This is a genomic window from Myroides gitamensis, assembly GCF_029894455.1.
Taxonomy (GTDB): Bacteria; Bacteroidota; Bacteroidia; order Flavobacteriales; family Flavobacteriaceae; genus Flavobacterium; species Flavobacterium odoratum.
In genome coordinates, this window is record NZ_JARYHN010000001.1 from 115,344 (window position 1) to 230,686 (window position 115,343).

At 35.3% G+C, this 115,343-nt stretch carries 105 protein-coding genes, 7 tRNA genes and 5 pseudogenes (2 of these 117 cut by a window edge); 78 read left to right on the plus strand and 39 right to left on the minus strand.

Annotated features, from left to right (window positions below; translation table 11 throughout):
- Both M2306_RS00530 and purB read left to right on the plus strand, forming a co-directional pair.
- Positions 1 to 379 carry the 3' end of a DUF2911 domain-containing protein gene (locus tag M2306_RS00530; protein WP_002987151.1) on the plus strand. It extends 476 nt beyond the left edge of the window, so 379 of the gene's 855 nt are visible here — the last part of the coding sequence; the start codon falls outside the window, past its left edge; its stop codon occupies positions 377 to 379.
- A gap of 193 nt (positions 380 to 572) precedes the next feature.
- Complete coding sequence (gene purB / locus M2306_RS00535) at positions 573 to 1,916, plus strand: adenylosuccinate lyase (protein WP_181816730.1); 1,344 nt, start codon at positions 573 to 575, stop codon at positions 1,914 to 1,916.
- A 101-nt stretch (positions 1,917 to 2,017) separates the two neighbouring features.
- Here purB and M2306_RS00540 read toward each other — a convergent pair whose 3' ends face one another.
- From M2306_RS00540 to M2306_RS00565, 6 genes are all read right to left on the minus strand, one after another.
- The gene (locus M2306_RS00540; protein WP_259189664.1) at positions 2,018 to 4,237 is read right to left on the minus strand and encodes an NADP-dependent isocitrate dehydrogenase; all 2,220 of its coding nucleotides are present in this window, start codon (positions 4,235 to 4,237) and stop codon (positions 2,018 to 2,020) included.
- Positions 4,238 to 4,483: 246 nt separating this feature from the next.
- Positions 4,484 to 6,907: a GumC family protein gene (locus M2306_RS00545; protein WP_259189654.1), complete on the minus strand. Its 2,424-nt coding sequence runs from the start codon at positions 6,905 to 6,907 to the stop codon at positions 4,484 to 4,486.
- Between the two features lie 5 nt (positions 6,908 to 6,912).
- Entirely contained in the window at positions 6,913 to 7,695 is a 783-nt protein-coding gene (locus M2306_RS00550; RefSeq protein ID WP_115091418.1) for a polysaccharide biosynthesis/export family protein, read from the minus strand.
- A 112-nt stretch (positions 7,696 to 7,807) separates the two neighbouring features.
- Entirely contained in the window at positions 7,808 to 8,551 is a 744-nt protein-coding gene (gene lptB / locus M2306_RS00555) for an LPS export ABC transporter ATP-binding protein (protein WP_060875189.1), read from the minus strand.
- 2 nt (positions 8,552 to 8,553) lie between these two features.
- On the minus strand, positions 8,554 to 9,393 hold the full coding sequence (gene tatC, locus M2306_RS00560) for a twin-arginine translocase subunit TatC (protein WP_115091417.1): 840 nt from the start codon (positions 9,391 to 9,393) through the stop codon (positions 8,554 to 8,556).
- Between the two features lie 4 nt (positions 9,394 to 9,397).
- On the minus strand, positions 9,398 to 10,363 hold the full coding sequence (locus tag M2306_RS00565) for a KpsF/GutQ family sugar-phosphate isomerase (protein ID WP_259189645.1): 966 nt from the start codon (positions 10,361 to 10,363) through the stop codon (positions 9,398 to 9,400).
- A 91-nt stretch (positions 10,364 to 10,454) separates the two neighbouring features.
- Between M2306_RS00565 and M2306_RS00570 the strand changes: the two genes are divergently transcribed.
- On the plus strand, positions 10,455 to 12,650 hold the full coding sequence (locus M2306_RS00570; RefSeq protein WP_259189644.1) for an ATP-dependent DNA helicase RecQ: 2,196 nt from the start codon (positions 10,455 to 10,457) through the stop codon (positions 12,648 to 12,650).
- Between the two features lie 161 nt (positions 12,651 to 12,811).
- Here the strand turns inward: M2306_RS00570 and M2306_RS00575 are convergent, their stop codons facing one another.
- Positions 12,812 to 13,051 carry a hypothetical protein gene (locus M2306_RS00575; protein ID WP_115091414.1) on the minus strand — a complete coding sequence of 80 codons (240 nt, stop codon included), beginning with the start codon at positions 13,049 to 13,051 and terminating at the stop codon, positions 12,812 to 12,814.
- A gap of 166 nt (positions 13,052 to 13,217) precedes the next feature.
- Here M2306_RS00575 and idi point away from each other — a divergent pair, with 166 nt between their 5' ends.
- The 13 genes from idi to cls all read left to right on the plus strand — a co-directional run bounded on the left by idi (position 13,218) and on the right by cls (position 21,694).
- Positions 13,218 to 13,745 (plus strand): isopentenyl-diphosphate Delta-isomerase, encoded by a 528-nt coding sequence (gene idi, locus M2306_RS00580; RefSeq protein ID WP_259189643.1) that lies wholly within the window; start codon positions 13,218 to 13,220, stop codon positions 13,743 to 13,745.
- 6 nt (positions 13,746 to 13,751) lie between these two features.
- Positions 13,752 to 14,168, plus strand: coding sequence for a 6-pyruvoyl trahydropterin synthase family protein (locus M2306_RS00585; RefSeq protein ID WP_115091413.1), 417 nt, complete (start codon positions 13,752 to 13,754; stop codon positions 14,166 to 14,168).
- A gap of 95 nt (positions 14,169 to 14,263) precedes the next feature.
- Complete coding sequence (locus M2306_RS00590) at positions 14,264 to 15,232, plus strand: type I phosphomannose isomerase catalytic subunit (RefSeq protein ID WP_259189640.1); 969 nt, start codon at positions 14,264 to 14,266, stop codon at positions 15,230 to 15,232.
- 56 nt (positions 15,233 to 15,288) lie between these two features.
- A complete protein-coding gene (locus M2306_RS00595; RefSeq protein WP_259189639.1) occupies positions 15,289 to 15,552 on the plus strand; it encodes a hypothetical protein in 264 nt (87 codons plus the stop codon).
- Between the two features lie 81 nt (positions 15,553 to 15,633).
- Positions 15,634 to 15,707, plus strand: a tRNA-Thr gene (locus M2306_RS00600).
- Positions 15,708 to 15,747: 40 nt separating this feature from the next.
- A tRNA-Thr gene (locus M2306_RS00605) sits at positions 15,748 to 15,821 on the plus strand.
- Between the two features lie 40 nt (positions 15,822 to 15,861).
- Positions 15,862 to 15,935, plus strand: a tRNA-Thr gene (locus M2306_RS00610).
- Positions 15,936 to 15,974: 39 nt separating this feature from the next.
- A tRNA-Thr gene (locus M2306_RS00615) sits at positions 15,975 to 16,048 on the plus strand.
- Positions 16,049 to 16,085: 37 nt separating this feature from the next.
- A tRNA-Thr gene (locus M2306_RS00620) sits at positions 16,086 to 16,159 on the plus strand.
- A 481-nt stretch (positions 16,160 to 16,640) separates the two neighbouring features.
- The gene (locus M2306_RS00625; protein WP_259190813.1) at positions 16,641 to 17,765 is read left to right on the plus strand and encodes a sialate O-acetylesterase; all 1,125 of its coding nucleotides are present in this window, start codon (positions 16,641 to 16,643) and stop codon (positions 17,763 to 17,765) included.
- Between the two features lie 5 nt (positions 17,766 to 17,770).
- The gene (locus M2306_RS00630; protein ID WP_259190812.1) at positions 17,771 to 18,865 is read left to right on the plus strand and encodes a sialate O-acetylesterase; all 1,095 of its coding nucleotides are present in this window, start codon (positions 17,771 to 17,773) and stop codon (positions 18,863 to 18,865) included.
- Positions 18,866 to 19,046: 181 nt separating this feature from the next.
- Positions 19,047 to 19,907, plus strand: a complete 861-nt coding sequence (locus M2306_RS00635) for a hypothetical protein (RefSeq protein WP_259190810.1) — start codon at positions 19,047 to 19,049, stop codon at positions 19,905 to 19,907.
- A gap of 305 nt (positions 19,908 to 20,212) precedes the next feature.
- Entirely contained in the window at positions 20,213 to 21,694 is a 1,482-nt protein-coding gene (cls, locus tag M2306_RS00640) for a cardiolipin synthase (RefSeq protein ID WP_374759775.1), read from the plus strand.
- Between the two features lie 217 nt (positions 21,695 to 21,911).
- On the opposite strand, the gene M2306_RS00645 is transcribed toward cls, so the two are convergent.
- Positions 21,912 to 24,305, minus strand: coding sequence for a TonB-dependent receptor (locus M2306_RS00645; protein ID WP_259190809.1), 2,394 nt, complete (start codon positions 24,303 to 24,305; stop codon positions 21,912 to 21,914).
- A gap of 157 nt (positions 24,306 to 24,462) precedes the next feature.
- On the opposite strand from M2306_RS00645, the gene M2306_RS00650 reads away from it, so the two are divergent.
- The 4 genes from M2306_RS00650 (at position 24,463) to M2306_RS00665 (ending at position 27,044) form a co-directional block, all read left to right on the plus strand.
- Positions 24,463 to 25,044 carry an LOG family protein gene (locus M2306_RS00650; RefSeq protein WP_259190808.1) on the plus strand — a complete coding sequence of 194 codons (582 nt, stop codon included), beginning with the start codon at positions 24,463 to 24,465 and terminating at the stop codon, positions 25,042 to 25,044.
- Positions 25,045 to 25,125: 81 nt separating this feature from the next.
- Complete coding sequence (locus M2306_RS00655; protein WP_115091405.1) at positions 25,126 to 25,878, plus strand: NYN domain-containing protein; 753 nt, start codon at positions 25,126 to 25,128, stop codon at positions 25,876 to 25,878.
- A gap of 186 nt (positions 25,879 to 26,064) precedes the next feature.
- The gene (locus M2306_RS00660) at positions 26,065 to 26,313 is read left to right on the plus strand and encodes a hypothetical protein (RefSeq protein WP_115091404.1); all 249 of its coding nucleotides are present in this window, start codon (positions 26,065 to 26,067) and stop codon (positions 26,311 to 26,313) included.
- A 2-nt stretch (positions 26,314 to 26,315) separates the two neighbouring features.
- Positions 26,316 to 27,044 carry a DUF3667 domain-containing protein gene (locus M2306_RS00665; RefSeq protein WP_115091403.1) on the plus strand — a complete coding sequence of 243 codons (729 nt, stop codon included), beginning with the start codon at positions 26,316 to 26,318 and terminating at the stop codon, positions 27,042 to 27,044.
- Positions 27,045 to 27,077: 33 nt separating this feature from the next.
- Here the strand turns inward: M2306_RS00665 and M2306_RS00670 are convergent, their stop codons facing one another.
- Complete coding sequence (locus M2306_RS00670) at positions 27,078 to 27,818, minus strand: CDP-alcohol phosphatidyltransferase family protein (protein ID WP_259190807.1); 741 nt, start codon at positions 27,816 to 27,818, stop codon at positions 27,078 to 27,080.
- Between the two features lie 149 nt (positions 27,819 to 27,967).
- On the opposite strand from M2306_RS00670, the gene M2306_RS00675 reads away from it, so the two are divergent.
- The 4 genes from M2306_RS00675 to M2306_RS00690 all read left to right on the plus strand — a co-directional run bounded on the left by M2306_RS00675 (position 27,968) and on the right by M2306_RS00690 (position 31,667).
- Positions 27,968 to 29,044, plus strand: a complete 1,077-nt coding sequence (locus tag M2306_RS00675) for a putative type IX sorting system protein PorV2 (RefSeq protein WP_002987093.1) — start codon at positions 27,968 to 27,970, stop codon at positions 29,042 to 29,044.
- Between the two features lie 3 nt (positions 29,045 to 29,047).
- Positions 29,048 to 30,163, plus strand: a complete 1,116-nt coding sequence (locus tag M2306_RS00680; RefSeq protein ID WP_259190806.1) for a lipoprotein N-acyltransferase Lnb domain-containing protein — start codon at positions 29,048 to 29,050, stop codon at positions 30,161 to 30,163.
- 17 nt (positions 30,164 to 30,180) lie between these two features.
- Positions 30,181 to 30,918, plus strand: a complete 738-nt coding sequence (locus tag M2306_RS00685) for a tyrosine-protein phosphatase (RefSeq protein ID WP_259190805.1) — start codon at positions 30,181 to 30,183, stop codon at positions 30,916 to 30,918.
- Between the two features lie 128 nt (positions 30,919 to 31,046).
- Positions 31,047 to 31,667, plus strand: a complete 621-nt coding sequence (locus M2306_RS00690; protein WP_259190804.1) for a hypothetical protein — start codon at positions 31,047 to 31,049, stop codon at positions 31,665 to 31,667.
- Positions 31,668 to 31,725: 58 nt separating this feature from the next.
- Here M2306_RS00690 and M2306_RS00695 read toward each other — a convergent pair whose 3' ends face one another.
- On the minus strand, positions 31,726 to 32,115 hold the full coding sequence (locus tag M2306_RS00695) for a DUF1573 domain-containing protein (RefSeq protein WP_002987085.1): 390 nt from the start codon (positions 32,113 to 32,115) through the stop codon (positions 31,726 to 31,728).
- Between the two features lie 221 nt (positions 32,116 to 32,336).
- Between M2306_RS00695 and M2306_RS00700 the strand changes: the two are divergent.
- From M2306_RS00700 to M2306_RS00710, 3 genes and pseudogenes are all read left to right on the plus strand, one after another.
- Positions 32,337 to 34,971: pseudogene (locus M2306_RS00700) on the plus strand (valine--tRNA ligase).
- Between the two features lie 74 nt (positions 34,972 to 35,045).
- Positions 35,046 to 35,687, plus strand: a complete 642-nt coding sequence (locus M2306_RS00705; RefSeq protein ID WP_259190802.1) for a TatD family hydrolase — start codon at positions 35,046 to 35,048, stop codon at positions 35,685 to 35,687.
- 35 nt (positions 35,688 to 35,722) lie between these two features.
- Positions 35,723 to 36,439: a tRNA threonylcarbamoyladenosine dehydratase gene (locus M2306_RS00710; RefSeq protein ID WP_002987078.1), complete on the plus strand. Its 717-nt coding sequence runs from the start codon at positions 35,723 to 35,725 to the stop codon at positions 36,437 to 36,439.
- Positions 36,440 to 36,500: 61 nt separating this feature from the next.
- On the opposite strand, the gene M2306_RS00715 is transcribed toward M2306_RS00710, so the two are convergent.
- Entirely contained in the window at positions 36,501 to 37,697 is a 1,197-nt protein-coding gene (locus M2306_RS00715) for an aromatic amino acid transport family protein (protein WP_002987076.1), read from the minus strand.
- 419 nt (positions 37,698 to 38,116) lie between these two features.
- Here M2306_RS00715 and M2306_RS00720 point away from each other — a divergent pair, with 419 nt between their 5' ends.
- Positions 38,117 to 38,527 (plus strand): Fur family transcriptional regulator, encoded by a 411-nt coding sequence (locus tag M2306_RS00720; RefSeq protein ID WP_259190801.1) that lies wholly within the window; start codon positions 38,117 to 38,119, stop codon positions 38,525 to 38,527.
- A gap of 5 nt (positions 38,528 to 38,532) precedes the next feature.
- Here the strand turns inward: M2306_RS00720 and M2306_RS00725 are convergent, their stop codons facing one another.
- From M2306_RS00725 to M2306_RS00735, 3 genes are all read right to left on the minus strand, one after another.
- Positions 38,533 to 39,501 (minus strand): YpdA family putative bacillithiol disulfide reductase, encoded by a 969-nt coding sequence (locus M2306_RS00725; RefSeq protein WP_181816707.1) that lies wholly within the window; start codon positions 39,499 to 39,501, stop codon positions 38,533 to 38,535.
- A 238-nt stretch (positions 39,502 to 39,739) separates the two neighbouring features.
- Positions 39,740 to 40,438: a YceI family protein gene (locus M2306_RS00730; RefSeq protein ID WP_115091395.1), complete on the minus strand. Its 699-nt coding sequence runs from the start codon at positions 40,436 to 40,438 to the stop codon at positions 39,740 to 39,742.
- Between the two features lie 318 nt (positions 40,439 to 40,756).
- Complete coding sequence (locus tag M2306_RS00735; protein ID WP_115091394.1) at positions 40,757 to 41,254, minus strand: hypothetical protein; 498 nt, start codon at positions 41,252 to 41,254, stop codon at positions 40,757 to 40,759.
- Between the two features lie 189 nt (positions 41,255 to 41,443).
- Between M2306_RS00735 and M2306_RS00740 the strand changes: the two genes are divergently transcribed.
- The 8 genes from M2306_RS00740 (at position 41,444) to priA (ending at position 48,201) form a co-directional block, all read left to right on the plus strand.
- The gene (locus M2306_RS00740; protein ID WP_259190800.1) at positions 41,444 to 42,019 is read left to right on the plus strand and encodes a DJ-1/PfpI family protein; all 576 of its coding nucleotides are present in this window, start codon (positions 41,444 to 41,446) and stop codon (positions 42,017 to 42,019) included.
- A gap of 88 nt (positions 42,020 to 42,107) precedes the next feature.
- Entirely contained in the window at positions 42,108 to 42,968 is an 861-nt protein-coding gene (gene nadC / locus M2306_RS00745; RefSeq protein ID WP_115091392.1) for a carboxylating nicotinate-nucleotide diphosphorylase, read from the plus strand.
- Positions 42,969 to 42,984: 16 nt separating this feature from the next.
- Complete coding sequence (locus tag M2306_RS00750; RefSeq protein ID WP_115091391.1) at positions 42,985 to 43,884, plus strand: YihY/virulence factor BrkB family protein; 900 nt, start codon at positions 42,985 to 42,987, stop codon at positions 43,882 to 43,884.
- Positions 43,885 to 43,926: 42 nt separating this feature from the next.
- On the plus strand, positions 43,927 to 44,352 hold the full coding sequence (locus M2306_RS00755; protein WP_259190799.1) for a DUF2147 domain-containing protein: 426 nt from the start codon (positions 43,927 to 43,929) through the stop codon (positions 44,350 to 44,352).
- A 147-nt stretch (positions 44,353 to 44,499) separates the two neighbouring features.
- On the plus strand, positions 44,500 to 44,673 hold the full coding sequence (locus M2306_RS00760; protein WP_498882723.1) for a DUF2147 domain-containing protein: 174 nt from the start codon (positions 44,500 to 44,502) through the stop codon (positions 44,671 to 44,673).
- 1 nt (position 44,674) lies between these two features.
- Positions 44,675 to 44,938, plus strand: coding sequence for a DUF2147 domain-containing protein (locus tag M2306_RS00765; RefSeq protein WP_498882910.1), 264 nt, complete (start codon positions 44,675 to 44,677; stop codon positions 44,936 to 44,938).
- 399 nt (positions 44,939 to 45,337) lie between these two features.
- Positions 45,338 to 45,691, plus strand: a complete 354-nt coding sequence (locus M2306_RS00770; RefSeq protein WP_259190798.1) for a WG repeat-containing protein — start codon at positions 45,338 to 45,340, stop codon at positions 45,689 to 45,691.
- Positions 45,692 to 45,750: 59 nt separating this feature from the next.
- Positions 45,751 to 48,201: a replication restart helicase PriA gene (priA, locus tag M2306_RS00775; protein ID WP_115091387.1), complete on the plus strand. Its 2,451-nt coding sequence runs from the start codon at positions 45,751 to 45,753 to the stop codon at positions 48,199 to 48,201.
- Here the strand turns inward: priA and M2306_RS00780 are convergent.
- Entirely contained in the window at positions 48,195 to 50,687 is a 2,493-nt protein-coding gene (locus M2306_RS00780; protein ID WP_259190797.1) for a BspA family leucine-rich repeat surface protein, read from the minus strand. The two genes, priA and M2306_RS00780, sit on opposite strands and share 7 nt — an antisense overlap.
- A gap of 149 nt (positions 50,688 to 50,836) precedes the next feature.
- Between M2306_RS00780 and M2306_RS00785 the strand changes: the two genes are divergently transcribed.
- The 6 genes and pseudogenes from M2306_RS00785 (at position 50,837) to M2306_RS00810 (ending at position 54,658) form a co-directional block, all read left to right on the plus strand.
- Positions 50,837 to 51,400 (plus strand): DMP19 family protein, encoded by a 564-nt coding sequence (locus M2306_RS00785; protein WP_115091385.1) that lies wholly within the window; start codon positions 50,837 to 50,839, stop codon positions 51,398 to 51,400.
- Positions 51,401 to 51,563: 163 nt separating this feature from the next.
- The gene (locus M2306_RS00790; protein WP_115091384.1) at positions 51,564 to 52,100 is read left to right on the plus strand and encodes a helix-turn-helix domain-containing protein; all 537 of its coding nucleotides are present in this window, start codon (positions 51,564 to 51,566) and stop codon (positions 52,098 to 52,100) included.
- A 148-nt stretch (positions 52,101 to 52,248) separates the two neighbouring features.
- Positions 52,249 to 52,590, plus strand: a complete 342-nt coding sequence (rpsF, locus tag M2306_RS00795; RefSeq protein WP_002987044.1) for a 30S ribosomal protein S6 — start codon at positions 52,249 to 52,251, stop codon at positions 52,588 to 52,590.
- A 5-nt stretch (positions 52,591 to 52,595) separates the two neighbouring features.
- Positions 52,596 to 52,893: pseudogene (gene rpsR / locus M2306_RS00800) on the plus strand (30S ribosomal protein S18).
- Between the two features lie 66 nt (positions 52,894 to 52,959).
- Complete coding sequence (gene rplI / locus M2306_RS00805) at positions 52,960 to 53,403, plus strand: 50S ribosomal protein L9 (RefSeq protein WP_115091383.1); 444 nt, start codon at positions 52,960 to 52,962, stop codon at positions 53,401 to 53,403.
- 298 nt (positions 53,404 to 53,701) lie between these two features.
- Positions 53,702 to 54,658 (plus strand): helix-turn-helix transcriptional regulator, encoded by a 957-nt coding sequence (locus tag M2306_RS00810; RefSeq protein ID WP_259190764.1) that lies wholly within the window; start codon positions 53,702 to 53,704, stop codon positions 54,656 to 54,658.
- Between the two features lie 33 nt (positions 54,659 to 54,691).
- On the opposite strand, the gene M2306_RS00815 is transcribed toward M2306_RS00810, so the two are convergent.
- Positions 54,692 to 55,162, minus strand: coding sequence for a DinB family protein (locus M2306_RS00815; protein WP_115091381.1), 471 nt, complete (start codon positions 55,160 to 55,162; stop codon positions 54,692 to 54,694).
- A gap of 158 nt (positions 55,163 to 55,320) precedes the next feature.
- Between M2306_RS00815 and M2306_RS00820 the strand changes: the two genes are divergently transcribed.
- The 12 genes and pseudogenes from M2306_RS00820 to recN all read left to right on the plus strand — a co-directional run bounded on the left by M2306_RS00820 (position 55,321) and on the right by recN (position 65,421).
- Positions 55,321 to 55,794 carry a DUF6495 family protein gene (locus M2306_RS00820; protein ID WP_259190762.1) on the plus strand — a complete coding sequence of 158 codons (474 nt, stop codon included), beginning with the start codon at positions 55,321 to 55,323 and terminating at the stop codon, positions 55,792 to 55,794.
- A gap of 10 nt (positions 55,795 to 55,804) precedes the next feature.
- Positions 55,805 to 57,808 (plus strand): NAD-dependent DNA ligase LigA, encoded by a 2,004-nt coding sequence (ligA, locus tag M2306_RS00825; RefSeq protein ID WP_259190761.1) that lies wholly within the window; start codon positions 55,805 to 55,807, stop codon positions 57,806 to 57,808.
- Positions 57,809 to 57,872: 64 nt separating this feature from the next.
- A complete protein-coding gene (locus M2306_RS00830; RefSeq protein ID WP_259190760.1) occupies positions 57,873 to 58,385 on the plus strand; it encodes a DUF6913 domain-containing protein in 513 nt (170 codons plus the stop codon).
- Between the two features lie 6 nt (positions 58,386 to 58,391).
- Positions 58,392 to 59,276 (plus strand): 4-hydroxy-tetrahydrodipicolinate synthase, encoded by an 885-nt coding sequence (dapA, locus tag M2306_RS00835; protein ID WP_259190759.1) that lies wholly within the window; start codon positions 58,392 to 58,394, stop codon positions 59,274 to 59,276.
- A gap of 5 nt (positions 59,277 to 59,281) precedes the next feature.
- Positions 59,282 to 59,800: a ferritin gene (locus M2306_RS00840; protein WP_115091376.1), complete on the plus strand. Its 519-nt coding sequence runs from the start codon at positions 59,282 to 59,284 to the stop codon at positions 59,798 to 59,800.
- Positions 59,801 to 59,887: 87 nt separating this feature from the next.
- Positions 59,888 to 60,340, plus strand: a complete 453-nt coding sequence (locus M2306_RS00845; RefSeq protein ID WP_259190758.1) for a hypothetical protein — start codon at positions 59,888 to 59,890, stop codon at positions 60,338 to 60,340.
- Positions 60,341 to 60,488: 148 nt separating this feature from the next.
- Positions 60,489 to 61,295: an outer membrane protein assembly factor BamD gene (locus M2306_RS00850; protein ID WP_002987016.1), complete on the plus strand. Its 807-nt coding sequence runs from the start codon at positions 60,489 to 60,491 to the stop codon at positions 61,293 to 61,295.
- A 12-nt stretch (positions 61,296 to 61,307) separates the two neighbouring features.
- Complete coding sequence (locus M2306_RS00855) at positions 61,308 to 61,625, plus strand: DNA-directed RNA polymerase subunit omega (RefSeq protein ID WP_002987014.1); 318 nt, start codon at positions 61,308 to 61,310, stop codon at positions 61,623 to 61,625.
- Between the two features lie 13 nt (positions 61,626 to 61,638).
- On the plus strand, positions 61,639 to 62,844 hold the full coding sequence (gene coaBC, locus M2306_RS00860; RefSeq protein ID WP_259190757.1) for a bifunctional phosphopantothenoylcysteine decarboxylase/phosphopantothenate--cysteine ligase CoaBC: 1,206 nt from the start codon (positions 61,639 to 61,641) through the stop codon (positions 62,842 to 62,844).
- Entirely contained in the window at positions 62,837 to 63,163 is a 327-nt protein-coding gene (locus tag M2306_RS00865; protein ID WP_498882724.1) for a type IX secretion component PorD family protein, read from the plus strand. The genes coaBC and M2306_RS00865 overlap by 8 nt, the downstream gene beginning before the upstream one ends.
- Entirely contained in the window at positions 63,117 to 63,728 is a 612-nt protein-coding gene (porD, locus tag M2306_RS00870; protein ID WP_498882725.1) for a type IX secretion system protein PorD, read from the plus strand. The genes M2306_RS00865 and porD overlap by 47 nt, the downstream gene beginning before the upstream one ends.
- Positions 63,729 to 63,764: 36 nt before the next feature.
- Positions 63,765 to 65,421 (plus strand): annotated as a pseudogene (gene recN / locus M2306_RS00875) (DNA repair protein RecN).
- Between the two features lie 68 nt (positions 65,422 to 65,489).
- On the opposite strand, the gene M2306_RS00880 reads toward recN, so the two are convergent.
- Together M2306_RS00880 and M2306_RS00885 are read right to left on the minus strand one after the other, a co-directional pair.
- The gene (locus M2306_RS00880; protein ID WP_259190755.1) at positions 65,490 to 66,332 is read right to left on the minus strand and encodes a DUF4249 domain-containing protein; all 843 of its coding nucleotides are present in this window, start codon (positions 66,330 to 66,332) and stop codon (positions 65,490 to 65,492) included.
- A 5-nt stretch (positions 66,333 to 66,337) separates the two neighbouring features.
- The gene (locus M2306_RS00885) at positions 66,338 to 68,719 is read right to left on the minus strand and encodes a TonB-dependent receptor (RefSeq protein ID WP_259190814.1); all 2,382 of its coding nucleotides are present in this window, start codon (positions 68,717 to 68,719) and stop codon (positions 66,338 to 66,340) included.
- A gap of 97 nt (positions 68,720 to 68,816) precedes the next feature.
- Between M2306_RS00885 and M2306_RS00890 the strand changes: the two genes are divergently transcribed.
- Both M2306_RS00890 and M2306_RS00895 read left to right on the plus strand, forming a co-directional pair.
- Positions 68,817 to 69,872, plus strand: a complete 1,056-nt coding sequence (locus M2306_RS00890; RefSeq protein WP_115091371.1) for a sensor histidine kinase — start codon at positions 68,817 to 68,819, stop codon at positions 69,870 to 69,872.
- Positions 69,848 to 70,540: a LytR/AlgR family response regulator transcription factor gene (locus M2306_RS00895; protein ID WP_259190753.1), complete on the plus strand. Its 693-nt coding sequence runs from the start codon at positions 69,848 to 69,850 to the stop codon at positions 70,538 to 70,540. The genes M2306_RS00890 and M2306_RS00895 overlap by 25 nt, the downstream gene beginning before the upstream one ends.
- Before the next feature lie 537 nt (positions 70,541 to 71,077).
- Here the strand turns inward: M2306_RS00895 and lpdA are convergent.
- Both lpdA and M2306_RS00905 read right to left on the minus strand, forming a co-directional pair.
- Positions 71,078 to 72,469: a dihydrolipoyl dehydrogenase gene (lpdA, locus tag M2306_RS00900; protein WP_002986996.1), complete on the minus strand. Its 1,392-nt coding sequence runs from the start codon at positions 72,467 to 72,469 to the stop codon at positions 71,078 to 71,080.
- Positions 72,470 to 72,739: 270 nt separating this feature from the next.
- Complete coding sequence (locus M2306_RS00905) at positions 72,740 to 74,215, minus strand: DASS family sodium-coupled anion symporter (RefSeq protein WP_259190752.1); 1,476 nt, start codon at positions 74,213 to 74,215, stop codon at positions 72,740 to 72,742.
- 572 nt (positions 74,216 to 74,787) lie between these two features.
- On the opposite strand from M2306_RS00905, the gene M2306_RS00910 reads away from it, so the two are divergent.
- Together M2306_RS00910 and M2306_RS00915 are read left to right on the plus strand one after the other, a co-directional pair.
- Positions 74,788 to 75,669 (plus strand): hypothetical protein, encoded by an 882-nt coding sequence (locus M2306_RS00910; RefSeq protein ID WP_498882726.1) that lies wholly within the window; start codon positions 74,788 to 74,790, stop codon positions 75,667 to 75,669.
- The gene (locus M2306_RS00915) at positions 75,638 to 79,753 is read left to right on the plus strand and encodes an RHS repeat domain-containing protein (RefSeq protein WP_498882727.1); all 4,116 of its coding nucleotides are present in this window, start codon (positions 75,638 to 75,640) and stop codon (positions 79,751 to 79,753) included. Before M2306_RS00910 ends, M2306_RS00915 begins: the two co-directional genes overlap by 32 nt.
- 146 nt (positions 79,754 to 79,899) lie before the next feature.
- Here the strand turns inward: M2306_RS00915 and M2306_RS00920 are convergent, their stop codons facing one another.
- The 3 genes from M2306_RS00920 to M2306_RS00930 all read right to left on the minus strand — a co-directional run bounded on the left by M2306_RS00920 (position 79,900) and on the right by M2306_RS00930 (position 83,314).
- Complete coding sequence (locus M2306_RS00920) at positions 79,900 to 81,654, minus strand: ABC transporter ATP-binding protein (RefSeq protein ID WP_259189159.1); 1,755 nt, start codon at positions 81,652 to 81,654, stop codon at positions 79,900 to 79,902.
- Positions 81,651 to 82,388 (minus strand): tRNA pseudouridine(38-40) synthase TruA, encoded by a 738-nt coding sequence (gene truA / locus M2306_RS00925; protein ID WP_115091366.1) that lies wholly within the window; start codon positions 82,386 to 82,388, stop codon positions 81,651 to 81,653. Before truA ends, M2306_RS00920 begins: the two co-directional genes overlap by 4 nt.
- Before the next feature lie 95 nt (positions 82,389 to 82,483).
- Positions 82,484 to 83,314, minus strand: coding sequence for a hypothetical protein (locus tag M2306_RS00930; RefSeq protein WP_115091365.1), 831 nt, complete (start codon positions 83,312 to 83,314; stop codon positions 82,484 to 82,486).
- 203 nt (positions 83,315 to 83,517) lie between these two features.
- Here M2306_RS00930 and M2306_RS00935 point away from each other — a divergent pair, with 203 nt between their 5' ends.
- Positions 83,518 to 84,798 (plus strand): M64 family metallopeptidase, encoded by a 1,281-nt coding sequence (locus tag M2306_RS00935; protein ID WP_259189154.1) that lies wholly within the window; start codon positions 83,518 to 83,520, stop codon positions 84,796 to 84,798.
- A gap of 30 nt (positions 84,799 to 84,828) precedes the next feature.
- Positions 84,829 to 85,341 (plus strand): metallophosphoesterase family protein, encoded by a 513-nt coding sequence (locus tag M2306_RS00940; protein WP_115091363.1) that lies wholly within the window; start codon positions 84,829 to 84,831, stop codon positions 85,339 to 85,341.
- 45 nt (positions 85,342 to 85,386) lie between these two features.
- Here the strand turns inward: M2306_RS00940 and M2306_RS00945 are convergent, their stop codons facing one another.
- A complete protein-coding gene (locus M2306_RS00945) occupies positions 85,387 to 85,803 on the minus strand; it encodes a DUF4293 domain-containing protein (protein WP_036462561.1) in 417 nt (138 codons plus the stop codon).
- Positions 85,804 to 85,996: 193 nt separating this feature from the next.
- Here M2306_RS00945 and rho point away from each other — a divergent pair, with 193 nt between their 5' ends.
- The gene (gene rho / locus M2306_RS00950) at positions 85,997 to 87,805 is read left to right on the plus strand and encodes a transcription termination factor Rho (RefSeq protein ID WP_259189153.1); all 1,809 of its coding nucleotides are present in this window, start codon (positions 85,997 to 85,999) and stop codon (positions 87,803 to 87,805) included.
- 129 nt (positions 87,806 to 87,934) lie between these two features.
- Positions 87,935 to 88,303, plus strand: a complete 369-nt coding sequence (locus tag M2306_RS00955; protein ID WP_259189151.1) for a hypothetical protein — start codon at positions 87,935 to 87,937, stop codon at positions 88,301 to 88,303.
- A 438-nt stretch (positions 88,304 to 88,741) separates the two neighbouring features.
- On the opposite strand, the gene M2306_RS00960 is transcribed toward M2306_RS00955, so the two are convergent.
- Positions 88,742 to 89,263, minus strand: coding sequence for a hypothetical protein (locus M2306_RS00960; protein WP_259189150.1), 522 nt, complete (start codon positions 89,261 to 89,263; stop codon positions 88,742 to 88,744).
- A 3-nt stretch (positions 89,264 to 89,266) separates the two neighbouring features.
- The gene (locus M2306_RS00965) at positions 89,267 to 89,650 is read right to left on the minus strand and encodes a hypothetical protein (protein WP_259189149.1); all 384 of its coding nucleotides are present in this window, start codon (positions 89,648 to 89,650) and stop codon (positions 89,267 to 89,269) included.
- A gap of 289 nt (positions 89,651 to 89,939) precedes the next feature.
- Between M2306_RS00965 and M2306_RS00970 the strand changes: the two genes are divergently transcribed.
- The 3 genes from M2306_RS00970 (at position 89,940) to M2306_RS00980 (ending at position 91,174) form a co-directional block, all read left to right on the plus strand.
- Complete coding sequence (locus M2306_RS00970; protein WP_259189148.1) at positions 89,940 to 90,350, plus strand: hypothetical protein; 411 nt, start codon at positions 89,940 to 89,942, stop codon at positions 90,348 to 90,350.
- Positions 90,351 to 90,655: 305 nt separating this feature from the next.
- On the plus strand, positions 90,656 to 90,826 hold the full coding sequence (locus M2306_RS00975; RefSeq protein WP_498882728.1) for a hypothetical protein: 171 nt from the start codon (positions 90,656 to 90,658) through the stop codon (positions 90,824 to 90,826).
- A 274-nt stretch (positions 90,827 to 91,100) separates the two neighbouring features.
- Positions 91,101 to 91,174 (plus strand) — tRNA-Arg (locus M2306_RS00980).
- 204 nt (positions 91,175 to 91,378) lie between these two features.
- On the opposite strand, the gene M2306_RS00985 is transcribed toward M2306_RS00980, so the two are convergent.
- Positions 91,379 to 92,398 (minus strand): hypothetical protein, encoded by a 1,020-nt coding sequence (locus M2306_RS00985; RefSeq protein WP_259189143.1) that lies wholly within the window; start codon positions 92,396 to 92,398, stop codon positions 91,379 to 91,381.
- 714 nt (positions 92,399 to 93,112) lie between these two features.
- Between M2306_RS00985 and M2306_RS00990 the strand changes: the two genes are divergently transcribed.
- Both M2306_RS00990 and M2306_RS00995 read left to right on the plus strand, forming a co-directional pair.
- Positions 93,113 to 93,186, plus strand: a tRNA-Arg gene (locus M2306_RS00990).
- A gap of 608 nt (positions 93,187 to 93,794) precedes the next feature.
- Positions 93,795 to 94,115, plus strand: a complete 321-nt coding sequence (locus tag M2306_RS00995) for a hypothetical protein (RefSeq protein WP_259189142.1) — start codon at positions 93,795 to 93,797, stop codon at positions 94,113 to 94,115.
- A gap of 45 nt (positions 94,116 to 94,160) precedes the next feature.
- Here the strand turns inward: M2306_RS00995 and M2306_RS01000 are convergent, their stop codons facing one another.
- A complete protein-coding gene (locus M2306_RS01000; RefSeq protein ID WP_259189141.1) occupies positions 94,161 to 94,562 on the minus strand; it encodes a hypothetical protein in 402 nt (133 codons plus the stop codon).
- 434 nt (positions 94,563 to 94,996) lie between these two features.
- Positions 94,997 to 95,482: an AbiH family protein gene (locus tag M2306_RS01005; protein ID WP_498882911.1), complete on the minus strand. Its 486-nt coding sequence runs from the start codon at positions 95,480 to 95,482 to the stop codon at positions 94,997 to 94,999.
- A gap of 103 nt (positions 95,483 to 95,585) precedes the next feature.
- Between M2306_RS01005 and M2306_RS01010 the strand changes: the two genes are divergently transcribed.
- Both M2306_RS01010 and M2306_RS01015 read left to right on the plus strand, forming a co-directional pair.
- Positions 95,586 to 95,930 carry a hypothetical protein gene (locus M2306_RS01010; RefSeq protein WP_259189140.1) on the plus strand — a complete coding sequence of 115 codons (345 nt, stop codon included), beginning with the start codon at positions 95,586 to 95,588 and terminating at the stop codon, positions 95,928 to 95,930.
- A 5-nt stretch (positions 95,931 to 95,935) separates the two neighbouring features.
- Positions 95,936 to 96,595 (plus strand): hypothetical protein, encoded by a 660-nt coding sequence (locus tag M2306_RS01015; RefSeq protein WP_115091279.1) that lies wholly within the window; start codon positions 95,936 to 95,938, stop codon positions 96,593 to 96,595.
- A gap of 36 nt (positions 96,596 to 96,631) precedes the next feature.
- Here M2306_RS01015 and M2306_RS01020 read toward each other — a convergent pair whose 3' ends face one another.
- Positions 96,632 to 97,033 (minus strand): hypothetical protein, encoded by a 402-nt coding sequence (locus tag M2306_RS01020; protein WP_259189138.1) that lies wholly within the window; start codon positions 97,031 to 97,033, stop codon positions 96,632 to 96,634.
- A gap of 467 nt (positions 97,034 to 97,500) precedes the next feature.
- On the minus strand, positions 97,501 to 97,581 hold the full coding sequence (locus tag M2306_RS01025) for a hypothetical protein (protein WP_498882912.1): 81 nt from the start codon (positions 97,579 to 97,581) through the stop codon (positions 97,501 to 97,503).
- Between the two features lie 113 nt (positions 97,582 to 97,694).
- Here M2306_RS01025 and M2306_RS01030 point away from each other — a divergent pair, with 113 nt between their 5' ends.
- From M2306_RS01030 to M2306_RS01055, 6 genes and pseudogenes are all read left to right on the plus strand, one after another.
- Positions 97,695 to 98,234 carry a hypothetical protein gene (locus M2306_RS01030; protein ID WP_115091275.1) on the plus strand — a complete coding sequence of 180 codons (540 nt, stop codon included), beginning with the start codon at positions 97,695 to 97,697 and terminating at the stop codon, positions 98,232 to 98,234.
- Positions 98,235 to 98,279: 45 nt separating this feature from the next.
- Positions 98,280 to 98,972 carry an ABC transporter ATP-binding protein gene (locus tag M2306_RS01035; RefSeq protein ID WP_002986945.1) on the plus strand — a complete coding sequence of 231 codons (693 nt, stop codon included), beginning with the start codon at positions 98,280 to 98,282 and terminating at the stop codon, positions 98,970 to 98,972.
- A 73-nt stretch (positions 98,973 to 99,045) separates the two neighbouring features.
- Positions 99,046 to 99,621 carry a cob(I)yrinic acid a,c-diamide adenosyltransferase gene (locus tag M2306_RS01040; protein WP_259189137.1) on the plus strand — a complete coding sequence of 192 codons (576 nt, stop codon included), beginning with the start codon at positions 99,046 to 99,048 and terminating at the stop codon, positions 99,619 to 99,621.
- 132 nt (positions 99,622 to 99,753) lie between these two features.
- Positions 99,754 to 99,975, plus strand: a complete 222-nt coding sequence (locus tag M2306_RS01045; protein ID WP_002986941.1) for a DUF2795 domain-containing protein — start codon at positions 99,754 to 99,756, stop codon at positions 99,973 to 99,975.
- Positions 99,976 to 100,050: 75 nt separating this feature from the next.
- A pseudogene (secA, locus tag M2306_RS01050) lies at positions 100,051 to 103,119 on the plus strand (preprotein translocase subunit SecA); the annotation flags it as partial.
- A 165-nt stretch (positions 103,120 to 103,284) separates the two neighbouring features.
- Positions 103,285 to 105,315, plus strand: coding sequence for a M3 family metallopeptidase (locus M2306_RS01055; protein ID WP_259189131.1), 2,031 nt, complete (start codon positions 103,285 to 103,287; stop codon positions 105,313 to 105,315).
- A 305-nt stretch (positions 105,316 to 105,620) separates the two neighbouring features.
- On the opposite strand, the gene M2306_RS01060 is transcribed toward M2306_RS01055, so the two are convergent.
- From M2306_RS01060 to M2306_RS01080, 5 genes and pseudogenes are all read right to left on the minus strand, one after another.
- Entirely contained in the window at positions 105,621 to 106,217 is a 597-nt protein-coding gene (locus M2306_RS01060) for a hypothetical protein (protein ID WP_259189130.1), read from the minus strand.
- A gap of 91 nt (positions 106,218 to 106,308) precedes the next feature.
- Positions 106,309 to 107,181, minus strand: a complete 873-nt coding sequence (locus tag M2306_RS01065) for a pirin family protein (RefSeq protein ID WP_115091259.1) — start codon at positions 107,179 to 107,181, stop codon at positions 106,309 to 106,311.
- A 260-nt stretch (positions 107,182 to 107,441) separates the two neighbouring features.
- Positions 107,442 to 108,215 (minus strand): ABC transporter ATP-binding protein, encoded by a 774-nt coding sequence (locus M2306_RS01070; RefSeq protein WP_115091257.1) that lies wholly within the window; start codon positions 108,213 to 108,215, stop codon positions 107,442 to 107,444.
- A 4-nt stretch (positions 108,216 to 108,219) separates the two neighbouring features.
- Positions 108,220 to 108,967: pseudogene (locus M2306_RS01075) on the minus strand (MlaE family ABC transporter permease).
- Between the two features lie 67 nt (positions 108,968 to 109,034).
- Entirely contained in the window at positions 109,035 to 109,889 is an 855-nt protein-coding gene (locus tag M2306_RS01080) for a glycosyltransferase family 2 protein (protein WP_259189129.1), read from the minus strand.
- 136 nt (positions 109,890 to 110,025) lie between these two features.
- Between M2306_RS01080 and M2306_RS01085 the strand changes: the two genes are divergently transcribed.
- Together M2306_RS01085 and M2306_RS01090 are read left to right on the plus strand one after the other, a co-directional pair.
- Entirely contained in the window at positions 110,026 to 111,222 is a 1,197-nt protein-coding gene (locus tag M2306_RS01085) for a lipopolysaccharide biosynthesis protein (RefSeq protein ID WP_498882729.1), read from the plus strand.
- A gap of 46 nt (positions 111,223 to 111,268) precedes the next feature.
- Positions 111,269 to 111,496, plus strand: a complete 228-nt coding sequence (locus M2306_RS01090; RefSeq protein ID WP_498882730.1) for a hypothetical protein — start codon at positions 111,269 to 111,271, stop codon at positions 111,494 to 111,496.
- Here the strand turns inward: M2306_RS01090 and M2306_RS01095 are convergent.
- The 3 genes from M2306_RS01095 to M2306_RS01105 all read right to left on the minus strand — a co-directional run bounded on the left by M2306_RS01095 (position 111,493) and on the right by M2306_RS01105 (position 114,729).
- Positions 111,493 to 112,449: a DMT family transporter gene (locus tag M2306_RS01095; protein ID WP_498882731.1), complete on the minus strand. Its 957-nt coding sequence runs from the start codon at positions 112,447 to 112,449 to the stop codon at positions 111,493 to 111,495. The genes M2306_RS01090 and M2306_RS01095 overlap by 4 nt on opposite strands.
- 64 nt (positions 112,450 to 112,513) lie before the next feature.
- Complete coding sequence (locus M2306_RS01100) at positions 112,514 to 113,710, minus strand: MFS transporter (protein WP_115091250.1); 1,197 nt, start codon at positions 113,708 to 113,710, stop codon at positions 112,514 to 112,516.
- Between the two features lie 95 nt (positions 113,711 to 113,805).
- A complete protein-coding gene (locus M2306_RS01105; RefSeq protein WP_259189128.1) occupies positions 113,806 to 114,729 on the minus strand; it encodes a helix-turn-helix domain-containing protein in 924 nt (307 codons plus the stop codon).
- Positions 114,730 to 115,203: 474 nt separating this feature from the next.
- Here M2306_RS01105 and M2306_RS01110 point away from each other — a divergent pair, with 474 nt between their 5' ends.
- Positions 115,204 to 115,343: the 5' portion of a hypothetical protein gene (locus M2306_RS01110; RefSeq protein ID WP_181816702.1), read on the plus strand. The gene runs 34 nt beyond the window's last position; the window shows 140 of its 174 coding nt (coding positions 1-140); it begins with the start codon at positions 115,204 to 115,206; its stop codon lies off the right edge, out of view.

The window sequence follows — 115,343 nt, forward strand, 5'->3', positions numbered from 1 at the left end:
TTTGGAAATCATGTGGGAGCGCAGTTTAGTTCCAGTGCGTTTCAAAGTGCCAACCGATAACTTAGCCATGGAAAGCATTACTGAAACTTTTGAAGGTCCTAAAATCGTAGATTACTATGCCGCAGCTGAGTATTTTTATTTGACAGGAAAGGATCTATCTAAAGCTTTGTCGTGGATTAATAATGCGATTGATAAATCAGGAGAGAAAGTACCATACTATTTTGTTCGATTGAAATCTCAAATTCAAGCAAAAGCAGGGGATAAAATCGGAGCCGTAGCGACAGCAAAAGTGGCACTAGATTTAGCTGAAAAAGCAAATAATCTAGATTACGTAAAAATGAATAAAGACGCAATTAAAGAGTGGTCTAAAGCAATTTAATGCTGATGTAATGGCGTTGAGTCCTATGTAGGGGTGGATGAAAATTCGCCCATTATAGGTTGATTCATACATAGAAACATGTAATAGTGTATCTATTGAAATAATAGGCAGAAACCCATTAAAATCACAAAAAACAAAAAAGCAAACCGCGTAAAAAATATTATCTTTGTCTCTTAACAACACAATCTAAATGATGCTGACAGAACTGAATGCTATATCGCCTATTGATGGACGTTATAGAAGTAAAACCCAATCCTTAGCACAATACTTCTCAGAAGAAGCTCTAATCAAATATAGAGTTTTAGTTGAGGTAGAATATTTTATTGCGCTATGTGAATATAATCTTCCGCAATTAAGTGGGATTTCCCCTAATCTATTTCCAGAGTTACGAAAATTATACAAAGATTTTACAGCAGAAAATGCCCTTTGGATTAAGGAAAAAGAAAAAATAACAAACCACGATGTAAAAGCCGTTGAGTATTTTATCAAAGATGCTTTTGATCGTTTAGGATTAGAGTCATACAAAGAATTTATCCATTTTGGATTAACTTCTCAAGACATCAATAATACCTCTATTCCGTTATTAACAAAAGAAGCTTTTCATGAAGTGTATATGCCTTTATTCCTTTCAGTAGTTAATAAACTGAAAGAATTAAGCCAAGAGTGGAGTGATGTTCCTATGTTGGCAAGAACACATGGACAACCAGCTTCTCCGACGCGTTTAGGAAAGGAAATTCAAGTATTTGTACAACGTTTGGAAGAGCAATTGCGCTTGTTGAATAACGTGCCGTTTGCTGCGAAATTTGGTGGAGCAACAGGAAACTTCAATGCACACCATGTAGCTTATCCGAAAAATGATTGGAAGCAATTTGGAGAGGATTTCGTTGAATTGAGTTTAGGATTGAAATATTCATTCCCTACAACACAAATTGAACATTACGATCACTTTGCTGCTTTCTTCGATGCACTGAAACGCATCAATACGATTTTGATTGATTTAGATCGCGATATCTGGACGTATGTTTCCATGGATTATTTCAAACAAAAAATTAAAGCGGGTGAGATTGGCTCTTCTGCCATGCCTCATAAAGTAAATCCGATTGATTTTGAAAATTCAGAAGGAAATTTAGGAATTGCGAATGCTATCTTTGAACATTTAGCAGCAAAACTTCCCTTATCGAGATTGCAACGTGATTTAACGGACAGTACAGTCTTGAGAAATATTGGAGTGCCAATGGGACATACAATCATCGCTTTTGAATCTACGTTGAAGGGATTGAATAAACTCTTGCTAAATGCAGATAAATTTGCTGAAGATTTAGATCGAAATTGGGCTGTAGTAGCAGAAGCAATTCAAACTATTTTACGACGAGAAGGATATCCAAATCCATACGAAGCTTTAAAAGATTTGACACGCACTAATACAGTAATCAACAAAGAATCAATTCACAATTTTATTGAAACACTTGCAGTAAGTGATGCAATAAAAACAGAATTAAAACAAATTACTCCGAGTAATTATTTAGGAGTTAAATAATAAAAATAAAAAGGACTGTTGTAAAAACAGTCCTTTTTTTTATAGTGATAAAAAAAGGCTGTCTTGGAGTAAGACAGCCTTTTTATATATAAGATTATTGACTAGATAGTATCAATAATTGAATTTAATGTAGCACTTGGACGCATTGCTTTTGCAGTTGCTTCTGGGTTTGATTGATAGTACCCACCAATTTCTTGCGCTTTACCTTGAGCTCCGATTAACTCTTCGTTAATTTTCGCTTCGTTTTCATTCATTGCTTTAGCGATAGGTGCAAATTTAGCTTTTAATTCTACATCTTTCGATTGAGTAGCTAATGCTTCAGCCCAATACATAGCTAAATAGAAATGAGACCCACGGTTGTCGATAGATCCAACTCTACGAGCAGGTGACTTATCGTTATCTAAGAACTTAGCAGTAGCTTCATCTAATGTTTCAGCTAATACTAATGCTTTTGCATTATTTTGAGTTTGGCTTAAGTGTTCAAAAGAAGCACCCAAAGCTAAGAACTCTCCTAATGAATCCCAACGTAAATAACCTTCTTCGATGAATTGTTCGATGTGTTTTGGAGCAGATCCACCAGCACCTGTTTCGAATAATCCTCCACCGTTCATTAAAGGAACGATTGAAAGCATTTTTGCAGAAGTACCAACTTCTAAGATTGGGAATAAATCAGTTAAGTAATCACGCAATACGTTTCCTGTTACAGAAATAGTATCTAATCCTTGACGGATGCGCTCAACAGAAACTTTAGTAGCTTCAATTGGGCTTAAGATACGGATGTCTAAACCTGTTGTATCGTATTGTTTTAAGTATTCGTTTACTTTTTTGATTAATTCTCTATCGTGAGCTCTGTTTTCATCTAACCAGAAGATTGCTGGTGTTTCAGATAAGCGAGCACGGTTCACAGCTAATTTAACCCAGTCTTGGATTGGAGCATCTTTCGTTTGACACATTCTGAAGATATCTCCAGCTTCAACAGCTTGTTCAAAGAACACGTTGTTGTTTTCATCAGAAACGCGGATTGATCCTACTGCATCAGCTTGGAACGTTTTATCATGAGATCCGTATTCTTCTGCTTTTTGAGCCATTAAACCAACGTTTGGCACTGATCCCATAGTTGTAGGGTCGTAAGCACCATTTGCTTTACAATCTTCGATTACAGTTTCATATACTCCCGCATAACAACGGTCTGGAATAATTGCTAATGTATCTTGTTGTTTTCCTTCTTTATTCCACATTTGACCTGAAGTACGGATCATTGCAGGCATAGAAGCATCTACAATTACGTCAGAAGGAACGTGTAAGTTTGTAATTCCTTTATCTGAATTTACCATTGCAATAGCTGGTCCTTGTGCAATAGCTGTATCGATAGCAGCTTTAATTTCGTTTTCTAAAGCGTGTCCTGCAATCTTAGCATATAAATCACCTAAACCATTGTTTGGACTAATACCTAATTCAGCAAATACAGCTGCGTATTTTGCATAAACATCGGCGAAGTATCCTTCTACTACAGCTCCAAAAATGATAGGGTCTGAAACCTTCATCATGGTTGCTTTTAAGTGTGTAGAGAATAAAATATTTTTCGCTTTTGCTTCTTCTTTACATTCAGAAACAAACGCTTTTAATTTATTTAAGTTTAAAACTGTTGAGTCAATTACTTCTCCTTGTAAAAGAGGAGCATAATCTTTCAATAATTTGGTAGAACCATCTGCACCAACAAATTCAATTTTGAATTTAGCATTTTGTGCAACAGTTACTGATTTTTCAGTACCATAAAAATCACCATCTGCCATAGATGCCACTCTCGTTTGTGAGTTTGTAGCCCAAGCTCCCATTGAATGTGGATGTTTTTTTGCGTAATTCTTTACTGCTTTTGGTGCTCTACGGTCAGAGTTACCTTCACGCAATACAGGGTTTACAGCAGATCCTAAAATTTTAGCATATTTAGCTTTGATTTCTTTCTCTTCGTCATTTTTAGGCTCCGCAGGATAATTAGGAACAGCAAATCCATGCGCTTGAAGTTCTTTAATCGCAGCGTTTAATTGGGGAATAGAAGCAGAAATATTTGGTAATTTGATAATGTTTGCTTCTGGGCTTTTTGCTAACTCTCCTAATTCAGCTAAAGCATCGCCAATTCTTTGTTCCTCTTTTAAAAACTCAGGGAAATTTGCTAAAATACGTCCAGCTAAAGAAATATCTCTTGTTTCTACATCAATACCTGCAGTCTGAGCAAAAGCCTGAACAATCGGTAAGAAAGAATACGTAGCTAACATTGGAGCTTCGTCTGTAAACGTGTAAAGGATTTTAGAATTTTGTGTCATTTTTGTTCAATTTAAATGATAACAATATAATTGTTGTATATGTTGAGTCTAAATAGTAAAATTATAAAGCAAATATAAGCATAAGCATTGAAAAAAACGTGGTAATTCAGTGATATAACAGTAGAATTGTTAAGTTTATAATATGCCTGAGTAAAATTGCTTTATTGTTATTTTTGAAGGTTTTAAAAAGTGATATTGCTAAAAAGGCTAGCATATTTCTATGCCAGCCTTCTGTGTTTTATTTCATTATTTTAAATTCAAAAGCTTTTTCCACCATGGACGTTTATCTTCTAAGACATCGTGTCCATAACCGTAGCCATAGCCGTATCCATATCCATAACCACCATATCCTTTCATGGTTGTTGTGTCATTTAAGATAATAGACATGTTTTTCAACTTGCCTTCGCGGTGTAAATCTGTCGGAAGTTTTAACATGCGTTTGTCTAGGTAGTTAGCGCGTGTTACGTAGATAAAGGTATCGGCAAATTTACTTACCAATAACGTATCCGTTACTAAACTAACAGGTGCTGTATCCACAACGATATAGTCATATTCTGCTTTTAGTTTGGTAAACATCGCCTGAATTGGATTACCCATCAATAACTCGGCTGGGTTTGGAGGAATGGTTCCTGCTGGTAAAGTAAAGAAATTCTCGTATCCTTCCACTTTTACGATGAATTGATCAATATCAATATTCTTTCTTAAAAGATAATCTGATACTCCTTTTGATGGTAGATTCAAGTAATCATCTAATCGAGGATTACGCAAGTCCATCCCAATTAAAAGCGTACGTTTACCAGAAAGTGCAATTGTCGCAGCTAAGTTTACAGAGGTAAAGGTTTTTCCCTCTTTTGGAAACGTTGAGGTAAGGAAAATGGTTTTAGCCATTCCTTCTTTCACATTCCCTAACATAAACTCTAAGTTCGTACGTATAATACGCAAGGCTTCAGCTGAACTTGATCGACTAGATAAATCAATGATATTTTCGTGATCATCCGAATGCGGAATATCTCCCAAAAACGGTACATCTGTATTATTCTCAATATCCAAGCGATTTTTTACTTTCGTATCCAATAGTAAACGCAAGTAAATCACTGCAAAAGGAATTAAACCTCCTAAGATTAAGGCCGCTAATAAAATAATTGCCTTTTTAGGTGAAACAGGTTTATCTGAACTCTTTGCCGTATCAATCACTTTTGCATTAAGATCAGTAGCTGCTAGAGTAATAGCTGTTTCTTCTCTTTTTTGGAAAAGGTACAAGTAAATAGCTTCTTTTACCTTTTGTTGTCTATCGATAATTCTAAATTCTCTTTCTTGTCTCGGTACTTGAGAAAGTTTTGAACGTAATTCAAACTCTTTGCTTTCTAATTCCTTCTTCGTGATTTTTAAAGAACTTTCTAAGCGATTTAAACTCGCTAATACCGAAGCTTTCATTGCGGAAATTTGATCGTCTAATCGAATGACAGCAGGGTTTAAATCCGTAGAACTAGATGAAATCTTATTGCGTTCTAAGACTAAGGTATTATATTGATTAATTAACGAGTTAGAGCTCGGATCCGAAGAAACGATATTACCCGGTAATAACTCATTTTGTTTGCTACTTCTCAAGAAATCAATCAAAGAAGAAACTACTTTTAATTCTGTTTCATTCTCAATGATTTGCTTGTCATAAACATTGGCATTTTGCAAGTATAATCCTAATTCAGTAGGAATATCGGTAATGCTATTTTTTGATTTATAGCCTTCTACTGTTTTTTCAACATCACTTAATTCATCTGTGATGAGTTTTAAACGACTATCAATAAATTCAGAAGTCTTTTCCGAAATATAACGCTTATCTGCAATAGCAGCATCGTTGTATAAGGTGATTAAGTTATCTAAATAGTCCACTGCCTTTGCAGGAGTTGGACTTAATAACGATAGGTCAAGGATACTAGAAAACTTATCTGTAGGAGCGATTTGAACACTTTTAACAAAGTAATCAGTTACTTTTTCAATAGGTTTAATTTCAACAGTAATATTGCTGACATCTTCCATTTCTTCGCTTTCTTCAGTTTCTCCTTCAGTTCCTTTTTTGAGGGTAGAAATTGGTTTAGGTTGGTTTCTTGTTACAATTAACTTTCCTAAAATAGTTTCAATAGGAGTATTGTACTCAAAAGTACCTAACTTAACTTTTTGTTTGTCTAAAAGTGTAAATGAAGTATCGGAGATATCTTTTACAAAGAATGTATAGCTCAATTGATCGAAATCAAATACACGTTCGATGAAATTGAAATCAATAGGACTATTATTGTAAAGTTCACTATTAACAACGCGACCTTCATTGATATAAGAAATATTCAATTGTAAACGACGCACTGTTCGCTCTGCTAAAGTACGAGAAGATAAAATCTGAGTCTCATTTTCAAGGTTACTCTTGCCTCCTGATAGCATTCCTAAATCTGCGAATGCAGAAAGCTCAGTAGAAATACCGCCTCCTCTTTTTTCGTCTTTAACTATAATAGTTGTATTAACTTTATAGGTCTTTTCTGTATAACGAAGGTAGATAAAAGCCAGAACCAATGTAATAAAAACACTAACTACAAACCATCTCCAGTGTACAATATATTTCTCTAATTCTTCTCGAATATTAATGTTTACATTTTCACTATTGTCGAATTTTCCTTCCATTTCTTTTATTTAGTTGACAGCGCAATTATAGTTACTAATAAAGATAGTGCCGAAATACCTAAAGTAAGGTTAGGACCTACAACAGAAGAGTTTACTCTTGTTTTATTAGGCTCGACATATACAATATCGTTTTGGTTTAAGTAATAGTAAGGGGAGGTAATAAAATCAGCTTTAGTCATATCTACACGGTAAGGAATGCGTTTTCCTTCCACTTCGCGAATCACAAGAACATTGTCTCTTTTTCCATAAACAGTCATGTCTCCTGAAAGTGCAATCGCATCAGAAAGCGTCAAACGCTCGCTAACAACAGTGTGGATTCCAGGTCTGTTTACTTCGCCTTGTACCGTAACTTTGTAGTTCATGATTCTCATGTTAACAATAGGGCGAATGATATATTTACTGATTTCAGTCGTTAAATAATCAATGGCTTCTTTTTTTGTTAACCCACTTATTTTAAGCGTTCCAAGGACCGGGAATTCAATGTTTCCTTTGTTATCTACGAGATATAATTGTTGTTGCATTTGACCTGTACCCGCAGCGTTATTGGGGTTGGTCGTCATTGTATTTAACAAGTTGAAGGGAGCAGCTGCTTCTCGATCTTGAGCTGATACAATAATCATTAGTAAATCATCTGGTTGCAGATGTGTTTCAAAATTGGTAACTGTATTATTGTTCGTTAACACATCTTCTACGTTTTGGTAGTAAACTACTGACTTTCTGGACGCACAAGACGTCAGAAATACAGCTGTTAAGAGGAGTAATACAGCAAATGAGCTTCTTAATTTCATTGTTAATTTTTTTGCAAAAGTAGAACTTTGTTAAGTTGAATAAAAGTAAAAGTAGCAATATTTTACTAATTACAGTAAAAGAGCACTAAAATTCATTCAGGTACTAGTAGACCTAGTCGAAGTCTAATTTCTTTTTACGCAATTCAAAGTTTTGACCTAAATATACTTTTCTAACCATTTCATCCTCTGCTAGTTCTTCTGGAATTCCAGCTTTAAGAATACCTCCTTCAAACATTAAATAAGTCTTATCTGTAATCGCTAACGTTTCTTGTACGTTGTGATCGGTGATTAAGATTCCGATGTTTTTGTTCTTTAATTTAGCAACAATACGTTGAATATCCTCTACTGCAACAGGGTCAACCCCTGCAAAAGGCTCATCGAGTAAGATGAACTTTGGATCGGTAGCCAAAGCACGAGCAATTTCTGTTCTTCTGCGTTCTCCTCCAGATAACAAATCCCCACGGTTTGTGCGAATGTGTTCTAAGTTAAATTCAGCAATTAAAGACTCCATTTTAGCCACTTGCTCTTGTTTAGAAAGCTTGGTCAATTGAAGTACACTTAAAATATTATCCTCGATACTTAATTTTCGAAACACCGATGGTTCTTGGGCTAAATAACCAATACCATGTTGCCCCCTTTTGTACATCGGGAAACTGGTAATGTCCATATTGTCCAAATAGATGTGACCGAAATTAGGCTTTACCAATCCGACAATCATATAAAACGAAGTCGTTTTCCCAGCTCCATTAGGGCCTAATAACCCTACAATCTCTCCTTGATTTACTTCAACAGAAACGCCTTTTACAACCTTTCTCTTTTTGTACATCTTGACAATATTATCTGCTCTTAATTTCATACTTAGTCATTATTGTTTGGTGCCAAAACTTCCGTTTTAGGTTTCTTTTGAACAAATTTAGAGATATAAATACTAATTTCATATAGAATCAACAAAGGGATAGAAACTATAATTTGGCTAATCACATCCGGAGGAGTGATGATTGCTGCTAAAATTAGAATTAATACAATGGCATATTTTCTGTATTCTCTTAAAAATTGTGGGGTAACTAAACCAAGAACCGATAAGAAATACATGATAATAGGTAATTCAAAAATAAGTCCACAAGCGATAGAGGTGGTTTTTACTAACCCAATATAAGAGTTGATGTCAATATCATTTTTTACCACATCACTTACTTGAAGGTTTACTAAGAAGTTGATTGATAAAGGCGTAATTACATAGTAACCAAATAAAACACCTAAAAAGAATAAGAATGAAGAAATAACAATAAAGAATTTAGCGTATTTCTTTTCTTTAGAGTATAAAGCTGGACTAATAAATTTCCATATTTCCCATAAGATAAAAGGTACTGAAATAATGAAACCTGCTGTAATACACGTCCACATCATGACAGAAAATTGCCCATCCATGGTTCTATTTTGGATTTCAAAAGGAAGTTCTTGTTGACAAAAACTATCATCAAAATTAAAGTACTGTGCAATTTTACAGAAGAATTGATAGGTAACGAAGTCGCTGTTCTTTGGTCCGAAAATGATTTTATTGAATATAAAATCCCTGAAAAAGAAAGCGATGATTCCCCCTCCTAAAATAAAAACGGAAGCGCGGATTAATAGCCATCTTAATTCTTCTAAATGGTCTAAAAAGGACATTGCCTTTTCTGAGTTTTTTTGTTTTGCCATTTTGTTATACTATTCCTTCTTTTAAAATGTCGTGTAAATGGATAATACCTTGATATTCTCCAGCTTGAGTTACAATTAATTGCGTAATTGAATTGTCCTCTAATATCGATAAGGCTTGAGAAACCAATTGATCTGATTCAATGGTTTTCGGATTCGCACTCATGATATCTTTCGCTTGGATGGTTTCAAAACTAGTATTATTTTGTAACATTCTGCGTAAATCACCATCTGTAATAATGCCAATTAACGTATTATTATCAATTACAGCCGTTACACCCAATCGTTTTTGCGAGATTTCTACGATTACATCTTTAATCGAAGAGGTTGGTGAAACCATCGGTTTGTTTTGATTGTTTAAGATATCTTTGACCAATAAAAGTAGTTTTTTTCCTAAGGCACCACCTGGGTGATAAAGGGCAAAATCATTGGTTGTGAAGTTTCTACATTCAATTAAACAAGCCGCCAATGCATCGCCTAATGCTAATTGAGCTGTTGTGCTATCCATCGGAGCTAAGTTGTTTGGATCCGCTTCTCTGTCTACTTTTGATAGTAAAACATAATCTGCTTTTTTCCCTAAAAATGAAGTTTCATTTGCGGTGATGGCGATAAGGGTATTGCCAAAGCGCTTAAGTAAGGGAGTTAATACTTTTATTTCAGGACTATTTCCGCTATTGGAAATGCAAATCACACAATCATTGGGTTGAAGTAATCCCAAATCTCCGTGAACAGCTTCTGCTGCATGCATGAAGAGAGATGGAGTCCCCGTAGAGTTGAATGTTGCGACAATTTTACTTCCAATTAACGCACTTTTTCCAATCCCCGTTACAACTACACGTCCCTTGCAGTTTAAAATGGCTTGTACAGCATCTGAAAAGTCTTCCGTTAGGTAGTCGATGAGCTTTTTAATGCTTTCACTTTCAGATAGTAAAGTTTTTTTTGCTCGCTCTAATATGGTGGTATGTGTATTCAAAATGACTAGAATGTTAAATATTAGGATTGCACCAAAGAAAATTAGTATCTTTAGGTACTGCAAATTTATGTAAAATACCATACAAAATTAAATGAAATCAATTGAAATTGACTTGCACAAAGAGTTAAAGAGATTTTTTGGCTTTTCCCAGTTTAAGGGTCTTCAAGAAGACGTGGTGAAAAGTATTATCTCCGGGCACAATACATTTGTGATTATGCCTACAGGTGGTGGTAAATCACTTTGCTATCAATTACCTGCATTGGTTTTAGACGGAACAGCTATCGTTGTTTCTCCGTTGATCGCTCTGATGAAAAATCAAGTTGACGCTATTCGCAGCTTGTCTACAGAGCATGGAATTGCCCATGTTTTAAACTCTTCTTTGACCAAAACGGAAGTAAACCAGGTAAAAGAAGATATTAAGCAAGGAATAACAAAATTGTTATATGTAGCCCCAGAATCACTAACCAAAGAAGAGTATGTCAACTTCTTACAAGAGGTAAAGCTGTCTTTCGTCGCTATTGATGAAGCACACTGTATCTCAGAATGGGGGCATGACTTTAGGCCAGAATATAGAAACCTAAGGAATATTATCCGACAATTAGGCGATATTCCCATTATTGGTCTAACAGCTACTGCTACGCCCAAAGTACAAGAGGATATTCTGAAAAACCTCGAAATTCCCAACGCTAATGTTTTTAAAGCCTCATTTAATAGACCCAATCTATACTATGAGATTAAACCCAAAACGAAAAACATTGAGAGTGATATTATTCGCTTTATTAAGCAGCGAAAAGGAAAATCAGGTGTGATTTATTGCTTAAGTAGAAAAAAAGTAGAAGAAATTGCCAATGTATTGCAAGTAAATGGAATTAGTGCTGTTCCCTATCATGCGGGATTAGATGCTAAAACCAGAGCCAAACACCAAGATATGTTCCTGATGGAAGATGTCGATGTGGTTGTGGCGACGATTGCTTTCGGTATGGGAATTGATAAACCCGATGTACGTTATGTTATTCATCACGATATTCCAAAGTCGCTGGAAAGCTATTACCAAGAAACAGGTAGAGCTGGACGAGATGGAGGAGAAGGATGGTGCTTGGCGTATTACTCGTATAAAGATATTGAGAAATTAGAAAAGTTCATGGCTGGGAAGCCAATTGCGGAACAAGAAATTGGAATCGCCTTGCTGCAAGAAGTAGTCGCTTATGCTGAAACATCCATGTCAAGACGCAAATTTTTACTGCATTATTTTGGAGAGGAATTTGACGAAGTACATGGAGATGGTGCGGATATGGATGATAATGTTCGCAATCCGAAAAAGAAAAGTGAAGCGAAAGATGAACTTCAAAATGTGTTGAAGATCATTAGTGAAACAAAACAGGTATACAAAACCAAAGAAATTGTATTTGTACTTTTAGGAAAGTTAAATGCTTTGTTGAAAGTGAATAAAACAGATACACAAGCATTCTTTGGTTCTGGAAAAAATCAAGACGAACGTTTTTGGTTGGCTTTAATTAGACAAGCAAACGTAGCGGGTTATCTCAAAAAAGATATTGAATCTTACGGCGTTTTGAAATTGACAGAATTAGGGGAACGTTTTATCTCAACTCCTGTTTCTTTCTTGATGACAGAAGATCACGAATATGCTGATGGAGATAGTGCAGTTGAAAATGATGCGCCAAGAGCGGAACTTGTTATTGACCAAGTGTTGATTAATCTCTTAAAAGATTTACGTAAAAAAGTAGCCAAAAAAGCTGGTGTTCCTCCTTTTGTTGTTTTTCAAGACCCTTCTTTAGAAGAGATGTGCTTGAAATATCCAATTACTTTAGAGGAAATGGCAAACATCATTGGAGTGAGTGATGGAAAGGCGAAAAAGTTTGGGAAAGATTTTGTTGATGCAATTAAAAATTACGTAGAAGAAAACGATATTATCCGACCAGATGATTTAGTCGTAAAATCTACAGGAGCTAATTCTGCTTTGAAACTTTATATTATTCAAAGTGTCGATCGTAAATTGTCTTTGGACGATATTGCGAAAGCAAAAGGATTGGATATGGATGCCTTATTGAAAGAAATGGAGCAAATCGTATATTCCGGAACTAAATTGAATATCGACTATTGGTTGGATGAAGTATTAGATGAAGATCAACAAGAAGAAATCTACGATTACTTCATGGATTCTGAATCCGATAATATTAAAACCGCAATGGCCGAATTTGATGGTGAATATGATACGGAAGAATTGCGATTAATGCGCATTCAGTTTATTACAAAAGAAGCAAATTAAGAATAAAAATCCCTTGTGAGTATATATAAAACGCAAGGAAAGAAATAAAAAAATCCAGTGTAAGTTCTACACTGGATTTTTTATGTTATAAATTAATGTATCGTTTTTTAAACGATAAAGAAACGTTGATTGTAAATATAACTTTTTTTAAAATGGAGTATTTATTGCTCGTATAATTCTCCTCGATGTGGTTTTAATACATCTCTCAAGGTGCGCATTTGTTCATCATTAACAACGAGATAAGCAATGCTGTGTACATCACTTAGTACTTGCTTGTCTATAAGGGTTAATGGTAGTTTTTCCATAGCGACAAATTCGCGTAAATGAATCACATGATGATCCGCTATTTTTTCAGCATCAGGACCGCGAAAATCCCAAATGAGTTTGATTAATCTTTCCATAGGTCTCACAAAAGAAACAAAGGTAAATAAAATGTAGGGAAGTTCGGAATTTCAGTAATCTTTAGAAAGTATCAAAGCGAAAATGCAATTTTTAAACTCTTTGAGAGCATTGGTTTCCTATTTTGTTTTTTGTACTTTTGGAAGTGAAATAAATTTGAAACTAGGTATGATTGAAGAGCAAGTGATTTTAGTTAATGAGCAAGATGAACAAATAGGTACCATGGGCAAACAAGAGGCTCATGAAAAAGCTTTGTTGCATAGAGCGTTTTCTGTATTCATTTTTAATGATAAAAATGAAATCATGTTACAGCAACGTGCAGCGGAGAAGTACCACTCACCTTTATTATGGGCAAACACTTGTTGTAGTCATCAAAGAGTTGGGGAGACCAATATCGAAGCTGGGACACGTCGATTGAGAGAAGAGATGGGATTTGAAGTAGAGTTAAAAGATGTTTTTCATTTCATTTATAAAGCACCTTTTGACAATGGGCTAACGGAACATGAATTTGATCATGTGATGGTAGGGTATTATAATGGAGAACCTACAATTAACCCTGAAGAAGTAGAAGCGTGGAAATGGATGGGAATTGAAGAGGTGAAAAATGACATGGAAGCGAATCCTCAATTGTATACTGCTTGGTTTAAGATTATTTTTGCTAAGTTTTACCCGCATATCGAAGCACATAAAATCTAAGACATCATGAGATTAACAGTTAGCCGTAAAGCACATTTTAATGCAGCCCATCGCTTACATCGTCCAGATTGGTCAGATGAGCAAAATCAGACTGTATTTGGCAAGTGTAATAATCCTAATTTTCACGGACACAATTACGAATTAATCGTTCATGTGACGGGAGAAGTTGATCCTGAAACAGGGTTTGTGATGGATTTGAAAATCTTGTCTGATTTGATAAAATCGGAGATTGAAGAGGCTTTTGACCATAAAAACCTAAACTTGGATGTTATAGAATTCAAAAATCTAATTCCGACTGCAGAGTATATTGCAGTAGTGATTTGGCAAAAATTAAGACCTTTTATTGAAAAAGATAAAGATTTAGAGGTGGTTTTATATGAAACTTCTAGAAACTTTGTAACTTTTAAAGGGGAGGGGATTTAACATACTTAGTATTCATTAAAAGTTGTACATTTGCGTCTTGTTTTATGCAGTGTTCCTTCTGTGGACTACTGCAAAATGAGGAAGAAGTTAAGCCTATGAGTTTTATACAATATCCAATGATGTTTGAACCCATCCTAAAAGATAGAATTTGGGGAGGGGAGAAATTACATACTGTTTTAGGTAAACAGCAGATTTCTGATTCAATTGGAGAAAGCTGGGAAATTTCGAATGTTCCAGAAAATGTCAGCCTTGTTTCCAATGGCGGTTATAAAGGACAAAGCTTAGAAGAACTGATTAAAACCTATCCAGAAGATATCTTAGGTTCGTATATTGTATCGACTTTTGGATATCAATTCCCTTTGTTGTTTAAGTTTTTAGATGCAAAGGAGGATTTATCGATTCAGTTGCATCCCAATGATAAATTAGCGCGAGAACGACATAACTCTTTGGGGAAAACCGAAATGTGGTATGTCATGCAAGCCGATCCTGGTGCTAGAGTGGTAGTAGATTTTAAGGAAGGGGTGACCCAAGAAGATTATTTACAACATTTACACATCAAGACATTACCTGCTATTTTAAATGAGATTCCCGTAAAAAAAGGTGATGCTTTTTTTATCCAAACGGGAACTGTTCATGCCATAGGAGGCGGAGTTTTGTTAGCTGAAATCCAACAAACATCTGATATTACCTATCGCGTGTACGATTGGGATAGGGTCGATAGTGAAGGACAAACCCGAGAATTACACGTAGATTTAGCGTTAGAGGCGATTAATTACGAGAAAAAACAGGTTGTACTTTCTTATACGAAAGACATTAATCAAGCAAACCCTGTGGTATCGTGCCCGTTTTTTACGGTTAATTTAATCCCTTTAGAAGAACGATATGAAATAGAGAAGCCACTAGATCGCTTTTACCTTTATGTTTGTACAGAAGGGGCGTGTGAGCTTCAGATTAATACTTTGACGTGTGGAATTAAGAAAGGTCAGACGGTATTGATTCCTGCATCAGTGAAAAATTTAGTTGCAACTGGTCATGCAACGTTGTTAGAAATTTATATCGATTAGACCACCGATATCGAAAAGATAATATGTACTTTTGTTTAAAATTTAAATAAATTATTATGGCAAGTGTAAGAGGACTTAAGAAAGATGTTCACCAAGTATTGGGAGATATCATTGAAGCAATTTATATCCACGAATTGACAACAGATGGTGCTACAGAGCAAACATCTGCATTGATTGAAGAAGCATTGACAAGTTTCGACGAATTGATCGTTGACATCAATGCAAAAGGAGTAGAAAACAAAAAAGCACATTTTAAAGGTGTTTTTGTAAAGTTGGAAAATATTGCAGGTCAATTAGTTGAAAAAATAAACAACTTGTAATTAAAATAAAGCGAAAAAAAACACGCGGAATCAGTTGGAAGATTGAAAAAGCGTGTTATATTTGCACTCGAAAAATGAGTCGCCGGTGTAGCTCAGCTGGCTAGAGCAGCTGATTTGTAATCAGCAGGTCGTGGGTTCGAGTCCCTCCATCGGCTCAAAATTTTCGAGATTAAATATTGCAATACAATTTGAGTCGCCGGTGTAGCTCAGCTGGCTAGAGCAGCTGATTTGTAATCAGCAGGTCGTGGGTTCGAGTCCCTCCATCGGCTCAAATTTTTGAAGATTAAGTATTGCAAGGCAATTTGAGTCGCCGGTGTAGCTCAGCTGGCTAGAGCAGCTGATTTGTAATCAGCAGGTCGTGGGTTCGAGTCCCTCCATCGGCTCAAATTTTGAAGATTAAATATTACAAGGCAATTTGAGTCGCCGGTGTAGCTCAGCTGGCTAGAGCAGCTGATTTGTAATCAGCAGGTCGTGGGTTCGAGTCCCTCCATCGGCTCAAATTTTGAAAATTAAGTATTGCAAGGCAATAAGTTGCCGGTGTAGCTCAGCTGGCTAGAGCAGCTGATTTGTAATCAGCAGGTCGTGGGTTCGAGTCCCTCTATCGGCTCAAAAGCCTCCTAATTTTTTAGGAGGCTTTTTTGTTTTTATCCCTTTCCTCCTTTTAAAGTAGTATACGAAGTAACGAATCAAGTACAAAACTTGGGGGACAGTATCAAAAAGAGTGTTTTTTTAAGTAGACTTTTCCGATTCGTATGTCACCCTGAAAAATTAAAAAATCTCTTCCAGTTTTGTCATCCTGACGAAGGAAGGAGAAGGGTCGTATCCAATACATCCTATTCCGAAATACTAAAACTAATCCTACCTGAGTTTTTTAGACTTACCATAATCTATAAAGAGTGCACCTAATACTTATGAATCATTTCTTGATTTTGAAACAAAACAAATTTTGCCATTTTTCTCGCTTATATAATCTCTATTAGAGAATGTTTTTATAATTTAAAATAAAATGGATTTATATTATTTTAAAAATTGTTAAAACTTAAAAATATATTATACTTTTGTAGTTAAAATAATTAAAATATAAAATAATGAGAAGAAAACTAACGTTTCTATGTGCCTTTCTACTCTTGTTAGGAAGTAATGCACTCCAAGCTCAAGACACAACCTGTGCGCTTGATGCTAATGAACTATCGTATGATGTCATTCTAGTTGCTGGTCAATCTAATACACATTATGGATATCCACTTAATGCACAATTGGATACGGTAAATTCTCGTGTATATGAACTAAAACGACACGACAGTAAGAATTTTAGAATCAATCCAGCAGGACCAGTTCTTGATTTCTGGACACGACAAACGAATCGAAATAGCTTTGCTACTACCTTTTCAAATCTGTATATCAATACTTACCTGAAAGATAATAATCGAAAAGTACTTATTATTCCATGTGGGTATGCTGGAAGTAGTATTACGGATTGGACCCAAGGTAAGCGATTTTACAATGATGCAATGGAACGTGTAAATTATGTGTTGGATAATGTTCCAGGAAGCAAACTAGTGGCCATATTATGGCATCAAGGAGAAGCGAATGTTGGATGGAATCCCTATCAAACAACGCTTGATGGTATGATTACTGATATGAGAAACGATGTTCATCAAGTAGGGGGACAAGACATTCCTTTTATTGTAGGTGGAATGGTGCCATATTGGGTAAGTCGAAATGCGAGTAGAGGTGTACAACAAGCAATTATTAAAGATACACCTAATCGAGTTAGCAAAACCAGTTATGCCGATCCAGAATTTCCAACGGTAATTGATAAACCAAATAATGGTTTTGATGACATCCATTTCGATTCAGATGGACAAAGAGAAATGGGATTCCGTTATTTTAATGCGTATCGTACTTTAACAGATACAAATAGACAACCTCAAGCTATTCAAACTTTAGCTGTACCAGAACAGCCTATCGATATTGAATCTAATGCAACTAGATTGTTTCCTAATCCTGCTACAGATGTTGTAAATCTTGTATCTATTCAAAAGATTAAACAGGTGGAAATTTATAACCACAGTCAATCTCTTGTGTTTAATCATTCGTACAATCAAACGGAAATAACTATCGCAACAGCTAATCTGCCAGTTGGTTTGTATGTAGCACGTGTTACATTGGAAGATTATACGATAGAACATATTAAAATAATTAAAAAATAATTGAGATGAGATATTTATACCTTTTTATAACGTTATTTTTTGTCAACATTTCAGTTGCACAACAAAATGTAGATCCTTGTTTAGATGCAAGTGAAGGATATGACGTAATTTTAGTAGCAGGGCAATCCAATACTCATTATGGATACCCTTTAGATGTACAGTTGGATACAGTGCATGCTAAAGTATATGCAATACACAGACAAAGTGGGATGGATTACCGCATTGATAAAGCAAAACCAGCACTAGATTTCTGGACTAAAAGTACGGATAGAAATAGTTTTTCAGTTACGTTTTCTAATTTATATGCAACACAAATTTTGAAAAATTCTAACCGAAAAGTACTTATTATTCCTGCTGGATATTCAGGTAGTAGTATTGCAAATTGGAAAAAAGGAGGAAATCTTTATACAGATGCGATAGAACGCGTAAATTATGTATTGGATAATATCCATGGAAGTAGAGTCGTTGCCATCTTATGGCATCATGGAGAGGCAAACGTTGGATGGGCTCCCTATCAAGAAACATTGGATACAATGATTACTGACATGAGAAGTGATATTCATCAACAAAATATACAGGAGGTTCCGTTTATTTTAGGAGGAATGGTTCCTTACTGGGTAAGTAGAAATGCCAGTAGAGAGGTACAGCAAGCAATTATTAAAGACACACCTAATCGAGTGAATAATACTCGTTATGCGGATCCAGCATTTCCTACAGTAATTGATAAACCAAACAATGCTTTTGATGAGATTCATTTTGATGCAGCTGGGCAAAGAGAGATGGGAAAAAGATACTATAATGCATTTGTTGAATTCAAAGAGGTGAAATTTAAAGTATCGATTACAAGGTATCATGAATTTGAATACAAACAGGATGATTCAAAAGATATACCCGTAGATAAAATTGAGGTTACTGCAAATAAAAATATACAATCGGCTGTTGTTTATAACGCAAATAATACCTCGGTATTAACAGTAGATACTATTACGAACAATAGTTTTTCAGTAGAGGTTGAGGCTTTACCTTTGAGTGATCAAGCCTATCAGCTAAAAATAACAGATACTGATAATTTTACCCATATTTATCGTTTTTATCGCTAAAAATGAGAAAAAAGAAAAGAGTAGTTCGTTGATAACTACTCTTTTTTTTGTTTAATACCATCTAGGTATAGCTGTTTTACCATTTGTAAAAAGATACAATTAAAATTGTTTTTCCTTTTTGATACTTTGGAGTAACCTTTTTTCATTTTGTCAATTTATTTGCGCTTTAAATGAAAGACACATGAAAAAAAAAGTATTAATTATTTTTATGAATGCTTGTAGTTTAGGTTATGCACAATTGGGTGTAAATACGACTGAAATTACCAGTACATTAACTGTACAAGGATCTATTGCGGCTAACTATCGCGAAATAACAAATGCAACTTATGCGATTCAAAAGGATGATTATAATATTAGTTATCGAGGAAACAGTGGGGAGGGAGTATTTTATCTACCTTCAATTGAAGGTTCTGGAGATTCTTTTGGAAGGATGTACAACATCAAAAATTTATCAACTAAACAAAATTTAGTTGTAAGAACGCTAGGAACCCAATTTTTACAATTTGGAGGAGAAAACCCAGATAGAGTAACTGAATTTACTATTTATCCAGGACAACATCTGTATGTTGTTGCTAATAAGGATAACAATTGGATAGTATATGATGTTAATGATTCTTCTGTAGTAAAGACAGTGTATATAAGTAATGCTATTACAGAAAATTCGGTTATTCGTCTTGGAAATTATAGTTTTCGAATTTTAAAGACTGATCAACCGAGGGCTGGAGATATGTATTTACAAATCAGGTCACATAAAAATCAAGCGGATACTATGATTACTACTACAGCATATAATGATATATTTAGAGAGCGTAAATCATTTCGTACTAGTATCGATTATCTGTATCTAGATAACGAGAATTGGGGTAATGTAAATAAACAAGGCGGCTTTACTCTGTCTTCAGGCTATGTTATATCTCATGATACTCTTATTACTATTAAAAGTACAGGTGAATTATTTCGAGTTATCTGTACTGTATTTGGTGAAATTAGTAATAGTTCTGAAATCAAAAGACTTGTTATGAGAGTTGAGCGATTGCGTTAAAATGAGCTTGATAAAGAGGTATTTAATCTTGTTCTAGTTCCGATGAAATAATATGATGTATAGGTTGATTTGGACAGTATCAATTATAGCCTGGAAAAAGTTTTTTTAGTTGTGAAAAGCTAATTCAAAACAACGTAGTCTTTCATTAGACCTAGAATAAGTAAATATAATAGATAAAAGAATTGTAGTAAAGCGAATCAAAGTGTTTTTAGAGGTAAACATAGATAAGTTTAGAAAAAGAATGCTTAAATTTAGGTTTGCTTTTTAAGGCAAATACATTTACTTTATCGTAAAGAATTCAAACTATGATGTCATTATTTTTCGAATCAGAGTGGATCATTTATTGGGAAGTCGCGTACTTTATCATTGCAATTCTCGTGTCTATTCGAATTATTTATGACACGGATTCGATTTCCAAAACATTAGCTTATTTACTCCTAGTATTCTTTGTTCCTATTTTTGGAATTATTTTCTATTTTTCTTTTGGTATCAATTACCGACGACGAAAAATGTATTCTAAAAAATTAATCGCCAATGACAATTATGCTGAGCGATTCAATAAGCGTATTAGCGAAATACACCTTGATTTAACGCAACAAGGACATCCTATTGTTGATCAACATCGCTCGTTTGTCCAATTGCTCTCTAATGCAATTGTAGGCGAAGGTCCACTTTTGGTTGATAATGATGTAGAGCTCTTACAAAATGGAGAAGCTTTTTTTCCGCGCTTACTGCAAGATATTAAAGAAGCGAAACACCATATTCATATTGAGTATTATATCTATGAGAATAATGAAATAGGAAAAGAAATTGCCGATTTACTAAAAATAAAAGCACAAGAAGGAGTAGAAGTGCGTTTTATTTATGACGATTTTGGTAGTCGAAGTATACGCAAGAATATTGTGAAAGAACTTCGTGCAAATGGTGTACAGGCTTTTGCCTTTAATAAAATTATTCTATTGGCTTTAGCCAATCGTCTAAACTATCGCAATCACCGTAAAATCGTGGTGATAGATGGCCAAATTGCCTATACAGGAGGGATTAATATATCAGATCGCTATGACAATAGCAGAAAAGGGGAAAACGATTTCTTTTGGCGTGATACCCATATTCGAATTGAAGGAAGTGGTGCCTATGGTTTACAGCATGTTTTCTTGACAGATTGGAACTTTTGTAGCAAAGAAAATATTAATTTCTCTGCTGATTATTTCCCTAAAATTCACATGGGAAAACAAAAAATATTGCCTTTACAGGTTATTGCTTCTGGACCAGATTCGGATGTTCCTTCTATTTTATTTAGTGTATTACAGGCGATTCAGGCTGCCAAGAATGAAATTTGCATTACAACCCCTTACTATATCCCCGATGAATCACTTCAACTAGCGATTAAAATGGCGGTGCTTAGTGGAAAAAGAGTAAAGCTTTTACTACCTGGAATCACAGATTCACTAACGGTTAAATTAGCTTCTGAATCCTATTTCCAAGAGTTATTGGAATCAGGGGTTGAAATTTACTTGTATAAAAAAGGGTTTATCCACGCTAAAACATGGGTAACCGATTCAGGGATTAGCTCTGTAGGTACTTGTAATTTAGATCACCGTAGTTTTGATTTGAACTTTGAAGTAAATGTGGTACTTTATGATATGGATTTCGCCAACCAAATGCGTGCCATGTTTGAAGAGGACTGTAAAAATTCAATTCAATTGAAACTGAATCGCTGGAACAAACGCTCCAAATGGCACCGATTGAAAAACAGCTTTTTGCGTTTGCTATCTCCTTTGCTTTGATAGTGGTAATGAGAGAAGGTTATGGGGTAAGGTTGAGACGGTGAGAGGTCAGGCGATGAGAGGTCAGGCGATGAGACAATGAGATTTGACATAATAACTCTTCACTCTGAACTCACTCTTAACCCTTAACTCTTCACCATAAACTGTTAACCAAAAAAAAGGATCCCTTTTTCAAGGAACCCTCTTTCGCGTAATAATTGAAGTTTCTTATAGAAATCTAGAACAGTCCTCCTGATCCACCACTTTGTTTCGTGTTACTATCTCTATATTTTCGTTGTAATGAACGGCCTTTTCCACCTCCAAATGTATAGTTTACACCGATATATACCGATTGACTTTCCCAAGTGAATTCACCTGTTGAAGGGTAAGGATATTTTGTTTTGTATTTGTAAGACATGGTATTGAAAATATCATTGAATCTCACGCTGATACCTAATTTGTTATCGAGTAAAGCATAACGTGCTCCAGCATCGATTTTGTACATTTCTTGTGCATCAGATGTAATTCCATCAACAGCACCTCTATAGAATCCAAATAAGTTAAAACGCAAGTTCTTAGTTGCTTTGAAGTTACTGTTTAAACGCGCGTTGAAAGCATTCGCTGTAATATCGCGCAATACCGTTTGCATCGTTCCTGTTGCATCTAATTGAGAAACAAATCCCGTTTGTTTGATACTTGAGAAATCAATGGCAGGTTGCATGTCCCACCAAGGCGTAACAATAATATTAGCTGAAACCTCAAATCCATAAGCATCATTTGATTTGTAGTTGTCAAAAGTCATCAATAACGCATTTGGATTGTCATTTTCCGGATCATCGTAAATCACGTGATTGATTTCATGGTTAATGCGTCTGTAGTAAACTCCAGCTGTAATGCTACTTCTTTTCGCAAATAATCGAGTATAGTTTAATTCGACAGAGTTTGTGAACTGTGGTTTTAATTCTGGGTTACCAACCATAGTCATCAACGGAGTCGAGAACTGACGAACAGGGTTTGTTTGTCTTACTCCTGGACGATCTACACGACGGCTATAACTTACGTTAAACATATCGCTTTCTGTTAAGTTATATCCAACATAAACTGAAGGGTAAAGCGTCACATAATCGTCTTTAAAAGTAGAGGTACCATCTAATTTAGAATCTACTTTGTAGCTCTCTACTCTCGTTCCTACTTGGTAGTTGAACTTTCCTAAAGTCTGACCAAATGTAGCATAAGCAGAAAAGATATCTTGATCATACTTATTAGCAATAGCAGCTTGATTCGAAGGAATTAAAGGATTATTAGAACTGAAATTATTATCCGCTCTTGAAATTCTACCTTCCGCCCCTAATTCTAATTTTGTATGATCGTTTAATGGATTAACGTAATCGATATTTATTGTTGATAATGTGTTTTTATCGTTGTTTCCATCTTGATACAACAAATCACTATCAATTCCCAATTTTGTTCTATAGTCCCCATCCATATCCGCTTTGTTGATGTTGTGGTTTACCTCAATATCTAACGTATGTCCTTTCTTCTCAAACAAATGTTTGTAAGCTAGGTTATAGGTACTAAATGTATTCTTGTTGTCGTATTTTGTTTTTTGAAAAATATCTTCAAACGAGTGATCTGGATAAAGCGTTGTCGTTTTTAAATCCAAATTACTTTTGTTTGTACTTTGATTCGTATAGAAAGACAAGGTATTATTGTCATTGATATAGTAATCAACCCCTACTTTATACAAGATGTTTTTGTTGTGGCTCAACATGTCAATCGTCGTAGGCGATAAGATATCTTCACGAAACATAGTTCCATCATTCTTTGACTTACCATCCGAATAACTTGCATTTCCAAAGAAGTTTAATTTTCCTTGTCTGTAGTTTAGATTTAATGAAGTTGTTGATTGAATGTTTTTAGCAATGGTAACTCCACTATCTACCGAACCATTGAATCCATCTGCTGTGTTTTTGTGTAACACGATGTTGATGATTCCCGACATTCCTTCTGGATTGTATTTTGCACTTGGATTGGTAATCAATTCAATGCTTTTAATTGAAGTCGATGGAATTTGTTTCAACAATTGTTCAGCAGACATATTTGTTGGTCTTCCATCCAATAAGATTCGAACATTTTCATTTCCTCTTAAAGAGATTTTACCATCTTTGTCTACGTTAACAGATGGAATATTATTCATAATATCCGATGCAGTTGCTCCTACTGTTGTTAAGTCTTTTCCAACTGTAATCACTTTTCTGTCGATTTTTTGTTCAATCGTAGAGCGTTCAGCAACAATGTTTACATCCGCTAAAGTAGTTGATTCAGCTTCAAGATAGATTGTACCTAAATCAGTTGCGTTTTTCAACGCAATTTCTTTGTGATAAGGCGTATAACCAATAAATTGAATATCTAAGTTATACGTATCTGCTGCTGCAGTAATGGAGAAGGTACCATTATCAGCGGTCATTCCACCTGTGATAACTGCATCTCCTTTTTTCAAAGTAATCGTTGCATAGGGAATCGCTTCATTGAGTTTTTTATCAAGTACACGCCCTGTTATTTTTACTGAACCTTGGGCATATATACCACAAACGGAAAGTAGAAAAAACAATAAAGATAGTTTTGAATTCATTGGATTAGTTGAATTAAGTTTTTGTCTACTCTAATAGACTGAGAAACGTTACTTTTGTTACATGATAAAAAGTAGAAAAAATTAAATAATCAAATGTTTTTATTTTAACTATCTGATTTTTAGTTGTTTTATGGTTATTTAGATAAATTATAAATTTATGAGGTACACAGTATTTTGCGGTTCAAGCGCAGGAAATAAAGAAATATACGTTCAACAAGCAACTGCTTTGGGAACTGCATTAGCGCAACATCAAATTGGTGTTGTTTACGGAGGTGCAAAGGTTGGTTTAATGGGAGCAATTGCGGATGGGGCATTAGCTCATGGTGGAGAGGTAATAGGAGTTCTTCCCCATTTTTTAGCCGATGTAGAATTAGGTCACACTCGTTTAAGTGAACTTCTTTTTGTGGAAACGATGCATGAACGCAAAGCAAAAATGGATGAATTATCAGATGGAATCATTGCTTTACCTGGTGGATATGGCACACTAGAAGAATTTTTTGAAGTATTAACTTGGGGACAATTGGGATTGCATAAAAAGCCAATTGCATTATTTAATGTGGATGGATTTTATAATCCTTTATTAGAAATGATCGCCACCATGGTAAAACAAGGCTTCTTAAAAGAGGAAAACCAAAACATGATTATTGTATCAGATGATATTGAAGATTTATTGCACCAAATGAAAGTGTACGAAGCACCGAAAGTGGGGAAATGGGTCGTTCAGAAAGAAAATAGCTAACATGCTAAAAAAAGATTAAAATTGAAGTTTATCCCCTGTTTTTTTCGTATTTTACCTACTTGAGTTTGAATACGATAAAAAATGGAAAAAAACAATAATAATATAGCGATACTCGTCGATGGAGATAACGCACAAGCCAAATTATTACAAAATATATTAAATGAGGTGTCTAAATATGGTAAGGTTACTATTCGCCGTATTTACGGAGATTGGACTACCCCTCAGATGAATAGTTGGAAGGATTTACTCAATGACTTATCCTTTTCACCGATTCAAAAGTTTAATTATACTTCAGGAAAGAATTCGACAGATAGTTCCTTGATTATTGATGCCATGGATATTTTACATGCAAAAATGGTAGATGGATTCTGTATTGTTTCGAGTGATAGTGATTATACAGGACTAGCGAAGCGAATTCGTGAGGAAGGAATCTTTGTGATGGGAATTGGAGAAAAGAAAACTCCCAATGCCTTTGTTCAGTCTTGTGAAATTTTTACCTATTGTGAAACGTTGATGCCCAAGGCGGCTAAAGCAGAAAAAAATACCAACCAAGAGAAAAAACAAGTGGTTGGTGAGGAAGAAGATAACGATACACTTACCATCACTAAAAAAGAAATGCGCCTAATTGATAAAGCGTTTGATATGTCAGTCGATGAGGAAGTAGAAGCGTATATTTCTACCGTTGGAAATAACCTGCGTAAATTAGATCCTAGTTTTGACTCGCGTGATTATGGGTTTAGAAACTTAACCGAAATGTTTAAGCACCTAAAAACATATGAAGTCATCAATAATAATGTAAAAGGATTAAATCATCCTTTAGTCAAAAAAAAGTAACCGAAAGGTTACTTTTTTTGTTTGAGCCAACTTTTTTCAATGGGGTTGATGGAATGACTTTATTTTGTATTGCGGTTTTTTATACATTTGGATGAAACAAAACGGTTTTTATTGCTATTTGTCTTGGATTGTTAATCCATGGCAGCAGTTCATAGAACTAGATCCTACTAAACCAAACCTATACTGATGAAAGAACAAGAATTAAAAGCATTGACGGATGAAGCGTTAATCGAAAAAGGCAAAAAGGCGAGAACGTATTATTTAATTAATGCCGCTATTATAGGTGCATTTATTGGGGTTTCTTTATATAATACCTATAAAAAAGGCGTGGACTTTTTTACGTTCTTCCCTTTGTTTTTTGCTTTCATCTTAGTGAAGAGTGGGCAAGATTATAAATCTATTGAAAAAGAATTAAAACTCCGTAATTTAAAATAAAGATGGCTAGCTGTTCTACTTGTAAAACGGATAGTTCAGGCGATTTCTGTAGTTGCTGTGGAAATCCTCTAGTTATTCATCGTATTGATAAATCTTACCTTACACAAGAACTCTTGAAGCTGATCGGATACGAAAGTGGCTTCCTTTATACAGCCAAGGGTTTACTTCTTCGACCAGGAAAGGTAATTCGAGAGTATATCCAGGAGGATAGACAAAAGATAACCAAACCTATTACGTATCTTATTCTTACTTCGTTGATTTACACCTTCATTTCTCATTACTTTAAAACAGATATGATACAGAATGAAATGCTCAAAAGAATGTATGGCGATTCATTGACTTATCAATTGTTTTATTGGGTGCAAAATAATTATGGGTATGCAAATTTATTGCTGTTAGTACCTATTACTTTATGGACAAGATTTCTGTTTGGCGATTATAAATACAATCTATATGAAACCTTTGTCGTCATGAGTTTAGTGATGGCGGAAGGCATGTTGCTGTATACGCTTCATGTTGTTTTGAATTTTATTTTCCCTACAATAGCGCTGTTAAACGAGTTTATTATGGGGTTTATTATGCTGGTGTATTTAACGTGGAGTATTGGCCAATTTTATGAAGGAAAACGCCTTAGTTATTTCAAGGCACTACTCAGTTATGTCTTGGGTATGGCTACTTTTCAAGTGGTTATCGTAATAGTTGGAACGATATTGAGTCTTATACTAAAATAATTAAAAAAGGGTCTGCATTTGCAGACCCTTTTTTTAAGCTATTTCTTTTTTCGTTGTGGCATTTTTAACCACCGAAAGTAAAATGTAAAGCAAGATAATAATTGGAATGGCTAAATAATGTAAAGCGATCAATAGAATAATTGAAACGATTACAAATCCCAATTGCAATTTATAAGCCCCTAAGTTTTTAGGATTAATTTTTAGAGAAAATAAAGGCAACTCCGCATTCATGATATAAGCACTCAATACACTGATGATGACTAATACATACGGATTGCTCAAGAAAGAAATAACCGCTTCAGAATTAGTTGTGCTTACAATTAGAGGTAAACTCAAGATGAAAAGCGCATTTCCTGGAGTTGGTAGTCCAATAAACGATTCTGTTTGTCGTGTATCAATATTGAATTTAGCCAAACGATAAGCAGCTCCCAATGTAATTAGAAAACCTAAATACGGAACAATAGCCATATAATAAGTCTCAGGTGTAAGATTATACGGTCCTTGTGTCTCTTGAATATTAGCTAACTGTTTGTAAATGATTAATCCGGGTACTACACCACTTGTTACCATATCCGCTAAAGAATCCAATTGAAGACCTAACTCGCTCTTAACATTGAGGATGCGTGCTACAAATCCATCCCAATAATCGAAGAAAATACCAATACATACCCATAAAAAGGCCATGTGAATATTGTCGTCAAAAGCATAGATACAAGCAATTAACCCTGATGCTAAGTTTAATAAAGTGATGAAATTTGGAAGGTGTTTTTTCATGTATGTTTTATTTTAGTCTTTGTATATTTAAAATAAATGGACTTGATTTCCTATACAAAGGTATCATAAACTTAGTAATAATAATATCTTCCTAGCCTTTTAGTTTTTTACTATTTTTACAACTTAGTATGAATAATAAATATAGGTTTGTGAAAAAGCTAACAGTATGTACGTTATTACTTTGCATAGGGATTGCTGCTCATGCACAAAAGGCAAGAAAATATTCCAATGAATTTTTGAACATTGGAGTAGATGCCGTTGCGATGGGAATGGCAAACAGTGTGGTTTCTTCGAGTGGAGATGTGAATTCGGTCTATTGGAATCCTGCAGGACTCATGCAATTGGAAGATCAACAAGTGGCTTTGATGCATGCTAGTTATTTCGCTAATATTGCCCAATATGATTATGCGGCATTCGCTATGCCTTTGGATGAACGTAGCGCTTTGGGAATCTCCATCATCCGTTTTGGTGTTGATGATATTATGAATACAACGGAATTAATCGATCAACACGGAAATATTGATTACAACCGCATCAGCTTATTCTCTGCTGCAGATTATGCTTTTGTACTCTCTTATGCTCGTAATACACCAATTCCAGGATTAACGTATGGAGTTAATGCTAAAGTTGTACGACGTATAATCGGAAAATTCGCCAATTCATGGGGATTTGGATTCGATGCAGGTGTGCAGTACAAAACCAATTCGGATTGGATGTTTGGAGTGATGGCAAGAGATATAACAACCACCTATAATATGTGGAATATCAATAAAAAAGAATACAGTAAAGTACAAAATGCCGTTGAAGGAATGAATCAGGAATTGCCTGAGACGACAGAGATTACACTGCCTAAATTACAAATGGGAGTCTCTAAAAATGTAAAACTGACACGCGATTTGAATATGTTAGCCGCTTTTGCACTTCATGTTGAGTTTGCGGAAACCAATGCCGTGATTTCAAGTGGTTCTATGAGTATGACTCCTTCCTTAGGGGTTGAATTTGGATACGCTAATTTAGTATTCGTTCGCGGTGGAGTAGGTAACTTTCAGAATAACAGACAAATGGATAATACGGAAAAAATGGAATTCCAGCCTAATATAGGGGTAGGGTTCCATTATAAAGGCATTCAGGTAGATTATGCCTTGACGGATATTGGAGACCAAAGTGCAGCTATTTACTCCAATGTATTCTCATTAAAATTAGATTTAGGAATTTTTAGAAAATAAAAAATGAAAAGAATAATAGTGCTGTTCTTCGCGGTGTTTATGATACAATGGAGCTATGGAAATACAGCAAATAGACAATTGTCAGACAAAGCAAAAGTAAGCGTTTTAACTTGTGGAACAGGAGGACAATTGTATTCCCTTTTTGGACATACAGCTATTCGAGTATACGATCCCGCAGAAGGGATTGACCGAGTATATAACTATGGATTATTCGATTTTAGAATACCTAATTTCTACGCAAAATTCGTGAAGGGAGATTTGCTTTATTTTGTCGATTATGAAGGATATGAGAGCTTTGTAGTGAATTATGCGTATGATAATCGCTCTGTTGTTGAGCAAGAATTAAATCTGTCTCAAACACAAAAACAAGAGGTTTGGAGCCTGTTAAATGAATCTTTAAAAGAAGAAAACCGATATTATACCTATAAGTTTATAGACAACAACTGTACAACTAAGGTTGTGGATGTACTAAATCAAGTATTGTCAACACCTGTAAAAGTTGATGTGGAAGAAAATAAAGGAAACTATCGTACCATATTAAACACCTATTTAAGAGATCGTTATTTTGAGAAATTAGGAATTAACCTCATTTTTGGAAATAAAGTTGACCATCCTGCTACTTTGTTATTCTTACCAGATAAGTTTCAAGCAGGTCTTGCTCAATCCATGAACGGAGATCAGCCTTTGGTTAAAGAAGAACTCCTCGTTTTTCAATCGAAACCTGTAGATAATTATGTATGGTGGAATACCTACTGGTTCGCTTCAGTGGTTTGTGCGCTATTGTTAGGTTTATCTATCAATCGTATCGTGCGTTCCATTTATTTCATTGTTATGGGGCTTTTTGGTGTATTTTTTCTTTTAGTTGGGTTTTATTCTCTACACAGTGAAGTATTATTAAATAATGTGGTTTTTTTGTGTAATCCTATCTTACTTTTTATTCCATTTGTTAAAAATAAGAGTAAAATTAAAAGAATTTTAGTAATGATTGTTGTGTTCTTGTTAATTTTGTATGTTGTTTTGAATTTATTCTCAGAAAAGCTAATTATTACATTACCTTTGTATGTCTTAACTCTTGGAACCTTGTTTTTAGAGTTTAGAGCAAATACACAAAAAGAATAGAGCAAAAATAACAAGCTATGTTTTCATTTTTTAAATCTAAACCGATTTTAAAAAGCTTAATCCCTCAAGGTTATGTGGATATTCATTCCCATTTGATTTATGGTATTGATGATGGAGCTAAGACAATTGAAGATACAAAATATATTATTTCTTCTATGCAGAGCCTTGGTTTTGAACAAGCTATTGCTACGCCACATACTACGCCTTTGGTGTGGGAAAATACACGTGAAGGTATTTTAGATCAATACCAACTGGTACAAGAACAATTGCCACAAGAAGCGAAAGCAATCGAATTAAGAGTCGCATCAGAGTATTTGATGGATGAGAGTTTATTGCCACGCATCGAAAATAAAGAGCTTTTAACGTTAAAGGGCGATTACGTTTTGGTTGAAATGTCCTATATGAATCCGCCCATTCAATTGATGGATATCTTATTTCAATTGAAATCCAGCGGATATGATATTGTATTGGCTCACCCAGAACGCTATAATTTTTACCATCAAAATACAGCCATGTATAAGAAATTGAAAAAAGCAGGTTGCCTTTTTCAAATGAATCTATTATCAGTAACCGGGTATTATGGTAAACATGTATTAGAAGCTGCAAACTATTTGCTGCAACAGGGTTTAATCGACTTTGTGGGATCTGATATCCACCATGAAAAACACATCAAAGGTTTTGATGCAAAAGTTGAGGTAAAAGCCATTGAGTTTTTTACTCAAGCGATTAATAATAATCAAGAGTTTAGAAAGTAGATTAATTTTATTTTCTATTGTAACTATTTGATTTGTAGTGGTTTTTGTTTAAAATACTTGAATGCATTATTGTCTGAATTATAGATAAAAGTTACTTTAGTAGAAGTAATAATATAAAATTTTTGACAATGAAAAAAGCATTAATTCTACTTGTTTTAGGAGCTGTTTTTATTACAGGATGTAGTAAGGATAGTACAAAAGAAAAGGAAGATCAAACAACAAAAGAAGCCTTGTTAGATTTAAAAATAAAGGAGGCTACTAAGGTATTTGATAAGTATGGATGGACACCTGATTCTAATGTCGATCGGAATAGTAAGGCATTTAGAGCAGAATATGAGCAGATGGATTTAGAACAGTTGGATAAGATGCTCAAGATGTTCCATGAAGGGGTTGAATATGAAAATATTGATTCCATAAAGGAAGATAATAAAGGAGGTACAGATTATACAATAAATTCTACAAGTTCGTATATTGCAGGTAATCACAGTTTTGAATTTGGTAGCTCTACAAGTAGAATAGATTTTGATTTTAGCTCTGTTGTAGTATCTTCTTCTAGTGCAGAAATTAGTGTGCCAATTGTAACAGCGACTTATGTACATAAGGAGGGGGGAACATTCCAATATCAAGGTGAAACTGCCCAAGTTGAGGTGAAAGGGGAGATTACTTATGCAGGGAATAAAAGAAACTCAGTTATGAAAGGTTGGGTTGATAAAGTTGGTAACGGAAAAGTAACTAGTTTTAGAATATAAAGTATTAACATAAAAAAAGCCACTCAATGGAGTGGCTTTTTTTATGTTTGGATAAAGATTATTTATCTACAACTTCACCTTTAATTCTCAAAGGCACTGTACCGTTTTCATAGTTTACTGCATTAGATTCAACAGTAATTGTACGGCTAATTCTTCCGATGCTCATGTTGTATTTTACATCGATGTTTCCTTTTTTACCAGGCATGATTGGCTCAGTTGGTTTTGAAGGAACTGTACATCCACATGTAGAACGTACGTTTGTAATGATCAACGGTTGATCACCTGTGTTTGTGAATTCGAATGAACGTAATCCATCGTCATTCCCTCTGATTACTGTTCCGTAATCAATTGTGTTGTTCTCAGCTGCGAACTGAATTTTAGGACCACTTTGAGCGAATGATAAGGCACTAGATAAGACTAATGCGAATACTGCTATTAATTTTTTCATTACTATAATTTTTGTTGTTCTGTAAAATTAAAAACTTTTAGAAAACTCGCAAATTTTTTTCGCATATTCGATTTTAGATATACTTTTATAATTGCCGAGTAATAATTACTTTTGTACAACACAAAGATAAATAAAACTAAGGTTATAAAAATGGAAAAACTAGTTTTTCTCTTCTATGACCTGATGTTTTTTCTTTTTTTTAATAATTAAATTATAGAATAATGGTAATTCCTGCACAATTTGACGCAAAGCAAGTAGAGCAAAAATGGTATCAGTATTGGATGGAAAATAATTTTTTCCGATCTGTACCAGATGAAAGAAAGCCGTACACAATTGTAATACCTCCTCCAAACGTTACAGGAGTATTGCATATGGGGCATATGTTGAATGTTACAATTCAAGATGTATTAATACGTCGCGCACGTTTAAAAGGGCTAAACGCATGTTGGGTCCCTGGAACGGATCACGCATCTATTGCAACTGAAGCCAAAGTCGTCGCTAAATTGAGAGAGCAGGGAATCAATAAAAACGACTTAACTAGAGAAGAATTCTTAAAACACGCATGGGAATGGAAAGAGGAATATGGCGGTGCGATTTTAGACCAGTTGAAAAAACTAGGAGCTTCTTGTGATTGGGAACGTACAAAGTTTACGATGGACCCAGAAATGTCACAACAAGTAATCAAGTTGTTTGTTGATTTGTATAATAAAGGATTGATTTACCGCGGGTACCGTATGGTGAACTGGGATCCGGAAGCAAAAACAACCTTATCGGATGAAGAGGTTATTTACGAAGAACGCCAAGGAAAACTGTATCACGTAAAATATCAAATCGAAGGAACGTCGGATTATTTAACGATTGCAACAACTCGTCCAGAAACAATTTTGGGTGATTCGGCAATTTGTATTAATCCAAACGATGAGCGTTACCAACATTTAAAAGGTAAAAATGCAATCGTGCCGATTTGTAATCGCGTTGTGCCTATTATTTTCGATGAGTATGTAGATATGGAATTCGGAACAGGATGTTTGAAAGTAACACCTGCACACGATGTAAATGATAAAGAGTTAGGGGAACGTCACAATTTGGAAATTATTGATATTTTCAATGCAGATGCTACGCTAAATGATCTTGGCTTACACTACAAAGGAAAAGATCGCTTTGTGGTTCGCAAGGAAATTGAAACGGAATTAGCAGCTATTGGTGCGTTAGATAAAGTAGAAAACTACCTGAATAATGTGGGAACTTCTGAGCGTACAAAAGCTGTAATTGAACCGCGTTTATCAGATCAGTGGTTCTTGAAAATGGAAGAATTGGCTAAACCAGCATTAGATGCAGTAATGACAACTGAAGATGTAAAATTATATCCAAGTCGTTATAACAGTACGTATAGAAGTTGGTTGGAAAATATTCGCGATTGGAATATTTCTCGTCAATTGTGGTGGGGACACCAAATTCCAGCTTTCTTTTATGGAGATGGAAAAGAAGATTTCGTAGTAGCAGAAACGAAAGAAGCAGCTCTTGAATTAGCAAAAGCGAAAACAGGGAAAAGCAGATTTAACTGTCGCAGATTTAAAACAAGATGAAGATGCGTTAGATACGTGGTTCTCTTCTTGGTTATGGCCTATGTCTGTATTCAACGGATTAATTGATCCTGAAAACGAAGAGTTTAAATACTATTATCCTACCAATGATCTTGTTACGGGTCCAGATATTATTTTCTTCTGGGTAGCTCGTATGATTATGGCAGGATATGAATATACTGGTGTACAACCATTTACGAATGTTTACTTCACGGGTATTGTACGTGATAAACAACGTCGTAAAATGTCTAAATCATTAGGAAACTCTCCGGATGCTTTAGGATTAATCGATAAATTCGGTGCGGATGGAGTTCGCGTAGGTTTATTGTTGTCTGCTTCTGCAGGAAACGATATCTTATTTGATGAAGAATTATGTGCACAAGGAAAAGCATTTACCAATAAAGTTTGGAATGCATTCCGTTTGATTCAAGGTTGGGAAGTTTCTGATGCCTTAGAACAACCAGAAACAGCAAAAGTATCTTTAGCTTGGTATGAAGCGAAGTTGCAAAAAACGCTAGTGGAAATTGAAGATCATTTCGCTAAATACAGAATTTCAGATGCCCTAATGGCAATCTATAAATTGGTATGGGATGATTTCTGTTCTTGGTTCTTAGAAATGATCAAACCAGGATACCAACAACCAATAGATCGTGTAACGTATACGAAAGCAATCGAACTATTAGAGGAAAACTTGAAATTGTTGCATCCATTTATGCCATTCTTGACAGAAGAAATTTGGCAACATATTAATGCGCGTACAGCAGATCAAGCTTTGGTTATCTCTTCTTGGCCAGAAACAAAAGCATTTGATGAAAATGTAATCAAAGAGTTTGAGTTTACTATGGAAGTAATCGCAGGTATTCGTACGATTAGAAAAGATAAAAATATTTCGTTCAAGGATACAATTGATTTGAAAATAATCAATAACGAAAAAATATCGACGTATTTTGACAGCGTTATTTCAAAACTTGGAAATGTAACAAGTATGGAATACGTGAATGACCAAGTAAGCGGTGCTTTGTCTTACCGAGTAAAATCGAATGAGTATTTTATTCCAATGGAAGGCAATGTAAATGTCGAAGAAGAAATTACTAAATTAGAAGAAGAGTTGAAATACTTGAAAGGGTTCTTGAAATCCGTACAAGGGAAGTTATCAAATGAAAAATTTGTTAGCGGTGCACCCGAACAAGTAGTGGCAAATGAGAAGCAAAAAGAAGCAGATGCATTGGCTAAAATTGCAACTATCGAACATAGTTTAGCAGGTCTTAAATAAGAAATAAACAAATTGATTATAAAGGTCTTTGGTTAGTATATGCTAATCAAAGACCTTTTTTTATCTTCGCTGGTATGAAGTACAATATCCATACACATCATCCTCAACATGCTCCGGACACTTTAGAACTAGTTAATCAAGACTTGTCCAAGGTTGATTTTAGTATTCCGCATTTTTCGTTGGGTATTCACCCTTGGTATATTGTTGAAGCAAAGATTGAAGAACAATTAAATTGGTTGGAGACAAACCTGCATCACCCAAATTGTTTGGCTATAGGGGAGTGTGGTTTGGATAAAAAAATCGATATTCCTTGGGATTTACAAGAAGAAGTCGTTGTAAAACAATTACTTCTTGCAGAAAAAAATAAAAAAGCTGTAATTTTGCACGTCGTTTCTGCTTATCAAGAAATTATTGCACTAAAAAAGAAATGGAAAATCACCGTTCCACTTATCGTTCACGGGTTTAATAAACATCAACAAGTGGCTGAAAGTTTGTGGAAAAACGGATTCTACGTCTCATTTGGAAGTGCTTTACTGAAAAGTAATCGACTGCAAGAAACTTTTGCTGCTGCGCCTAAAGATTTTTTATTTTTAGAAACAGACGATGATGCAACGGTTACTATTGCAGATCTATACACGCAAGCAGAGAAACTACATCCCGGTATTGGGCAGATTGTAGAGGCGAATTTTAAACGAATATGGAGTAAAGAATACTAATTGTAACCTTTCGGGGGATTAATAACAAGAGATAGATGGCTATTTGGCAAGAAAGAGCAGCCTTACTTTTTAAAGAAGAAGGATTAGAAAAATTAAAAAACGCCAACGTATTAGTTGTTGGTTTAGGAGGAGTTGGATCATTTGCCGCTGAGTTTTTAGCGCGTGCAGGGGTAGGAAAAATGACTATTGTTGATGGAGATACGGTGGATATCACAAATATCAACAGACAATTGCCTGCTTTGCATTCTACGATAGGGGAGCCTAAAGTACACATTGTAGGAAATCGCTTGATGGATATTAATCCGGAGCTAAACTTAACGCGTATAGAAGAATTCTTATCGCCAGAACGCACCCATGAGGTGGTAACGGAAGAGTATGATTATGTACTTGATTGTATTGACAGTATTACGCCTAAAATTAATTTAATCTTAGCTGCGAAGCGCAAACGCGTGAAAGTAATTAGCGCTATGGGAGCAGGAGGAAAGATGCTGGCTTCTAAAATTGTAGTCAAAGATATTAGTAAAACAGATGTATGTCCGTTGGCGAAACAAATTCGCAAACGCTTGAAGAAAGAAGGAATTTCTTCTGGAGTAAAGGCAATCTTTTCAACAGAAAAACCGGATGAAAGCAGTTTGAAAATGACAGATGGTTCAAACTATAAAAAATCTTTCTTTGGAACGAATAGCTGGATGCCAGCCTTGTTTGGTTTGCATGCCGCAGAAAATGTAATTCGCTATTTATTATCGAAATAAAAACAAACAAAAAAAGGAGTAGGGGATTAACCTACTCCTTTTTTGTTTGTTATCATATACCTTAAGAAGGCAATACTTCAAAAGCTAATAAAAGCTGTAAAACCACAATTAATAAAGATAAAATCCACAGAAATCCGTAAATAATATACTGGAGAATCGATGTCTTTTCACCCGCTATTTTCTTTGCTTTTTGCAACATCAACATAGGGATAATTAGAGCTAATACTACCAAAGAAATTGAGGCATATCCCAGGGCAATCACAAATCCATCAGGATAAAATAAAGCGAATAGGATTGGTGGTAGGAAAGTCAAAATAAAAGCACTTACATTGTGTTTGATTTTAGGACGATCTTTTGCTAAATCTTTGATGTAATCATTTAGAGCTAAAGCAACTCCCCAAAAAGAAGTTAGAATTGCAGCTGCAGCAAAAATGGTAAATGCAATTTTGATAAAAGGTGAACTATTGATTTCTTTAATTGATACAAGTAATCCTTCTAACCCAGCATTGTTTTTCAAAATCTCACTGAAAACGCTACTTTCAATATTTCCTAAAATGGTAAGTTCCCAGATTAAATATAAAAGTAAAGGAATGATACTACCAATAAAAAAGACCCATTTGAGCTGGCGTAAATTTCCATCCAAGTATTTGACTAAGCTAGGAATAACTACACTAAATCCAAATGAAGTGAAAATAATGGGAATTGTAGCTAAGACAGGAAGTGGACTTTGAGGGATATAAGCCAAATAAGCCATTTCAATGTGAGGTAATAAAAGCCCTAAAACTAAGCATAAACAAAGGATTTTAATTGAGAATACAACTTTGGTGCTATAATCAACAGCTCTTGTGCCAAAAGCGATAATCCCCCCAAAAAGAAGGGTAAAAAGAATGGCACTCAGCTGAGGGGATACCTCAAGGTGTAATAATTGTTCCAGATTTGTTCTAAGAATATCTCCACCACCTGCAATATACGCACTAGTAAGGGCATACATCAAGGTTAACATACTCAATCCAGTGATATAAGCCCCTGGTTTTCCTAAATATTTTGTTGTTAGGGTGTTTAACCCATCTTCAGGTGAATTGTATCGATAGACATTTACTAGGAGAACGGAAGTATAAAACATAGCAAACCAGATACAGAATAAGATGAATGACATAAATAAAAAACCTACATTGGCCGATATAATGGGCATTGCTAACATTCCTGCGCCTATTGTAGTTCCTGCTACAATAAGAATACTTCCGATTAATTTTTGCATTTTGTTTAAAATTTATTGTTTTGTTTTTTTTAATTTATTTTATCATTCATCTGAACTAAAGTAAATGGATAGGATAAGGAAGGATACAAAAACCATACCTTAACTTTAGGTCTTTTCTTTTTTATTGGAAATGAATCTAAAAAAAATAAATATATGTTTTATTTATAGTTTTTTCGATAAAAATCATGAAAAACTGATAGTAAAGGAAGAGACTTGTGTTTTTATTGTTTTTTCTGCTGAATTTCAACGCTGTTCTTCTTCGTTTGGATAAAGAGCTTGAAATTGAAGAGCTTGATTATCAGGAGAAAGAAGAAGTAAATAATACTAATTTAAGTAAAAAGTACAATTAATTCCCATTTATGCGATAGACTGAATTAAGGAACAATGCTTATCTTTGAGTAAATCAAAAGGTCAGATAGATGAAGAATATTGAAGAAGCGTTACTTGCCAAAAACATTAAACCTACAGCTATGCGAATCCTTGTGCTTAAATTTTTAAAGCAACAACAAGGAGCCGTATCGTTAGCGGATATTGAAAATAGCTTTGATCAATCAGACCGCGTGACGATTTATCGCACAGTGAAGACCTTCGAAAGTAAAGGACTATTACACAGCATCGCAGCGAATAATGTTACGCAATATGCTTTATGTTCTTCTAGTTGTTCTGAAGATAGCCATCGCGATACCCATTTGCACTTTATCTGCAAACAGTGCAAAAAGACCATTTGCTTGACACAAGTTGCCATCCCTACGATTGAAATTCCAGAGGGATTTGAATTGAGTGACATAGAAGTTGTCGCACACGGGATATGTGAAGGGTGTAAAGTGTAGTTGCTTTATTTTTTCTCGAGGATGTGCTTTACAATCATAGAGGCGTGAATTCTTGAGTTTTCAATAAACCAGGTATGTGTATTTAATCCTCCACAAACGACACCTGCTAAGTATAAATTAGCAATATTGGTTTCCATCGTTTCTGCATGGAAAGTTGGCAGTAAATCTACCTCGTTTTGAGTGGTAATACCCAGTTTGCGCAAGAAATCGAAATCTGGACGATAGCCCGTTAAGGCTAAAACAAAATCATTTGTTAGTGTGATTGACTCACCTGCTCGTTCTAACGTAACGGTAGAGGGAGTAATAGCGGTTAATTGACTGTTGTAATAGACCTGAATGGCACCTTCGGCAATTCGGTTTTCAATATCGGGTTTTACCCAATATTTTACATGTGAACTAATAGCAGTATCTCGAACCACCATCGTTACTTTAGCCCCTTTTCGATAGCATTCTAATGCTGCATCTACGGAGGAGTTACTTGCTCCAACCACAACAACTTCCATATTGGCATAATAATGCGGATCGTTGTAATAATGTGAAACTTTAGGTAGATCTTCTCCCGGAATATGTAAAAGATTTGGGAAGTCATAGAAACCAGTAGCGACAATCACATGAGAAGCGCTATACTGGCTTTTGGATGTGTCTACTATAAAATGACCTTCTGCTTGTTTATTTACACCTAATACAGTTTCAAATAAGTGAATGGACAACTCGTGAAGATGAGTTACTCGTCTGTAGTATTCCAAAGCTTCTTTGCGTCTCGGTTTATTTTCTGCACTAATAAAGGGAATATGGTCGAGTTCTAATAGCTCCGAAGTAGAGAAAAACTGCATATTGATGGGATAGTGGTATAGGGAATTGACCAAACATCCTTTTTCAATAATAAGATAGGATAATCCTGCTTTCTTAGCTTCAATACCACAGGCAATTCCTATGGGGCCACCTCCAATAATTAGTACGTCTATGTGTTTCATCTTCATGTAAATAAACCCGAATCAGGCGATTTTTGTAGTCTTTCAAACAAAAGTATTGATTTATTTTGGAAAGAAGAAGAGAATTGAGATTCGATCGTTTTTAGAAAATAAAAAAAGGCAGAAATAAATAACAATTCGCTTTCATGCTGTGCTATTAAATCAACAGTGTAGTTCATGAAATAAAAAAAGAGGATGTCCTTGTGGAACATCCTCTTTTGGTATGATTTAGAATGGATTATTAGTTTACTTTATCAGCAACTAAGTGAATTCCAATTTCCATGTCTTTACTAATTGCCCAATCAGCTGGGTTAAGTGCAGCACCAGAATCTTTATCTGTAGTACCGAAAACTAATCCCCATTCTGTACGGTCAGCAACAAATGAAGCATCCATAACAGCTTTACCATTCTCTACTGTTACTTTAGCAGGGAAAGTGATGTTTACTGTTTTACCTAAGATTGTTAAGTTTCCGCTTACGATTTTGTTAGCACCTTCAATTTTACTTGTGTGTTTTGCAGCGTCGAAATCTTCAACTTTAGTGATTTTGAAATCAACTGTAGGGTTTTTCTCTACGTCGAAGAAATCAGGACTTTTTAAGTGTCCTCCTAATTTTTGAATATCCTCATCAGCATCAACAGAAGCACGGTCAACTTGTAGAGAAGCCATATCTACAGTGTATGAACCTGCGTTTAATCCATTTGCGTCAATTGCAATGTCTCCAGCAGATAAAGTTAAAGTACCAAAACGTGGGTTTAATCCACCTTTGTGTCCTACTTTCCAAGTTACATTACTGTCTGTTAAGTTTACAGTATATTTGTCTCCTTGTTCTACTGCAACTTCTTGTTCAGTTGTAGTTGTAGCTTTATCAGCATTTTTGTTTCCACATGATGCTAATGAAAGTGTAGCTACTACTGCTAATGATAATAAAATTTTTTTCATGTTAATTCGCTATTTTGTTTGCCCAAATGTACAATACAAAAATGAATATACAATAGGTTATTAATATACTGAATGTTAAAAAGTTATAAATAAGCGTTTTTTGTGAAATAATGACGCTTGTTTCTTTGAATTTACTTTTAAATAGATGTCTTTTAGGTCAAAAAAGCGTTTTTTTGTTGATAACTTCTGTTAAGGTTTTGTGTGACTAATTTATTGTGGTAATAAAAAATAAAATCTATTCGTAAATATACTAGAAGAGAAGAGCCATAAAAAAAGAGGATAACTCAGTTATCCTCTTTTTTTTTTATGCTGTATTGGTTATAATTCCTTGAAAGTCGAAATGATATTCATTAATTCCTCTCCTTGATAGTCTTTGTTTTGACCAATCGTCCAACCGATAATTTCGTAGTTTCCTTTTTTACCCTCAACCATAGCTTGTATCATATACATGAAGTTCCCTTCTTGTGACATGGATAGGTGGTAAATTTTTCCTGGTAAACCATTAATGCGAACCTCGTCTTCTTTGACGATTTCATAATCAGATCTATTGGAATAAGCTGCTAATGCTTTTTGAGTAAAGGTCTTGAAATCTTCTTCTGCTGTTTTAGGCGATTCTTTTGCAATGATGTATACTTGTTTGTACGTATTTCCGTACTGAATATCCGCATCGGGATAAAGGTCTGTCATAACTGCTAATGTCGCAGGCATATCCATGGTAAATTGATCTTTTACATTTACCGTTTGAGGTGGAGCTACTTTTTGGTTACAACTTACCAGTCCTACTGTTACACATAGAATAAAGAGTAATTTTTTCATCTGAAAACAATTTTTAAATAAAGAATATTTAAAGTTAAGGCAAAATAGTGATACGCATGGTGATTTGTGCTTAAAAAATTTTTACTCGAATATAAACTCCAACTACAAATTATAATTTCAACCTTGATTTTGTCTGAATTGAATAGATTTTTGTACATTAGAAGGTATTAAATCAAAAATAAAATAGTTATGGCAAAAAAAGTATTAATGTTAGCAGGTGATTTCGTAGAAGATTACGAAGTAATGGTTCCTTATCAAGCGCTATTATCCGTTGGAGTAGCTGTAGATGTGGTTTGTCCAGGAAAGAAAAAGAATGATATCATCGCAACGGCCATTCACGATTTTGTTGGATTCCAAACGTATGCAGAAAGTAGAGGACATAATTTTGTAATCAACAAGAGTTTTGATGAGGTAAAACTAGATGAATATGCAGGATTATATGTTTGCGGGGGGCGTGCTCCAGAATACATTCGATTAAATAAACGAGTGATTGAAATCGTTCAATACTTTTTTGAAAAGAACTTACCTATTGCAGCAATTTGCCACGGTATTCAAGTATTAACTCCAGCAGGGGTATTGAAAGGCAGAACATTGACTGCCTATCCAGCAGTTGGTCCTGATATTGTAGTTGCGGGTGGGACGTACAAGGAAATTGATGCAGACAAAGCAATTACGGATGGCAATTTAACAACTTCACCAGCATGGCCTGGGCATCCAGCTATTTTGAGTGAATTTTATAAACTCTTAGGAGTGAAAATAGGGTAAGTTAAGTTATCCTACAGAAGAGTTTGCGAGGCTAAAAGAAGAACACTTGTAAAACATTTCTTATTTTAGCAGCGCAAATTTTTTATTTATGATTTCAGAACAACAATTCCAAGCTGAATTAAATCAGATTATAGTTAATGCCATACGCGAAGATGTAGGAGATGGCGATCATAGTTCATTGGCGTGTATTCCTGCTGATGCAAAAGGAAAAGCACAAGTATTAGTCAAAGAAGCGGGTATTATTGCCGGAGTAGAATTTGCACAGCTGGTTTTACAATATGTTGATCCTACATTAGAAGTAGAGGTTTTTATCCCAGATGGAACAGCTGTAAAAGTTGGAGATATTGTATTGACGATTGCTGGATCTTCTCAATCCATTTTAAAAGCGGAGCGTTTTATGTTGAATGCCATGCAACGCATGAGTGCTATTGCAACGAAAACACGTGTTTTTGTCGATTTGTTGGAAGGAACGGGTACCAAAATATTGGATACCAGAAAAACAACACCGGGTATTCGCGCCATTGAAAAATGGGCAGTAAAAATTGCTGGGGGCGAAAATCACCGTTTTGCTTTGTATGATATGATTATGTTGAAAGATAATCACATTGACTTTGCAGGAGGGATAAAAGAGGCGATTGAAAAAACAAATACCTATCTGAAAGAAAACAACAAAGCGTTGAAGATTATTGTTGAAGCCCGTGACCTGAATGAAGTACAACAGATTTTAGCTTGTGAGAATGTATACCGCATTTTGTTAGATAATTTTGATTTTGAAACAACAAGAAAAGCAGTGGAATTAATTGGCAATCAATGTCAAACGGAGTCCTCTGGAAATATAAATGAAGAAACAGTACGCGAATACGCGCTTTGCGGGGTTGATTTTGTTTCCTCAGGTGCATTGACGCATTCCGTTTACAATATGGATTTAAGTTTAAAAGCAGTTTTATAGCCTATAAGGAGCATGCATGTCTAGAGAAATAGAAGATAAATTAGCCCGGATACCCGTGCTGAATAAAATTGTTAGCGCATTACAGCGAGTAAAGTTTTCTTTTCTTGATGGGTATTCGCTGTATGATTTAATTGAGTTGTATTTGGTCGGAATCGTCAAAGGAGCCTTTTCTTATCGAGCGGGTTCTATTGCTTTTAGTTTCTTTATGGCCTTGTTTCCCTTTGCTTTATTTATCCTGAATTTAATCCCCTATATTCCTATTGATAATTTTCAATCCGACTTTTTACAGTTTATTGAAAATTCAGTTCCACCCAATACGTATGAAGCCATTCAATCTATTATTCTGGATATCATGAATAATAGTTATAAGTCCTTATTATCATCCGGATTTTTACTTTCTATTTTCTTGATGACCAATGGGGTATTTGCTATTATTGGAGGATTTGAATCGTCCTACCATATTACCATTTCTCGCAATATCATTCGACAGTACTTAGTTGCCTTGGCACTTTCTCTTATTCTGTCCTTTGTTTTAATCTTTTCAGTTGCGTTTTATGTAATCTTGGAAGTATTAATTTACCGTTTAGCAATTGGTGCTAATTGGTTAGTCTGGGTGCGTAATCTTTATTTATTACTAGTCGTCCTATTAACTACTTCTATTTTATATAAATTTGGTGCCAAAGAAACAAAAGGGGTATCTTTTATTTCTATTGGTTCTGTCTTTACAACTATTTTATACGTTTTAACCTCTTATGGGTTTGGAGTATATGTACTTCGATTTGCCCGATACAATGAATTATATGGCTCAATTGGGACTTTATTGGTGGTGATGTTCTATTTGTGGATTAACTGTATGATTTTATTATTAGGTTTTGAATTAAATTTGGCTATTCGTAAGATTAAGTTAAAAAAATAAGTATATTTGAGTATATAACTTAATCTAAAACTAAAAAATATTATGAGAAATACAATGTTTATACTCGTGTTTTTATTGGGTGGTTTCATGACGATGAATGCTCAATCGATCCTTGGTAAATGGAAAACGTTTGACGATCAAACAGGAGACGCGAAATCAATCGTGGAGATATCAGAAAAAGGAGGTAAATACCAAGGGAAAGTCATCGAAATTTTAAATCCTGCTAAAAAGGATTCTAAATGTGAAAAATGCCCAGGAGATGATAAGGGAAAACCAATTGAAGGATTGGTAATTATCAAAAACCTAACGAAAAAAGGAGAAGAATATTCAGGGGGAACAATTATTGATCCACAGTCTGGAAAAGAATATAAATGTTCGATTAAAATGAACGGAAAAACACAATTAGAAGTTCGTGGATATGTCGGAATTTCATTGATTGGACGAACACAAACATGGACTAAAATGTAAATAAAATAGAAAAGGCTATCTGTAAGATAGCCTTTTTTTGTTTGAATTTGAATGAGTTAGGTGTTTTAGTTTTGTTAATTGTGCTGGTGTCTAAAAAAATAGTTTGTATCTTTCCTAGTATAACATATACTGAAAAAGAGAAATAGAATGAAAAAATTAATGTATGCAATGCTGTTTTTATTGGGAGGATTGTTAAACATGAATGCCCAGACAGAATATTCAATTGTTGGTAAATGGAAAGCTGTAGATAGCAATGGAAAAGACAAGGCAATTGTTGAAATAAAAGAAAGTCAAGGAGTTTATACAGGCGCGTATTATTAGTATTTTAGACCCTGATGATAAAGGTAAAAAATGTGAAAAGTGCCCTGGAGGAGATGTAGCTAGGACCTATGATGGATTGACCATTATTAAAAACATGAAAAAAGAGGAACGCAATAAGTACAGTGGTGGAACTATTTTGGATCCAGAAACAGGAAAAGAGTACAGTTGTTCCATAAAACTTGTTGGTTATAGTAAAATAGAGGTGACAGGAACAGCCCAGATTTATCTCTTAGGAAAAACAACAACGTGGACAAAGTCATCTTAAAATACAAGGGTTATCTAACTATAGGTAGCCTTTTTTCGTTTTATTTTAGGGTATAATTTGTCACCTGTAAAAAGGCTATTTCATTTAACATAACTTTACTCTTCAATTGAGATGGAATTAAATAAACCTCTTGTACCTTTGGAAGGCTATGTGTTGGATTGCTAGAGAGTTAATTTTGTGTTTCAATAGGTCGTATAACAGTTGATAACCTAACGCAATGACAAAAGGATTCTATTTTTTTATATGTAGAACATAGGTTGTGTACAATTAAAACGAATAATTAAAAATGTCACATACAACCGATGTTGCGAAATCCATGCGGAAATATGATATAAATCGCGTATTTTTGAAATTCAAAAATCAAATCTAATTGAAAACTAATTATAATTAAGAGCATAAATGAATAGAGTATTGGTGTGTTTTTTACTACTTGTAGGAGTGAGTTGTATGACTTCAAGGTCAACTCATCAACCTTATATGTATGACAATAACCCTGATTTTGTTGTAGAAGGTATGTATCGCATTATTGATGAAGAAGGCAAAATGGGATTTGCGAATGTCAAAGGACAAGTAGTGATTAAGCCTCAATTTGCTTTTGTGTTTCCTTTCAAAAATGGTGTAGCAAAAGCTACCTTTGAAGGTAGAAGTAGAGAAGTTGAAGGATCTCGCGGAGAATACCATTATTGGGATAGTTCATCGTGGTTTTATATTGATAAAAATGGAAAAATAGTTTCTGAAATAACCCATAATTAAAACATTCTACTATTTATTATATTCAAAGGTTTTCTTTGAAGTGATTAACCAACCCTAACATGAATTATTTTGTTGAGGTCATTGTGCCTTTAGCTTTAGATCCCACATTCACTTACCGAATTAATGAAGTCGAATTCGATTTTATTCAAGTTGGAATGCGGGTTGCTGTACCTTTTGGACGCAATAAAGTGTATACGGCCTTGGTGGTGGAAAAACACCATCGACAACCTGCTGTATACGAAGCAAAAGATATTCATGAAATTATAGATATTGAACCTGTAGTTACTCCAGCTCAAATTAAATTTTGGACGTGGTTAGCCGAGTACTATATGTGTACGCTTGGCGATGTGTACAAAGGTGCAATGCCTTCTCGTTTGCTGTTGGAAAGTGAAACGATTATTCAATGGAATGATAAAGTAACATTATCCGTAGACGATTTGGATGATGCAGAATACTTGTTATACGAGGCGATGCAAATTCAATCTATTTTGAAACTTGATGAGGTGATTGCAATTCTCGATCGCAAGAAAGTATTTCCCGTAATTAATAGTTTATTGACGAAAGGCGCCATTTTGTTGCAAGAAGAAATGGTGGAGAAATACAAACCCAAGCAAATTCGCTATGTGCGTTTGGCAGAAGAATACCTGCAAGAAGATGGATTGACCAAGCTGATGGAATTGGTTAATCGAGCGACTAAACAACGCGAATTAATCTTAAAATATTTCCAATTACAAGCCATCCAAAAAAATCCAATCAGTGTAAAACAGCTGATTGAAGAAGGTGAAAGTAGTCAAGCGATTATCAATGCTTTGATTGAAAAAGGAGTGTTTGAATCCTATTACCTTAATCATGATCGCGTTGTTTTTAATGATGCAACTTCAGAAGTGATTCAACTGACGGATGATCAAAGTAAAGCGCTTTGGGAAATAGAACAACAATTTACAGCAAAAGAAGTGGTCTTGCTGCATGGGGTTACGGCCTCAGGGAAGACAGAAGTATATATAAAACTCATAGAGAAGTTTTTATCCCAAGAAGGACAAGTGTTATTTCTCTTGCCTGAAGTGGGGATTAGTGCGCAATTGGTTCAGCGTTTAACGGCTTATTTTGGCAATCAAGTAGCGGTGTATCATTCGCGTTATTCTCATAATGAGCGATTAGAAGTGTGGAACCAGGTGTTGCAGCAATCAGAAAAGGCAAAAGTGGTGATTGGAACGCGGTTATCTGTTTTCTTACCATTTCAAGATTTGCGCTTGGTGGTGATTGATGAAGAACACGATGCCAATTACAAGCAACATGATCCTGCGCCTCGCTATCACGGACGTGATGCGGCTGTGGTATTGGCCATGCAACACAAAGCAAAAGTGTTGATGGGGTCCGCCACGCCGAGTTTAGAAAGTTATTATAATGCCGCTCAAAAAAAATACGGATTGGTTGAATTGACCAAACGTTATACGAATGTATTGCTTCCGGATATTGTCTTAGTGGATATCAAGGAAAAATACAAACGCAAACAGATGACAGGGCATTTCTCGGATCAATTGATCGAGGAAATAAATCATGCTTTGTCGTTAGAAGAACAAGTGATTCTCTTCCAAAACCGCAGGGGATTTTCACCTGTGGTGGAGTGTATGACCTGTGGAGCAGTTCCTGAATGTCCGCATTGTGATGTGAGTTTAACCTATCACAAATACAGAAATGAATTGCGTTGCCACTATTGTGGTTATACCTTACCGATGCCAAAACAATGTGGACGTTGCCACAGCGTGGATTTGAATACGAAAGGATTTGGAACTGAGCAAGTAGAAGAGGAGTTGAGAGAGTTGTTTCCAAACAAGCGTATCGCGCGTATGGATCAAGATACCACAAGAGGAAAATATGCCTATGAGAAATTGATTGAATCTTTTGAAAATCGTCAAATTGATATTTTGGTGGGCACTCAAATGTTGGCCAAAGGCTTTGATTTTAATAATGTGAACTTAGTTGGGATAATGAATGCAGACAATAGCTTGTATCATCCCGATTTTAGAGCCCATGAACGCGCCTTTCAAATGATGACGCAAATTGCAGGACGCTCAGGGCGATTTGATAAAAAGGGAAGGGTAGTTATTCAAACCTTTAATCCGTATCACAATATCATTCAACAGGTAACGAATTACGATTATAAATCCATGTATAAGGAGCAGATGTATGAACGTCATAACTTTCAGTATCCGCCTTTTTACCGCTTGATTCGCCTAACGTTAAAACACCGCGATTTTGAAAAGCTCAAAGAATCCTCGTTTTGGTTGTACAACAACCTCAAAGGGCAATTGGGGATTCCCGTTTTAGGGCCAGAAGAACCTGCAATTAACCGCATTCGCAATCAGTATATTCGCGTGATTTTAATCAAAATCCCACAACAAGTTATGCTTAACCAGACCAAAGGACAAGTGAGACGCATCTTAAAGAGTTTTGAGTCTATTGGGGCGTATCGTTCGGTTCACGTGGTGGCTAATGTTGATTTTTATTGATGGCATTTTGTACCAGATTCAAGTTGCCTTATTGGAATAGGCATTGAATTTTTAATCGCCTTTTTCCAATTGGAAGAGGTTAATGGTTGATTAAAGGCTTTTGCGTTTTTGACTATTTCATAAGCCACAGTTTCGGGGTTGATATTCCATTTATTAAGAGGTTGATTAAATCGTTGTGCATCTTCGAACATGCTATCCATTCTTTCTACTTTACTTACATCCCATCGATTTAACGGTTGGTTGAACGCTTGGGTTTCATCAAACATCTGATTCATTTTGGTAACTTGACTAACATTCCAATTATTTAAAGGTTGATTAAATTGCTGAGCCCCTTTAAACATTCCTTCTAAGTCTTTAACCTGACTCATATTCCATTGTTCCAAAGGTTGATTGAATACTTGAGTTTCAGCAAACATGTATTTCATGTCAGTTACTTGACTAACATTCCAATTATTTAAAGGTTGATTAAATTGCTGAGCACCTTTAAACATTCCTTCTAGGTATTTAACCTGACTTATATTCCATTGCTCTAAAGGTTGATTGAACGCTTGGGTTTCAGCAAACATGTATGCCATGTTTGTAACTTGACTAAGATTCCAAGTATGGAAAGGCTGATTGAATGGGGTATTTGAAAACATACTTCCCATTCTAGTAACTTGACTAACATCCCAAGTATCTAAAGGTTGATTGAATGAAGTATTTGAAAATAGTCCTCCCATGTTCGTAACTTGACTAACATTCCAGGTATCTAAAGGTTGATTGAATGGAGTTCCAGCAAACATGTATGCCATATTCGTAACTTGACTAACATTCCAGGTATCTAAAGGTTGATTGAATGAAGTATTTGAAAATAGTCCTCCCATATTCGTTACTCGACTAACATCCCAAGTTTGTAAAGGTTGGTTGAAAGCGGATGCGTGATCAAACATTTGGGACAGATTTGTTGCCTGATTCATCTTCCATTGATCTAATGGCTGGTTGAATGTTTCTGCTTGGTAAAACATATTAGAGAAATTAGTGACCTGACTCACATCCCAATGATTAAGGGGTTGATTTAATTTCTTTGCATGGGCAAACATATAACTCGTGCTTTTTACTTGTTGTAGATTAGGAAGGTCTGAAGCGGTTACTATTGCTTCTTCAGCTCCACTAAATGCCTTTTCCATTGTGCTCCATTCGATATCTCCCCATTGTTGTATCTCGATTAAGTGTTTTTCTCTTAAATAAAGATTTCTTGAATCTCCATACATGTATTCTATTGCATGTAAAGGGGTTCGTTTGGTAGGGGTTAAGGTTAAGCGATATTGACCTCCTGGCACAAGCAGATTAAGATCGTTTTGTCCGATACCATAATAAATTAAAGAGGAATCTGTTGTGTTTTCTAACAGATAGAAATATTGGCCTTGTAGGCTGAGTTCAAAATTGTTTCTGTTACCGAAAGGGGTTAGCAAATTCCAAAGCGTTACAAAAGGTTTTTTGTAATTGGGTCGTTGTTGTTTTTGTTTCCCCCATGCTGCAATTGTTTGTTGCATTTGTTGGAGATTTAATTTGGTGTTGTCGAATAGGTGAGTAAAGTAAACAATAGAAGAAACTTTCCATTGATCCAAGCGTTGATTAAATTGCTGAGCGTCAGCAAACATTTGGTTCATAAAGACTACTTGACGGACATCCCACTGATGTAAAGGTTGGTTAAAGGTAAGAGCACCATGAAACATGCCAGTCATGTCGGTTACTTGCTGGACGTTCCATTTGTTTAAGGGTTGGTTAAAAACTTTTGCTTCTTGAAACATGCTAGCCATGTTGGTTACTTGCTGGACATTCCATTTGTTTAACGGTTGGTTAAAGCTTTCCGCTTGATCAAACATGGATTCCATTTTAGTCACTTGACTAACATTCCATTGATCTAAGGGGTGATTGAATTTTTTAGCTTGAAAAAAGAGAAAACTCATATCTGTTACCTGGCTTACATCCCAGTGATTAATGGGGAAATCTAAGTAATGTGCACATAAAAACATGCCCGACATATTGGTGACTCTACTGAGGTCAGGGACATCTTGAGCAACAATAACCATTCTGCTTGCACCCGCAAAAGCATTTTGCATACTGCTCCACGGTACATCACCCCATTGAACAACAGATAAAAGCTCATCAAAGGGATTGGGGTATTCTTTTCGTTCATAAAGAGAAACGGTGATATCGGGATTGTAAAACCGATGCAATGGATTGTCGCCAATGGGAGTTAAACTAAGACGATAAGGTCCGCGTTTAGGAAAATCTAACTCGAGCATATCTTTTCCTCTTCCTTCTCCTTTTATCGTTGGATATTGAATGCTTTCCCAAGTATAGGTGTATTCTCCTTCCAAATGAAGGCTAAGTTTATGGGTGTTCCAGTTGGTAATAAAAGGTCGTTGTGCATGACTGCTCAAACCTGCAAGAAAAAAGAGAACGCTTAAGAGCATAAAACGGAACCAAATATTTTGTCTCATGTTGTTAGTTATTGGGTGAATAGTGGTGAAATGTAATGAAAGATACAACAGAAAAAGAAAGGAATTGTGAAATAAGCCTAAATCTTGTTCATCATCCTGCATTAAATCGTACTTTTGTTTGTATAAAAATGAACTAAATTTAAAAGAAAATGAGTCAACCGAAAATTGTAGTGTCACAAGACGCAGCACAAAGCCCAGATAATTACGATATCATCTATTCTAATATTACTTTTATTAACCTAATCCGCGAAGAAGCAGAGGAAGAAGATCCAGAAGAAGACCGCGTGGATGAACTAATTCCACATGATGCTTTTTTAAGTTATTATGTAGACTACTATTTGTCTCAATATGAAAATGGAAACTTTTCTCAATTTGTTTATAATACAGGAGCAGATTTGGAATTGATTGATTGGATTATCGAAGGATTAGAAAAAATGGGTTCTAAAGAGCATTTAGCTTTATTGAAAAAGAGATTAGAAGTGCTTGAAAATATGGATGAAACGGTTTTAGAAGCGTTTATTGAAAGCGACTATTTTGGAACTAATCCAACCCGAGATCTTTTAAATGATGATACTTTTTTCAATATTGAAGAGGATTTAATCGATTTAAATGCGACTTGGCTGAAACAACACCCAGAGCTTTTAGTTTTATCGATTGATGCAATGTATGATTATGCAGAACAGCTATTGGGTAAAAAAGTAGAACGAGAATAAGTTGTAAAGTTTGTGTTCCAGTGGATTTAGTTTTATTGACTGATAGAATACGTTCATTTATCCTTTAAAATTGGGAGATGACGGGAATATGTCATAGAAATGTCAGGTGAAAGTAAAGAATCGTTGAGTAGGTTTACATCAAAATCGTTTAAGATAGTGTATCATGAAAAACACGGGAGAAAAAATAAAGGAATTTCGAATAGCTAGAGGGTATTCCCAAGAAGAATTGGCTATGCAATCGGGATTGTCTATTCGTACAATTCAACGTATTGAAAAGGGGGAAACAATTCCTCGAGGAAATTCACTACAACTGTTGTGTGAAGTATTTGGATTGAAAGTAGAGGAGTTATTCCAGTCTGGCGAACGACAAGCTGAGGATTCAACCATGGCTTCTGCTCGAACTATTTATTTTTTAGTACTAACAGGAATTGTCGTTCCTCTTGGAAATATCATTGGGCCATTAATCGGATGGAGTATGTATAAAAAGAATGATGATGTGATTAATACGCTTGGAAAAAATGTAATTTTCATTCAGATCGCTTATACGGTATTGGCTGCAGGTTTGAGCTTATATGCTATTTTTAATAAACTAGGGGGTGAGGGCTATGCCTTTGAAGCTATCATGGTGTTTGTCTTTATTTTGGGACTTATTAATTATGGAGTCATGCTATATATAGGGGTGAAAGGAAGGAAGTTGTGATGTTTGTTCTTTATGATCTTTGTGTGATTTTACAAACCTCACGAACTTCACAAATCGCACTAAAAAGAAAAAGCAAAAAAACTTTGGTAGATGATATATAAAGTACTATTTTTGCACTCAATTTTATAACAAAATAAATTTTTATTTTATGAATCAATACGAAACTGTTTTCATCTTGAATCCCGTTTTATCTGAAACTCAGGTAAAGGAAACAGTACAGAAATTCGAAGAATTTCTTACTTCAAGAGGAGCTGAAATGGTAGCTAAAGAGGATTGGGGCTTAAAAAAATTAGCTTACGAAATCCAACACAAGAAAAGTGGTTTTTATCACTTGTTTGAGTACAAAGTTGCTGGAGATGTAATCATCAACCTTGAAACAGAATTCAGACGTGACGAAAGAGTTATGCGTTTCTTAACTGTTGCTTTAGATAAACACGCTATATCTTGGGCTGAGAGAAGAAGAGAAAAATTAAAATCTAAAAAAGCTTAATTATTATGTCAACTATTGAGCAATCTGCAAAAGGAAAAAAAGACGGAGATATCAGATATCTAACGCCTTGTAAACATAGAAACAAACAAAACTAAAAAGTATTGTCGTTTCAAAAAATCAGGAATCAAATACATCGATTATAAAGATGCTGATTTCTTATTAAAATTCGTTAACGAGCAAGGTAAAATTTTACCTCGTCGTTTAACTGGAACTTCTTTGAAATACCAAAGAAAAGTTTCTGTAGCGGTAAAAAGAGCTCGTCACTTAGCTTTAATGCCATACGTAGCGGATTTATTAAAATAAAATAATACAAAACAAGTTGTTGGTTTTCAACTTAGAAACCTAACTTCTTATTAAAAGGACATCAACATGGAAATTATCTTAAAACAAGACGTTCAAAAATTAGGATTTAAAGATGACGTAGTAACTGTAAAACCAGGATACGGACGTAACTACTTAATTCCTCAAGGACTTGCAGTTTTAGCTACTCCTTCTGCAAAGAAAGTATTAGCTGAAAACTTAAAGCAAAGAGCGCACAAAGAAGCTAAATTAATCGCTGATGCTAAAGTTATTGCTGAAGCATTAAAAGCAATTGAAATCAAAATCGCTGTTAAAGCTGGTGGAGAGAAATTGTTTGGTTCTGTAACGAACCAAGATTTAGCTGAAGTATTTGCTAAAAACGGTCAAGAAATTGATAGAAAATTCATCGCTTCAGGTGTTATCAAACGTTTAGGTAAATATTCTGCAACAGTACGTTTACACCGTGACGTAATTGTTGAGGTAGATTACGAAGTAATCGCTGAACAAGAGTAATTCACTTGAACTGTATTCAGTTCAATGTAAATATAACTTATATAAAAAGCCTTCCTTTTCAGGGAGGCTTTTTTGTATTTTTGTTCTTTTGCTTTTTTGAAGAACTAGTCAATTAAAGCCGTATTTTTATCATACTCTCATCACCTCACGCTCTCATCGCCTTATGCTTTCATCATCTTACGCTCTCATCGCCTTATGCTTTCATCATCTTACGCTCTCATCACCTTACGCTCTCACCATCTCACCATCTCACCCACAACTCATAACCATAACCACACCCCATAACCCACAACCAAAAATGGACATCAAAAAAAGATTTGACCGCATCATCAGTATATTTATCCATTTGCAATCCAAACCGATTGTAACGGCTCAAGAATTAGCAGATCGATTCGAGGTGAGTTTGCGTACGATTTATCGAGATATTCGATCATTGGAGCAAGCTGGAGTTCCGCTGTATAGCGAACCAGGAGTAGGGTATGCTGTTGTTGATGGATATAAGATTCCTCCAACTTTATTTACGAGAGAAGAGGCGTTGAGCTTTGTTGCTGCGGAAAAAATCATGCAGGTTTATGTAGATCAAGAGCTCAGTGAGCATTTTACTTCGGCATTGTTTAAGATGAAAGCTGTACTGCGTTCTTCTCAAAAAGCAGAAGTATCTGGAATTGCGCCTGCGGTTGTTATGCGTTCCAATAAAACGGTCTTCAATAAAAAAGTACCTTCGGCCTTATCTACCTTGTTTAAGAGTATATCGCTGAAGCAGCAAGTTCGTATTGCTTATTTGGCGGGAGTGGAAACAGAAGCTACCGTTCGCGTTGTGGAGCCAATTGGTGTCTTTCACGAAAATAGCTTTTGGTATTTCATGGCGTATTGTCATTTGCGAAAATCCTATCGTCAATTTCGATCGGATCGCATTCAGTCTATCGAATTACTTGAAGATCTATTCACGCTAGAACATGGAGATTTGGAACTGTATTTACCCAGTCGCAATGTAGAGCGCAATCTTGAAGTTCGTATTTTAGTGTCAAAACAAATGGCTGCTTATTTGGTTTGGGAACGCAAATATTATGGATTTGTGGATGAAAGTGAACGAGGAGAACAAGTTGAAATGTACTTCAAAATGAAAGATTTTAACAATGGATTTCCCCGTTGGTTTTTGATGTTTGCTGATCACGCATCGATTATGGAACCCGTAGAATTGCAAGAAAAAGTAGTACAGTTATTGGAACAAAGTTTACTGAAACACAAAAAATAAAGTCCTTTCATTTTAATGAAAGGACTTTATTTTTTAGAATGTCTCCCAGAAATGAGGAGGTTCAATTCCTAACGCTCGTAGGTACACATAGGCTTGCCCACGGTGGTGAATTTCGTTGTCGATGAAGTAAAATACATGCTGTTGAATTTTCAAATCATGTTCTCCAAATAACACAAAGTTGTTTTGAAATTGCGCCTCAGTCAGTAGAGGAAATAATGCATTAATTTGAACCGTATCTTCATCCCATTGTTTTAGTAATGCAGCTTTAGATGTAAATGTCGGTTTCTCATCAAATTTCGTAATTTGATTGGAAGTAATCGATTTTAGTGAAGGAACTGCAATAGCAATTAATTCAGCGCACATCATAGAGAAAGGGCGCATTCCTCCAATAGTGAAGTTGAATAAATCATCTTCGGAAAAAGCTTCGATTACGCGTCTTGTTAAGTTTCTTTGTCCTTGCCAGTACTGTAAAAGTTGTTCTTTGGAAATAATAACTGTGTTCATTTGAAGTGTATTTTTCTTTGTTATACCACAAATGTAAGAGGGAGGATTGACAACGGTTTGTCAGTAGGTTGAAGTAAAAATATTTTTTATCGGCTTACTGCCCTAAACTCAAAAATTACGTTTTATAATTAGTATTTTTGTCTTTCAAAGAAATTATTATGAAGTATTCTCGTCTGACAAAAGAACAATTTGAGGAGTTACATCCGGAATTTGTAAAGTTTTTAGCTGCACAGCAAATCGATAAAAATGAATGGGATAAGTTAAAAGAAGAAAAACCAGAAGTTGCCGAACAAGAATTAGATGTTTTCTCGGATTTAATCTGGGAGGGAGTGTTGACTAATGCACAATATATTGAGCATTATTCTAAAAATCACATTTTCTTATTTGGGTTTGATGAAAAATACATCAACACCATTGTGATTAAAACCCTACAACAAGATATTGATTTCTTGACGCAAGAAGGATTGAAATGGTTGTCAGAAGCTGTGTTTACAGCAGATGTAGAAGTGAAGCACGGAGGAAAGAATTTTGGTGCAGATCGCAATGCAGAGCTTTTCGATATTATTCGTCAGGGAGCTATCTTAAGTGATGGTGTATTGTATACACAATTTAAACAGATGTTGAACCTGTAAGCCTGAGACGATGACAGAAGTGAAAAGTAAAATTGAAGCGCTTAGAAAGGAATTAAACGAGCATAATTACAATTATTATGTACTAGATAATGCAACTATTTCTGATTTTGAGTTTGATCAAAAATTAAAAGAATTAGAAGCTTTAGAGCAAAAGCATCCTGAGTTTTTTGATGCAGATTCACCGACGCAACGCGTGGGTGGAGCAATTACGAAGAATTTTGAGACGATTGTACATCGAAATAGAATGTATTCGTTGGATAATTCGTATTCTCAAGAAGATTTATTGGATTGGGAAAAACGCATTCAAAAAGCATTGGGGGATGTTCCTATGGAATATACCTGCGAACTAAAATATGACGGTGCTTCTATTAGCATTACGTATGAAGATGGTGTGCTTGTTCGTGCGGTTACCCGTGGAGATGGTGTGCAAGGGGATGATGTAACCAATAACATCAAAACAATCAAATCGGTGCCTATTCGCTTAAAAGGGGATGATTATCCAAAGAGTTTTGATATTCGCGGAGAGATTATCTTGCCTTTTGCAGGATTTGAACGCATGAATCAAGAGTTGATTGAGATTGGAGAAACACCTTATGCTAACCCAAGAAATACAGCCTCAGGAAGTTTAAAATTACAAGATAGTGCAGAGGTAGCCAAACGTCCTTTGGAGTGTTTGTTATATAATTTAATTGGATCAGATCTAGGATTTGAAACGCAATATGAAGGATTGGAAAAAGCGCGCCAATGGGGATTTAAAGTACCAACGGTTTCGAAATTAGCTAAAAGCATGGACGAAGTCTTGGAGTTTATTGCTTATTGGGATGTACATCGTCATGAATTGCCGTATGAAACGGATGGTGTGGTAGTGAAAGTGAATTCCTTACACGATCAAGAAGAACTTGGGTTTACAGCAAAATCACCTCGTTGGGCTATTGCGTATAAGTTTAAGGCAGAACAAGGCGAGACTTTATTAGAATCGATTGTTTACCAAGTAGGACGAACAGGAGCGATTACACCTGTAGCGAATCTAGCGCCTGTTCAATTGGCAGGAACGACGGTTCGACGTGCATCTTTACACAATGCAGATCAAATTGCAAAATTAGATGTTCGCGTAGGGGATTATGTGTATGTAGAAAAAGGAGGGGAGATTATTCCTAAAATCGTAGGAGTAAATACAGCAGTTCGTCCAAGTGATTCTCAACCAACCGTATATATTACGACTTGTCCAGAATGTGATACACCTTTAAAACGCAACAGAGGAGAAGCTCAACACTATTGTCCAAATGTATATGGATGTCCACCGCAAATAGCGGGTAGAATTCAACATTTTATCTCGCGTAAAGCGATGGATATTGAAGGTTTAGGAGAGGAAACAGTGGTGTTATTGTATAACAATGGTTTAATTAAAGATTATGCCGATTTATACGAATTGAAGAAAGAAGATGTGCTGCCTCTTGAACGCATGGCTGAAAAATCAGCAGATAACTTAATCAATGGGATTGAGGCTTCTAAGTCGATTCCTTTTGAACGTGTTTTATATGCACTAGGTATTCGCTATGTTGGTGAAACGGTAGCAAAAAAATTAGCCAATCACTATAAATCCATTGATGCGTTGGCGGTAGCGCCTATGTTGGAGATGATTACAGTAGATGAAATCGGAGAGCGTATCGCACAAAGTGTGATTGATTTCTTTAGTAATGACATCAATAAACAAACCATTGAGCGATTAAAAGCATATGGGGTACAAATGGTCTTGGAGGAAAAAGAGTCTACGGTTGTTTCAGATCTTTTAAAAGGAAAAACAATTGTGGTGTCAGGTGTGTTTACACAAGTGAGCCGAGAGGAGCTAAAACAGATGATTGAAGATCACGGCGGTAAAAATGGAAGTTCGATTAGTGCTAAAACGGATTATGTTGTGGCAGGAGATAAAATGGGGCCTTCTAAATTGGAAAAAGCCAATCAATTGGGAATAACGATTTTGACGGAAGAAGCCTTTTTAACGATGATTAAATAATTTGTTGTTAAAGTAGTTAGAATATTATTAGGCTTTTTCTAACTTTACTTCTTATCAAAGAATTATGTTTAGTACTTTCAAGAAGAAAACATTAAAAAAAGCAATTAATCAAGCTACGTTAAAAGGTTTGGCGTCAGATTTTGACTTTAAACCTCAAACGATAGGTATTTTAATTGAAAAAAGTGAAGTGTCGAAAGTGGATGAGTTAATTCAAGCACTGCGTCAAAGTGGTGTGTCGGCCGATCAGATTAATGTTTTGGTTTATACCGGATTAACCAAGACTAAGCAATTGATAGATCCATCGTTTAGTATGAGTGATTTTACGTTAACGGGGGATATTCACAATCAAGAAGTAAAGAACTTTATCGATCAACCTTTTGACTTGTTGATTAATTTTTATGCAAAAGATATTGTACCTTTACTATGGGTGAGTGCGAAATCGAAGGCGAAATTTAAGGTTGGAGTTGCAACAGTGACACCGAAAATCAACCACTTTAGTTTAGATATTCAGGAGCTACAAGCGACACAATATGCTAAACATTTAATGAATTATATAACTATTTTTAAAACGAAATAAACGAATATGCAATCGCTAAAAGGTACAGGAGTGGCTTTGATTACTCCATTTAAAAAAGACAAATCTGTTGATGTTGAAGCGCTAGAGCGTTTAGTACACTATGTGACTGAAGGAGGAGTGGAATATCTTGTGGTTTTAGGAACAACAGGAGAAGCTGCTACTTTAACGCAGGAAGAAAAGGAAGTAGTGAAACAGACTGTAATAAAGGCGAATGCAGGCAAATTACCGATGGTTTTAGGTGTTGGAGGAAATAATACAGCACAAGTTGTTGAGGAGTTAAATCCAGCTAACTTAGCAGGATTTGATGCTATCTTATCGGTATCTCCTTACTACAACAAACCTACACAAGAAGGAATCTACCAACATTTCAGAGCGATTGCACAACAAAGTAGCTTACCGATTCTATTGTATAATGTGCCAGGGCGTACAGGAAGCAATATGAGTCCTAAAACGGTTATCCGCTTAGCCAATGAATTTTCAAATATTGTGGGAATTAAAGAAGCAGCAGGTGATCTTGTTCAAGGAATGGAATTGATTAGACAATCAACCCGTCAAGATTTTCTTGTTATTTCTGGAGATGATGCGATTGCGCTGCCTTTAGTATTAGCAGGTGGAGCAGGAGTTATTTCTGTGATTGGACAAGGAGTTCCACAACCCTTTTCAACGATGATTCGCTTGGGATTAGAAGGGAAAATAAAAGAGGCTTTTCAGTTGCAGTACCAAATGATGCCTATTATTGATATGATATTTGAACAAGGAAATCCAGGGGGAATTAAAGCAGTTTTAGAACAAGCAGAGGTAATTGAAAATGAATTGAGATTACCATTGGTTCCCGTGGATCAAGAATTAAAACAACGAATAGAAAAAGAATTTATAAAACTCAAAAATTAGAAACTATGTTATCGAAAAAATTGCAAGATGCTTTAAACGGACAGATTAAAATAGAAGGTGATTCATCTCAAATTTATTTAGCGATGGCAACTTGGGCAGAAGTTCAAGGTTTTGAAGGAATTGCTTCTTTTATGTACGATCAATCGAATGAAGAGCGTACACATATGCTTAAATTGGTAAAATATATCAATCAAAGAGGTGGAGAAGCAACGATTCCAGCAGTAGCGAAACCTGAGTTGGATTATGCTTCATTTAAGACGCTTTTTACGCAATTATTTGCACATGAGGTGTTTGTGTCAAAAAGCATCAATGACTTAGTGCATATTGCTTTAGAAGAACGCGATTATGCAACGCACAATTTCCTACAGTGGTATGTGTCTGAGCAAATCGAAGAAGAGGCAACAGCGCGTACGATTTTAGATAAAATCAATCTTATTGGAGATGATAAAGGAGGACTTTATTTATTCGACAATGATATGAAGAGCTTTAGAGGAGATGCAGGTGCAACTGCTACTACCGTTTAATCATAAGAAATTAAAACAAGATAAAAAGATGCCATACAAGCATCTTTTTATCTTTATATAGTAAGGCCAAGGATGTACACCGAAAAAATGAATATTTACAAACAGAAAACAGCATCTTTTATGGTGTTTTTTACTTGTTCAGTGCTTGTTTTTTTTGGTATCGTAACGGGAGATTACTGGTTTTTAGGATCTTTAGCGGTTCTTGTATTGGTGGTCCATTTGTATATCTCTTCTTTAGAATATACTATTGGACATACAGCAGAAGCGCTCGTATTTGGTTTACGCAAACAAAATATAGTTCTCTTTCAAGATATTGAGGAAATCGCAGTAGAAAATATCGATTATATGGGGAAATTTGGCGGATATGGTTATCGAAAATTTCGCAAACGATCAGCTTATGTTTTCAATGATTCAGGTAATTTCTTATGTGTAAAAACGGCAGATAAAAATTATTTTTTCTCGATTGATGATAAAGAATATTGGACAGATTGGCTTCAGAAAACGACAGACTTAAGTAAGAAAGCATCAATTGTTTACTAAATTATCCTGTTAAAATAAAACAAAAAAGACCTTTTTTTCTTTTTAGTAAAGAAAGGTTTTTGTATAATGCAATTATATAACTAAATTTGCAGTTGCTTTTGAAGTGCTATAACTCAAACAGGCGATTGTTTAATACCGAATGAACGAAATGAAAAAATACGTCGGATTATCTCTTTTGGCTTTGACTTTTGTAGGGTGTTCACCCTTACAGAAAGCAATGAAATCAGAAGATTTAGAATTCAAAAAGGATGTTGCTAATACATACTATGAACAACAAAAGTATAGAAAGGCTATCCGATTATATGAACAAGTAGAGACTTCGTTTAGAGGTCGACCAGGGTATGAGGACATGTACTTCAACTTTGCAGAAGCTACCTATGTAACGAAAGATTATATGTTAGCGGCTGAGCGATTCAAATTATTTGCTGCAACGTATCCTAGAGCGGAGCGCAGAGAAGAAGCTTTACTAAAAGAAATTAAATGTGGAGTAGAATTATCTCCTGTTTATTCTTTGGATCAGACGATTACAAATACGACAATCGGTAAATTGCAAAAATTTATTGACCAATATCCAGGTTCAGATTTTATTTTTGAAGCAAACTCAATCATGAGCGAGATGAATAAAAAACTGGAACAAAAATCGTTTGAAAACGCTAAACAATTGAATACGATTGGTGCTTATACGAGAAATTATGGAGCTGCAATAGTTGCTTTAGATAACTTTATCTATGACTTCCCAGGAACGGAATATAAAGAAGATGCTTTATATTACAAATTGGATTCAGCCTATAAATTAGCAATGAATAGCGTGTACAGTCGATTGGAAGAACGATTAAACAATGCAAAAGGAATGTACGATGCGTTGATTCGCTTCAACAGCGAAACAAAATACAAAGAGAAAGCAGATAAAATGCTTGCAGAAATAAACACAGAATTACAAAAAATTTCAAAATAACCTAAGCGTAAAATGGATTTAAAGAAAACAACTGCTCCAGTAAACACAATTACTTACAACAAAAGTAAAATTGAAGAACCAACTGGTAATATCTATGAAGCTATTACTATTATCGCAAAAAGAGCAAGTCAAATTAACGTTGAAATTAAAAACGAATTGATTGATAAGTTAGAGGAGTTTGCTACTAACAATGATAGCTTAGATGAGGTTTTTGAAAATAAAGAACAAATTGAAGTATCAAAGTTCTACGAGAAACTTCCAAAAGCACAAGCATTAGCAGTAGAAGAATGGTTGGAAGGAAAAGTTTCATTCAAAGAAGTTAACAAATAGCATATACTACAACATGTCAGTGTTAAGCGGAAAAAAAATATTACTAGGTGTAACTGGTGGAATTGCCGCTTATAAAACGGCAAGTTTAGTACGTTTACTTATTAAAGCAGGTGCCGAGGTCCAAGTGATCATGACACCTGCTTCTCATCAATTTGTTACCCCGTTTACTTTATCTACTTTATCTAAAAAACCAGTGTATACTGAGTTTTTTAACTCCAAAGAAAGCGGTACATGGAATAACCATGTAGAATTAGCACTTTGGGCGGATATGATGCTTATTGCACCTGCTACAGCTAATGTCTTAGCTAAAATGGCCAATGGGTTATGTGATAATCTACTTTTAGCCGTTTATATGTCAGCAAAATGTCCAGTTTATATAGCGCCTGCTATGGACTTAGACATGTACGTGCACCCTTCAACAGCAAGAAATTTAGCTACCTTAACTTCATATAATCACGTGATAATTCCCGCAGAAAAAGGAGAATTAGCAAGCGGATTAATTGGACAAGGTAGAATGTCAGAGCCAGAAACGATTGTTGCTGTGCTAGAAGAATCATTGAATCAAAATTTACCTCTTCAAGGTAAAAAAATATTAATTACAGCCGGTCCAACATACGAACCGATCGACCCTGTGCGTTTTATTGGTAATCACTCTTCAGGAAAAATGGGGTATGATATTGCCAAAGAAGTTGCAAAGCAAGGTGGAACGGTAATTTTAGTGAGTGGGCCGACCAATCAAAAGATAGCAGATCCCCGTGTTCAAGTAATTGCCGTGATGTCCGCATCGGAAATGTACGAGGCTTGTCACCAGCATTTTGATGAGGTAGATGTAGTCGTAGCCGCAGCTGCAGTGGCAGATTATCGACCGAAGGATGTCGCAACGCAAAAAATAAAAAAGAACGCAGATGAGTTTAGTATAACCCTAGATAAAAATCCAGATATACTCGCTTCATTAGGTGCATTGAAAAAGCAACAGTATTTGATTGGTTTTGCACTGGAAACAGAAAATGAGGTGGAACATGCCAAACAGAAGATAACCAAGAAAAATCTCGATTTGATTGTGTTAAACTCACTAAATGATACGGGTGCAGGTTTTGGAAAACCAACCAATAAGGTTACCTTTATTGATCGCGATTTTACTGTTCAACCAATGGAACTAAAATCAAAAGAGGAGGTTGCTAAAGATATTGTCAATAAAATCATTCAACACTATGAATAAACTTTTTGGACTTTTCGCTTGTTTTTTTCTTTGGATGGGCACATGCCAAGCACAAGAATTGAACGCTAATGTGAGTATAAATTTCGCACAAGTAGGAAATGCACATCAAAATTATTTCCGAACCTTAGAAAAGTCTTTAAAAGAATTGTTGAATCAAACCACTTGGACGTCTCAACGAATGAACTCCAATGAGAAAATAGATTGTACTTTTTTGTTGACAGTAAATTCTTTCGACAATAATGCGAATATCTCTGGTACTTTACAAGTACAATATGGTCGTCCTATTTTCAATACGACCTATACAAGTCCCGTATTATAATTTCAATGACAAGGATATTGCATTTAATTACACGGAGTTTGAACCTTTGCGTTATAGCGCAGGTACGTATGAATCTAATTTAATCTCTTTGGTTTCTTTTTATGTTCATGTTGTCTTAGGAATGGATGGAGATACCTTTGCAAAAGATGGAGGTAATGCCTACTATCAAGAAGCTTCTTTAATTGCTTCAATGGCTCAACAGTCTGGAGCAAAAGGGTGGAAGCAAGGCGATGGAACCAATACGCGTTATACGTTAATTAACGATCTAACTTCAGGAGCAAGTAGACCTTTTCGAGATGCTTTATACACGTATCACCGTACAGGATTAGATACGATGAGTGAGAGCTTAGAAGGCGGACGTGATGGGATATTTAAAGGCTTGGAAGATTTAAGACAATATAATGCAGTGCGATCTAATTCTCTTTTAATTCGCGTGTTTTTTGATGCTAAAACAGAAGAATTAGTGAATGTATATAGTGGAATTGCAGATCGCAACAAGAAACGTGTGACTGAAATATTACATGCAATATCTCCCTTAAATGCTTCTAAATGGAATAATTTATAAGTATCTTTCGGTTGTAAAATTTAATAGTCTCGGCTTATGCTTACTTCATTGAGTATAAAAAATTTCGCTTTAATTGATCATTTAGAAATTGAGTTTTTTAAAGGTTTTTCTATTATTACTGGTGAAACCGGTGCAGGAAAATCAATTGTTTTAGGCGCATTAGGCCTGTTACAAGGAAAACGAGCAGATTTAGGTTCTCTCAAAAATAAGGATGAAAAATGCGTGATTGAAGGACAATTCAAAGTTGATCCTTATAAATTGGAAGAACTATATTCTTTCTTGGATATGGACTATGAGCCTATTACCATCATCCGAAGAGAAATTTTACCATCTGGAAAATCTAGAGCTTTTGTCAATGATTCTCCCGTAAATCTAACGGATTTACAGGAATTAAGTGCTGTCTTATTGGATATTCACTCCCAACATCAAACGAGTGAATTGAGCGAAGAAACGTATCAAATAAAAGTTATTGATGCTATCGCCAAAAACGAAGAGACTTTAGAGGAGTATCAAAAGCAATTAAAATTATATAAAGCTTCTGTTAGTGAACTCAAACAGCTAAAAGAAGAAGAAATAGAACTGCTAAAGGAACAAGATTACAACGCTTTTCTTTTAGAGGAATTAGAAGCGCTACAATTGACAACAATTGATCAAGTAGAATTAGAAAGTGAATTCGAAAAATTAAACAATGTCGAACATGTGCGTGAAAGTTTTGCGCAAGCTACTCAGATTCTAACAACGGATCAAATGGGCGTGATTCAAGGATTAAAAGAATTGCGTCAAACCCTACAGAAAACAGCAACCGTTTCTAAAGATTACGAAGAGCTTTACAATCGTGTAGTTAGTGCGGAAATTGAATTAGCCGATTTAGCGAATGAAATTGAACGTGAAATCGACCATGTTGTATCTGATCCAGAGCGTTTAACCGTATTACACGAACGTTTACAAGTGTTGTATGCCTTGCAAAAGAAACATCAAGTAAATTCAGTAGAAGAGCTAATAGCTATTGAAACGGGCTTGAATGACAAAGTATTCAAAGTTGGGGAAGTCCAGCATAAAATTGTCGCAGTAGAACAGCAGATTGAAGCGTTGTTGGTTAAGTTAGACCAATTGGCGGATCAGTTATCTCAAGCAAGACAGCAAGCAATTCCTGCTTTGAGCGATCAATTGGTCGAAATATTGACGTTAGTTGGAATGCCACATGCGACCTTCCAATTTGATTTTAAAACAGTAGATCAGTATTTAACCAATGGAAAAGATCAAATGCAACTGCAATTCTCTGCAAACAAAGGCATGGATTATGGTTTGTTAAAAAAGGTAGCTTCTGGTGGGGAATTGTCGCGTATTATGTTGGCGATTAAAGCGATTTTAGCGCGATATTCGAATTTACCAACGATTATTTTTGATGAAATTGATACGGGGGTATCTGGAGAGGGTAGCAGATAAAATGGGCGTAATTATGAAAGATATGAGTACCTTAATGCAGGTTTTTGCTATTACACATTTACCTCAAATTGCTGCTAAAGGACACCAACATTATAAAGTATTCAAAGCTTCGGAAGGAGAATCTACGACTTCTAAATTAATTCAATTAGATCAGGAACATCGAGTGGAAGAAATTGCACAGATGTTATCTGGAAAAGATATTACAGCCTCTGCTTTGCAACATGCAAAGGAGTTGTTGAATGGTTAGTAAACTGTAAACGTCAACTGTCAACCAATCAAAAAGGGCAATAAGAAATTTCTTATTGCCCTTTTTGATTATGCTTTTGGCTGTTCATAAATAGTATGAGTAGCCGTTTGTTTTTCTATAACTCTGAAGTAACCCAGTGCTTCTTTTTTAGGTGTTGTTTGGTTTTTGACATTCCCGATGATTTGTCCACTTGGTACTTGGAAAGGTCCTCCACCATTGCCAATAGCATCAAAAAAGCTCATGGCAAAATCGTGGTAATTTCTGGAGATTTGTGCCAATTCAATTTCTACTTTTTCTCCAGGTACTGCATCTTCATCAATGATATAAAGTGATTCCATTCGGTTTCCTTTAGCGTATTCATTTGATAATACGCGGGGTTGTGGAGCTTTCTTTTCGTATTGATAGTGCAAATAATAGTAATTCAAATTCTGATTGGGTCTAGGTATATCTTGATAATAAACGCGAATTACGTAGTAATCGGTATCAAAGTATTTTTCGCGTTTTTGCGCTATTTCAAGTATTTCAGGACTTGAGGTATAAGTTTCAGTTGCTTCATACAAATCGTTGTCATATTCAATTTGTAATTTAAAGGTATCTCCTTCAGTAGGCTTAGCAATTTCAGTTGAATAATAACGCCCAGTTTGGCCTAATTCGTTCAATAAGAATTGATTGCCTTGTTTGTCACTGATACGAACAATGGCATTGTTTACTGGTGGAATTTCCAAGTTGAAATAATCAGTTGTCAAACTTAGTCTAATAAATACCGTATCTGTAGCTCCAATTTTATTGAAGTCTAAGTTTCCTTCTACAACTAAACGAGGTTCAGCAGTAGGTAAATCAATATCAATTACTTCAGTACAAGAGGTAAGAGATAAGGTTAATAGAAGTGCTATATAAGATAATGCTTTCATTTTACTTAGAATTTAAAATTGTACGTAACACTTGGTACTAAACCAAAAATAGACATTTTTTCAGCCTCATTTTTTCCGCGAATATCTTCGTTTTCTCTGAAGGAAATAGACGCCGCATTGTATCGACTATATAGGTTGTAAATTCCAAATACCCATTCTCCTTTCCAGCGTTTCGTTGAATTTGGGTTTGGCGTATACGTAGCAGATACATCTAAATGGTGATAGGCAGGCATGTTATTGGCGTAACGATCTCCAAATTTAGGTACACGTAGCCCTAAGTATTCATATTGACCTTCTGGGTAAGTGATTGGACGACCCGATTGTAGTGTGAAACTAGCACCAAAGGTCCATTTTGGATTTAATTCATATAGAGCTGTAATGGAAAGGTCATGTAGCTTGTCATATGAAGCTCTATACCAATCGCCGTTGTTGATACCGGGTTCAAATGCTGTTCTACCTGGCGTACGTTGTTCAGCTCTTGATAGGGTATAAGCAACCCATCCTGTTAGTTTACCTAAGTTCTTTCTAACAAGAACCTCTAATCCATAAGCTCTTCCTTCTCCATTAAGAATAACGCGTTCAATTGCTTCATTCCCGACTAATTGCGCTCCATCAATGTAATCAATACTGTTTTTTACTTTTTTGTAAAATACTTCGGTTTCTAAACTATATCTTCCTTCTGCAAAATTTTGGAAATAACCCAAAGCAACTTGATCCACTAATTCTGGATCGGTATATTTTCCACTAGGTGTCCAGATATCTAAAGGAGTTGGCGCTGCCGTATTAGACATTAAGTGGATGTATTGTGTCATTCGGTTATAGCTCGCTTTAATGGATTGATTGTCATTTAAAATATAAGCAACACCGATACGAGGTTCAAGGTTGTTGAATTGCTCAATAGACTTGTTTTTCTTGTAATAGGTCGTTTCTAGCATATCTGCCATTTTGTAAACCCCCAATTGCTGATCATACCAAACTGGTTGATTGTTGGCATAGGTATGTTCAATTCCTTTCCCTTTCGCATTGAAGTGAGAGAATCGCAACCCATAATTTACACTAATATGCTGACCAAAATTCTGTTCAGCTTCTACATAAACACTGCTTTCAGAAGCATACTTATTATCTATTTTCTTGTAGTTGATAGAAGAATCGCTCTTTGTTGGTTTGATTGTTCCAGGGTAGAAAATATATTCTGTATGTCCGATACCATAGCGCAATTGTAACGCTGAATTTATATCATGTAAAAAATCATATTTGATTTGTGTACTTTTAATTCCATTCTTCCAATTAAATCCCACTAAATCTAAATCCAGATCATAGGCATATTGACTGGTTGACAAAGACAACGTTCCAGCTAAATCATCGTTGTATAACGTTTGCCATTCTAAAGTAGCCGCTAAGTTTCCAAAGCTGTTTTTCATTAGATCCTTGAAACTAAATACGTCTTTTCCATAATAAGCAGAAAAATTGATCTTATTCTTTTTATTGATATCAAAACTTAATTTAGTATTGATGTCATAGAAATAAGCAGAATTTTTGTTGTCTGATAATTTCAAGAACAAATGCGCATAAGAACCACGTCCTGCAATTAAAAAGGAAGATTTTCCTTTTTGAATTGGTCCTTGAGCTAATAAACGACTGGAAATTACACCGATTCCTCCTTCAAAAGTATAATCGTCCTTATTTCCTTCTTTTTGAGCTACATCTAGTACAGAAGAAGCTCTTCCTCCAAAACGAGCAGGGATTCCTCCTTTGTATAGTTTTAAGTCTCGAATAGCATCAGAGTTGAAGACAGAAAAGAAACCAAAAAGGTGAGAAGAACTATATACACTAGCATTGTCTAATAATACTAAGTTTTGTCCTGCACTTCCTCCGCGAACATTAAATCCAGCGGCACCTTCTCCAGCATTGGTTACACCTGGTAATTGAAGAATAGACTTTAGAATATCTGTTTCCCCTAATACCACAGGCATTTTTTTGATTTCTTCAGTAGTTAATTTGTTGACACTCATTTCTGGTTTTCGAATATCAACTTTGTTTTTATTTTGTACAATAACCACTTCTGACAGTTCAGCATTATCTGTTGCTAATACAAAATCTAACGTTTGGTTTTTAGTTAGGTTCACTTTTGTAAACTTATCTGCATACCCCATGTATGATATTTTTAAGGAATAGGTTCCTTCTTGTAGCTGTATGGAATAATGTCCTTTCTCATTTGTGATGGCGCCATTATTGATTTCATTAATGTAAATCGTAGCACCAATTAAAGGTTCACGGTTGTCTTTAATGGTTCCTTGTAAAAGATAAGTAGCTTGACCTTTTACGCCCATTGTGATAAAGAACAAAGCACAGAGTAAAAAGGCTGTTCTGAGTTGACTTGGTATCATCATAGTTTGATAATTAATTCGAGTACGAAAATAACTAAGTTTTAGGGGTTTTTAAGAAAAGAATATGTAAAAGGTGGTTTTTTTATCTTAATGGTTTTTGTATAAGTTTTTTGCAGTCAATGCGTTGGATGAAGTATCTTTAGTCCATAAACAAATTGAAATGTGGAGATGGTATTCTAATATATGGTATCGCAATATTTTTGGATTATTAGCCTTGTGTTTGATTTTTGGCTTTATTCAATATACTAGTTTAGGCGATAAAAGCATTCGAGAAATTTTGGTGGAGATGGTTCCTGCTATCTCTTTGATTTATTCTTTGATTTACATCAATAATGTATTTATCATTAAGCGCTTTTTATTAACCAAAAAGTATGATTCCTTTCTTCTTTGGTTTCTCGTTTATTTGGTTTTTGGTGTATTTTGTTTGAGTCAATATGCCATCTATGCTGGCGAATTCAAATCGTTAATTCTCGAAGTTACCAATACGTTATTCTTTACTATCTTAGGGACAGGAACATATTTTATTCATCAATGGGCCTTTCAGAATATTACGTTACGCGAACGAAAATTAGCAAATACAGAAGCAGAATTAGATTTTCTAAAGATGCAATTGAATCCGCACTTTTTGTTGAATGCAATGAATAATTTGTATGGAGAAGCATTGACCAACCCTGATGATACACCCAATCGAATCTTACAGCTGTCTCATTTGTTTCGCTATCAAATTGAAGCAAGTAAAAAAGAAGAAGTGCGACTGGAATTGGAAATTGATTTTGTCAACGAATATTTAGATTATTATAGATTTACGAGCGATTCGTTGGTGGTATATATCGAATATTATGGTGATTTAGAAGCTTATCAAGTACCACCGCTTTTGTTTTTTAGTTTGGTGGAAAATGCAGTGAAGTTTAGTTTGCAAACGGAACAACCCTCTATTTCCATCCGATGGAAAGAAGAAGGAGGAAAGATATACTTCGAGATAATCAATAGTTGTTTGCCCCTTGAAAAACAGAAAAAGGGAACCGGTTTGGGGTTAAATAACTTGAAAAGACGCTTAGAAGTATCGGGAATACATGCTAAATTTGAAGTTGAAGATCTAAAGAATAAATATAAAGCAAAACTTACATTATGGGGACTAAATACAAATGTTTAATAGTTGATGATGAAAAACCAGCCCACCAAGTGTTGATGAGTCATATCAATCAATGTGAAGATTTAGATTGTGTAGGTAATGCTTTTTCTGGAAAGGAAGCGCTGCTTTTTTTACAAAAGAATGAAGTTGATATTCTGTTGTTGGATATTAATATGCCGCTTATCTCTGGATTAGAATTTTTGGATATGATAACGGTAAAACCAGTTACAATTATAACCACAGCTTATTCGGATTTTGCTTTAGAATCGTATGAAAAAGATGCCGTGGATTATTTATTGAAACCTATTTCATTTGGCAAATTTTTAAAAGCCATCGAAAAAGCAAAAATATTTTGTAAAAACAGGAAAGAATCCACAGATGAAATAAAAGATAATGTATTGAAAATTAGAGAGGATGGGTTGGATGTACTATTAGATATAGATGAGATTCTCTTTGTGGAAAGTGCAGGAAACTATATAAAAATATTTGTTGAAAATCGCAGTAAGAGCTATTTTATTTATGGTTCATTGATTAGTATTAAAACAGAATTGCCGGATTATTTTATTCAAGTGCATCGTTCTTTTATCGTCAATCGAAAACAGATTGTAAAAAAGGAACTTGGAAAAGTCACTTTACATGTTAATATCGAAATACCAGTAGGAAGAAAGTATCAGATTTTAATTGAATAGTATCAAGAGTTTTTGCTTTTTTGCAGCATTTTCCTTGAGAAAAAGCGTATGATATCTTGGGTATAAAGAAAGAATGGAATTTGTGGAGGTTCACAAAAAATATAGAATCGTATAAATTAGATCTACCTTGAAGCTATTTCTTGAAGGTAGATCTAATTTTTTAGACTAGCCTTATAAGTTATAAATGCGGGTTGATTTTTTCAGCTTTCGCTGTCCTAAAATACTAATGGTGATGCAAGCGAGTGCAAATGCAAGCGATCCAATTTCTAATGTTTGTTTATAGAGGAATTGATCGATGTTTTGGACCATTAGTATCATTCCGACGACCAGGAATAAAAAAGCAATACTCCGTAAAAAGGAGAGTGAAAATCGATTCATAATTAAATTATTTATGGTTAATAGGCTTAAATATAATTAATTATGTTCTTTTTTCAAAAGAATAAGAGGAAAAGAAAGTAGTGAAAGAGGAATAAAAGCAAAAAGTCTGTCGAGAATCGACAGACTTTTTTTATGTTTAAAACGATGTATCGTTTGCTATTATAAGTGGATTACTTCACCGTAAGCGTCAGCAACAGCTTCCATTACAGCTTCACTCATTGTAGGGTGAGGGTGAACCGCTTTAAGGATTTCATATCCTGTTGTTTCTAGTTTACGAGCTACAACTGCCTCAGCAATCATATCTGTAACACCAGCACCAATCATGTGACATCCTAACCATTCTCCGTATTTTGCATCGAAGATTACTTTTACGAATCCGTCAGGTGTTCCTCCTGCTTGTGCTTTTCCAGAAGCAGAGAATGGGAATTTACCAACTTTGATTTCGTATCCAGCTTCGATTGCTTTTTTCTCTGTTAATCCAACAGAAGCAATTTCAGGAGTAGCGTATGTACATCCAGGGATATTTCCATAATCTAATGGCTCAACATGGTGACCAGCAATTTTCTCAACACATAAGATTCCTTCTGCAGAAGCAACGTGTGCTAAAGCTTGTCCAGGAACAACGTCTCCAATTGCATAGTATCCAGGGATATTTGTTTGGTAGAAATCGTTTACTAAGATTTTATCTCTATCTGTAGCAATTCCAACTTCTTCTAAACCAATATTTTCAATATTTGTTTTAATACCTACTGCAGATAAAACGATATCAGCTTCAATGATTTCTTCTCCTTTAGCTGTTTTAACTGTAGCTTTTACTCCTTCTCCAGTTGTATCTACTTTTTCTACAGAAGCATTTGTCATTACTTTGATTCCAGCTTTTTTCAATGAACGCTCGAATTGTTTTGAGATATCTTCGTCTTCTACAGGAACGATGTTTGGCATAAATTCAACAACAGTTACATCTGTCCCCATTGCATTATAGAAATAAGCAAACTCAACTCCAATTGCACCAGAACCAACCACAATCATTTTCTTTGGTTGTTTCGGTAAAGTTAAAGCTTGACGGTATCCGATTACTTTTGTACCATCTTGTGGTAAGTTTGGTAATTCTCTAGAACGAGCTCCTGTTGCGATGATAATATGGTCAGCACTATATTCTGTTACTTTTCCATCTTTATCTGTTACATCAATCTTTTTACCTGGTTTTACTTTTCCAAATCCATCGATAACCTCAATTTTGTTCTTTTTCATTAAGAATTGAACACCTTTGCTCATTCCAGCAGCAACTCCACGTGAACGTGTAACTACAGCATCGAAATCTTTATCAACTTCTCCATTAATTGTCAAACCATAGTCAGAAGCATGCTTCAAGTATTCAAATACTTGTGCAGATTTTAGAAGTGCTTTTGTAGGAATACATCCCCAGTTTAAGCAAATACCTCCTAAATTTTCTCTTTCAACTACTGCGACTTTAAAGCCTAATTGAGATGCTCTGATTGCAGTAACGTACCCTCCAGGGCCACTTCCTAAAACAATAATATCGAATTTCATATGTATGTATTTCTATATTTTACGCTACGAAAATAATCAATTATTTCGGTACTTGAAACTTTCGGTTTGAAAAGTTGATGGACTGTAAATTATAGAATTGTAAATTCAAGATCTTTTAAGGGATGTTTAGAAATGAGATTGTCAAGTAATGTTTTAAAATGTTGTCTATTTGTTATCTGTTTCTTGTTTTTATTGGCAACAAAAGGCGTGAGAGTATGGAACTTCTCACGCCTAAGTAAAAATAATAAAACTATAGAGGTAATTGTAGGATTACCAATACCCTAGGATTTTCCACCATAGGCCACCGATTGTAATCCAAATGAATAAGTTTACAAGACTGATAATAAATCCTACCTTCCACCATTCAGCAAGGGTGGTATAGCCTGCTCCAAATATTATTGGGGCTGTTCCTGTTCCATAATGCGTCAAGGACATCATCAAAGAAGAAGAAAAACCAAGTAATAAGGCCAATAACATCGGAGGAGTGCCTAAGGCAATTCCTGCAGCGAAAAAGGCTGCAAACATAGCTGTAATATGCGCGGTTGTGCTAGCAAAAAAATAGTGAGAATAAACATATACGAGTAGTAAAATTAAGGTGCCCACAATCCAGTTTACTCCCAAATGGTTAATTCCTGTACCTACGGTTTGAGCCAACCAAGAGACTAATCCTAATTTACCCAAGAAGCTTGCCATCATCACAAGCGCAGCAAACCAAACAATGGTATCCCATGCACCTTTGTTTTTTAGAATATCATCCCAGGTAAGCACGCCTGTAGCCAGTAGGATAGATAGCCCAATAAATGCTGCTGTTGTTGGCTGTACAAGATAACCTTCTCCAAAGAGCATAGCGGGAACACCTGCCCAAAGCAAGAGCAACAGAATAAAAACGCCCAATGTGATTTTTTCGGGTAGTGAAAATGGTCCTAGCTCTTTTAATTGTGCTTTGGCAAACACGGGAGCATTAGGTGTTTCTTTAATTTCAGGAGGACATATCTTATAAATGACTAATGGCATAATGAATAAGGAGAAAAGGGCAGGCACAAAAGCTGCTACAGCCCACATTCCCCAAGACAGATGAAAGGATGGATCTGTTCCTTCGTAAATCATACTCACAATAAGTGGATTTGGGGCAGTTGCGGTGATAAACATCGCAGAAGTAATGGGATTGGTATTGTAGTTGACCAGTGATAAGTATCGACCAATGCGTTTTCTCAATGCCGCTGTAGGACTCGATCCGAAACTTTCTGAGATGGAACGCATAATCGGGTAGATTATACCACCACCGCGAGCAGTATTACTAGGAGTCACAGGAGCTAAAATAGTTTCAGCAAAAGCTAAGGCATAGGCAATCCCCAGCGTTTTTTTACCAAAGATGGATATCAAAAAATACCCAATTCGAGCACCTAAACCAGTTTTGCCTAAACTAATTGAAATCATAATTGAAATTCCAATCAACCAAATGAGGTCATTGGAAAAACCACTTAAAGCGTCTACCAAGGCGGCTTTAGAATTTCCCGGATTGGTAACACCTGTTACGGCAACTAAAGCAATAGCGCCAATAGATACGGCACCAATAGGCAAGGCTTTTCCAATAATTGCGGCAATTGTACCAACAAATAAAGCTAGTAAATGCCAGGCATTTGGATCTACCCCCTCAGGGACAGGAATGAAAAACCAAATGAGTATAGTTAAAGATACTGCAATAGCTGTGGGGATGGGTTTGATAGGTTCTAAAGTATAAGCCATCTTCAATCATTTTTAGTGTAATTGTACGATTCGAATCGAGGTTAGAATTGTTTGTATTTGCGAATTGTATTCTAACATTGTATCACTTATTATCTATATACCAAGAAATAGACCAAACTTTGTTTTTACTTGATTTTTTTTGAAGATGTATCGAAGTATTGGAAAAGTATATTGAAAATGATCAAAAATAAGCTTCGTTTTACGATTAAGCCATTCCGATTGTTTGTTGATAGAAAAAAGGATATAGGTGATGAGTAGAACCAACCTCCTTCTTTTAATGAAATTCCATTTTAGTTAAAACATGTTGATTTGTTAATTTACTTTGATTTTGATCTCTTGTTTAAGAGGGGTAAAGAAAGGGTTGATAGAATAACTTTTTACTTTTAAAATGTTTTATGATGCTATAATAGCGATTATTAACATGTTTGATGAAAGAAAAAAGGCAGATGAATGAGGTGACGAATTAGAAAATACAGCGGTGTTTTTTAGTTTAATTGTATCGTTGAGTATATGTGATGATTGCTGTTTTGCGTAGGAAAAACGAAGTGATTTAACCTTAAAAACAAATGCTTATGAAGGATTTTTTTACACAAAGTCAGAATTTCATTGGTTCACAACAAACGGGAATCGATCCAAGAACGGGTGCTTTTACGCTAAATTTACCTTTAGCTACTCTCAATGCGAATTACGGTATGGGTCCTGAGGTCTCCTTGTCTTTAGCAAGTAGTTCATTAAATCAGGCGGATGAGGGTTTTGGTATTGGCTTTGGCCTTCCTTTTACCACCTATGACTATCAAAATCAACTGCTTCGACTCTCCACGGGTGAGCAGTATTTAGTGGAGGAAGATAGCGATGATTATCAAGGCGAACTTGTTGTGAAACAAAAGAAGTTAAACAACTTTATCTTTGAGCGCTTTAATGGGGATGATGATCAAGAAGGGTATTATAAAGTAACCTATAAATCGGGATTAGTTGAGATTTTAGATAGCCCATCTTCCTCTTATTCGATCAAGAATACGGTGAGTATTCAGACGTACGAAGGTCATGCGGTTTACTTGAAATGGATGGGGGACAATGCTCGTTTAATTTCTATTGCTGATGATCACCATACTTTAGTAGAGATTAGTTACTTTGATCTTAATGCTCCTGTTGTTTCCGTTTTCCCTGGAGAGGAAGAAGCCTACGAGATCCAATTTACCCTTGGCAATGGTAAATTGGAAGAAGTGAAACAAGTGCAAGAAAACTACACTTGGTTTCTCTACTACACAGCGCAGGGATTCATCAAGGAGATCAAACACCCCACAGGACTCATCGAAACGATTGATTATCAGTTTGACGTTTTTCGCTTTCCCGATAATGTATATCCAGCTTTACCCGCTGCTGTTAAACACAGACGTTCTCCAGGGAACGGACAACCCGATCTTGTTTCTAGCTATAGCTTTACTCGCCAATAACTACTTAGGTTATCAAAGTGGACTTGAATTTGAATCAGATCGCGATAATTTATATACGGTGATGAGTGGTTATGTTTATGGATCTACTGTGGAGCAAACCCAAGGTAATTTGACTATTGAAACAGAACGCACCTATAATAGTTTTCACTTAAATACCAGAGAAGTTACTACTTTTCATTCCTCCAATGAAGTAAAAAGCATTCAGGTAGATTTGGAGTATTACGCCATTATCGGAATTCCCTTTGAGTATCAACCCAATCAGTTTCAATTGGTCAAAGAAAAGACCACGACCTGGCGAGATTCCAATGGAACCCGTCAAGAGGTTCACCTCACTGAGTTTGATACAGACGGGAATCCGACCTTGGAGATTCAACCCAACGGCAGTCAAACGACAATGACTTGGTACGATGCTGATGGAGAACGCGGTTGTCCGGCAGAACCCCATGGTTTTGTGCGCTTTTTAAAAGAAAGCATCACCATTCCCAATCAGGATGACTACGATACCCCCATTCAAATGGAATCCTATACCTATACTAATTTGGGAGATTCTGACTTGATTGTCGCCGAACAGTTGTCCAAATACAGCGATGATGAATTGCTACAAACGCGTTTTTTCGAGTATGAGCAGGATTCCAGTAGTTTGGATTATGGTCGTATGACTTTTATTCACGATAAATTATATGCCGATGGGGCGTATTCTACGGCTTATGATTCCTATCAAGCCTTTGAGTTTACCGTTGATGACGATGAAATCACACAAGAGACTATTTTTACCGGTCATGATGGCTGTGAGGCCGCTACTAGCACTACCTCTAGTGCTTTTACCCACCGCGTGTTGAGCCAGATTAGTGCACAAGGGGTTGTGAGCTCTTATAGCTATGATTCGATGGGTCGAATCTTGCGCTCCACTCAGGCGGAAGGTACGGCTTATGAAAGTTCTACATATTGGGAGTATGAATTGATGAAAGAGACGAGTAATAATTCGCTTGTCTCTATTACTCCTGTTACGCATTATACCGATGCTCTGGACAATCAAGCGAAAGTGTATTTTGATGGCTTAGGACGCGAGCTGCGCAAATACGGCTTAGATCGCAAGGGAAGTGGTCAATGGGAAGAAATTCTCAGTCAGGATTACAATGCAGCGGGTCAATCCAGCCAAAAAACGGTTCGCGATGTACAAACCTCCAATAACCGAAAGGTTACTTATTCCATCCGCACCAACATCTCTTATGATGGTTGGGGGCAAATGATGATGCTTCAGTTTACCAATGGGATAAAAGCCCATCAAGAAGACAATCCCGTTTGGTTAACTTCTTCGCGCTGGCAAAGTGGAGGAAGCATGCGCAGCGGACAGTGGAAAAAAACGATGCACTACAAGAGTCAGCTCTTGGAAAAAGAAGAGCGCATCAATTTGCAAGGACAGGTTGTTGGAACTAAGTTGTACGCTTGGGATGGCTTGGGGCGTTTGCGAGAAGAAGTTGATGAACTAGGACATAGCGTAGAACGCACCTATGATGCTTATGGACGCGTACTCACCCAAACCCTGCAAGACGGAACAACGCTAGAATATACGTATGTTCCCTATTTAACAGGAAGTGAAATCGCTCGAATTGAGGTGAGCAGTTCTGATGGAAATTGGGTATTGGGCGAGCAAGAATTTGACAGTTTGGGTCGCTTGCTTGAGCAACAAACCGGTGGTCGCACCACCTCGTACGACTATGAGGATGCTTCCCCTGTTCCTTCTACCGTGACGCAACCCGATGGAACCACCATTGAGTACGCCTACATTGCGGAACTAGGCAATGCCATTACTCAAATTGAGGCGGATGATTTGACCCAGGCCTTTGAATACGATAGCACAACGGGTGCATTAATCGAATCGGCAGATGGAATGGCCTCCAATCAGAACTATTGGAACGACTACGGGTTACTTGAAACAGAAACGCTAACAGTCAATGGCGATGCTTATGATATGGATTACCAGTGGACCTTGAGAGGAGAACCCGCTTCGCATAGCGACATTACAGGCGCACAAACGCAGTATGAGCGCGATGAGCATGGCAGTGTGAGTCGCATTGTCGATCAGGATGTAACGGCTGATTTATTCTATGATGCCTTGGGACGCCTGGACAAGAAAATAGTAGAAGACAACCATTCCTACACTAAAATCGAAACGGAGTTTGAATACAATGAATTCGATCAGCCGTTGGTGGAAATCATCAAGGACAGCAAAGGCACACAATTGCGTTTAGAGCGAAGTTGGCTTTCCAATGGATTGCTAAACAGACAAGTAACTAAGTTAAACGGCAACAGCATTAAAGAAGAGGATTATGCCTATGACGTGCGCAATCGCCTGGTGGAATATAGCATCAGTGGGAGTGAATTTCCAAAGGATGGTTATGGACAGGCTTTTCGTAAACAAATATATGAATACGATGCGTTGAATAATTTACTAACGGTGGAAACCACACTGGAAAATTATCAGGTGGATGTGGCGGAATATCACTATGAGAATCATGCCGATCCGACACAGTTGACCAGTGTGACGCATTCCCATGGATCTTATCCTGCAACTATTGAATTGGAATACGACACCTGTGGACGCATGACAGTGGATGAAGCAGGTAGAAACCTGAGCTATGACGCTTTTGGACGACTTGTTGAACTAGAAGGGCCGCAAGATAGCACTTACCAATACAATGCAAATAATCAACTGGTCAATCAAACCGTAGCAGGAGATCAGAACTGCCAGCTGTATTACCGCGCAGGAGAACTGGTCAATCAAGTACTAGTGGAAGAGAATAAGAAAGTGCGTTGGATTAAAAGTGGAGCAACCTGCTTGGCGGTCAACGATGATCAGGATGTTACCTTAACGGCAAGTGGGCAGAATGAGAGCTTGTTGTGGTCGGTGAAAAACAGTGATTCCCAAGGAGAACTACACCAATATGGAGCGTACGGGCAGGGAGAAGCAGAAGAATATCTACCTGCTTTTAATGGGGAGCGAAAAGATCCAATCAGTGGGCATTACCACTTGGGTAATGGATATCGTTCGTATAGTCCAGTCTTGATGCGTTTTACTTGTCCCGATAGCATGAGTCCGTTTGGAGCAGGTGGAATTAACGCCTACGCCTATTGTGCTGGCGATCCGATTAACTTCATTGATCCTTCGGGGCACAGTGCCATGGGAACAGCGGGGTTGTTCTCTGGAGGGGTAATTTCGCAGGGATTGGCCCAATTAGGTGCAGTCGGAGGAATTGCCTTAGGGATTATTGGAATTGTTAGTGCTGTTGCAACCTTTGGTGCTTCTGTGGCTGGAATGGGCGTTGCGATGGCGAGTATATCCCTGACCCTTAGTTTAGCCGCAGAGGCAACAGGAATCGCTAGTATTGCTGTTGGTAATAACAACCCGGAGCTATCGGCTAAATTAGGTTGGGCTTCGCTGGGATTGGGAATTGCGGGGATGGGAACAGGATTTTACTCAAAACCTACTAAGCTATCCAATAAAATAGGCATACAAAGTAGTGCGAGCAGTATTTCAATAGAAACACGTTTTTATCAAGAATATCCTCCTCTTAATGTGAACTCTTCTACTACTGGGGAGGGGAACATCATAACTCTTTTAGCAGGAGATAACTATAATATGGAACAACCTAGCAAAGTTGTTGTAATAGGACATGGAAATAATGTTGTGGAGAATGATGGGAAGTTTACTTCCATACGGCCAGTTGGTTTTCATGCTGAAGAAGGTCAAACATTATTTTTGGACGCAGAGGCTTTGTTTAGAGGAGAAATAAATTTAGGTAACGCAAGGGTTAATTATCCAAGTGGACACAGAATACCACAACAAATAATAAGTGCCCCGCTTCTTGATGTGTTTGACCCAACAACAGGAGTGCTAAGTAAAGATACATTAGAATCCTCTATAGATCGTATTACGAATGCTATACATCAGAACCCTAATCTTCCATATGTTGTTGGATTCATTGCTACAGATAATCCTATAGAGATATCAGATGTGACACGTCTATTAGAACAATATTTTACAGAAATCGAGTACATTTGTTGTCGAGGTATATTTCCCTGAATAGGAATAAATGGAGCGTTAATTATTTACTTGGATTTACAAGTAAAACAAGTTCGTTGCCATCGTTTTTAATAAGGAAAATAAAAAAATCCTCCAACAAGAATAACCTTGTTGGAGGATTTTATATTAGAAACGAATAGATAAATTTAAGCTGATTCTACCACTTTAAATTGTGATTCATATAAGTTTCTATAGTATCCATTATCATAGGTCAATAACTCTTGATGTGTTCCTTTTTCCACAATTTTACCTTTATCCATGACAATGATCACATCAGCATTGACAATGGTTGCCAAACGGTGTGCAATGATAATAGACGTTTGATTGTGTGTTAAGTAGTCCGTCGCTTTTTGAAGGAGTTCTTCTGAATGTGAATCAATCGAAGAAGTTGCTTCATCGAGAATTAAAATACTAGGTCTACTTACATAGGCACGTAAGAAGGCGATCAACTGTCGTTGTCCTGAAGACAACATCACACCGCGTTCTTTTACGTCATAATCATATCCTCCTGGTAAATTTACAATGAATTCGTGAATACCTATTTTCTTTGCAGATTCAATGACAAATTCTCGCGTGATATCAGGATTATGTAGGGTGATATTATTCAGAATACTATCGCTAAACAAGAAAACATCTTGTAAAACAATGGCGATTTGTTTGCGTAAGGAAGCCAATTCAAAATCGTGAATATCAATATGGTCAATTTTAATTGTTCCTGTATTGATATCATAAAAGCGATTCAATAAATTGATGATGGTCGATTTACCTGCACCAGAGGATCCTACAATTGCAACAGTTTGTCCTGCTTTAATCTCTAAGTTAATTCCTTTTAATACTTCTACACCAGGAATATAACTGAAATGAACGTTGTGTAAAGAAATATCTCCTTTGAAAGCTGGCGCTTGAATGGTACCTGTATTTTCAATGGTTTCATCCATTTCCAATACTTCAAATACGCGTTCTGCTGCAATAATTCCCATTTGCATCACGTTAAATTTATCCGCAATTTGACGTAAAGGGTTAAACAACATGCTGATTAACATGGTGTAAGCAAATAAATCTCCAAAAGTGGTGAGGTTATCTCCTTGGACAATAGACATCCCTCCATACCAAATAACCATTCCCAGGGTTAAGGATGAAACGATATCGGCAATTGGAAAGAAAATAGAGTTATATAAAATATTTTTTAACCAAGCTTGGTTGTGCTTTTCATTGATCTCTTTGAATTTTTCATATTCAATTTCTTCACGTGTGAATAGTTGAACAATCTTCATCCCTGAAATACGCTCTTGTACGAAGGTATTGAGGTTGGCAATTTGTGTACGAACTTCTTGGAAGGCGTCTTTCATTTTAATTTGGAAGATTCGCGTTGCATAAAGTAAGATAGGCATGGCCAATAAAACAATGCAGCTTAATTTCCAGTTCATGTAAAACATAATCCCCAATACAACCACCATTTTCAACAAGTCACTGACAATCATAAATAATCCCTGACTGAAGATGCTGGCAATCGATTCGATATCTGAAACAGAACGGGTAACTAATTTCCCTACAGGCTCATTGTCAAAATAACGCATGCGAAAAGAAATAATTTTCTTAAACAGTTGTTCGCGAATATCTTTGACAATGTCTTGTCCTAACCAACTTGCCCAATAGGTAAATAGAAATTGGAATAAGACTTCAAGAAAGAGCACAATCCCCATTAAACCGACATAGAGCAATAATCCATTTTGGTCTTGCGGTTGTACATAGCTATTTACTGTTTCTTTGACCATATACGGACGTGCCGCAGCAAAGATGGATAGCGCAATGGCGAAGAATACGACCCAGCGGAATCTACTTTGGTACGGTTTGGCGTACGCTAAGGTTTTACGCAAGGATATAGAATTTAATTTTTTCATAAATAAGGGTAACCTACTTTCGTTAAAAATAAGCCTTTTCCGGGAACTGAAAAACCAGCTTTTCCTCGGTCTTTGCTTTCGATGATGGCTCTGAAATCATCAAGGGTGATTTTGTGTAATCCCACATTGATTAAAGTCCCAACAATGGCACGTACCATATTGCGCAAAAAGCGATTGGCACTTACCGTGAATATCAGCTGATTGTCATTTGTTTGGGTCCAAACTGCTTTGTAAATGGTGCAGTTGAACGTAAAAACGTCTGTATGCGTTTTAGAAAAACATTCAAAATCTTCGTATTCAAATAGTATTTGTGCCGCTTGATTCATCAAAGCAATATCTAAAGGGCGATGATGGTAATAGCTCAAAGGATGGACAAAAGCATCTTTGAATAAGTGCATGTGATATTCATAGGTTCGATATGTTGCATCAAATCGCGCATGTGCTTCTGCATCTACACTGTGAAATTGATAGACCACAATATCGGGAGGTAAAAAAGAATTCATCTTTTGAATTAATGCTGCAGAATCAAAAGGTAGATCATAATCAAAATGAGCAAACATTTGTTTTGCATGCACACCCGCATCAGTTCTACCTGCACCAACTAGTTCAATAGGTTGACGCAGTAAAGTTGAAATAGCCTCAGTTAATGTTTGCTGTACAGTAGGTGCGTTGGGCTGTAATTGCCATCCATGATACGCTGTGCCATTATACGCAAATTCGATAAAATATCTCAAAATTAAATCCGTTTTTAAGCTTACAAATATACTTTAAAAATAAGGACTTGGCAGTTCATGTTTACATAAAATTGAGGTAAACATTTAGCAAATTGTTATTCTAGGGTTACAAAATTAGCAGAAATCCAAGCTCGAATATTTTGATCGGAATTGTATAAATACGCAGAGACATTGTCTTCGGAAAAATTTTCAGGATTAACTTCTACATAAAGCCAAGTACGATCTTCTAAATCAACTGTATCTAAAATTTTTACTCGTGTATTTTTTTTAATTTTTGCAATAGTATATTCTCCATTTGCATTAAAAAAAGAATTAAAATCTTCATCTTGATGTTTTTCCATGGAAGGGTAAGATCTTAAATTATAACCTTCATTTTGAATGATTCCCCATTTGACAGTACTATAGTAAGGTGAATAGTCAGGTACCTCAAAGTGTTTCACATTGTTATAAGAATCAACTACGCCATAATTTTCTATAAATGATATACCTTCCTCATTAAAATGAATGGTTAGTTTGCCACGTACTACGGACTCGCCGCAACATCTATTTTGGGTTAGTGTGATATCTTTTTGCCTCGCTTCAATTTCAGACGAAGAATAATTTGTAAATAAAACAGGGGTATAATCATTTGACTTTTTATCTAAATAAAAGGTATAAATAAAATTTGTTTCTCCCCAAGGATATAAGTAGACAATAGCTTTTATCTCAGGTGTTAGATTCATGTATATTTTGGTGTAATCTTCCTTTTTTTCATCATCCCATCGTAGGACGTATTGATCTAAATCTACTTCTGTTTCAAAATTTTGTTCTTCAATTTTATTAAAAATGATCTCATCACTTGATTCGATATAGGTATTGTATTGCCCATAACTAACAGTGCTAAAACCTAGCAATAGAGAAAAAAGGATGCGGTTGATATTTTGCATAATAACATTTAATTGTAATAGAGAGGTAAGTTAACTTTTAAAAATAGGAAACGTAAGATAAATGTATGTTTTTATTCTTCGTTGTGTTGGTATAATGGGGAATTTAGATTGAACTCTAAAATAAAGCGCATAAAAGGAGTTGGGAAAACACAAAAAAAGTAATGAAATAGTCCTATTTTTACTTTTTGAAAACGATAAAGACGATGAGAAAAATAAAGAAGATTGTTTTAGCCTTGCTGTGTAGTGGGGTATTCACAGTGGTACAAGCACAAGATTTCAATCAATATTTCGAAAACAAGACGTTACGCTTGGATTATATTTTTGGAGGAAATGCCCAAGAGCAGTTTATCGTATTAGATGAATTGGTTCGCTATCCAGAATGGGCGGGAAGAACCCATCATTTGAGTGAAAATGCACTGAGAGGAAATGGACAAGTGCGCTTGTATGATGAAGCTACTAATCAATTAATTTATACCACAAGTTTTAGTACCCTCTTTCAGGAGTGGCTTTCTACAGAAGAGGCGGAAAGAGCAACGAAGAGTTTTGAAAATGTTTTTCTTGTTCCTTTTCCCAAGCAAAAAACCAAAGTCGAAGTCGTTTTATTTGATGTAAATGGACAAGAAAAAAGTACGTTAACACATTGGATTCAACCTGAAGACATCTTGATTCATGATAAGGGAATTGTAGGAGTAACTCCTTATGAATATATACATCAGGCTAAAGACAATAGCAAGGCAATTAACGTTGTTTTTGTTGCAGAAGGTTATACAGCGGCTGAAATGAATCAATTTGTGGAAGCAGCTAAAGTTTCTGTAGATGAAATATTGAAACACCAACCTTTTGGGCAATTTGGCGATTATTTTAATTTCATTGCTGTAAAAAGTCCATCAACAGATTCAGGCGTAAGTGTACCAAGAAAAGGAGAATGGAAAAAAACAGCTGTAGCTTCTAATTTTGATACGTTTTATTCCGAGCGCTATTTGACAACAAACCGCCTAAAACAACTACACGATTTACTTGCGGGAATTCCGTATGAACATATTATTATTTTAGCAAATACAAATGTATATGGAGGAGGAGGTATTTACAATTCCTATACGTTGACGACGACAGGACATAAAGATTTTAAACCCGTGGTTGTGCATGAATTTGGACATAGTTTTGCGGGGTTAGCCGATGAGTATTTTTATGAACAAGATGTATTGAGCGATTTCATTTCCAATCAAACGGAACCTTGGGAGCAAAATATCACCACGTTAAAAGATTTTGATTCTAAGTGGAAAAGCCAATTAAAAAAAGGAACTCCAGTGCCAACCCCCTTGAATCAAGCTAAAAAATATCCAATAGGTGTTTATGAAGGATTGCCAGGAAATGGCATTTACAAAGGAGAATTGGAATGCCGTATGCGTACCAACCAACACGATAAATTTTGTGCGGTATGTCAGCATGCAATAGAAAATTTAATTCACTTTTATATTGATTAATTGTTGTAAAACAAACGAAAACTCAATGCATTGAAAAAAATATTATTACTATCAGATACCCATAGTTGTATCGATGAATCCATCTTGAAATATGTCAAACAAGCCGATGAAGTTTGGCATGCAGGTGATATTGGAAACCTTCAAGTAACAGATGAAATAAAGAAGTATAAACCCTTGCGTGCGGTATATGGCAATATAGATGATGCGGAAGCGCGGTTAGAATTTCCCGAAGAACAGGTCTTTGTTTGTGAAGGAATGAAGGTGTATATGATTCATATAGGCGGATATCCCGGTAAATACCGAACCCAAGTAAAAAATCAATTGTTGCGCGAAAAACCAGGGTTGTATATCTGTGGACATTCCCATATTTTAAAAATACAATATGATCCGCAGTATAGCGTGTTACACTTAAATCCCGGAGCAGCGGGAATCAGTGGTTTTCACCAAGTTCGAACGATGTTGCGCTTTGTGTTAGACCAAGGAAATATTAAAGATATGGAGCTCATCGAGTGGCCTAAAAACAAAAAAACCGAACAATTCTAAATTGTTCGGTTTTTTTTTACGCACTAATAAACTAAGATGTTAGGTTTATCGTAAGCGATCCACAGATTTTACAAGATCTTCATCCTTCTTGATGGCTTTGTTTGCTAATACAAGCAACACGATAGAAACAATAGGGAGGAACATCCCAATACCTTTCTCAGAAACGATTTCTGACGCTTCTCCAGATACAGTTAGTGTTCGATAAACAAATAATCCTAATAGTATAACGTTTAATATCATAGTCAGTCTGTTGCAAACAAACTGTCGTTGTCTATTTTTATAATTCATGATACTGACAAGCGTTAATGCTGTACATACACCAAAAAGAATGGTGTAACTAGGAATGAACATAAAGTAAATTTCCTCTTGTTTAGCATTGTACCATAATGGAAAAACAAAGGGTAATACGCCAAGCACAATAAGAGCTAGGGTCATATATACGGTTTGAATTCGCTGTAGCATGATGATTGGATTTCTGTAACTCACACAAAAGTAAGGTTTCTTTTTTATAAAAACCTATTAAATATTAAAAATAATTCGTATTATTGCAACAGTTATGTCGTAAGTACTTCATAATACGACACTTCTACTAACAAAAATTCCATTCTTATTTTTTAAGACACAACTCATTTATTTATAATCTATAAACATTTATATGTTTGACATTTCCCAATTAGAAAAAATGAAGGTTTCTGACCTTCAGGAGATCGCGAAGAAGGCTAAGCTGACTAAGGTGTCGACTTTAAAAAAAGGAGAGTTAATTGAGCGAATTATAGCGCTTCAGACTCCGACAGAAGCTAAAGCGCCAAAGCCTGTTGCGAAAAAAGAAAAAACGGTTGAAGCTGAAACGGTTCAAGCTGTGCCAGCAGAAGCTACTGCAGTAGAAAAACCTAAACGCCCAAGGCTAGCTAAACAAGCGACGGAAGTTGAAGCAACTCCGGTGGAAGGGAAACAACAGAAGGTAACTGAAACAACAAATCAATCGACAAAACCTTCAAGAGGAGAACAAGCAGATGCAGAAGCAAGCAAAGCCGACCAACCTGCTCAACCTCGTGATAATCGAAAAGAGTTTACCGCAAAGAAGAAAAATGACAATACAAAGCGCGATTTTCAAAAACGCGACTTTAAAAATAATAGAAAGCAACAAGGAGAAGATCAACGTCAAGGAGTTGCCCAAGATACTACAAAAAGCGAAACTGAATCTTCAGTTGTAAGCGACCAGCCTGTGGTTGAACAAGAAAACAAGAAACAACACCACAATCAACAAGGCAATAAAAATCAACAACGAAATCAAAACCAATCTAATAACGCCCAACAAAAAAATAATTTCAGAGAACCTGATTATGAGTTCGATGGTATTATTGAAAGTGAAGGTGTATTGGAAATGATGCCTGACGGTTATGGTTTCTTGCGTTCTGCCGATTACAATTATTTATCCTCTCCAGATGATATTTATTTATCTCAATCACAAATCCGCCTTTTTGGATTGAAAACTGGAGATACAGTAAAAGGAGTGGTACGCCCTCCAAAAGAAGGAGAAAAATTCTTCCCTTTGGTACGTGTATTAAAAATCAATGGTCATGATCCTCAAAGCGTGAGAGACCGTGTATCTTTTGAACATTTAACACCGATTTTCCCTACAGAGAAATTCAAATTAGATGGACATAGAAGTACAACATCAACGCGTATTATGGATATGTTTGCTCCAATTGGTAAAGGACAACGTGGAATGATCGTTGCTCAACCAAAAACGGGTAAAACCATGTTGTTGAAAGATGTTGCTAATGCTATTGCTGCCAATCACCCAGAAGTTTATTTGATTGTTTTATTGATCGATGAGCGTCCAGAGGAGGTTACAGATATGCAACGTAGCGTTAGAGCAGAAGTAATTGCTTCTACTTTTGATGAACCAGCAGAACGTCACGTAAAAGTAGCTAATATCGTTTTAGAAAAAGCGAAACGATTGGTAGAGTGTGGACACGATGTGGTTATCTTATTGGATTCCATTACGCGTTTAGCTCGTGCTTATAACACAGTACAACCAGCTTCAGGAAAAGTATTGAGTGGTGGAGTCGATGCGAATGCATTACAAAAGCCAAAACGTTTCTTCGGAGCTGCTCGTAATATCGAAAATGGAGGGTCGTTGAGTATTATTGCTACGGCATTAGTAGATACAGGATCTAAAATGGACGAAGTTATTTTCGAAGAGTTCAAAGGAACGGGGAACATGGAACTTCAATTGGATCGTAAATTGGCGAATAAACGCATTTACCCTGCGATTGACATCACTTCTTCAAGTACACGTCGCGATGATGAGTTGTTAGACAGAGATGCTTTACAACGCACGTGGACTGTTCGTAAGGTAATGGATGATATGAATTCAATCGAAGCGATGACTTCGATTATTGATTCAATTAAAAATACAAAAAATAACGAAGAGTTCTTTGCGGAAATTCAAGGATAATTAGTGATTTTGAATATAAGCAAAAAGAGATAGTGCCGTAGGGACTATCTCTTTTTTTATTTTTTTTAAGGAGTAACTAGATAGTTTGCTATTTTTGCGCCATCAATTACGTTGAATCGAATATTCTAAATGATCAAGTTTATATTCTTATTGTTAGTGTTATTATTGGACTACCTAAGTTATCGCTATGGGAAGTCCCAGATAGCTATGCAACGTAAAAGCATTAAATTTAAAAGAAGATCCCTCCAAAAAACGTGGTCAGAAAAACGAGCACAACTGGAAGAAAAGACCAAACAGCTAGAACGAGAAATCAAGGAAGAAGAGGATGATTTTGACGATTTTATAGATAAAGACACCTTTAATTTCTTACTCGCTGGGGCTATTGCTACTCTCTTGTTTTTAATAGTAGGATTGTTTACTGGGAATCCGTTATACTTTTACCTTATCATCTTTCTGATTACGACGTTGGTTTATGTGTATTACACTAAAATACAATAAACAGTCCCTGTTTTTAGCCAAAATCGAATTAAATTCACATCAAAATAAACCGAAATTTGGGGATGAATATCATTTTAAGTAATGCTATCTCCATTCAGTTAAAACCAGAAAAAAAGCCTATCAGTAAGAAAGAATCAATAGTTAATTCCCTTTCCGATAAGCTTTTTAAGTACAAACTTGTATAAGGATACTTCCCTATACGATATGTAATTGATTAGTTAGCTTCTTTGTGATTTTTAATGTAGTGAGATAAAAAAAAACTCTAGTTCTAAGTTAGGAAAAATAAAACGAATAGACTAGGAAATCTGTTTTTTTAAGATAAGGTGTAGTTTTTGTGTAGGTTGTTTTTTTTAGGTCTTAGTGGATACTTGTAGTTTAGATAAAGAGAAAAAAAGCCCTTTTAGAGGGCTTTTTATACATGATGTGCGATAGCGAAAATTAACTAATGATAAAATAGGTTTCAGTACCAATAGTAAAAGTAGAGGCAACTGTATTGTTGTGAGGTATAGATACTGAAGGATTATTATGACAAGCACTGCTGTTTTGTAGACCAAGGTAACCACTAGTACCTGATGTTCCTATATTGATGTGATGGAATGATTTAAATAAAAAATAAGACCATTCCACTAAAGGTGCATACGCTTGTGCTTGTGTAGGAGTTAGACTAGCTCCTCCTGCGCCTGGCCCTAAATTAAGAGAAAAAGTAACCGGTGTTACATAGTTTGTATTAAAATCTGCAAAATTTCCGAAATACAAGGTTTGGTTTGGTGCCACGTTAAAATAATAATTGTTAACATGTGTTGCGTAGGCAGATAATTCAGGATAACAACTAGGAGCGACCGCACGAGGTTCAATAAATAAATCGTGATCATTCGTTCCGTTTATGATTGTTAATCCCCCTAATGCATATGTTTGACTTGCACAAAAGCAAGTTATAGCAAATAAAATTAATTTTTTCATGGTTTAGTTGTTTGAGGTTAGACTTACAAAAATTTGAAATGCTTTATTTAATATAGCATTGATATCATTATTGGTTTCTGCTACTAATTCAGTTTCTGTAACACCTGTAGCATAGATTAATTTTTTAGCAGGTGTAAGTAGAATCTGTTTATTCTTGTCTGATAATTCAGAACCTAATTTGGCTTGTTCTTCTGGGGTAGGTCGATTTTCTGGAGAATTTATTTCCCTCAATGCTGCTTTAAAAGCTTCAATTTCTTCTGTAGCATCAAAACCTCTTGTAGTCATATGGGTTTTGTTGGTTGTAGTATCTGTTTTCGACTCTTCACTACATGAATACAATCCGTAAAGTAAAAAACTAAGGGACGTGTACATTAAAATTTTTTTCATAATACTATGTTTTTAAATTGGTTTTTCTAAAGTTATCAAATTTTATATGTATACTAAAAATCAGTTTGTTATTTAGTAAAACGTACAGTTTTTCTGTACCTGAAGGGTAAGTGGGTTTACATGCAAATGATAAGGTAATGGCTGTTTTTTTTTATGGAAAAAGGTGTTAAATATAACGATGAAGTAGTCTAGTTGTATGGTTTGTTAAATGTGTTTTGTGAATTTTTTAACATTGTTTTTTTTTAAATTAAGTTTAATTAACCAATTAAAATTTAATTTTATGAAAAAAATGTTAGTATTAATAGTGTCATTGATGTTGTTTAGTTGTAGTAGTGATTCGATTTCAGAATCAAAAGAAAGCATGGATTATTCCAATGTAAACACAACATTAAACGCGGGAATAGAAAAGGCTCGAGCAAATTTTGAAGAGTACTATCGTATGTATATGTCGAGTAAGAATCTTTTGACAAAAGAAGAATATGTAGAAAAACTATATCAATACGCTTATGATTATTTGAAAGCTTTAGATATAGTTCCTCCACTAGATAAAGAGGAAACTGTAGGGATGGCTTTTGCTAACTATTATGAAATGAATTCAGTATCTTCTCCCGGGAAGAAGGGAATAGCTAGATCTATTGAAATTATAAACAATACTCCATATGATTTGAATCTGGATGTAATTATCATTAAATTAAATTAAATTAAATTATTCGGGATTAGGTACTAATTATTTATCTACTCCTGACTTAATAAAGGTTTCACCTTACCAGTCATTTGCTTTGCAGCAAATTAATAATCAGTTTGATTTTCCTTATTGCTCAACAATACATTCTACGGATTGGAGTTATTATAATTATCCTGATAATCCCATGCTTGATGTTGCATGTTCAAATGTTCCAAATATACCTAATGTTGCCAATAGAGTTGGTTTTCTTAATATAAAAACAATTAAATGTCATTTTACAGAAGTTAACATGGTGGTGCCTCTAGGAGGAGTATCTGGCTATGATAATTATTGGACGTAATGATAGTCATCATTTAATTGGATTTGGCGAAATTGATAATGAACCGATAGGTTTTTCTACAGGTGATGGTGTCTCCTTTTTTGTGTCAGAAGTGGCTATGATTATTGGAGGAAGTGATATTCATGTAAATGAATTCAATTCAAGTAACTAAAAGTAAAGAAGTTCATCTCTAGATGAACTTCTTTTAATTAGATTTAAATATGAGTTGCTATATAAATAGAAGCATAAATAAAAGATTATTGGTAAAGATCTATAGGGATTGTTGAGTTTGTTTGAAATTAAAGAAGAAAGCAGAAAAAAAACTACGCTAAGCCTCTCTCAATTAAACAATTAATAAACAGCTTAAAAAAAACATCTATTTTTTCCTTGTTCTAGTTTGGTTTTACAGAATATCGTCTTATATTTGCACTCGCAATAAGCAACAAGGCCACGTGGCGCAACTGAATAGCGCATCTGATTACGGCTCAGAAGGTTGCAGGTTTGAATCCTGCCGTGGTCACAAAAAGCAAGAGGCTATTAAAAAGCCTAAAAACAAAACCCCGTCTTTTTTAGACGGGTTTTTGTTTTTTTAGAAAGCCTCATTATATCGAATCAAGTACAAAACAATTTGAATCAATATATACGAAACATTATTCGTTAGTTCCTAATACAAAAAAATCCTACTCAGATTAATCAAAGTAGGATTTATTTTTAATTTAGTATTTTAAGGTAAAGCCATTATTGCTGCTTCTAATTGTTGATAGTTTGTGGTAGAAATCAAACTATTATTCGGTATTACATAACTTGAATTATTTCCAAGAGCAGTAGAGAAAATACTATAAACATAATTTCCATTCATTTCAGCTACAAAAATAAGATGAACGTTTAAACCTACAGATGCTATATCTGAAGAAAATTTAAATGAATTTGTTCCTGAATTAAATGTATCCAATTGAAAAATCATATTATTTTGCCCTTCAACCGCTACATATACAGAAGAATTTGTTTGATCAAAATTTGATGGTACAATTACGTTTACATTGGTTTTGTCTCCTGGGAAATAAATTAATTTATCAACATTACACCATCCTAAGCTACGAGAGTTATTAATTAATATATCATACACCGGCTCCTTTTCTCTTCCATTATTAAAGACTTTTCCATCATTTTCGAAAATTAAATCATTTGGATTTGCAGGTAACCAGGTTAAATCACCATTATCATCAATATCACCATTCCATAAAACCATACCTCGAGGATCTGCATCTGAATTCTGTACATCGATATTTACTTTAATAGGACGAACTATTTCTACTTGTTCTCTTTCATATCTAATATCTATATAAAACTCGCCACCTGTTACCAATATGTCTTTTTTTCCATTGATTAAAGCCATTGTTGGTGTATTAGCTACTACCATTTTACTTTTCTCAAAAATCTCTATATAATCTATATCTAAAATACCATTAATATCTTCACCGTTTCTTGTTTTAATTGAATAAGGTGGAATTACAATATTAGATTTATTACCAGCACGAAAAATAGCACCTGTTTCTGCATAATAATAAATTCTACCTCCTCGGTTAAGGTCAACCAAAGCATTTTTTCTAAGATTTCTTAAGTTGTCATTAACCCTTAATGTTGTGTTTGAATTTGGATTTTCACTGTCAGTATTAACTGAATCCGAACTACAAGAAGTAAGCGTTAATGACAAAGTCAATAAGATAAATAAAATTTTCTTCATAATTTAAAATTTAAATTGGTAATTATTTTTAATTCTTCTTTCAATTCTACTTTTAAATAAGTAAAATCAGCTATTATATCTCATAAAATATTCCGGACTAATTTTCAAAAGATATTACAGTATTATAAATTTAGTTAAATAAAGTTAATGTACAATAGTTTGTAAAAAATATTTGAAATATATGCATAATGTGTTTGTTTTTTTAAATGATAATACATGCTTAAGTGCTAAAATATATGGTATTTCGTACTTTTGTTAATCGATTGGTAATTGCTGATTAAGATTAATTGTATGGTAAAAAGAAGAAATTGTCTAAAAAGGATAAAAACAAAGTGGGTGACCTTGTTGGGATACCCTCTTTATTTTTGTGTTTAAAGGGTAATGACATAATTATAAGAAAAGAAACTAATTTTTTTAGATCTGGAATTTGTTTTTTGAATCTTTGCAATGCGATTTAGATAGAAGTAACAGATAATCTAAAAAAATATTTTATTTTAAGTGTCTGTAAATTAGTAAGTATGCTTTAATTTGCTTTGTAAGACCTATAAAATTTACAATATAGTTTTGCTAGTTGTATCTATTTACCTATATTTGCACCCAGTTAAACAAACAGTTTGCTGTACAATAGTTGTGCAAAACACAAGTAAAAGTATGATAGCTAATTGTTTTCCATTGCAGTATGAAAAAGTAATTCTGCCGTGGTCACAAAATTAAGGCGATGTGGCGCAACTGAATAGCGCATCTGATTACGGCTCAGAAGGTTACAGGTTTGAATCCTGTCATCGTCACAAAAAGGAAAACCCTACACATTTGTGTAGGGTTTTTTTTATACAATTTAGCCAAATTGTAGATTTCGGATCAAGTACAAAACTTGGGGATAGCATAAAAAAGAGTGTTTTTTTTAAGTAAGCTTTTCCGATTCGTATGTCCTGAAGAATAAAAAAATCTCTTCCATTTTTGTCATCCTGACGAAGGAAGGAGAAGGGTCGCATCCTATACACCCTATTGCATTTATATTTTCTTAGGTAAAAAGTTTAGTCAATCTAAAGAGAAAGAATGCTTTATCTCTAACTCCCCTATACATCATTCTAAAGTATTTGATTTTAGAATGAAAAGACCCAGTAGAGGTATCGGCCCTACTGTCATTATAATAGTGTAGTATGTAGTATAGCTGTAATAATGCCGCATAAAGGCTTTATGGACTATATTGAATTGTTTTAGATTTGGATGTTCTATCTAGTTAAACTAGATATGTAGTATGAGAGTAGTTGTTAGGTATGTTTTTTTAGATATAGTGTAGTTAAAGTGTGTTAAATGTTAATTAGTTATGCTTATGTATTTAGGTTAAATTAACATTACGTATATTTAAACTAACCAATTTTTAAAATTATATATTATGAAGAAATTATTTTTAGGACTAGCGTTTTGTTTTTCAATGGGAGCATTTGCTCAAACAGAGAATACACCGCCAGATATTCCTGAGCTTTGTGAAGTAATTAATATTAATAGTGAAAATTTAGCTAGTCACTGTTGGCCTCTTTCATCTCGTTATTATGCGGCACCAGGTACTTTTAATTTTTCAATTTGCAAATCACTTTTGAATGAATATGGTGATGAAATTGCACAAATGATATTTGATAGCCTATGTGAGTATCAATCACTGCCAAACGGTGTTAAAATTGCAGGTTTTACTCCTGCTGGAGGGATAAGGGAATAGATAGTTTATAATAGTAAAAGCGACTTTTTAAAGTCGCTTTTACTATTATAACACTTTTATCATCTCAGTTGTTTCTGTAGAGCCTTTAATATACTCACAATCTGAAAAATGATTGATTAAAGAAGCGTTTTTAAGATTGGTATAAGCTACTTTGTAACCTTGGCTTTTAGCTATTTCTCCAAGTTCATTTATTAAAGCTAATAATGCTTCTTTTCTGTCTGATTCGCGGTAGTCTGGATTCGACACAACAAACTCAATCCAACATATTTTTGAATTAGTATGGTATATGAATCCTGCACAGATATTAATGCCTTCTTTTGAAAGCATAATTCTGCAGGTTCCATTGTTAGGCAATAGTTCCTGCAAAGGAGGGGAGAATCTCCACCAAGTACACCAAGAAACTAATTCTAGGTAATCTTCTTCTTTTAAAACACTAGCATTAAACATAACTTTTTACGATATTGGAGTTAATAGCAAATAATTCAATTGGCTTATCATCATTATTTATTATTTCTATATCTGTATAATACGATATATTTCTCCTCCATCTACAATATACCTATTAGAACGTAGATCGCTTAATTCGAATGGGATATATATCGGGTGCTGCTAAAGATGAAAATAAAAATGAGCATCTTTATACCATGACTGCAAAAGCATGTCAAATTTGCTAAGAAATGCGCGAAATGCTGTCGGGAGAGTAGATTACCAGTTGAATTATATAATCCAAAAGAAGCTTCTAAAAGCGATTTGATTAAGGCATAAATTATTGAAAAGCTGAATGAAAAAAGAAAAACCCAAAACAGTGAAAGTGCTTTGGGTTTGGAAAAATTAGAAGAATTTATCTTGTCAAATGTTTTTTATCTAAGGTGTAAATAAACTTAATTGTTTATTTTTAAATAATCAAGTTTAACAAAATTTATAGTAGTACTTGATATCCCCATACTATTAAGTGTTTCTTCATGTCTGTTATATTCTTCATTATTATAATATGACACTGTCCATTTAACATGAGTGTTTATATGTTTATCTAATTCCTTAAAATAAGGAAGATCTACCTTCGACATTGAATGCCCAGAAATAAATATCTCTTCAATTGTATTTAGTTGTTTAAAAAAAGATGCTTTTTGTTTAATTATTCTTTTTGTTGGTTTAAATGTTCCTTTAAAATACTTCATTATTCTATTTTTCCCTTCATCATACGAAAAGTCATCATAATTTTCATCATAATTATTATCCCATTTGTCTATTTCATCAGGGTTTAAACCATTTGGTGGTTGATGTTGTCTTACTTCAAAACTTTCTTTTAGGGGTTGTTTATTTCTGAAATATATAGTGTGAGAATAGTTGTTAGTTATTTTTTTGATATAGTATAGTTAAAGTGTATTTAATGTTAATTATTACATTTGTTTTTTTTAAGTTAAATTAACATTTGTTATATTTAACAAACCAACTTTAAAATTATTTATTATGAAAAAAATCTTATTCCTAGCCATAGGATGCGCGTTTTTTACTATTAGTTGTAGTAATGAACCTGAAAATATTGGTAATCTAAATGATAGCCATAATAAAACTGAATTGAATACAAATTCTAGTATAAGACAGAGTACAGAATACAAAGACTTTGATAAACTTTATATAGACTTTATTCATGGTAGAATTGATATCAAGCAATTTTTATACTCTACCGAAAGCTTTAATACTGCTGTGGCATTTTTACTTTCTATAGGAGAGTATAGCATGGGAGGATATACCACACAAGAAGATATCATGACCTACGTATTAACAAAATATTTAGAAATAACAAACAGTTAACAGCTATGAAAAAAATTATAACACTATTATTTGTTCTTGCATTCACTAGTACAAGTTTTGCAACTAGAATATTAACTATACGAAATTCTTCTACTGTTATTAAAAATCTTTATGCACTAGAGATGACATTTTCTGACCCAACTATAAACCCAGGACGATATCTTCATGTTGTTGTCGGTCATTATATTCAATTAAAACCTGGTGAATTTATTACATTTAGTAATTTTCATCCTACTGATATAAATGAATTTAATTATTGTCCTGCTCCATCAAGTAAATATACAATGATACGTAATCCAGAGCCGCTGCATCCTGGTGGTGGTCCTCTACCACCATTGTTTCCTTATTTACCTACTTCTGATGTTCAGTGGAGTATTCCTACATATCAGTACCCTGTGTCTTCATATAAAACAGTTAAATGTAATGAAGTTCCTCAACTACCTAGTTCACTTGGCCCACGTGCTATGTTCAGAGGATTTAAAGTTGCCAATCAAGGATCTACACCAACTAATGGAGTAGATTATTTAATAGCAAAAGGTCTAGATCATATCCATACATACCATGACATTTCAGTAAGTCAATCCTTTAATATTAGAGAAACTTTTTTACAGCTTCCTTCTAGTGCTAACCCTACTTTAGAGATACAAGAAATTATTTTTCTATAACCCCTTACCCCTTTTATTTGTAAAAGGGGTTTTTTATTACAATATCTTAACAATCTCTATTGTTTGGACAGAACCTTTAACATATTGACAATCTGAAAAGTGATTGATTAAAGAAGCGTTTTTAAGATTGGTATAAGCTACTTTGTAACCTTGGCTTTTAGCTATATCTCCAAGTTCATTTATTAAAGCTAATAATGCTTCTTTTCTGTCTGATTCGCGGTAGTCTGGATTCGACACAACAAACTCAATCCAACATATTTTTGAATTAGTATGGTATATGAATCCTGCACAGATATTAATACCTTCTTTTGAAAGCATAATTCTGCATGTTCCATTGTTAGGCAATAGTTCCTGCAAAGGAGAGGGGAATCTCCACCAAGTCCACCAAGAAACTAATTCTAGGTCATCTTCTTCTTTTAAAACACGAGCATTAAACATAACTTTTTACGATATTAGAGTTAATAGCAAATAATTCAATTGGCTTATCATCATTATTTATCATTTCTATATCCGCATAATAACCGCGTATTTCTCCTCCATCAATTCTAGCGTTTCTGCTAGATAGGATAAAGAATCCATTATAATTGTCCACTAGGTTGACATCAACTCGAATAGAGGTTTCTGATTTGTCAATTCTATTTCCAATTAAAGTGATTGATCCCCATCTAATTTAAATAGTTGATCCCCAACATTTGTAAGCTCTGAAACTCTTTTAAAGTATAAAGTATCAGAATTATTACTTTGGAAAGTTCCTATTCCTAGAGCATTTCCACTAAAATTCTCTATTTGTTCATTACCTCTTAAATAAGTAAAAATATCTATTTTCCTTTCTTTTAAAGTTTTTAGGTGTTAATGATGTCTTAGCTAAATTAATTTTAACTGAAACATTCCAAAGAGCACCTTCTTCAATGGTAAAGTTTTTTGAATATCTTATCATCTGTTTGGGCATCATTAAATACAGTACTAATTTTTGAAGGATATTTTATACTAAAATATGTTAGTTATTGGATTTGTTTTATCAATATAATAAAACAAGCATTACCTTTGTCCTACACCTGTAGGGTAAGATTTTCTACTACTACAAACAACAACAGTACACATGATTTTCGATTACCTCCAATTCTGGTTTTCTGCTTATAATGAACACGGCATTCATTCGCCTTTTGTGTTTAATTTATTGACCCGTGGACTTTACCCTGCTGATATTCGTTGGAAGGGACTATCGAGAAAAAATCAGTTCATCGATCGGTTGTTGACTTACTATAGGCCACAACAATTGGCTACATTGAATGGTGAACGCCCAAAGGAAATGAGAACAGCTATTTTGGTCGAATCCTATCATACACATCCAATACATCTTTACGACTGTATTCTCTTTCAGGGGAAGGAAGCAATTTCATGGCCTATCGTAGAAGAAGTTGCGTCAACCATGCACAATGATTCGCTTTGGATAATTGATCGCAGAAGTAAGGCTGAATCGATTGAAAAATATTGGCAAGAGGTGGTAGCATCTAACGAAATGATTGTAACTTTAGATTTCTATTATTTTGGAGTTGCTTTTAAGCGAAAAGAGCAGTTAAAACAGCATTTTAAACTGCGTTTACAACCAGATCGCGTATTCCGTTTGCTTCGCGTGTAACAAATGGATTGATTTGGACACTTATAAGAAAGAAATACGAGCATTATGTCTAAAGAGTTAATTATTGATATCAAAGCAATTAAGCGCGATTTTAAAATGGGATCGGAAACGGTAAAGGTTTTAAAAGGCGTGGATTTGCAAATTGAAAGAGGAGATTACGTCGCGCTGATGGGACCTTCTGGATCGGGTAAATCGACCTTGATGAATATTTTAGGCTGTCTGGATACCCCAACTTCTGGGTATTACAGCTTAAATGGGAAGGATGTCAGTCGATTGGACGATGATCAATTGGCAGAAATTCGAAACAAAGACATTGGTTTCGTCTTTCAAACCTTTAACCTTATGCCACGTACCACAGCTTTAGACAACGTAGCTTTGCCTATGATTTATGCTGGGAAATCAAAAGAAGAACGCAACCAAAGGGCTTCTGATGTATTGCATATGGTGGGATTAGGAGATCGAATGGATCATCATCCCAATCAATTGTCAGGGGGACAAAGACAACGTGTGGCAGTTGCGCGTGCATTGGTCAATAATCCCTCTATTATTCTAGCGGATGAACCTACAGGAAATTTAGATACTAAAACATCCATTGAAATCATGGGGTTGTTTGATGAAATTCACCGCAAAGGCAATACTGTTATCCTCGTTACGCATGAAGAAGATATTGCTGAACACGCACATCGCATTATTCGTTTGCGCGATGGGATAATCGAAAGTGATGAACGAATAAAATAAAAAGAAACGATTGGATTCTGCCTAAAGTATTGTATTTTGCTTCAACAAAACAAGACAGATTACAAAGGCAACGATGAAAATATATACTAAAACGGGTGATCAAGGTACTACAGCTTTATTTGGCGGTACACGAGTACCCAAAAATCATGTGCGAATAGAAGCGTATGGAACGGTAGATGAATTAAATTCCTATATCGGATTGATTCGCGATCAGGAAATTCCAGCATTGGAAAAGCAAACCTTGCTTGCTATTCAGCATCACTTGTTTACGGTAGGGGCTATTTTAGCGACAGATCCAGAAAAAGCCGTATTGAAAAATGGCAAAGAGCGATTGAATATTCCTAAAATCACACCCGATACCCTCGTTTTTTTAGAAGATGAAATTGATCGAATGGAGGAAAAATTAGCTCCTATGACACATTTTATTCTGCCTGGCGGACATACAACGGTGTCATTCTGTCATATTGCACGTTGTGTTTGTCGTAGATCAGAGCGTTTGTCAGTACAATTGGATCAAGAAGAACCCGTAGAACCCGAAGTTTTGATGTACTTAAACCGACTTTCTGACTATCTATTTGTATTGGCACGAAAGTTGACTTTTGATTTACAAGCGGATGAGATTAAATGGATACCTGAAAAGTTGAAATAACCCAGTAAAATCAGTCGTTTTTTGTTGTGATTAAGCAGGACGTTCTTTAATATTAGTGAAATACTATGAAAAAAGCTTGCTTATTTCATAATAAAATTTATTTTTGCAATAAAATTTAAAAAAGGTTAAGAGATGTATTGGACATTAGAATTGGCATCTTATTTAAGTGATGCTCCATGGCCTGCTACTAAAGATGAGTTAATAGATTATGCTATTAGAACAGGCGCACCCCTTGAAGTAGTAGAAAATTTACAATCCATCGAAGATGAAGGAGAAATCTATGAATCTATGGAAGAAATTTGGCCAGACTATCCTACGGACGAAGATTATCTTTGGAACGAGGATGAGTATTAATATAGAAAAAAGCCTTCTTCAAGGCTTTTTTTTGTTTATTTTAGCAAGTAAAAAAGAGTAAAAATATATAAACTTATGAGTCTTATAAATACCATATTAAAGGTTTTTGTCGGCGATAAATCTGAACGAGATATCAAAGAAATAAAACCTCTAATTGAAAAAATTAAAACGTATGAATCGTCTTTATCTGGTTTGTCAAATGACGAATTAAGAGCGAAGACTATCTATTTTAAAGAGAAAATTCAACAATCTAGAGCCGGTCAAGATGCTAAGATTGCTTCGTACAAAGAAGAAATCGAGAAGACTCAAGATATCGATAAAAGAGAAGCAATCTACGCAAGTATTGATAGCTTAGAAAAAGAAGCGTACGACAATACTGAAAAAGTATTGATGGACATCTTACCAGAAGCTTTTGCAGTTGTGAAAGAAACAGCAAAGCGTTTCAAAGAAAACGAAACGGTTGTGGTATCGGCTTCAGAAAAAGACATGGAATTTGCACAAAACAAGCCGTATGTTAGCATTGCTGACGGAAAAGCAAGTTGGGCAAATAAATGGTCTGCTGCAGGGAAGGAAGTAACTTGGGATATGATTCACTACGATGTTCAGTTAATCGGAGGTATTGTATTACACCAAGGTAAAATTGCAGAGATGCAAACAGGGGAGGGTAAAACATTGGTAGCAACCTTGCCTTTATATTTAAATGCATTAACTGGAAACGGAGTACACTTAGTTACCGTGAATGACTACCTTGCTAAAAGGGATAGTCAGTGGAAAGCACCTTTATTTGAGTTCCACGGTATGACAGTTGACTGTATCGATAACCACCAACCAAACTCTCCAGGAAGAAGAGCGGCTTATGCTGCTGATATCACGTACGGAACAAATAATGAATTTGGTTTCGACTACTTGAGAGATAATATGGCACATACGCCAGAAGAATTAGTGCAACGCGTACACAACTATGCTATTGTCGATGAGGTCGATTCAGTATTAGTGGATGACGCTAGAACGCCATTGATTATTTCTGGACCAGTTCCTCAAGGTGATCGTCACGAGTTTAATGAGCTAAAACCAAAAGTAGCTAACCTAGTTGAAATCCAACGTAAATTAGCGAATAACTTCTTGGCAGATGCAAAAAAATTAATCCGCGAAGGAAATACAAAAGAAGGTGGATTCTTATTGTTAAGAGCATACCGAAGCTTACCTAAAAATAAAGCCCTAATTAAATTCTTAAGTGAAGAAGGGGTAAAACAATTGCTTCAAAAAACAGAAAACCACTACATGCAGGACAACAATAGAGAAATGCATAAAGTGGATGAGGCTTTGTACTTCGTGATTGAAGAGAAAAATAATCAAGTGCAATTGACAGATAATGGAATCAAATTCTTATCGCAAGATACAGATGAGTATTTCTTCGTATTACCAGATATCGGAACAGAAGTAGCTCGTATTGAAAGCCAAAATTTATCAAGAGAAGAAGAAGCAATTGCAAAAGAGCGTTTATTCCAAGACTTTGGAGTAAAAAGCGAGCGTATTCACACGTTAAATCAATTGTTGAAAGCTTATACTGTATTTGAAAAAGATACAGAATACGTTGTAATCGATAATAAGATTTTAATCGTAGATGAGCAAACTGGTCGTATCATGGATGGACGTCGTTATTCAGACGGATTACACCAAGCGATCGAGGCGAAAGAAAACGTAAAAATCGAAGCAGCTACACAAACATTTGCAACGATTACGTTACAGAACTACTTCCGTATGTACAAGAAATTGGGAGGTATGACTGGTACGGCTATTACAGAAGCAGGAGAGTTCTTGCAAATCTATAAATTAGACGTAGTTGAAATTCCAACAAACAGAGGAATTGCTCGTAAAGATAAAGAAGATAAAATTTTCCGTTCAGTACGTGAAAAATATAAAGCAGTTATTGATGATGTAGTAGAATTATCACAAGCAGGTCGCCCTGTATTAATTGGTACTACTTCAGTTGAGATTTCTGAGTTATTGAGTAGGTCGTTAAAAATGCGTGGTATTCAACACAACGTATTGAATGCGAAATTACACAAACAAGAGGCTCAAATTGTTGAAGAAGCTGGAAAACCAGGTATTGTAACAATTGCAACTAACATGGCTGGTCGTGGTACGGATATTAAACTTTCTCAAGAAGTAAAAGACAAAGGAGGTTTAGCAATTATTGGTACAGAGCGTCATGATTCAAGACGTGTTGACCGTCAGTTAAGAGGTCGTGCAGGACGTCAAGGAGATCCAGGAAGTTCTCAATTCTATGTGTCATTAGAAGATAACCTAATGCGTTTATTCGGATCAGAGCGTGTAGCGAAGATTATGGATAGAATGGGATTAGAAGAAGGAGAAGTAATCCAACATTCGATGATGACCAAATCAATCGAAAGAGCACAGAAAAAAGTAGAAGAGAACAACTTCGGTATTCGTAAGCGTTTATTAGAATATGATGACGTGATGAATGCACAACGTGAGGTAATTTACAAACGTAGAAAACACGCGTTGTTTGGAGATCGTCTAAAAGTGGATATCGCGAATATGATGTATGATTTATGTGAGCGTATTAGCGAAACAAACAAAATGGCGAATGACTTCAAAAACTTAGATATGGATATGATCCGCAACTTCGGTATTAACGACGTTGTAACAGAAGATCAATTCAATAAAGATGATGTTGTTACATTAGCAAATAGATTATACGATAAAGCGTTTACTTCTTACCGCGAAAAAGGACAGCGCAGTGCTGCTGAAGCGTTCAAGGTAATTAAAAACGTATACGAGAATCAAGATAATAATTTCGAGCGTATTGTTGTTCCATTTACAGATGGTATGAAAACAATGAACGTCGTGACAAACTTAGAAACAGCATACAGCACACAAGGAATGAGTCTAATTGACGATTTTGAAAAGAATGTTGTATTGTCAATTTTAGATGAGGCGTGGAAGAAACACCTTAGAAAAATGGACGAATTGAAACAATCTGTTCAGTTAGCTGTTCACGAACAAAAAGATCCATTGTTGATCTATAAGTTTGAAGCATTCGAATTGTTTAAGAAAACAATTGCTGAAATGGATGCAGAAATAACTTCATTCTTGACGAAAGCGGACTTACCAGTTCAGCCAACACAAGAGGAAGCACAAGCATAATTTTAGCTTATTCCATACAATAGGGCTCTTACTATAAGAGCCCTTTTTTTATGGTAAGAGGATGTTAAGACTAGACTTCTTATGTTCTAGCGCTTAATTAATTTGTAAATTTATAGAACAAACAAAAATTAGATTACGATGACTATTTTTAGTAAACCATTTACAACAAAATACGGTACAGCACCTTTCTCACAGATAAAAATTACGGATTATAAACCTGCATTTGATGAAGCTATTGCACAGTCAAAAGCAGATATCGAAGCGATTACTTCAAATCCGGAACTCCCAACATTTGAAAATACAATAGAAGCATTGGCATTCTCTGGTATGGAGTTGGATATTTTAGCGAGTATCTTCTTCAACTTAAATTCAGCTGAAACCAATGATGAGATGCAACAAATTGCACAGGAAGTAGCACCTTTACTTGCTGAACTAGGCAATGATATTTTGTTGAATGAACAATTGTTTTTGCGCGTTAAAGCCGTTTATGAACAATTGAATCAGTTGGAATTAACTACGGAACAACAAACCTTGTTGACCAAGAATTACAAGAACTTTGTACGCAATGGAGCGCTACTGTCAGAAGAGGAAAAGAATAGAGTACGAGCAATTGATGCAGAATTAGCGACGACTTCTTTAAAATTTGGAGAAAATGTATTGGCAGAAACGCATAACTATCAGTTGCATATCACGGATGAAGCCGATTTAAAAGGATTGCCAGAAGGAGCGATTGAGGAAGCACAAGCATTAGCCAAACAAGAAAATAAAACAGGATGGATTTTTACTTTGGATTATCCAAGTTATATTCCGTTTATGACGTATGCAGAAAATAGAGCATTGCGTAAAGAATTGGCAATTGCAGCGGGGACAAAAGCCTTTAAAGCAAATGAATTTAATAATGAAACGCATGTGTTAACCATCGCAAAATTAAGACATGAACGCGCTACTATTTTAGGGTATGCTACCCATGCTGATTTTGTATTAGAGGAGCGTATGGCGCAATCGCCAATGAAGGTGAATACTTTTTTAGAAGACTTATTATTAAAAGCAAAACCTGCTGCGGATAAAGAATTTGAGGAGCTAACGGCTTTTGCGAAACAATTAGACGGACTTGATCATTTAGAAAAATGGGATGGGAGCTATTATGCAGAAAAATTAAAACAAGAGCGTTTTAATTTAGATGATGAAATCTTAAAACCTTATTTTCAATTAGAAAATGTATTAGATGGTGCTTTTCAGGTAGCCAATAAACTGTATGGACTTATTTTTACAGAGGTTTTTGATATTGAAAAATACCACGATGAGGTGCGTACGTTTGAAGTTACCAATGAAGAAGGAGAATTTGTCGCTGTTTTTTATACTGATTTCTTTCCGCGTAAAGGAAAGCGCAACGGAGCTTGGATGACGTCATTCAAAAATCAGTACATCAAACAAGGGGTCAATGAAAGACCGCATATTTCTATTGTGTGTAATTTCACCAAACCAACAGCAACTAAGCCATCTTTATTGACTTTTAATGAAGTGACAACCTTATTCCATGAATTTGGTCATGCGTTACACGGAATGCTCGCTAATACAACCTATCCGTCTTTATCAGGAACAAATGTGTATTGGGACTTCGTAGAATTACCAAGTCAGATTTTAGAGAATTGGTGCTACGAAAAAGAAACCTTAGCCTTGTTTGCAAAACATTATCAAACAGGAGAATTGATTCCGATGGAATTTGTAGAAAAAATCAAAGAAAGTGCTTCTTTCTTAGAGGGAATGGCAACGGTACGACAATTGAGTTTTGGTTTGCTTGATATGGGTTGGCATGGACAGAATCCTACTAAAATCACGAATTTAAAAGCATTCGAAGTAGAGCAGTTTAAAGCGACTCAACAATATCCAGATGTGGCAGAAAATGCAATGAGTACTTCTTTTTCGCATATTTTCCAAGGAGGGTATTCTTCGGGATACTATAGTTACAAATGGGCAGAAGTTTTAGATGCGGATGCATTTGCGTACTTCAAAGAAAAGGGAATTTTCAATAAAGAAGTAGCTACAGCATTTAAAGATCATGTATTATCACAAGGAGGAACAGATCATCCGATGACCTTATATATAAAGTTTAGAGGACAAGAACCAACACCAGAAGCGTTATTGCGAAGAGCTGGTTTATTAGCATAAATGATATAAAATGAAAAAGAGTTCCTAAAAATTGGGAACTCTTTTTTACACTTAACAACATCACTTTTCTTTTTTCAACTTATCTTTTATCCCTAAGGGATTTTTTTTGCTTTATTTCTCTGTTAAAAACACAACGAGAAGAAAGATTTAACGAGGTAAATACCTTTTTAGGTTAAATCTATAAATCAAATATAAGTAAAAACTAATTTATTAACAAATAAAAAAGAAAAAAATCATCAATTCTGATTTGAACTTTTTTATAATGGATTGTAAATTATAAAAAAATAGTTAAATGATTTCTGTTTTTAGAGAAAGCATTCCTCATTATACACATAAGTATCAATGGTAGTAGGCAAATTCTTTGTTTTTTTAAGTTCTTCTTGCAAAAATGACAAAGACTCCTCTTGGTCGTCTGTCGGGTTGGCTTTTAGATCCGCTATCTCTTCTTTCAAACTAGCTTGTGTATGCTGTTTTGTTTCTACCAATAATTGTTCCGCTAATTGGAGGATTCCTGTAAAGGTTAGTCCATTTACTTTATTACAATAAACGGCATGCCATTCATCAAAATTAATTTCATCATCTTCCGTATATAAATCAACAGTTTCAGCGATTTTGTTTGATACAATTTGAATTGCTTTTTGTAAACGCTGTTGATCAGGTTCATTGAGCATATTCAGCATTGTTTCTTCTGAAGCCGCGTATAATTCAGGATTCGTACCGTTGAGTTTCAATTCTTCCTGTTCATCTGTTTTGGTTTCAACTGGTGTTGTTTCCTTGTTTTCTACGCTTGTTGTATGGGGAACGGGCTGTTCTACTTCAGCCGTATTTTTGGAAGTACATGCCAAGCATAAACCAAGAAATAGGCCAAGAAGTAGGCTCATTGTTGCGATTCTTTTGCGCATAGTTTTTATTTGCAAAATTAGGAGAATTCACAAAATGAGAAAATAAAATACACAAAAAAGGTGCTGCTTAGCAACACCTTTTCGTTATGAATTAATTCCAGGTTCCGAATTTACCTGTGTTAAAATCGTCAAAAGCTTGTAGTAATTCTTCTTGAGTATTCATTACAAATGGGCCATAATGCGCGATAGGTTCTTTGATTGGAAGGCCTGCTAGAACTAATACAACAGCATCTGCTGTTACTTCTACAGTGAATTGCTCTCCATCATGTGCCATAACGGCAACGTGATCTTGTTGTACATCCGATCCGTTTACTTTAATACTTCCTTCTAATACTAATAACAAAGTGTTATAGGTAGTAGGGAATTCATAAGTAACCTGTGCACCTGCTTTTGCTTTTAAGTTAGACATGTGGATGGGAGTAAAAGTTGTAGCAGGGCCTTTTACTCCCTGATATTCACCTGCGATTACTTCGATAAATCCTTGTCCATCTGCAAGCGTATAATGGGGCATTTGTGCATTTTCTATCGCTTGATATTGGGGTTGTCCTTTTTTTGCTTCAGCAGGAAGATTCACCCACAATTGAACCATCTGAAATTCACCTCCAGTTTTACTCCATTCTGTTTCGTGAAACTCTTTGTGTAAAACACCAGAGGCAGCAGTCATCCATTGTACATCACCTTCTCCAATGATTCCACCACCACCACTGCTATCACCGTGTTCAACACGTCCTTTATAAGCGATTGTTACGGTCTCAAAACCTTTATGTGGATGGACACCAACCCCTCTTGGAATTTCACTCGGTCCAAAGTGATATTTGGAGTTGTAGTCAAACATAATGAAGGGATCCATGCGTTGCATACTCATTCCTGGAACACCTGGAATAAAATTGTGTACTCTAAAACCATCTCCTACAAAATGTGCAGGTCTTGGTGCTGCGATTTGTTCAATATTTTTTGTTTTCATATCCTTTTTATTTTATACTCAAAGTTACCTCATTATGAATGAAAATTACTTAATCTAAAACAAGAACGGAAAAGGGAAAATGAGGGCAGGGGCAAATGGTATTCGCCTTTGTGTATAAGAGGATTGTTGATAAAAGAAGAATCAATGAAAAATAAAAAAACGAAAGACTTGCAGCCGCAAATCTTTCGTTTTTTATCAAGGAAGAAATAAGGTTAGGGTTGATAAACTTCACCCAAATTTTATTTCTTTTTTCTTTCCACTTATTTAGAAGATCCAATGTGTCGCATTGCATCTCGAACCATCTGAAAAAGTTCAGAAGAATAAACGAAATCCACGACATCTTCATTGTCTGTTTGGATAATCTCTTTATTATTTCCAGACCAAGCCAATACACCATTCTTTAAGAATACGATGTGTTCTCCAATTTCCAACACCGAGTTCATATCGTGTGTATTAATTACAGTTGTAATATCGTATTCGTGGGTGATTTCTTGAATCAAGTTGTCAATGACGATTGCTGTTTTTGGATCTAATCCAGAGTTTGGTTCGTCACAGAATAAATATTTAGGGTTGTTTACGATTGCACGAGCAATGGCTACCCTTTTTTGCATTCCTCCAGATATTTCCGAAGGTTTCTTTTTATTGGCATTGATTAATTTGACGCGGTCAATTACCTCATTTACACGATGCATGATTTCTTTATCGCTTTTGTTGGTAAACATGCGCAAAGGGAAAGCAATATTTTCTTCCACTGTCATGGAATCAAAAAGAGCACTTCCTTGGAATACCATTCCAATTTCCGTACGCAAATCACGGCGTTGATTTTTATTCATATCGGCATAATCCCTTCCATCAAATAGAATTTGTCCATTGTCATGCGCGTGAATACCCAAGAGTGTTTTCAAGAAAACCGTTTTTCCTGAACCACTTTGTCCGATGATTAAATTGGTTTTTCCTGTTTCAAACGTCGTGGTAATTCCCTTCAAAACCTTATTGCCATTAAAAGACTTTTCTATGTTTGTTACTTCAATCATCTTGCTAATTACTTAAAAGGAGAGAGGTTAATATATAGTTTGTTAGGATAATTGCCACACTCGTCCATACGAAAGCAGTGGTACTTGCCTTTCCTACTTCTAGTGCACCACCTTTCATGTAGTATCCAAAGTAAGAAGGAATAGTCGCTAATAAGAAACCAAAAAGAGTTGTTTTGATAAACGCATACGTAATGTGAAACGGAATAAAACTATCTTGTAATCCAGTGATAAATTGCTCCGAAGATACAAAGTTACCCATAACACCACCGAACCATCCACCTAAAACACCTAGGAACATACTGATACCAATAACGAAAGGATATAACAAAACAGCAACCATTTTAGGGAAAACAAGGTAGTTCAATGAACTAACTCCCATTACCTCTAAGGCATCAATTTGTTCCGTAACACGCATGGTACCAATACTCGATGTGATAAAAGATCCCATTTTTTCCCGCCATAATGATGGAGATGAAGGTAGGGGCAAATTCTAAGATAACCGATTGTCTGGTTGCAAATCCAATAAGATATTTAGGAATTAAAGGATTGGTTAAGTTTAAGGCTGTCTGAATAGCAACAACACCTCCAACGAAAAAAGATAAGAAGCACACAATACCCAAAGAACCAATGATTAAATCGTCTATTTCTTTGAATATGAGCTCCTTCATTACTTTCCACTTAGTCATTTTGCTAAAAATTTCTTTTAGCATAATAAAGTACTGACCAATATTTGTTAATCCAGTTTTTATCATAAAAAATAAATATCGGCTAAATTACCAATTACAAATGAGTTTTTAGGTTTATAAGGTCAAAAATCTACTAAAACAACTTGGACTTTATTTTAGCCCAACGGTATTGACGAATAAATTTTCCTTGTTCTTCTGTGACTAAGTAAGGTTCTTGCTTTGCTTTTGCTTTAAAGTATCCTTTGATGTAATCGAGAAACAATAGGGGTTTTCCTTTTTTGGAAGCTAACTTTAAACTAGCGATGAGCGTAATCAATAAACCATAGTGCAGGCGGTAAAAGGCTTCCCCCTGTTTATAACGAGCCGTTTGGTCGTATTGAGCCCCTGTTGGTTTGAGGTGTTTGATTTGTAAATCTTGACGCACAAGAATCTCCCAATGATAGTATCGGCAGAGTAATTCATCAACCGTATCCCATCCCATCTCAGGTTTGAGTCCACCAATCTGCTGAAAACACGCCTTTCGATAGGCTTTGAATGCCCCGCGAATATGGTCTTTATCCGTTAAGTTTTCGACAATCCAATTGTTGTTCTTTTCGATTAATGCGATACCTCCAGCCATACCGAGTTTGGGATTGTCTAGAAAGGCAGATACAATGGAAGCAAAATAATCAGGCGGAAGAATTAAATCAGCATCCAATTTTACGATGATATCATAGGCTATCGATTCAGGTAGTAGGGATAAACCATAATTGAAGGCTTGAACCACTTTACTTCCTGGCAAATGAATTGCAGCGGATGATTTCGTGGTTAGGTGTAACCAAGGATATTGTGTAGTAAATGATTCTACAAGGGATGCTGTTTGGTCTGTTGAATTATCATTGACCACCAACACCCATTCAGGAAGTAAGGTTTGAGCCGCTAAACTCTGCAAGGTTTTTGCAATATAAGAGGCTTCATTGTAAGCGGGAATAATAACAATATACTTCATGAAATAGGATATTTACAACTGCGGTTTTTTTTAAAATGAAATCTTTTAGCATGCAATTACACAAAAATATAAAAAAATGTAGTTAAGCATCGAATAGCCAGTATATTTGTAGATACGAATCAAGGAAACAAGTACAATGGGGAATGGTATTTCAACCAAACAAGCTTTTTTATTTACGCTAATTAATTATTTAGGCGTATTGATTGGCGTTGTTTCAACGATTTTAATCTATCCGCAAGACAAAGAAATGCTGGGGATTATTCGTTTTGTTGATGCCTGCGCTCAAATCATGTACCCTATTATTGTTTTAGGAAGTACACATGCATTGATTAATTTCTATCCTCAATTAACAGAAAAATTACAGCATAAACTCTTTAGTTATAGCTTGATTTCTTTAGCAAAATTGGCCGGCTGGGTTGGGATTTCTTTGGTTGTTATCCGATTCTTTTATGCAGATGCCTCGTTTAAATATGTAGCTTTTGCCTTTCCATTGGCTATTGCAATGGCTTATATTGAGCTATTTCGCAGACAAGCAACAAACCTGCAAAAGATATCCTTTCCTACTTTCTTTGAGAAGATTATTCCCAAAATAACCTTACCCAGTATCTTTTTGTTAGCGTTGTATACCACAACGACAATCGATCAAGGCTTGATTTTGTATATTGTGAGTTATGGGTTAATCACCGCTGTAATAGGAATCTATATTTATAAGCTATATCCTTATCATATTAGTAAAAAGTACGATGATTTATTTGATAAGGTAAAGAAAAGGGACTATTACGCCTATAGTTTATTTGCCTTTGCGGGTAGTTTTGGTTCTTTTTTTGCGTTTCGCGTAGACTCCTTGATGATTCCGTATTTCATTTCTTATGAGGCAAATGGAACCTATAATATTGGGGTAACTTTAGCCTCAACCTTAGCGATTCCCGCTACAGGTGTCTTTGCGTTGTACGCACCTGTTATCTCAGATTTGATTAAAAATGTACAGCTCAAAAAGCTCAATGAGAAATACAAAGAGGTAGCCCGTGTCATGTTTTTTATCGGAATGTTATTGTTCTCTTGTGTAGCTGTAGGGATTGATCCTTTGTTTCGCGTATTGCCCACTTATGATAAATTGGCTCCTTCTATTCCAATTATCTATTTATTAGGCGTCAATGGAGTAATCAATATGTCGACAGGATTTAATTCAGAGATTATTTCCTATTCCAAATACTACCGTTTTAATTTAATCTCCATTCTGTTTTTAATGGTACTGAATGTCGGTATGAATCTTTTGGTTTTTAACCCAAACGGATTATGGTATTTTTGGTGTTGGATTAGCTTCCTTACTTAGTTTAACCCTATTTAATGTAGGAAAGGTGATTTACATCTACCTCAAAATGAAACTATGGCCTTTTGACGTACAATTTGGTAAGTTATTCCTTTGTATGTTATTGGTGTTGGGGATTGGGTTTTATATCCCAGTTCTCAATCACAGCTATTTGCTTACTTTAGTTGTTCGCGTAGGATTTATCTTGATGTGTGGTGGGGTTTTAATTTTTAAAACGCCGTGGGTGTTTTTAATCCAACAGCGTTTTATTATGTTATTTAAACGCTATTGGCGTTAATTTTCTGGAATTTCCTTTTTCTTTATTTTCGTCAATAATAAGATGGTGAAAATAATACAGCTACTTCCTAACCAATCTAGAAATTCAAATTGAACACCGAAGTAAAAAACAGCAATTAACGTTGCGGATAAAGGTTCTGCACAAGCGAGTAAACTAGCGCGTTGTGGGCCAATATTGTTGATGGCATCCAAGAAAATATAGAAAGAAATCAACGTACCAAATAGGATGATAAAAGCAACTGCCCAAAACGTTTCCATATCCCATATTCCAGGAAAATGCGTAGGAGGATAGACAAGTGCCATTCCCGTACCTGCAATTAACATACTCCATCCAATGATGACAATAGGGCTGTATTCTTTCAATAAATGCACAGGTAAAATTGTATAAGCTGCTAGTGCAATGGCAGAGATGATTCCCCAAATCAAAGCTGTAGGGGTAATGGTTAAACTATTAATATCTCCATGTGTAACCAATAAAAAGGTACCTAACATCGCTAAACCAATCGCCAATATTTCAATAGGCTTAGGCCATTTTCTCAAGCGAAGAGCTAAATAAATGGCAATAAAAACAGGACCAATATACTGAAGTACGGTGGCGGTTGCTGCATTCGAGTGAAAAATGGTAATAAAATAGGAGTATTGGACTAATAGCATGCCCAAAAAACTAAAAACAACCAATTGAGAGGCGTATTTTTTATTTTTCCAGATATGCCATACATCTTTATCGCCTTTGAGGATGCCTAATGAAAGCATAATGCTACCTGAAATTAGAAGGCGAACAGTTACCAGCCATTCGGCGTTGAAATTTTTCTCATTGAATAAGAATTGAGCAAATGCTCCTGATACACCCCAAAGTGCAGCAGCAAAGATAGCTGCTGAAAAACCTAGAAACTTATTGTTTAGTCCCATAATAGGTAATACAAATGATTTAGATGATAAAACCGCTTCCTTCAAACTGAGGGAAGCGGCGGCAAAGGTACATATTTCGATGGAAATTGACTTCTTTTTTTAGGTCTGACTAGTGTGTTTTTTTATTGAGTTGTACGATGTACAAAATCAAGAATAAAAGACAAATAATCAGTGCAGTATAACGCGTACTCAATTGAAATTGAGTATTAATAGCCCCAGAAGATGAAATGATGAAACTGGTTAGAGAGGTGATAACATAGGTCAATCCGCCCATCAATCCTCCAGCTGTTCCTGAATTATTGGGAAAGGCTAACATCGTAGAGGTGAAAAAATTGTTGAATAAAGTACCTGAACAGATATGGATGAAGAATAAACCAACCATTAAAAGGTATAAGTTTTCAACATAATAGCTCACTCCTAATAAAACAAGAGACAAAATCAACTGAATATAGATGGGTTGTGTGGTGCGTTGCTCAAATGAGAGGTGCATCCTTCTTTTGCCAATAAGTCCTCCTAACATCCAAGAAAATCCCAAGAGCAAGGTACAGTAACCAATAACAATAGAATTTTGATTGAAGGTGTTTTCAATTAAAAAGGGACCTGCAATATTGAAAATCATCACGATGGAGTAACTCATCCCAAGAATAAAGATTCCCATGATAAAGTTTTGGTTGCTCAACATGGTTTTATACACTTGGAGGGTCTGGCCTAAATTGAATTTTTTCTTTTCTGGGATACTTTCACCACTGATGACTAGATCTAATATAAAGAGTACTACAGCATAAATTGAAAGAAAATAAAAATTCGCATGCCAAGAAAACATAGCATCGAGGTATCCGCCTAAGAATGGAGCGAGGATTGGACCACATGACCAAACGACGGTGAAATAACTCAGGTAATGAATGCGTTGTTTTTCTTCATAAATGTCCATGAAAATGGCTCGGGTTGCCACAACTAAAATCGAAATAGCAATTCCTTGCACAATGCGCAACAGACAAATCAAGAAAATATCATTGGTAAGCGCGATTAACGTACTGGATAAAGCAATAAAAAGCAGCGCAATTAAACGGGGTTTATACCGTCCAATACTATCGAGAACACTACCAACGAAGAGCTGTGAAATACCATAACTCAATAAATAACAGGTTAAAGTAAGTTGTACTTCCTTTTCTGTAATGGCTAAATCATTCGCCATAGAAGGAAAGGAAGGTAAGTAGATGTCCGTTACAAATCCAGATAGGGGAATTGAACTAAAAGCCAGAATAGTTGCTAGCTTTTTTCTTTGGTTTGTAGCTTCTCTAAGCATAAAATGAATTGTTGTTTTATGGACACAAAAGTAAAAGAACAACGCAGCAGCTACCTTAAAAAAGACAAAGGTATAATTGTATAAATCAAAGAATTTTAATTGTGGTTTCTAAATTGTAAAGGAGTTTGCTCCACGTGTTTTTTAAAGAAATGTGTAAAATGAGACGGTTGATCAAAACCAAGGGTATAACCCACTTGTGCAATATCCCAATCGGTATTGATGAGTAGATTTTTTGCTTCTAATAAAATGCGATCTGTAATATGTTGAGAGGTCGTTTTTCCTGTAGCAGATTTGATGGAGGAGTTCAAGTGATTCACATGTACATTGAGTTTATTGGCATAATCAATAGGACGACGTAATGCCAGCGGATAAGCAGGTGAATCTAGAGGAAATTGTTTATTCAGTAGTTGATCAAACAGGCGAAATAGACGCATGGATGCACTCTGCTCATCGAGAGAGATGTCTTCTACTTTAAGCTGTAAGGCCTGATGAAGCAGTAAAGCCAATAGGTTTCGAATTACCTCGTATTTTAAGGGGTAATCCGACTGTGCCATGATATACATTTGTTGAAAATAGGTATGAGCAATATCCAATTGGGCGGGAGTTAAAAAGATTAAGGGCTTTCCCCATTCTTTGAATAAAGACGTCTTTTTAAAGGATTCTAGATTTCTGTTTTCGGTAAAAAACTCGTAATTGAATAAGCAAAAGTACCCTTCTTGTTTTTTTTCAATACACGTCCAAGAGTATGGAGTTGTTGGACAAGGTAAAAATAAAGCAGGTCGGTCAATGGTAATGGAATGCGAACCATAATGTAATTCCCCTCGGCCAATAATGAGTCCTACTTTATAAAAATCACGGCGATTATAAGGCGTTGTAAAACTACAATACTTGCGCATATTAATATTGAAGTGTGAAGTCCCAGTCTTGTATTCGTTGATACTAAACGCATAATTCTGGGAGAGCGAAGACGAAGATCTCTCCTTGTAATAATCGGCAATGGTTTCTAAATCTTTACTCATAGGACGCTTTATTTGATGGAGTAAAATTACAAAAATCAAATAAAAAGAAGAAATAAGAGCAGAATTAACAGCTAAATAAGAAAACGACACGATTTGAGAGGTTTACTTCCTGGTTTACTGCTCTTTTTTTCTCAATTCATAATAAAAAACAGAGAAAATTAAAATTTTTTATTACGTGATGTATTTTAAGTAATGCGCTGAAATAATTTTATTTTATAGGATATTTTGATTTAATCGTAACGTTTTTCTGATTTGTGTTGTATTTCGTTTAGCTTATTTGTTTTAATTTTTGTAAAACTATATTAATCAAGGAGTTGATTTTATAACCATTTTTAAAAGTGGAATGTTTTTTGTTGATATAGAATTAAAAATTAATGGAGTTTTTTTTAGTATTAGAACAGTAAGAATTTAACTGAGTTCTTGCAATCGAAGTTATTTCGGATAAAGGGGAAATTAATTTCAAATTTTATAAAAATGGATAAATTAGTTAAAGGATTAATACTTGTAACCACTATGGGACTTGTATTGAATTTGTTTGATTTTTTTAGTTATAGTCATGCAGATTTAGTTTGTTATGCACTCTTGATTTTAAGTGGAGCATATTTTCTAGTTAA

Bases quoted from the DNA above. Each gene is read 5' to 3' on its own strand.
- purB (WP_181816730.1), top strand. From the start codon at position 573: ATGCTGACAGAACTGAATGCTATATCGCCTATTGATGGACGTTATAGA.
- M2306_RS00540 (WP_259189664.1), bottom strand. From the start codon at position 4,237: ATGACACAAAATTCTAAAATCCTTTACACGTTTACAGACGAAGCTCCA.
- M2306_RS00545 (WP_259189654.1), bottom strand. From the start codon at position 6,907: ATGGAAGGAAAATTCGACAATAGTGAAAATGTAAACATTAATATTCGA.
- M2306_RS00550 (WP_115091418.1), bottom strand. From the start codon at position 7,695: ATGAAATTAAGAAGCTCATTTGCTGTATTACTCCTCTTAACAGCTGTA.
- lptB (WP_060875189.1), bottom strand. From the start codon at position 8,551: ATGAAATTAAGAGCAGATAATATTGTCAAGATGTACAAAAAGAGAAAG.
- tatC (WP_115091417.1), bottom strand. From the start codon at position 9,393: ATGGCAAAACAAAAAAACTCAGAAAAGGCAATGTCCTTTTTAGACCAT.
- M2306_RS00570 (WP_259189644.1), top strand. From the start codon at position 10,455: ATGAAATCAATTGAAATTGACTTGCACAAAGAGTTAAAGAGATTTTTT.
- M2306_RS00575 (WP_115091414.1), bottom strand. From the start codon at position 13,051: ATGGAAAGATTAATCAAACTCATTTGGGATTTTCGCGGTCCTGATGCT.
- idi (WP_259189643.1), top strand. From the start codon at position 13,218: ATGATTGAAGAGCAAGTGATTTTAGTTAATGAGCAAGATGAACAAATA.
- M2306_RS00585 (WP_115091413.1), top strand. From the start codon at position 13,752: ATGAGATTAACAGTTAGCCGTAAAGCACATTTTAATGCAGCCCATCGC.
- M2306_RS00590 (WP_259189640.1), top strand. From the start codon at position 14,264: ATGAGTTTTATACAATATCCAATGATGTTTGAACCCATCCTAAAAGAT.
- M2306_RS00595 (WP_259189639.1), top strand. From the start codon at position 15,289: ATGGCAAGTGTAAGAGGACTTAAGAAAGATGTTCACCAAGTATTGGGA.
- M2306_RS00625 (WP_259190813.1), top strand. From the start codon at position 16,641: ATGAGAAGAAAACTAACGTTTCTATGTGCCTTTCTACTCTTGTTAGGA.
- M2306_RS00630 (WP_259190812.1), top strand. From the start codon at position 17,771: ATGAGATATTTATACCTTTTTATAACGTTATTTTTTGTCAACATTTCA.
- M2306_RS00635 (WP_259190810.1), top strand. From the start codon at position 19,047: ATGAAAAAAAAAGTATTAATTATTTTTATGAATGCTTGTAGTTTAGGT.
- cls (WP_374759775.1), top strand. From the start codon at position 20,213: ATGATGTCATTATTTTTCGAATCAGAGTGGATCATTTATTGGGAAGTC.
- M2306_RS00645 (WP_259190809.1), bottom strand. From the start codon at position 24,305: ATGAATTCAAAACTATCTTTATTGTTTTTTCTACTTTCCGTTTGTGGT.
- M2306_RS00650 (WP_259190808.1), top strand. From the start codon at position 24,463: ATGAGGTACACAGTATTTTGCGGTTCAAGCGCAGGAAATAAAGAAATA.
- M2306_RS00655 (WP_115091405.1), top strand. From the start codon at position 25,126: ATGGAAAAAAACAATAATAATATAGCGATACTCGTCGATGGAGATAAC.
- M2306_RS00660 (WP_115091404.1), top strand. From the start codon at position 26,065: ATGAAAGAACAAGAATTAAAAGCATTGACGGATGAAGCGTTAATCGAA.
- M2306_RS00665 (WP_115091403.1), top strand. From the start codon at position 26,316: ATGGCTAGCTGTTCTACTTGTAAAACGGATAGTTCAGGCGATTTCTGT.
- M2306_RS00670 (WP_259190807.1), bottom strand. From the start codon at position 27,818: ATGAAAAAACACCTTCCAAATTTCATCACTTTATTAAACTTAGCATCA.
- M2306_RS00680 (WP_259190806.1), top strand. From the start codon at position 29,048: ATGAAAAGAATAATAGTGCTGTTCTTCGCGGTGTTTATGATACAATGG.
- M2306_RS00685 (WP_259190805.1), top strand. From the start codon at position 30,181: ATGTTTTCATTTTTTAAATCTAAACCGATTTTAAAAAGCTTAATCCCT.
- M2306_RS00690 (WP_259190804.1), top strand. From the start codon at position 31,047: ATGAAAAAAGCATTAATTCTACTTGTTTTAGGAGCTGTTTTTATTACA.
- M2306_RS00695 (WP_002987085.1), bottom strand. From the start codon at position 32,115: ATGAAAAAATTAATAGCAGTATTCGCATTAGTCTTATCTAGTGCCTTA.
- M2306_RS00705 (WP_259190802.1), top strand. From the start codon at position 35,046: ATGAAGTACAATATCCATACACATCATCCTCAACATGCTCCGGACACT.
- M2306_RS00710 (WP_002987078.1), top strand. From the start codon at position 35,723: ATGGCTATTTGGCAAGAAAGAGCAGCCTTACTTTTTAAAGAAGAAGGA.
- M2306_RS00715 (WP_002987076.1), bottom strand. From the start codon at position 37,697: ATGCAAAAATTAATCGGAAGTATTCTTATTGTAGCAGGAACTACAATA.
- M2306_RS00720 (WP_259190801.1), top strand. From the start codon at position 38,117: ATGAAGAATATTGAAGAAGCGTTACTTGCCAAAAACATTAAACCTACA.
- M2306_RS00725 (WP_181816707.1), bottom strand. From the start codon at position 39,501: ATGAAACACATAGACGTACTAATTATTGGAGGTGGCCCCATAGGAATT.
- M2306_RS00730 (WP_115091395.1), bottom strand. From the start codon at position 40,438: ATGAAAAAAATTTTATTATCATTAGCAGTAGTAGCTACACTTTCATTA.
- M2306_RS00735 (WP_115091394.1), bottom strand. From the start codon at position 41,254: ATGAAAAAATTACTCTTTATTCTATGTGTAACAGTAGGACTGGTAAGT.
- M2306_RS00740 (WP_259190800.1), top strand. From the start codon at position 41,444: ATGGCAAAAAAAGTATTAATGTTAGCAGGTGATTTCGTAGAAGATTAC.
- nadC (WP_115091392.1), top strand. From the start codon at position 42,108: ATGATTTCAGAACAACAATTCCAAGCTGAATTAAATCAGATTATAGTT.
- M2306_RS00750 (WP_115091391.1), top strand. From the start codon at position 42,985: ATGTCTAGAGAAATAGAAGATAAATTAGCCCGGATACCCGTGCTGAAT.
- M2306_RS00755 (WP_259190799.1), top strand. From the start codon at position 43,927: ATGAGAAATACAATGTTTATACTCGTGTTTTTATTGGGTGGTTTCATG.
- M2306_RS00760 (WP_498882723.1), top strand. From the start codon at position 44,500: ATGAAAAAATTAATGTATGCAATGCTGTTTTTATTGGGAGGATTGTTA.
- M2306_RS00770 (WP_259190798.1), top strand. From the start codon at position 45,338: ATGAATAGAGTATTGGTGTGTTTTTTACTACTTGTAGGAGTGAGTTGT.
- priA (WP_115091387.1), top strand. From the start codon at position 45,751: ATGAATTATTTTGTTGAGGTCATTGTGCCTTTAGCTTTAGATCCCACA.
- M2306_RS00780 (WP_259190797.1), bottom strand. From the start codon at position 50,687: ATGAGACAAAATATTTGGTTCCGTTTTATGCTCTTAAGCGTTCTCTTT.
- M2306_RS00785 (WP_115091385.1), top strand. From the start codon at position 50,837: ATGAGTCAACCGAAAATTGTAGTGTCACAAGACGCAGCACAAAGCCCA.
- M2306_RS00790 (WP_115091384.1), top strand. From the start codon at position 51,564: ATGAAAAACACGGGAGAAAAAATAAAGGAATTTCGAATAGCTAGAGGG.
- rpsF (WP_002987044.1), top strand. From the start codon at position 52,249: ATGAATCAATACGAAACTGTTTTCATCTTGAATCCCGTTTTATCTGAA.
- rplI (WP_115091383.1), top strand. From the start codon at position 52,960: ATGGAAATTATCTTAAAACAAGACGTTCAAAAATTAGGATTTAAAGAT.
- M2306_RS00810 (WP_259190764.1), top strand. From the start codon at position 53,702: ATGGACATCAAAAAAAGATTTGACCGCATCATCAGTATATTTATCCAT.
- M2306_RS00815 (WP_115091381.1), bottom strand. From the start codon at position 55,162: ATGAACACAGTTATTATTTCCAAAGAACAACTTTTACAGTACTGGCAA.
- M2306_RS00820 (WP_259190762.1), top strand. From the start codon at position 55,321: ATGAAGTATTCTCGTCTGACAAAAGAACAATTTGAGGAGTTACATCCG.
- ligA (WP_259190761.1), top strand. From the start codon at position 55,805: ATGACAGAAGTGAAAAGTAAAATTGAAGCGCTTAGAAAGGAATTAAAC.
- M2306_RS00830 (WP_259190760.1), top strand. From the start codon at position 57,873: ATGTTTAGTACTTTCAAGAAGAAAACATTAAAAAAAGCAATTAATCAA.
- dapA (WP_259190759.1), top strand. From the start codon at position 58,392: ATGCAATCGCTAAAAGGTACAGGAGTGGCTTTGATTACTCCATTTAAA.
- M2306_RS00840 (WP_115091376.1), top strand. From the start codon at position 59,282: ATGTTATCGAAAAAATTGCAAGATGCTTTAAACGGACAGATTAAAATA.
- M2306_RS00845 (WP_259190758.1), top strand. From the start codon at position 59,888: ATGAATATTTACAAACAGAAAACAGCATCTTTTATGGTGTTTTTTACT.
- M2306_RS00850 (WP_002987016.1), top strand. From the start codon at position 60,489: ATGAAAAAATACGTCGGATTATCTCTTTTGGCTTTGACTTTTGTAGGG.
- M2306_RS00855 (WP_002987014.1), top strand. From the start codon at position 61,308: ATGGATTTAAAGAAAACAACTGCTCCAGTAAACACAATTACTTACAAC.
- coaBC (WP_259190757.1), top strand. From the start codon at position 61,639: ATGTCAGTGTTAAGCGGAAAAAAAATATTACTAGGTGTAACTGGTGGA.
- M2306_RS00865 (WP_498882724.1), top strand. From the start codon at position 62,837: ATGAATAAACTTTTTGGACTTTTCGCTTGTTTTTTTCTTTGGATGGGC.
- porD (WP_498882725.1), top strand. From the start codon at position 63,117: ATGGTCGTCCTATTTTCAATACGACCTATACAAGTCCCGTATTATAAT.
- M2306_RS00880 (WP_259190755.1), bottom strand. From the start codon at position 66,332: ATGAAAGCATTATCTTATATAGCACTTCTATTAACCTTATCTCTTACC.
- M2306_RS00885 (WP_259190814.1), bottom strand. From the start codon at position 68,719: ATGATACCAAGTCAACTCAGAACAGCCTTTTTACTCTGTGCTTTGTTC.
- M2306_RS00895 (WP_259190753.1), top strand. From the start codon at position 69,848: ATGGGGACTAAATACAAATGTTTAATAGTTGATGATGAAAAACCAGCC.
- lpdA (WP_002986996.1), bottom strand. From the start codon at position 72,469: ATGAAATTCGATATTATTGTTTTAGGAAGTGGCCCTGGAGGGTACGTT.
- M2306_RS00905 (WP_259190752.1), bottom strand. From the start codon at position 74,215: ATGGCTTATACTTTAGAACCTATCAAACCCATCCCCACAGCTATTGCA.
- M2306_RS00910 (WP_498882726.1), top strand. From the start codon at position 74,788: ATGAAGGATTTTTTTACACAAAGTCAGAATTTCATTGGTTCACAACAA.
- M2306_RS00920 (WP_259189159.1), bottom strand. From the start codon at position 81,654: ATGAAAAAATTAAATTCTATATCCTTGCGTAAAACCTTAGCGTACGCC.
- M2306_RS00930 (WP_115091365.1), bottom strand. From the start codon at position 83,314: ATGCAAAATATCAACCGCATCCTTTTTTCTCTATTGCTAGGTTTTAGC.
- M2306_RS00935 (WP_259189154.1), top strand. From the start codon at position 83,518: ATGAGAAAAATAAAGAAGATTGTTTTAGCCTTGCTGTGTAGTGGGGTA.
- M2306_RS00945 (WP_036462561.1), bottom strand. From the start codon at position 85,803: ATGCTACAGCGAATTCAAACCGTATATATGACCCTAGCTCTTATTGTG.
- rho (WP_259189153.1), top strand. From the start codon at position 85,997: ATGTTTGACATTTCCCAATTAGAAAAAATGAAGGTTTCTGACCTTCAG.
- M2306_RS00955 (WP_259189151.1), top strand. From the start codon at position 87,935: ATGATCAAGTTTATATTCTTATTGTTAGTGTTATTATTGGACTACCTA.
- M2306_RS00960 (WP_259189150.1), bottom strand. From the start codon at position 89,263: ATGAAAAAATTAATTTTATTTGCTATAACTTGCTTTTGTGCAAGTCAA.
- M2306_RS00965 (WP_259189149.1), bottom strand. From the start codon at position 89,650: ATGAAAAAAATTTTAATGTACACGTCCCTTAGTTTTTTACTTTACGGA.
- M2306_RS00970 (WP_259189148.1), top strand. From the start codon at position 89,940: ATGTTAGTATTAATAGTGTCATTGATGTTGTTTAGTTGTAGTAGTGAT.
- M2306_RS00975 (WP_498882728.1), top strand. From the start codon at position 90,656: ATGATAATTATTGGACGTAATGATAGTCATCATTTAATTGGATTTGGC.
- M2306_RS00985 (WP_259189143.1), bottom strand. From the start codon at position 92,398: ATGAAGAAAATTTTATTTATCTTATTGACTTTGTCATTAACGCTTACT.
- M2306_RS00995 (WP_259189142.1), top strand. From the start codon at position 93,795: ATGAAGAAATTATTTTTAGGACTAGCGTTTTGTTTTTCAATGGGAGCA.
- M2306_RS01000 (WP_259189141.1), bottom strand. From the start codon at position 94,562: ATGTTTAATGCTAGTGTTTTAAAAGAAGAAGATTACCTAGAATTAGTT.
- M2306_RS01010 (WP_259189140.1), top strand. From the start codon at position 95,586: ATGAAAAAAATCTTATTCCTAGCCATAGGATGCGCGTTTTTTACTATT.
- M2306_RS01015 (WP_115091279.1), top strand. From the start codon at position 95,936: ATGAAAAAAATTATAACACTATTATTTGTTCTTGCATTCACTAGTACA.
- M2306_RS01020 (WP_259189138.1), bottom strand. From the start codon at position 97,033: ATGTTTAATGCTCGTGTTTTAAAAGAAGAAGATGACCTAGAATTAGTT.
- M2306_RS01030 (WP_115091275.1), top strand. From the start codon at position 97,695: ATGATTTTCGATTACCTCCAATTCTGGTTTTCTGCTTATAATGAACAC.
- M2306_RS01035 (WP_002986945.1), top strand. From the start codon at position 98,280: ATGTCTAAAGAGTTAATTATTGATATCAAAGCAATTAAGCGCGATTTT.
- M2306_RS01040 (WP_259189137.1), top strand. From the start codon at position 99,046: ATGAAAATATATACTAAAACGGGTGATCAAGGTACTACAGCTTTATTT.
- M2306_RS01045 (WP_002986941.1), top strand. From the start codon at position 99,754: ATGTATTGGACATTAGAATTGGCATCTTATTTAAGTGATGCTCCATGG.
- M2306_RS01055 (WP_259189131.1), top strand. From the start codon at position 103,285: ATGACTATTTTTAGTAAACCATTTACAACAAAATACGGTACAGCACCT.
- M2306_RS01060 (WP_259189130.1), bottom strand. From the start codon at position 106,217: ATGCGCAAAAGAATCGCAACAATGAGCCTACTTCTTGGCCTATTTCTT.
- M2306_RS01065 (WP_115091259.1), bottom strand. From the start codon at position 107,181: ATGAAAACAAAAAATATTGAACAAATCGCAGCACCAAGACCTGCACAT.
- M2306_RS01070 (WP_115091257.1), bottom strand. From the start codon at position 108,215: ATGATTGAAGTAACAAACATAGAAAAGTCTTTTAATGGCAATAAGGTT.
- M2306_RS01080 (WP_259189129.1), bottom strand. From the start codon at position 109,889: ATGAAGTATATTGTTATTATTCCCGCTTACAATGAAGCCTCTTATATT.
- M2306_RS01085 (WP_498882729.1), top strand. From the start codon at position 110,026: ATGGGGAATGGTATTTCAACCAAACAAGCTTTTTTATTTACGCTAATT.
- M2306_RS01090 (WP_498882730.1), top strand. From the start codon at position 111,269: ATGAAACTATGGCCTTTTGACGTACAATTTGGTAAGTTATTCCTTTGT.
- M2306_RS01100 (WP_115091250.1), bottom strand. From the start codon at position 113,710: ATGCTTAGAGAAGCTACAAACCAAAGAAAAAAGCTAGCAACTATTCTG.
- M2306_RS01105 (WP_259189128.1), bottom strand. From the start codon at position 114,729: ATGAGTAAAGATTTAGAAACCATTGCCGATTATTACAAGGAGAGATCT.